Genomic DNA, 111780 nt, shown 5'->3' on the forward strand with positions numbered 1-111780 from the left:
CTTCTTCAAGTGCCAGTTTACTCACGAGACGCTCCTTAACTTATAACCGGAAAGCATTAACTGCTGAAATGGAAGTTGCGCTAATTATAAGACTGCGCCAATATATCTGTTAAATGAATTATATGGATATCGGTTATCTACCTGGCCGATATAGGGCGGCCGATGAAACCGCCAGGAGAGCGCCATGCGTTACACACTGCGCCAACTCGAAGTCTTCGTCGCCATCGCGCAGCATGAAAGCGTGTCTCGCGCGGCACAGCGCCTGGCGATGTCGCAGTCCGCCACCAGCACCGCCCTCGCGGAGCTGGAGCGCCAATTCGATTGCCAGTTGCTCGACCGCATCGGCAAGCGGCTCAAGCTCAATGCGCTGGGCTTTCAACTCCTGCCCAAGGCCGTGGCCCTGCTCGACCGCGGTGAGGAAATCGAGGAGCTACTCAAGGGTCAGCGCGGCATCGGCTCGCTGGACGTCGGCGCGACGCTGACCATCGGCAATTACCTCGCCACCCTGCTGATCAGCGACTTCATGCGCCGCCACCCCGGGAGCCGGGTGCGCCTGCACGTGCGCAACACGGCCTCCATCGTCGACCGCATCACCCATCATGACCTGGACTTGGGGCTGATTGAGGGCGACTGCCAACACGATGACATCGTCATGCAACCCTGGGTCGAGGACGAACTCACGGTCTTTTGTTCGCCGCGGCACCCTCTGGCCAACGCCGGCCAAGCGGATCTGGAAACGCTGATGGGCGAGGATTGGATCATGCGTGAGGAGGGCTCGGGAACGCGGCGTACGCTGGATCAAGCAATGCGCCACCGGCGTGGCCGGCTCAACGTACTGCTTGAGCTGGAGCATACCGAGGCCATCAAGCGCGCGGTGGAATCGGGACTCGGCATCGGCTGTGTTTCGCACCTGGCCCTGCGCGACGCCTTTCGGCGCGGTAGCCTGGTGCCCATCGCCACCCCTGAACTCGACCTGACGCGTCAGTTCACCTTCATCTGGCATCGCCACAAATACCTGACCACCGCCATGCGCGAATTCTTGCGCCTGTGCCGCGAGATGACCGCCGGCGTCCAGCGCAGCGACGACATCGACCTGCCAGCCGTGCCTTAAATCAAAAGGGTAAGCGGATTAAATGGTTGATCTTACCTTTGCATGAGAGTGAGACAGACCGGCATCTCATCGGATTATCTGGTTGATGCTTCACCTACTGCTGGTGCATGTTTCCTTCGCTAATTCCAGCAAGAACCCCACACGCCTCAACTTCCCGGTCATCGTTGCAACTCGCTCTCAGTGAAACGAGTTGTTTCTCAAGCGCTTGCAGAGCGGTTATCTGCGACCGCACATGAGAGATGTGATCATCGAGCAAGGCGTTGACGGCGGTACAAGGCTGATGAGGGTCGTCCTGATAGCTCTGTAGTTCGTGAATCTCAGCCAGTGACAGGCCCAGGATTCTGCAGCGACGGATGAAGGCCAGCCCCTCACCATGCTTCTCGGTATAGACACGGTAACCGTTGTCCTGCCGATCAGGCGGCGGCAACAAGCCCTGCTGTTCATAGAAGCGGATCGTCTGTGTTTCGACCCCTACCAACTGCGCCAACTGACCAATGCGCATCAGCCTCCTCCCCAACGGATTCTTTACTCTATTGACCTTATAGTAGCTTTATAGTTTTAAATGGTACCACAACATTGTTCAAGTGGAGTCGTATCATGAGCAAATCCTGTGGTGGCGCCTGTGGCGGTGATGCAACGTCCGCAGCGGATACCGATATACAGGCCTCCTCCGAGGCGCCAGGGAGATGGGTCAGTGTTTATGCCGTGCCGAAGATGGACTGTCCATCAGAAGAACGAATGATTCGCCTAGCCCTGAACGGCTTTGAGGAGATTCGGGCGCTGTCCTTCGACTTGTCGAACCGCCGGCTGAAGGTCGTGCATGACGGCGAGGTCGAGCCCGTCACCTCGAAACTGAAGACCTTGGGGCTAGGCGCCTCGCTTCAGGAAACCGTCGCTGCAAATCCGGAGACCATCAAGGCCGCCGAGTTTTCGGCAGCTTCTGCTAAGCAAGAATCCGGGACCCTGCGCTGGTTGCTCGGCATCAATGCACTTCTGTTCGTGGTGGAAATGACTGCCGGTCTGATCGCCCAGTCCACCGGCCTGATTGGAGAATCCCTGGACAATTTTGCCGATGCGGCGGTGTACGGGCTTGCCCTTTATGCGGTTGGACATAGCGTGAAAATGCAGGTACGTGCCGCGCATCTTGCTGGTGTACTGCAACTGATCTTGGCTGTGGGCGTGCTCGTAGAGGTGGTGAGACGCTTTGTATTCGGTAGTGAGCCTGAATCGCTGGTGATGATGGCTATCGCATTCGTCGCATTGATTGCCAATACCAGTTGTCTGCTGCTCATATCCAAACATCGGGAAGGCGGGGCGCACATGAAGGCAAGCTGGATATTCTCGGCCAACGACGTGGTGATCAACCTGGGGGTCATCACCGCCGGCGCCCTGGTCGCGTGGACCGGTTCCAATTATCCGGATCTGATTATCGGCACCATCGCGGGGGGCATTGTACTTAACGGTGCCAGACGCATTTTGGCGTTGAAGGGTTAAATAATGCTCATTATTGGCAAAAAGCTCTCGCCGTATGCCCTATTGTCCATATCGGGCCTGCTGGCAGCGTCTGATCAGGCTGTAAAGTGGCTGGTGCAGCAATCAATGGCCTATGGCGAGTATGTTTCGGTGACCCCGTTCTTTAACTGGGTGCACCTATGGAACACCGGTGCCGCATTCAGTCTTTTTGCGAATGGTGGAGGCTGGCAGCGCTACTTTTTTATCGGAATCGCGGTAGTGGTCTCGATTTTTCTGATCAAGCTGATCCTTGAAAATCGTCATAAAGGAGAAGCCATCGCTTACAGTCTTATCCTCGGTGGCGCCATGGGCAACCTGATTGACCGGGTCTTTCGCGGCTATGTTGTGGATTCCTTTGATTTCTATTGGCGAGACTGGCATTGGCCGGCCTTCAACCTGGCTGATATTGCAATTGTCCTCGGTGCCTTACTTTTCGTTTCCAGCAGCTTGTTGGGTAAAAAAGCAGACACCAATGCCGAGCCGGATGGATCTGACTGACACCTACGCCTATACAACACCATGACCGAACTTCCCGACAACATCCTTCACCTGCCGCAATACCAAGTACTGGGCTGCAAATCAACCGACGACGAAATGCACTTCCAGGTGGACGTGCCCGATCCCATCGCCTGCGAGGAATGCGGCGTGCAGGGTGAGTTCGTACGGTTCGGCAAGCGTGACGTTCCCTATCGTGATCTGCCTATCCACGGCAAGCGGGTCACTCTCTGGGTGGTCCGCCGCCGATACACCTGCCGGGCCTGCAAGACAACATTCAGGCCCCAGCTACCGGAGATGGTGGACGGATTCCGTATGACACTGCGGCTGCATGAGTACGTGGAGAAGGAATCCTTCAACCACCCCTACACCTTTGTGGCGGCACAGACCGGCCTGGACGAGAAGACGGTGCGCGACATCTTCAACGCCCGCGCCGAGTTCCTGGGGCGCTGGCACCGCTTCGAGACGCCCCGCATCCTGGGCATTGACGAGCTATACCTGAACAAGCGCTACCGCTGCATTCTGACCAACATTGAGGAGCGAACCCTGCTCGACCTGCTGGCCACCCGCCGCCAGGACGTGGTGACCAACTACCTGATGAAGCTGAAAGACCGGCAGAAGGTCGAGATCGTCAGCATGGACATGTGGAACCCCTACCGGGCAGCGGTCAAGGCTGTGCTGCCCCAGGCCCGTATCGTGGTCGATAAGTTCCATGTGGTGCGCATGGCCAACGATGCCCTAGAGAGAGTGCGCAAGGGCCTCAGAAAGGAGCTGAAACCGTCCCAGAGCCGGACTCTCAAGGGAGACCGGAAAATCCTGCTGAAACGCGCTCACGAAGTCTCAGACCGGGAGCGCCTCATCATGGAGACCTGGACAGGCGCGTTCCCGCAACTGCTGGCCGCCTACGAGCACAAGGAGCGCTTCTACGGCATCTGGGACGCCACCACACGGCTCCAGGCAGAAGCCGCCCTGGACGAGTGGATAGCCACCATCCCGAAGGGCCAAAAGGAAGTCTGGAGCGATCTGGTCAGGGCAGTGGGAAACTGGCGCGAAGAGACCATGACCTACTTCGAGACGGACATGCCCGTCACCAACGCTTACACGGAGTCCATCAACCGACTGGCCAAGGACAAGAACCGTGAAGGGCGCGGTTACTCCTTCGAGGTGATGCGGGCACGAATGCTCTACACCACGAAGCACAAGAAGAAGGCACCGACTGCGAAGGTCTCTCCTTTCTACAAGAAAACCATCGGTTACGGACTGCCGGACTTCGCAGAGGAACTCAACTACGGAGTCGATCTATCAACCATCTGAGGGTGGTATCAGATTGATGGGGTGAAGGTGCCCCATCAACCATTAAATCCGTATACCCAATCAAAAAAGCCCACCGGCGTATGCCGATGGGCCGTGGTGGAAAGAAGTGGAGAGATTGCGTGGCCTAGGACTTGGTCAACGCCGGGCGTGTCTGCGAGTGCCCGTCCTCGCGCAGGCTGAAACGGCCCACGACCTCGGCTAGACGCGAGGCTTGGTCACGCATCTGCTCGGCGGCGACGGTGGATTCCTCGACCATCGAGGCGTTGTGCTGGGTCATTTGATCCAGGTCATTGACGGCCTGGTTGACTTGGGTCACGCCTTGGCTTTGCTCCTGCGTGGCAGCATTGATCTCGGCGAGGACGTCGGAGACCCGCGCCACGGCAGTGACGATTTCCTGCATGCTGTCACCCGCCATGCGCACCATGTCGGTCCCCTCGCGGGTCTGGGTCACCGAGGCGTCAATCAGCTTCTTGATATCATCAGCCGCCGAGGCCGAGCGGCTCGCCAGTTGGCGCACCTCATTGGCGACCACCGCGAAACCGCGACCCTGCTCGCCAGCGCGCGCCGCCTCGACCGAGGCATTGAGCGCGAGAAGGTTGGTCTGGAAGGCAATCTCGTCGATCAAGCGCACGATATCGGAAATCTGCGTCGTCTGGGCATTGACCTCTTCCATGGTATCGACCGCCTTGCGTGCGATCTCCCCACCATGATTGGCCGCAGTGGTTGCCTCTTGGGAGAGTTGGTCGGCCTGATTGGCAGAATGCGCGGTATTTTCCACCGTGCTGGCAATCTGCTCCATGGCAGTAGACGTTTCCTGCAAGCTGGAAGCCGCCTGTTCGGTACGTCGCGAGAGATCCTGGCTGCCGTGGGCGATTTCGCTGGAGGCCTCGCTCACCGAGGTACTGCTGGCACGGACTGCGAGCAGTACGTCGTTGACGGCATCGGCGAAGCCATTGAAGCCTTGGGCGATTTGCGCCACTTCGTCGCGGCCGTCGATCTCGAGCCTTCGTGTTAGATCGCCTTCGCCGGAGGCGATATCGAACATGGCATCACGCGCCAAGCGCAGGCGCCGGAAGACGGGGGAAAGTAGCGCCCACAGCAGCAAGGCGGCAATCAGGCCGGACAAGACCATCGCGATGAGCGTGGAATGCAGCACGCCTTGCACGCCGGCGTTGGCTTCGGCGAGGTCCAACGCGATGATCAAGCGCCAGTCGGTTTCCGGCACTGTCACAGCATACAACAGGACCTCGCGGCCATTGATGGTGGCTTCTTTGGGGCTCCCCTCGCGCGCCAGCGTGTCCAGCCATTCCGGTGTCAGGCTATCGTCCAGCGTCGTTGCTGGCTCCAAAGCCAGGTCGGCATCACGATAGGCGATGATATCGCTGTCGCGGTTGACCAGCAGCGCGAAGCTGGCATCGGTGGGATGAATCGAGGTCACGTTTTCAGTCACGTCAGCCAGGCTAACATCGGCGCCGATCACAGCCTGGGCCTCACCGTCCTCAATGACCGGCGTGGCGAACGCGACCACCAGGCTGTCGGTCACCATGTCCAGATAAGGCGGACTGACCACCGTATCGCCGGTTTCCACGGCCGATTGATACCAGGGGCGCTGGGTGGGATCGTAATCCTCGGGAGGCTGCCAGTTATCGTTGGTGATCAAGCGCTTGTCCGGCAGGCCGACATAGACCTGACTGAAGCCGCCGGCCGCGGCGGTCTGCTGCAAGGCAGGAACGAAGTCGTCGTTCTCGAGCGCCGGGGGCAGCGCCTCGGTCAGGCGCTTCTTGCTCACGGCCCAGTCTTCGATTGCATCGACATGGCCGCGCGCCACGGCGCTCAGCGTATCGATATTGGTCGTGCGCTGATGCTGACTCACCAGCCAGTAACTGACGCCGCCGGTCGCGGCCAAGGCGACCAGGATCATGGCGACGCAGGCCACCATGATCCGGGTGCGAAACGATGTGAACATTAATGAGTGCCTATCGTTGGGGGATGCCTCCTTTGATTAACGGCACTCATGGAAAAAACTTTAAGCGAGACGCTTATTCATATTGATTCGAAATTTCACATCAATTGAGAGGCGGGCGAAACTTCTTGGCCAACTCTTCCTCATCGGCACTCGATAGGTCCTTATCCAAGGTATGGATGACGCAAGCCTGGGTCGGTTTGTCGAGTTTCTGACGAATCAGGCCCAAGAAGTGCGGCGCGGCGGCGATGATGAACTCATCGGCTTTCCCTTGAGTGCGCGCCTGGCGGAGATAGTCGGCGACTTCCTTGGCGAAGAACGCGGCATGCTTTTCCATCGTGGCATCGTCACTGCCGGACTGATGCGGTGAATGCGATACCGCATCGTCGGACTCGCCTTTTCCACCCGTACGCAGATCGCCGGTATGCAAACGGCCCTCGGGATGAATCAACGTATCGACTTCACGAACCACGCCGGCTTGATGCGCAAAAACACGCGCACGCGAGGCATTGGCAGTCACGATATAACGTTTGTTCATGTCTGACTCCTTGATCGGGGGTTCACCGGCATCTCGGGACAACGGTGCCTCCTGCACCGTTGATGTCCAGCCGCCTTTTCGCGCGAACGGCGACCCTCCAAGCATCGAAACCCAGCGTATTTCTGTCAACCTCGCGACAGGCGTCGGTGCGCCGCGACATCCGCGTGGCATGGCAGCAACAGGTTCACGCTTGACGCAAACCTGCTAACATCGCGTCGCTGGACAGGAATCACCGGCTAAGAGCGCTATCTGCCAAGGAGAGCGACATGCGCGATTTTATCTTGATGCGTCGCCCACTACCGCGACGGACGTTGATCTTTTCTCATTGTGTGCTGCAAGTCGGCCTGCTATTGGCCGGCGGCGCGTGGCTATGGCGCCATTCACCGGCGGCAAACGGGCTATCGTGGCAGGCAAGCTGGCCGATGCTAGCGCTCGGCGGGGGCGTGCTGCTACTCGCGATGGCGTTGGTGCGCCTGTTCGCCGAGTTATGGATGGTGCCTCATCACATGCAGGCACGCCGAGGCGGTTTTGCCCCCGGCGACGTAATGACGCGCGCCATCGACCGGCGCCCGGCCATGCACGACCCAGAACAGGCCTGGATCGGCACGGCGAAGCCGCTCGACCCCGATGAAGGCGTGGTGGGCCAAGCGCGCGTGGCGCAGCCCCGCCAACCAGCCACTGCAAAACGCCAGCCCACCTCTCCCTCCCAACGTCAGGAACCCAGCCTCTAGCGATTGAGCATGTCGTCCCGCTAGTGACCGAGAATTTGGCTGAGGAACAGCTTGGTGCGCTCGGAACGCGGGTTATTGAAGAACGTCTCCGGCGGCGCTTCTTCGATAATCTGTCCCTGGTCCATGAAGATGACGCGATCGGCCACGGTCTTGGCAAACCCCATCTCGTGCGTGACGCAGAGCATGGTCATGCCTTCGCGGGCCAGCTCGACCATGACATCGAGCACTTCCTTGATCATTTCAGGGTCGAGCGCCGACGTCGGCTCGTCGAACAGCATCACTTCGGGGCGCATGCAAAGCGCCCGCGCGATCGCCACGCGCTGCTGTTGCCCTCCCGACAATTGCCCCGGGTACTTGTACGCTTGATCGGCGATCTGTACGCGCTCCAGATACTCCATCGCGGTCTTGTGGGCCTCGGCGCGCGGTTTCTTCTGCACCCACGTCTGTGACAGGCAGCAGTTCTCCAGCACGCTGAGGTGCGGAAACAGGTTGAAGTGCTGGAACACCATGCCGACGTTGCGGCGAATCTGCTCAATGCGCTTGACGTCCTGAGTCATGGGCACGCCATTGACCACGATCTCGCCTTGCTGGTGAGTTTCGAGATGATTGATGCAACGAATCAACGTCGACTTGCCCGACCCCGAGGGGCCGCACACGACGATTCGCTCGCCACGTTTCACCGTCAGGTCGATATCGCGCAGAACGTGAAAATCGCCGTACCACTTGTTGAGCCCCGTCATCTCGATCATCGGCGTGTCGCCGTGAGAGGTAGCAGTCGCTTCGTTCATGATGAAGTTCCTTGGCGTTATCGTTATTGGTTTCGTCGTTGTGGTTCAGTTCGTGTGGCCGGTCTGTAGGCGCTTCTCGATGTACTGGCTATAACGCGACATGCTGAAACAGAACACCCAGAACACCAGCGCGGCAAACACATACCCCTCAGTGGCAAAGCCCAGCCAATCACTATCGGTCAGGCCCGCGCGGATGATCGCCAGCAGATCGAACAGCCCGATGATCAAGACCAGCGAGGTATCCTTGAACAGCGCAATGAAGGTATTGACGATCCCCGGGATGACCAACTTCAAGGCCTGAGGCAATACGATCAGTCCCATACGATGCCAATACCCGAGCCCCAGCGCCTTACCCGCTTCGTCCTGCCCACTGGGAATCGCCTGTAGCCCGCCTCGGATGACTTCCGCCATATAGGCACTCCAGAACAGCATGATCCCCACCAGGGCGCGCAGGAGCTTGTCGAACTCGACCTCGGTCGGCACGAACAGTGGCAACATCACCGAGGCCATGAACAACACGGTGATGAGCGGCACGCCGCGCCAGAATTCAATGAAAACGACGCTCACCGCCCTGACCAGCGGCATGTTCGAACGCCGCCCCAAGGCCAGTACGATCCCGATCGGTAACGAACCGACGATACCGATCGTGGCCACGGTCAGGGTCAACATGAGCCCGCCCCAATTACGGGTCGAGACGTGCATTAGCCCGAAATGGCCCCCCAGAAGCAGGACATACGCCGCTATCGGAAAGCCGACCACTGCGATGATCGCGGCCCAGCGTTTGCCCGGGATTCTAGGAATCGCCAACCAGGCAAGCAGTCCGGCCATCAACGCGAAGACGATATCTACCCGCCAGCGCGCTGCTTCAGGGTAGAAGCCGTAGATGATCGACTCGAACCGTGCGCTGATGAATACCCAGCAGGCGCCTTCGCCACTGCATGCCTGACGCGAGTCACCGAGCCAGTCGGCCTGAATCAAGGCCCATTGCACGAAAGGCCACAATGCCCATAGCAATACACCAATGGTGATCACCGACACCACGCTATTGATAGGGCCGTTAAACAGATTGCGCTGTAGCCACTTCACGACGCCCCGGTGCGCATTCGGTGGACGCCGCGCTTCAATCATCACATCACGCATGGATTCACCGGCCATCTCAACGCTCCTTGAGCAACGTACGCGCGTTATAAACATTCATCAGTGCCGATACCACCAGGCTGATCACCAGATACACGGCCATGGTCATGGCAACGATCTCGATGGCCTGTCCGGTCTGATTGAGGGTCGTGCCCGAGAAGACAGCCACCAAGTCGGGATAACCGATCGCCGTGGCCAACGAAGAGTTCTTGATGAGATTCAGATACTGGCTCGTCAGTTGCGGCACGATGACGCGCATCGCCTGGGGAATCACCACCTTGCGCAAGGTAATACCGCCCGGCAGGCTCAGCGCATTGGCCGCCTCGACTTGCCCGTCGGGAACCGACTGGATGCCCGAGCGCACGATCTCGGCAATGAATGCAGCCGTGTAGATCGACAAGGCCAGCCATAAAGCGACCAGCTCAGGCAGGATCCGCACGCCTCCGCTGAAATTGAAGCCTGTCAGCTCGGGAATGGACCATTCGAGTGGCGTCCCTGTAAGCAGGAATACCAATAACGGCGTACCGATGATCAAGCCCGCTCCCAACCAATAGATTGGCAAAGCCTTGCCAGTGCGGACCTGACGACGTTTCGCATAGACACCTAGCGCAATTGCCGCGATAAGGCCCACGAGAAGAGCCCAGGGAGTCGCCGCGAACCCGCTGAGTGGTTGCGGATCGGGAATGACCAAACCGCGCACATTGATGAAGATGACTTCCAGCAGGCTGAGACTTTGACGCGGGCTGGGCAGTGCCTGCAGTACCGCGAAATACCAGAACAGGATCTGGACCAGCAGAGGGATGTTACGAAAGATTTCCACGTAGGCAGTCGCTAGGCGCGCTAACAACCAGTTCGACGACAGCCTGGCAATCCCTACCGCGAAGCCAATGATCGTCGCTACCACGATACCCAATGCCGAGACCAATAGGGTATTGAGCAGGCCCACGACGAAGGTACGCCCATAGGTGCTATCGCCCGAGTACTCGATCAGCGTCTGCGGTATGGAGAAGCCCGCTCGCTCATCGAGGAAACCAAAGCCCGTGGAAATTCCTCGCGCTTCGAGGTTGGCCATCGTATTGGCGACGATAAAACCAATTAACGCCGCTAACGCCGCTAATAACACACCTTGTAGTACATAGGCACGAAACGTCGGATTACGCCACAACGCAACCCGATCGCCGGAAGGAGAACGCGACATGTCGATCCTCTAATACGCTGACACAAGAAGGCACCCCGCAGATCATGCGGGGTGCTATAACCAAGTACTTAACGAACCGTATCAGCGGATCGGCGGCGCGTAGAGGATCCCTCCTTCGTTCCACAGGGCGTTCATGCCCCGCTGGATTTTCAGAGGTGAATCCTCACCCACCGTGCTGGAGAAGACCTCTCCGTAGTTGCCGACGTCCTTGATGATGTTGTACGCCCAGTCGTTGGGCAGGCCGAGTTGCTCGCCATAGTTGCCGTCCTTGCCCAGCAGGCGTGCCACCCCGGGGTTGGGCGGGTTATCGCGCATCTCATCGACGTTGTCGCTGTTAACGCCCATTTCCTCGGCGTTGACCATGGCGAAGATGGTCCACTGCACGATATCCAGCCATTGGTCGTCACCCTGGCGCACCACCGGGCCCAGCGGTTCCTTGGAAATCAGCGTCTCGAGGATCTCGACGCTATCCGGTTCGGGAAGCTGCAAACGCAGTGCGCTCAGCTGAGAGGTATCCGAGGTCAGAACGTCACAGCGCCCGTGGGCAAACCCCTGGGCGGTCTGGTCGGGCGTGTCGAACGTCACGGTGTTGATATCGATATCGCGCGAGGGGAAGTAGTCAGCCAGGTTCAGTTCGTGCGTGGTGCCGGACTGAATGCAGATGGAAGCGCCGTTGAGGTCTTCCAGGCTTTCAATGCCTAGATCCTTGCTCACCATGAACCCTTGGCCGTCGTAAAAGGTCGTGGCGGTGAAGTTCAACCCCAGCGAGTTGTCGCGGGTCGCCGTCCAGGTCGTGTTACGCGAAAGGACATCGATTTCGCCCGACTGCAGCGCGGTAAAGCGCTCCTTCGCGGTCAAAGGTGTAAATTCGACTTTCTCGGGGTCGCCAAAGATAGCGGCGGCAATCCCTCGGCAGGTTTCCACATCGAGCCCTTGCCACTTGCCATCGGAATCCGGTGCCGAGAACCCCGCCAGCCCGACATTCACCCCACAGTTGAGGGAGCCACGTTCCTTTACATCATCGAGCGTCGCCGCCTGGGAGGCCGTTGCCAGTCCTCCCAGCAGTAGGGCGGCAGGAACGGCAACCATGAACTTGTTCTTGTACAACATGCAGAAGCTCCTTGCGTTATTGTGATGGCTTGTTCGAGAGCCACGCCTCACATTAGCAAAGAGCTTGCCAGTACAGCCAATATACCTAAGTCACGTACCTTTAACGTTTTTCACACGTTGCGCATCACACCAATAATGCACGACGCATGAACGGTGGCAGCGTCAATGCACCACGATGGGTCTCGATGCTGTAGTACTCGAGCGGGAATTCCACCGCAGCGGCAGCGGTCTCGCGAAAGCGCGTCACGTCGTTATTCTTGCCGGCCAGCGTGACGCTCCACCAGCCCGAAGGATAGACCGGCTGCGGAAACGGCAGCGTGGCAACGCTATCGAAGCCGGCGCGCTCCATGTCGGCGCGCAGCTCACGAATGATCGAGGCGGTATGGTAAAGCGGTGACTCGCTTTGCTGCACCAGCACACCGCCGTCGGCCAGCAAGCGGTGACAACGCGCCAGGAAGTCGGCCTCGAAAAGTCCTTCCGCCGGGCCCACTGGATCGGTGGAATCGATAATCATGACGTCGACGCTGCCTGCCGGCGCGTTCTCGACCCACTTGACGCCATCCTCGAACTTGAGCGTGGCACGCGGGTCGTCGTTGGACGCCGTCAGCTCGGGAAAGTAACGCTGCGAGGCCCGGGTGACCTCTTCGTCGATGTCGATCTGCACGACCTCTTCAACATCAGGATGCTTGAGCACCTCGCGCAGCGTACCGCAGTCACCGCCGCCGATGATCACCACGCGCTTGGGTGCGGCGTGAGAGAACAGCGCCGGATGCGCGATCATCTCGTGATAGAGGAAGTTGTCACGCGTGCTGAGCATCACGCAGCCGTCGAGTACCATCAAGTTGCCGTAGGTCTCAGTGGCGTAGACTTCCAGGTGCTGATAGGGGCTTTGCACCTCGTGCAGCTTGTCCTTGATCATGAGTGAAAAAGCACTGCCGTGGCTGTCGAACACTTCGGTGAACCAGCCCTGGTCGAGACGCTCGGTCATGGGAACCCTCGTAATCGCTATCGTCAAAGCCCCTTCGAGAGGCCGGAATCGCATTCATGGAAAGTCGCGCAACATAGCCTATCCGCGCGCGACAAGAAAGCGCCTGGGCAGCAGCCAATGGCAGGCTCCCACCGCAGCGAGTGCCCCCAGCGTATTGGCCAGCGCATCGGCCCAATCGGCGCCGCTACGGCCCGGCACGCCTAATTGCAGGCCCTCAATGAGGATGCCGCAGCCAATGGCTAAGCTAAGCGCCGCCACCGCACTCAGGCCACCCAGCCGCATGAGTGCCGCCAGCCCCCCATAAGCGATGAAATGGTTGAACTTATCCCAGGGCAGGTTTTGTGGCATTTCCGCACCAGGCGTCAGACTACCCCAGGCGATCACGGCGACGCTGATGGCGGCCAGCGCCAAGCACGACCCGCGAAGCAGGCGAAGAGAAACGGACATGGCTCACGCTCCTTGTGGCGGGGACATGTTATGACGGGGAGTCATGGACGGCATCTGCATCAGCGTCCACCAAGGTGAGCGGCAACCCCAACCGCCGACAGGTCGTTTCATCCAGGTGCGATACCCAGCGCGCACGCGCTTGTTGCGACCAGTCGGTCGCCGGTGCCAGATGATGGCGCCAGCGGCCGACGACATGATAGACACCATCGCGCCAAGCACGCGGGCACCACCGTAGGGACGCCAAGCCGCGCCAGGGCCACTGAAGCCCTTGGGCCAGGCGCCACAACGCGGCGCTGTCACGGTGCAGCTCGCCCCCGCGTACCAACCAAACGCTATCGAGCTGGCCGGGGTCGGCCCCGAAGTGCTCGCCCAAACGTCGCGCCGACGCCTCGTGCAAGCTCGCCAGGTACACCGGTGCCCGCGCGTGGCGCAGCACGAAGTGTGCCGCGCGCCGACACAACGGGCACTCGGCGTCGAGCACGAGTAGCATGGCGCGTTCAGCCATGATAGCGCGGACTGAGTTCATGTAATGCATCGATGAACGCAGCGACATGATCGGGATCAGTAAATTGGCTAACGCCGTGGCCCAGATTGAAGATATGCCCCGGCCCACTGCCGTAACTGGCCAGAATGCGCGCCACTTCATCGCGAATCGCCTGGGGCGAGGCAAAGAGCACGTTGGGATCGAGATTGCCCTGCAGCGCCACACGATCACCCACACGGGCCCGCGCGTCGCTCAGCTCGGTGGTCCAGTCCAGGCCCACGGCATCGGCACCGCTGTCGGCGATGGTTTCCAGCCACTGGCCGCCCTGCTTGGTGAACAAGATCACCGGCACGTGGCGCCCCTCGTGTTCGCGGATCAGCCCCTCGACGATGCGCGCCATATAGGCCAGCGAGAATTCGCGATACGCCAGCGTCGACAGCACCCCGCCCCAAGTATCGAAGATCTGCACGACCTGGGCTCCGGCGCGAATCTGGGCGTTGAGGTAGTCGGTGACCGACCGCGCCAGCTTGTCGAGCAGCGCGTGCATCGCCGCGGGATCGCCGTACATCAGCGCCTTGGCGTGCCGGAAATCCTTGCTCGAGCCGCCTTCGATCATATAGGTGGCCAGCGTCCAGGGGCTGCCCGTAAAGCCGATCAACGGCACGCTGTCCGCCAGCTCGTGGCGAATGGTGCGTACCGCGTTCATCACATAATCGAGATCGCGCTCGGCGTCGGGCACGCGCAGCGCAGCTACATCGTCGGCACTGCGCACTGTCTTGCGAAACTTGGGGCCTTCGCCCGTTTCGAAGTAGAGCCCCAGGTCCATGGCGTCGGGGATCGTGAGGATATCGGAAAACAGAATCGCCGCATCGAGCGAATAACGACGCAGTGGCTGCATGGTGACCTCGCACGCCTGCTCGGCATTGCGGCACAGGTTCATGAAGCTACCGGCCTGACCCCGGATGTCGCGATATTCTGGGAGATAGCGGCCCGCCTGGCGCATCATCCATACCGGCGTGCGGTCTACCGGCTGACGCGCCAAGGCGCGCAGTAAACGGTCGTTTTGCAAAGGCATGACAGCTCCATAGATCGATTTTGCCCTCATTGTAACGAATGCCGAGCGCGGCGACTTGATTCACGGTGACGCATCCCCATTTAGTAGCCTGCTAGCAACGTATTGTCCCGTAGTGACCGCGCACGGCACTCACGGGATGAGCCCCGCGTCACGGCCTGCTAGAATGTTCGCCCCGGACGCTTCCCCTTTCCGCACCGCAATGTGCATCACCGAGGTTCATCGTGACGATTCGCTTCATCGCCGCCTCTCAACTGCCTACCCCTTGGGCCACCTTCACCATGCATGGTTTCGAGGACGAGGCGACAGGCAAGGAACATATTGCCTTGACCCTGGGCGATGTCTCGACATCCGAGCCCGTGCTAGGGCGCGTGCACTCGGAGTGCTTGACGGGGGACGCCCTGTTCTCGATGCGCTGCGACTGCGGCTACCAATTGCAGGAGGCACTCAAGCGCATCGCCGACGAAGGGCGCGGCGTGCTGCTCTACTTACGCCAGGAAGGCCGTGGCATCGGCTTGCTGAACAAGATCCGCGCCTATCATCTTCAGGATCAGGGCTTCGACACCGTAGAAGCCAACGAGCACCTGGGCTTCGGCGCCGACATGCGGCGCTATGACCTCTGCGTGCCCATGCTCGACCACCTGGGCGTGCAAGCGCTCAAGTTGATGACCAACAACCCGCGCAAGGTCGACGCCCTGACGCGCGATGGCGTGCGCGTCGCCGAGCGCCTGGCGATCACCGCCGGTCGCAACCCTCACAACGAGCAGTACCTGGCCACTAAGGTCGGCAAGCTCGGACACATGATGGCACTGGATGACTTTTCCCCCACCCGCAAGGGTGACCGGGAACGCTGACGCTGCCATTTGACGAACTATACTGATGCGCATGTTGTCTCGATATCAGCGCACCGTGCCACGTCCAGGAGTTCGCCATGTCACATGAGTCACCACCCTTGTCGCCCGAACAAGACGCTCCTTTTTCCGGCCTCGAAGAAGCACTGCATAGCATCAGCCATGGGATCGGCGCCGTACTCAGCCTTGCCGGCATGGTCGTGCTCATCGTTGCAGCCAGCCTGGCGGCTGAGGTCGACCCCTGGAAGATCGTCAGCGTCAGCCTCTACGGCATCTGTCTGTTGCTTCTGTACACGGCCTCGACGCTCTATCACGGCCTGCGTAGCGCGCGCCTCAAGCGTCTTTTCCAGGTATTCGATCACTGTGCGATCTACCTGTTGATCGCCGGCACCTATACGCCTTTCTTGCTGGTCAACTTGCGCGGCCCCTTGGGCTGGACATTGTTCGCGGCGATCTGGAGCCTCGCGCTAGGCGGCATCGCGCTGAAGATCGCCTGGCCGCATCGTTTGAGCATTCTGCGCGTAGGGATCTACCTGTTGATGGGCTGGATGATCGTGCTGGCTGCCGGCGAACTCGATGCCCGCCTCAATACTCCCGGCCTCGCCCTGCTGGTCGCAGGCGGCATCACCTACACGCTGGGCGTGGTGTTCTATGCGATCCGTGCGATTCCCTTCCATCATGCCATCTGGCACCTGTTCGTCTTGGGTGGCAGTGTGTGTCACTACTTCGCCGTCTACACCGCCGTGCTGCCGTTTCAGGCGTAAATCGCGGCGGCGTCGCCCTGCCAGGAAATGCCATGTTCCGCTGGTTCGAAAACCGTCTCGCCCCTTTTCCGCCCCAAGAGCCACAACGCCCACCGGACACACTGATCGCCTTCTGCCTGCATTATACCCGTGGCGCCTGGCCTTATCTGATGGTCGCCACGGTATTGATGGCACTGATTGCGGGTATCGAAGTATGGATGTTCGGCTTTCTCGGCAACATCGTCGATTGGCTGGCGGCCCAGGATCGCGAGACGTTCCTCGCCGATCAAGGCTGGAAGCTGGCCGGCATGGCGTTGATCGTGCTGGTGCTGCTGCCTGGCATGGTGGGGCTGCATTCGCTATTTCAGCAGCAGACGCTGATGGGCAATTTCCCCATGCGCATCCGCTGGCAGGCGCATCGCTATCTACTGCGGCAGTCGATGGGCTTCTATCAGGACGAGTTCGCGGGGCGTATCGCTACCAAGGTGATGCAGACGTCGCTGGCCGTTCGCGAGTGCGTGATCAAGCTATTCGATGTGCTCAATTATGTCAGCGTCTACTTCCTGGGCACGCTGATCCTGGTGGGCAATGCCGATTGGCGGTTGGCGCTCCCGCTCCTTGCCTGGTTGATCGGCTATCTCGTACTGCTGCGCATTTTCGTGCCCATCATGGGACGCGTGTCCAAGTCCCAGGCCGACGCCCGCTCGCGCATGACGGGTCGCATCGTCGACAGCTACAGCAACATCCAGACCGTCAAACTATTCTCCCACGCTCAGCGGGAAGCGGCGTTCGCCAAGGACGGCATGCAGGGTTTCCTCGTCACCGTGCATCGCCAGATGCGTCTGGTCACGGGGCTTTACGGCCTGCTCTATTTGCTCAATGCGCTGTTACTGTTCAGCATCGGTTGGCTATCGATTCAGCTATGGCTGGGCGAGGCAGTCAGCGTCGGCGCGGTCGCCGTGGCGCTGGGCTTGGTGATGCGTCTATGGGGCATGTCGCAGTGGATCATGTGGGAAGTCTCGGCGCTGTTCGAGAATATCGGCACGGTTCAGGATGGCATGGCGACACTCTCGTTGCCGCGCCAGATCGAGGACCGGCAAAACGCCCCGCCACTGCACGTCGAGAAGGGGGAAATCGTCTTCGACCGGATTCGCTTTCACTACGGCAAGGGCAGCGGTGTCATCGACGAGTTGTCGCTTGCCATTCAGTCGGGTGAGAAGATCGGGCTGATCGGCCCTTCGGGGGCCGGCAAGTCAACGCTGGTCAATTTGCTGCTGCGATTCTACGAGCTGGAAGGTGGCGCGATCCGCATCGATGGCCAGAACATCGCCGAGGTAACCCAGGAGAGCCTGCGCGCGCAGATCGGCATGGTCACCCAGGATACCTCGTTGCTGCACCGCTCGGTGCGCGACAACCTGCTTTACGGGCGCCCGGATGCCACCGACGAGATGGCCTGGAAAGCGGCCCGCGGGGCACATGTCGCCGACTTCATCGAGTCACTGCGCGATACCCAGGGCCGCATCGGTTTCGACGCGCATGTCGGCGAGCGCGGCGTGAAGCTCTCCGGCGGGCAACGCCAACGCTTGGCCATCGCCCGCGTGATGCTCAAGGACGCGCCGATCCTGATTCTCGATGAAGCGACCTCAGCACTCGACTCCGACGTCGAAGCGGCAATTCAAGAGAATCTCGACCAACTGATGAAAGGCAAGACGGTGATCGCCATCGCCCACCGGCTCTCCACGATCGCCGCCATGGACCGCCTGGTAGTCATGGAGAACGGACGCATCGTCGAGCAGGGCAGCCACGCCGAGCTGATCCGCCACGATGGCCTCTATGCACGCCTGTGGCGGCGCCAGTCGGGCGGCTTCCTGGAGAGTGAGGTAGCGGCGACCGAGACGCCCTGAGCCCTCGCTAACCCTGTGACGACGGCAGGCCCTCAACACCGTCGAGTGCCGAGTCATTGCTGCCGGCCTCGGGAATGACACTAAAGGTGCCGTCGGTCTCCAGCACCACCGCGTGTACGCTCTCGATGTCGGCGATACCGCTCTCTCGGATGGCCGCCATGACCTCGGCCTCGACCACACGTTCCTGACGCATCGCTGCATGGCGATACTCACCCGCGTACAGCAGCAATGTCGGCTGCGACTTGACCAAGTTCTTGACCCTTGGCGAGCGCACCGAGGAGAACGTGATGGCGAACTGCAACAGCACGATGATCGCAAACGCCGTAAGGCTCTGCGCCAGCGACACCTGCGTCGAGACCAACGCAGTGGAAAGCGTCGACCCCAGCGAGATAGTGACGACGAAATCGAAGGCGTTCCACTTCGACAGCGTGCGCTTGCCGGAAAGTCGGATCACGACGATCAGGACCAGATAACTGATGATACCGACGACGATCGTGTGCGCGACCGGATGCATGATGGAACTCCTCGGGAAGGAAGGGTGAAAGAGCCTGTCAGCGTAGGCGGCCCATCCTCTTCCGACCACCCCTTCCGGCTCCCTGAGCGGCCTTTCTTCCCTTGAATACGTTCACACACAGCATGTGAAGCGTAGAACAAAGCAGCGAAAATCGTGTTTGCCAGCCCACGCCCCTTCCCGGAGAGTTGACATCGAGTAGCGTGTGTTATTTTAATAGCACATCACTGTGACTCTAATAACAAAACGACAAGCCACATGCTGGCGTATGCCGTTCCCTGTATAACAACCCACAATCGAACGTCATCAGGATGCTGATATGACCGCTATCATGAGCCTGGTAGGGATGGCGACGCTGATCCTTATCGCTGTGCTGTTTTCCTCCAATCGCAAGTCGATTCGGCTGCGCACGGTAGGTGGCGCCTTCGCCATTCAAGCCGCCATCGGCGCCTTCGTACTTTACATTCCTTTCGGACAAGCCGTCCTGGCCACGATCTCGGAGGGGGTCAGCCAGGTCATCGTCTATGCCAACGACGGTATCGACTTCTTGTTCGGCGACCTGGCCAACCCTGACAGCGTCGGGTTCGTCTTCGCCTTCAAGGTCCTCCCGGTCATCATCTTCTTCTCGTCGCTGATCGCCGTGCTCTACCACCTGAAGATCATGCAGTGGGTCATCCGCCTGCTGGGGGGCGCGCTCCAGCGCGTACTGGGTACCTCACGCACTGAATCGATGTCGGCCACGGCGAACATCTTCGTCGGACAGACCGAAGCCCCCTTGGTCGTACGCCCCTTCATCGCCTCCATGACGCGCTCGGAGCTATTTGCAGTCATGTGCGGCGGGCTGGCCTCGGTGGCAGGGTCGGTGCTGGCAGGATATGCGAGTCTGGGCATCCCCATGGAATACCTGATCGCGGCGTCCTTCATGGCGGCGCCGGGTGGGCTGCTCTTCGCCAAACTGTTGATGCCGGAAACCGAAACGCCCGATGACAGTATCTCCCGCGCCGAAGAAAAGATCGAAGCGGATGACAAGCCCGCCAACGTGCTCGATGCCGCCGCCACCGGTGCTACCTCAGGCATGATGCTGGCGGCCAACGTCGGCGCCATGCTGCTGGCATTCATCGGCTTGATCGCGCTGATCAACGGCATTCTCGGCGGCGTGGGCGGCTGGTTCGGCATGGACTCGCTGAGCCTGGAGATGATTCTCGGCTGGCTCTTCGCGCCGCTGGCCTTCCTGCTCGGCATTCCCTGGAGCGAAGCCACGCTCGCCGGCTCGTTCATCGGCCAGAAGATCGTCGTCAACGAGTTCGTCGCCTTCATCAACCTGGCGCCGTATATCTCCGGCGATACCGTGGTGGCCGCCACCGGCGAGGCCATGTCCAAGCACACCGCCGCCGTACTGTCCTTCGCGCTTTGCGGCTTCGCCAACTTGTCCTCGATCGCCATTCTCCTCGGCGGGCTCGGCCTCATGGCGCCCAATCGCCGCCAGGAAATCGCCCGCTACGGCCTCAAGGCCGTGCTCGCCGGGACACTGTCCAATCTGATGTCGGCCACCATTGCAGGGCTTTTCATTAGCTTGGCGTAACGCTGAACGTATCTCGACCACAACGTACAAAACGTAACGATGGGAAGAATGACCATGAACAAGATCACAATAAGCAAGTGGGTTGGGGCGTCGTGCTTTGCCACGATGGTAGGTGCTACTCCGGCCATGGCGGCGGATTATTCAGAGGGCATTCACGAAGACGACAACCTCTGGTTGACCTTCAATCTGATGCACAGCGAGGACAACCGCCTGCCTTTTCGTAACGCTCAGGATACCTACGTCGAGATGGAATTCGGCGGGCGCTCGGGCATCGTCGACCTCTACGGTTATGTCGACATGTTCGATGCCCTCGACGACGGTAGCGACGATCAGAGCGGCGGCGACAACGTGTTCATCAAGCTCGCGCCGCGCTTCTCGCTGGACGCCATGAGCGGTCGCGATCTCTCCGTGGGTCCGGTCAAGGAATGGTACATCGCCACCGTGACGACGATCGGCGACAACGGCCCTGGCGGCGGTCTGTGGGAGCACTATGTCGGCCTGGGGTCGGACGTCGAAGTGCCCTGGTTCGGCGAAATCGGCCTCAACCTCACCGCACGCTACGTGCGTGAGAACTACGGCGGTCCGGATGAGAGCTCATGGGACGGTTTCATGGCCTCTACCAACTGGTTCAAGCCGTTCTACACCTTCTCCAATGGCAGCTATTTTTCCTACCAGGGATATATCGACTATAAATTCGGCGCGGATACCGTCGCCGAACAGGCGGGACGCAGCAGCAACAGTCTGGAGTGGTTCAACGGCCTGTATTACCACACCGACCGTTTTGCCATCGGCTATGGCCTGAAGCTCTACAACAACATGGCCTTCTATCGCGACGACACCGATGCCTCCGGCGTCCGCCAGGACACCTCAGGCCCGGGTCATTACTTCAGCATCAACTACAAGTTCTGACGCATTCGCGTGTCCGCCACCTCCGGCGGGCACGCATCATCCACCAGCGCCATCCGTCGAGGCGCGCATGCAACGCACAAGGCGTGGCGGAACGTCCGGCTTACCAGCCGGCAGGCGCCCCGAGATCACGGCTGTTGTCGGAAAGGATCTCCAACCAGCTACGCTCGTCATCGGCTTGATCGGCGTCACCGGCATCCGCGTTGACGGCGCGCTGGCTGTCCGCCATGGCGACACTCATGCCAGCGTCGCGATAGCCTGTAGCGTCAGCGTGGCGCACGCCCGATTCAGCCGTGGTTTGAGAGGCCAGTTGCAGCGGCTCGTGATTAACCGCGGCAGCTTGTTGGGAAGCCGTGCTGGCTTGAGCAGCTAGCGGCAGGAAAGCGGCCAGTAGTGCGATAGCAGTGATTGAACGTGCCATGGGAATGTCTCCTTGTCGTGAATGAACACGACACATTCTATTAGCCCGCTAAACATTATCCTACTATAGTCTTACTATCGCACTTATAGCTTTAATCTATCGCTTGGATAGAAAATATCATGGCTCAAGCCAGTAACTTGAGCCCCACTACACCCAAGACAATCAGTGCGGTAAAGGCGATTCGTAGGGGATGGTGTGACTCTCCCCAGTATAGCATCCCCAGCAACGTACCGCAGACGGTGCCGATGCCGGTGAACACGGCATAGGCGATACCCAGGTCGATGCCACGCAACGCCAAGGCCAGAAACCCAAGCGCCGTGCCGAACCCCAGTGTCATGAGCAAGCCACCGGCAAGCGTCTGGCCTCGACTTACCCGCGCGAAACCGACGACCCCGACGACTTCGAAAATACCCGCGCCCAATAAGGCTAACCAATGCCAGGTCATGACGACGCTCCTTCCCGTGAGGCATCGGTACGGGATGCCGATGTCTGCGTGGCGGGTTTGCCGCTGAATTGATGCAGGCCGATGACGCCCACCAGGATCACCCCGATACAGCCCAGCGAAGGCCAGGAGAAGTGTGTCCCGAACAGCCAGGCATCGGCTATCACCGTGCCCGCCGCGCCCAGGCCCACGAAGACCGTGTATACGGTACTGGCGGGTAAAAAGCGCACGGCACGTACCGCCAGCAGTAAGCTCATGGCGGCCACGATCACGGTCGCCAACCACTCGAGAGGGCTACTGGCGAGTTTCAATCCCGTCGCCCAACCGACTTCGGCCAGCGCCGCCAGCGGCAGGATCAACCAACGCATCGTCATCATTTCCTCCTCGATCGCCGACGCCTCGCGTCTTCCGGGGCAACACCGTGTGGCGCCACATAACTAACTAACGGTCGTTAGTATAGAGTTTGCGCCATGACTTGGCAATCGCGTACCGGAGCCGCGATCATATGAACCTTCACGCAGGCTCAGGGACTTTTCGTGCATACCCGAGACAAACTCAAACAAACCGCCCTCGCCCTGTTCGCCCAGCACGGCTACGAAGGCACAAGCCTGGCGCAAATCGCCGCCGAAACGGGCATCAAGAAGCCATCCATCTACAACCACTTTCCCAACAAGGCGTCGCTCTTCCTGGCGATCTTCGAAGAGGTCGAAAGCGGCATCGTCACGCTCATCGACGACAGCCTGACACGTTCCCACGACTTGCCCACGCGTGAACGCCTAGAGCGACTCATCCGCTCGTGTGCCACCTTCATACGTCGCGAACACCAGGGCGTTTTCTACAAGCGCTACCTGCTCTTTCCGCCCACGGACGTGGCGACCCAGGTCGCCGCTATTTCGAATGACAACGAGCGACGCATCAACGCCCATCTGCACGTACTGTTCGAGAATGGCCGCCAAGCTGGCGAGCTACGCGCGCTGCCCGAAGCGCAGTTCATCGCCGCCTTCTACTGCCTGATGGATGGCTTGTTCGCCGAGAACTTCTATTACGACGCCGATACGTTCGAACGACGTCTGGAGGGAGCCTGGGCCGTCTTCTGGGCGGGATTGGAAGCCTGAGCGTTTTGCTCAGTAGGACGAGGGCCAGGCCCGCGCCGCCATGCGCCGAATGAAGGCAGTCGTGGCCTCGGGCCGCATGATGGGCAGCATGTGCCCCGCTTCAGGCTTCACATGCACGAATATCTCGGGACGCTGACGCTGCAGCGTTTCGATATGCAACGCGGGGTCGAGAATACGATCGTGAGCACCGAACATGACGCCTAGCGGCACTCCCAGCGCCGCATAGCGAGGCACCTGTCGAGGCAAGTCGTGCTCGAGCATGGCCAGGTCAGTGGAGGCCGCATGGAAGGCCTGGGGACGTAACGCCAGCAGCCCGCCACCGCAGGTGGCGTAATCCGCAGGCACCGCCTCCGGTGCGAACACCTGCGCCAATGCTTGCCGCGAGGTCACGCGTGTCAGGGGAATGGCGAGTGTCTCGGCCATCCAGCGCCGCCAGCGGGGCGAGCGAATCGCCAATAGACGCATCGCCGGCGGCACATCTGACACCTGCGCGACCAGTGGCGCGAGCAATGCCAGCCCCGCAACCTCCTTGGGATACTCCAGCGCCAGCGTCAGGGCCACCGCACCGCCCATCGAATGCCCCACCACAAGGGGCCGCTCGACGCCCAATGCCTGCCATGCCTCGTATAACGCCTGAGCCTGACAAGCCAAATGAGCGTGCCGGTCGTCGGTGGGAGCGGAATATCCCGCCCCCGGCCTATCGATGGCGATGACGCGGAAATCATGGCTCAGTGCCTGAGTCACCGCATAGGTGAAATGCTGCAGCTGACCGCCCAGGCCATGGATCATGACCAGCGGCGGCCCCTGACCGACATCGACGTAATGCAAGCGCCCACTGGATGTGTCGATGAAGCTGCCGCGCGGCGGTAATCGTGCTTCGGCCTCGCGGGCCAGGTCACGCGTCATGCGGCGCAGCCCCCAGAGGCACACCGCGACAAACAACACACTGAGAAACATGAACCAGATCATGATCAGCATCATGACCACCCAACGACGCGGTTCACGATCTTGCCTCCGGTTTCTGAAAGGCCTGGTAGCAGTGCTGATTGCGCTCTAGCGCGATCAGGCTGTGCTGGTCGAGCCCGGGAATCGCGCGCGGGTACAACGCATCCAGCGCCGTCACGGCATCAGGCGGCACGGTGTTGTAGGGCGGGATATCGTTCCAGCCCAGCAGGAGCTGTCCGCCGGGCCGCAGGCAGGCCACCGTCGAAGCAAAGGCCGTATCGATATCGCCAGGAGCATCCAATCCCCAGCCCAGCACACCGTTACACACCACGGCATCCAGACTTTCGGGCGGCAAATGCGCTGCCAACGCGTTCATGTCAGCGACGATATGGCGCTCAGCGCCGAAGGCTGACTTGACAGGATCGACATCCAAGGTGGTCACGCGACTCGCGGGAAATAAATCGGGATAATCGCGCGTGTACCAAGCGCAGCCGACAAGCAACACATGGCCGACACCGACTTCCCTGGCCAGCGCCGGAAGGATCACCTTCTCCAGCAACTGACGATCGCCATAGCGGTAGCCAACGCGCCACCCCAAAGTGTCGAAGACCCCCAACACACGTGCCATGGCGCGATATGCTTGCAATCTCGCGGGCATCCGCGTCTCCCGGTATCGCGCCCGTGCGGCGCTAGCGCCTTTAGCGTTGCCTACGGTCGGTGCACCTGTCAACGCGGTCGTCGTCATCCGCTGGCAAGCTCAACCAGAAGGCGTTGACGGTCGCATCGCTTTCGCACCAGGCCTCGCCCCCGTGCAACTGAGCCACGGACCGCACGATCGCCAGCCCCAGGCCACCGGTGCCCACCGGCCGCAGGCCACGCCGTACGACGATCCAGCCCAGCCCGCAGGCCAGCACCGCGCCCGCCCCCATGGCGAGCCACAGCCGCAACCGATAGGCCGCCAGCATCCGTTCGCGCTCATCGAGCGTCTTGCCAGCTACCAGGGTCAGGTGGCGCCCGTCATGCTCGAAGGTGCGCCAGGCCAGACGCGTCGACTCGGCGGCAGGATGCGCCCCGAGTCGACCCTCCGGCGCCGGTGGCAGCTCGGGCACCGGCAGGCCCGGCGGATTGACCTCGATCAGCGGCACGCCGTGAGAATCGAGCATCCACAGCAGACTCTCGCGATTGCCCAGCATGTTGGCGTAGAGCAGCGGCCGGCGGCGCAACGCCGCGATGCTCTCGCCGTCGTCCAGAAGCGCTTCCATGCGCTCGAGACGGCCCTGCAGCATCTGGTCATCACGCCAGGCAATCTGTTGGCCCAGGGCATGGTAGAGATAGGCGCCCAGGCCGCCGAGCAGCACCAGGCTCACCAGAGCGAACAGCAGCGACAAGCGCATCGAGAGGGAGGCCGGCGCGCGCATTAGCCGCGATCCTCCAGCACGTAGCCCATGCCACGCTCGGTGTGAATCAGTCGACGCGTGAAGGGATCGTCCACTTTGGCCCGCAGTCGACGCATGGCCACTTCCACCACATTAGTGTCACTATCGAAGTTCATGCCCCATACCTCGGCGGCGATCAAGGTCCGCGACAACACCTCGCCCTCCCGCTCGAGCAGCAGTTGCAGCAGCGCGAACTCCTTATTGGTCAGCGCCAGCCGCGTCTCGCCCCGTGTGACCCGACGTTTCAGCACGTCCATGTGCAGCTCGGCCACCTGGAAGCGTTCCCGCTCACGCAGCGGGCCACGACGCAGCAGCGTCTTCACCCGGGCCAGCAGCTCGACGAAAGAAAAAGGTTTGACCAGATAGTCGTCGGCGCCCAGCTCCAACCCCTTGACCCGGTATTCCACGGCGTCCCGAGCGGTCAGGAACAACACCGGCACCTGGCTGCGGCGCCGGATCAGCCGCAGCAGCTCCCAGCCGTCGAGCCCCGGCAGCATGACGTCGAGGATGATCAGCTCGAAGTCGGCCTCCTCGATCAGGTGCCGGCCGTCCAGCCCGTTCCGGGCCACCTCGACCCGATACCCGGCCTCACCCAACCCCCTGGTCAGGTAGTCGGCGGTCTTGCTCTCGTCTTCCACCAGCAGGATGCGCATGGAGCATGCCCTTTCGATCAATGACGCCACAGGCTAGCCCGTCGCGCGCGGACTGCCCATTACAAAGTCGTAATCCTGCCGTCAGGCAGGCGACGGCAAAGCACTGCCAAGATGCCACCTCCATCACGACAGGAGGTCTACCCATGCGCCTATCCCGCACGCTGATCGCCGCCCTCGGCCTTTGCGCTGCCGCCCCGGCCCTGGCTGCCGACAACCCGCTGAGCGTGCACGTGCTCAACATCCAGTCCGGCCAGCCGTCGCCGGGCGTCGAGGTTCAGCTCGAGAAGCGCACCGAGAGCGGCTGGGAGTCGCTGGCCACCGGGGTCACGGCAGAATCCGGCCGCATCTCGGCGCTCTACCCCGACGACCAAGCTTTCACACCGGGCATCTATCGCGTGACCTTCGAAACCGGTGAGTGGTTCGCCGAACACGATACCCAAACCTTCTTCCCCGAGATTCCGGTGCCCTTCGAGGTGACCGATACCTCGCAGCACTACCATATCCCGCTGTTGCTGAGCCCCTACGGTTACTCTACCTACCGCGGCAGCTAACGCCGCCTCGGCCCGCCAAAAGCAAGAAGCCCCCGGCCTTGGCCGAGGGCTTCTCTGCGTCCTGGACGAAGATCGCTAAAAGCTCAGGCGTTCGCCTCGCGAGACTTCTTGATCAGATCGTAGGCGTTGGAGATTTCCTGGGTACGGGTCTCGGCCATTTCGCGCATGCTCTCGGGCAAGCCCTTGCCGGCGAGCTTGTCCGGGTGGTTCTGGCTCATCAGGCGGCGATAGGCCCGCTTGAGTTCGGCATCGCTGGCATCGGATTCCACACCGAGCACTCGGTAGGCATCGGTCAACGCCTGCTGCGATGTCGCGCCACCGCCCGCCTGCTGCTGACCGCCACGCAACATGGCCTCGATCTGCTCGATCTCAGCTTCGCTGCATCCCAGTCCGCGCGCCACGCGCAGCAGCATGTCATGCTCGGCGGGATGCAATTCGCCATCGGCGGCAATGGCCGAGAGCTGGACTTGCAGGAACACCTGCAACAGTGCGCGCTGCCCACCGGTCACGCGCCGCACCGTGGCCAGTTCGGCATCGAGGTCGAAGTCATCGGCTTTGCCGCGTTCGAAGGCCGCCTTCGCGCGCTCGCGCTGCTCTTCGTTCAAGCGTAAACGCTCAAAAAGCGCTTCGACGACACGCAGCTCGTCACCGCTGACGTGGCCATCCGCCTTGCAGACGCACCCCATGACCGCGAACGTCGAGTCGAGGAACTGGCCCTGCATTTGCGATAGCTTGGAGATGACCACACGGCGTACCAGACGCCGCGCGACCCAATACCCCAATAAGGCACCGATAATCAGTCCCGGCAATTTACCGAACATGAAGCCGAGCCCGGCCCCAATCAAAATGGCGATCAGCATGAAGTTTCCGTCTTGTCGCTAAATGTTAGTCATCGTGGTGTGGCGCACCCCAGCGCTGGCGTATCGCGGTCTCGATACCCTCGGCGTCGAGACCGCACGCCGTCAGCAATTCGGCGGGCTTGCCGTGCTCGACGAAAGTATCCGGCAAGCCAAGATTCAATACCTCGACCTGGACACCTTCGGCGGCCAAGAGTTCATTGACGCCGCTCCCCGCGCCACCGGCGACGACATTCTCCTCGAGTGTCACCAGCAGCCGATGTCGACGCGCCGCCGCGAGTATCGCGTCACGATCCAGCGGTTTCACGCTGCGCATATTGATGTGCGTGGCGTCGAGATTGTCGGCCACCTCGGCGGCGGGCCCGTTCATGCTGCCGAACGCCAGTAGCGCCACACCGTCCTGTGCGCCGTTACGCCGCGTCTCGGCCTCACCGATGGGCAGTGCCTCGAGGCCGGGCGCAAGCGTCGTACCCGGCCCGGTGCCGCGCGGATAGCGCACCGCCGCCGGGCCTTCGTGATGATAGGCAGCGCTCAGCATGGCGCGGCATTCGGCTTCATCGGCGGGTGCCAGCACCACCATGCCTGGAATGCAGCGCAGATAAGCGAGGTCCAGCGCGCCATGGTGCGTGGGGCCGTCTTCGCCGACCACGCCTGCGCGGTCGATAGCGAAGGTGACGTCGAGCTCCTGTACCGCCACGTCGTGGATCAGCTGGTCATAGCCGCGCTGCAGAAAGGTCGAATAGATCGCCACCACGGGCTTCATGCCTTCACACGCCATGCCCGCCGCCAGCGTCACCGCGTGCTGCTCGGCGATCGCCACGTCGTAGTAACGCTCGGGATACTCGCGCGAGAAGCGGATCAGATCGGAGCCCTCGCGCATCGCCGGCGTGATACCGATCAAGCGCGTATCCGCCGCCGCCATGTCGCAGAGCCACTCACCGAAGACATTGCAATATTTGCGCGGGGTCGGGCGCATGACATCTTCGCTGCGGGGCTTGGGCTTGGCTTCAGGCTCGGTCTCGTTGGGCGAGCGCGGCTCCACCTTGGGCGGCGGCTCGCTGGCGGTTTTTTCGAGCTTGGTGATGGCATGGTAGCCGATTGGGTCGGCCTCGGCGGGGCGAAAGCCGCGTCCCTTGCAGGTCTTGATATGCAGGAACTGCGGCCCCTCCAGATTCGCCATGTTGCCCAGCGTCTGCACCAGCGTCGGCAGGTCATGACCGTCGATGGGACCGATGTAGTTGAATCCCATCTCCTCGAACAGGGTCGCCGGGCTGACCATGCCCTTGACGTGCTCCTCGGTGCGCCGGGCCAGCTCCAGCGCGCCCGGCAGGTGCGAGAGCACGCGCTTGCTGTTCTCGCGCATCACCGTGTACGGCTTGCTGACCAGAATGCGTGCCAGATAGCTCGCCATGCCGCCAACGTTCTCGGAGATCGACATCTCATTGTCGTTGAGAATCACCAGCATATTGGCATCGACATGTCCCGCGTGCGCCAGCGCTTCGAACGACATGCCGGCGCTCAAGGCACCGTCACCGATGACCGCACAGACACGGCGCTTCTCGCCCTTGGTTCGCGCCGCCAGCGCCATGCCCAACGCCGCCGAGATCGAGGTGCTCGAATGGCCGACACCGAAGGTGTCATAGGGCGATTCATCGCGCTTGGGAAACGCCGCCAACCCGCCGAACTGGCGAATGGTCGACATCTGCTCGCGGCGCCCGGTGAGGATCTTGTGCGGATAGGCTTGATGGCCGACATCCCAGACCAAGCGGTCATACGGTGTGTCGAGAATATGGTGCAAGGCGACGGTCAACTCGACCACGCCCAGCCCCGCGCCGAAGTGACCGCCGGTACAGCCGACGCTGTACAGCAAATAAGCACGCAACTCGTCGGCCAGCTGGCGCAACTGGGTCGCATTGAAATCGTGTAACGCCGCGGGAGACTCGAGAGTATCGAGCAACGGCGTGGCCGGACGTTCGGCAGGAATCTCGTCGAACAGCTTCATAAGCGTTGTCTACAACCGATCAGTGATCGCGGTCGATCATATGGCGGGCCAGGTCGGCCAAAGGAAAGGCTCGCTCGCCCAAGGGCGCCAAGGCGTCCAGCGCCTCGTCGAGCAGGCCGTGCGCCTTGGCACGGGCGCCTTCCAGGCCGAGCAAAGCCGGATAAGTGGGTTTGGCACGCGCCGCGTCGGCGCCGGTGGCCTTGCCCAGGGTCGCGGCGTCGCCAGCGACATCGAGGATGTCATCCTGAATCTGGAACGCCAAGCCGATGGCGGCAGCGTAGGCATCCAGCGCCGCCACGCGAGGGTCGTCTTCATCAACGGCCGCCAGGGCGCCGAGCCGCACGGCAGCACGAATCAGCGCACCGGTCTTGTAACGATGCATGGTCGCCAGGGCATCGACATCCAACTGGCCACCCACTGCGCACAAATCCAGCGCCTGGCCGGCGGCCATACCGTCACGCCCCGAGGCGTGGGCGAGCACACCCACCATTGCCCCCAGACGCGGTGGGCGCGCCTCGGCGAGCACCTCGAAAGCCAGCGTTTGCAGCGCGTCGCCGGTCAGGATAGCCATCGCCTCGTTATAGACACGATGCACCGTAGGACGCCCACGCCGCATGTCATCGTCGTCCATGGCGGGCAAGTCATCGTGGATCAGCGAGTAAGCGTGGATCAGCTCGATGGCGGCCGCGGGGGCATCCAGTGCGGTGTCCGCAGCGCCCAGTGCGCGGCCGGCGGCATACACCAGCACTGGCCGCAGGCGCTTGCCGCCGCCCAGTACGCCATAGCGCATGGCGGCATCGAGCTCGCCAGCGACAGGCGTCGCGCGCTCGAAAACTTGCGCCAACACTTGCTCGGTACGCGTCCGCGCCGTGGTGATGATGTCACGCTCGGCCAAGGGTTCAACGCTCACCATCGACCTCCCCAGCATCGAAGGGCGTCTCGTGGAAGCTACCATCGGGCTGCTCCAGAAGCGCCTTGACGCGCAACTCGGCGTTTTCTAGGCGTTGCTGGGCATCGCGGGTCAAATGCACACCGCGCTCGAACGCCACTAATGACGCTTCCAGAGACAGCTCGCCCGACTCCAGTTGAGCCACCAGCGATTCCAGACGCGTCAGCGTGGCCGCGAAGTCCTCCGGCGCAGCGTCCTGAACATCCGTTTCGTCGGGCTGGGCGCCATCGCCAACCGATGCATCCTTTTCCACCATGGCGTTTCTCGCTCATCCGTGCGGACCGATGCTACGGCCCGGCTTGCCAAGAGTTGGGCACACAGTATACACCCAAGCCCCGGGGACGCGTCTGCCCCGGCGTGGCCGCCAGCATTGCCGATGCAAAGGCGTTCATGCGCAAGGTGCAGCGAATTCATCCTCAAACTGGGTGCCTGTGCTACGATATGGCCCCTGTCGCTGGGCAGTCTCCTCCCCCTTTTCATGCCTCGGGGGCCTCGGATCGCCCGCTTGGACAGGCCACCACCATACCGATTAGATAAACGTCGCATCAGTCGACGAAAGGGTTGAACCGACAATGGCCAAGACGTCTCTGGACAAGAGCAAGATCAAGATCCTGCTGCTCGAGGGCATTCACCAGTCCGCCGTGGACAACCTGCTGAATGCCGGTTACACCAACATCGAAACGCTCTCCACTTCCTTGTCCGAGGACGAGCTGGTCGAGAAGATCCGCGACGTTCATTTCATCGGCCTACGCTCGCGCACGCAGCTCACCGAGCGCGTATTCGCCGCCGCCGAGCGGCTCACCGCCGTGGGTTGCTTCTGCATCGGCACCAACCAGGTCGATCTCAACGCAGCGCTCGAACGTGGCATTCCGGTCTTCAACGCGCCGTATTCCAATACCCGCTCGGTGGCCGAGCTGGTCCTCGCCGAAGCCATCATGCTGCTGCGCGGTATCCCGGAGAAGTCCGCCCGCGCCCACCAGGGCGGCTGGTTGAAGTCGGCCAAGAATTCCCATGAAGCACGTGGCAAGACGCTGGGGATCATCGGCTACGGCAGCATCGGCGCCCAGCTCTCGGTGCTCGCCGAATCGCTGGGCTTCGATGTCCTCTATTACGACGTGATCACCAAGCTGGCCATGGGCAATGCGCGTCAGGTGGGCTCGCTCGAGGAGCTGCTAGCGCGTGCCGACATCGTCAGCCTGCACGTGCCTGACGTGCCGTCCACGCGCTGGATGATCGGCCGCGACCAACTGGCGCTGATGAAGCAGAGTGCCATCTTCATCAACGCCTCGCGCGGCACCGTGGTGGACATCGAAGCCCTGGCGGAAGTGCTGGAGAGCGGCAAGCTGCTCGGCGCGGCCATCGACGTCTTCCCCGTCGAACCCAAGGGCAGCAACGATGAGTTCGTCTCGCCGTTGCGCGGTAAGGAAAACGTCATCCTCACGCCGCACATCGGCGGCTCGACCTTGGAAGCCCAGGAAAACATCGGCATCGAGGTCTCCGAGAAGCTGATCACTTACTCCGACAACGGCACCACCATCACCTCGGTCAACTTCCCCGAGGTTGCGCTGCCCGCCCATCCGGACAAACACCGCCTGTTGCACATTCACGAGAACGTGCCGGGCGTCATGTCCGAGATCAACAAGGTACTCGGCGACGAGGGCATCAACATCTCGGCGCAGTACCTGCAGACCAACAGCGGCGTCGGCTACGTGGTCATCGATGTCGACAAGGCCTACGGCCCCAAGGCGCTGGAAGCGCTCAAGCGCGTCAACCATACCCTGCGTCTGCGCGTGCTCTACTCCGAGAGCAACTTCGAAGCTTGAGGCACGCTGACCGCCCAACGCAAAACGGCCCCTCCAAGGAGGGGCCGTGGCGTTTTGACCTGCTAGATCCAGCGCCTTCCCTATCGCGGCCTCACGGCGTCTCGTTGGAACGCGAGACATCCGCCGGGTTGCTGGTCGGACCGGTCTGTGGCACGCCGGTCTTGACCTCGCGCTGACCGTCGTCATAGGTATTGACCGTGCAGCCGGCGATTCCCGCCATTAGCAGCACAGCGCCTGCCATTGCCAATAGATAACGCATGAGTTCCCTCTTTTATCGCTTATCGATCCCGAGCCCACCGGCCGATGCCATCGACCAGTGAGCGATTGATGCGACGCGCCTAGAACGCGACTTCCATACCAGCGTAGACGGTCCGCCCCGACGCCGGCTCGAAATAGCGGTCATTGTTGGCATTGATTCGCACATTGGCGAAATGCTCACGGTCGAAGAGATTGCGCACCCCCACGTAGCCCTTGAGCAAGGTATCCCCCCCCAGGTGCCAACCATCGCCGGCGCGCAGGTTGACCAGCCAGTAATCGTCGACCTCTACCTCGTTGGCGTCGTCCGCCACCATGTCGCCGATATACTGCGTCTCGAGCGTCGCGAAGCGCTCGTCGAAGCCCTGCCAGGTCAGCTGGTTCATCCAGGTCTGCTCCGGCAGGCCGGGGATGCGGTTACCCCCGTAGTTACCATCCTGAGTGTCGTATTCGTCGAATTCGTAACTGGCCAGCGTCAAGGCGCTGTCGAGGCGCCAGCTCGGCGTCATCTGCCAGCCCAGCGCCAGCTCGATACCGTCCCGCGAGGAATCACCGGCATTGCGGTAAAAGTCTCGCCCATTTTCATTGTAAGGCACCAGTTCGTCACGCACCCGCACCGAGAACAGCGCCAGATCGTAATCCACGCCATTGTCGAAATTGCCCCGCAGCCCGATTTCGCGATTCCAGGCTTTCTGTGGCTCGACCGACGGGTTGAAGCCGCCTACCCCAGTGGGATTGGCGAATTCAGAAAACGTGGGGGTTTCAAAAGACGTGCCGGTATTGGCATAGACCTGATGTGTCGGCAAATACCGATAGCTCAAGCCGGCCGAGCCGCTCCATTCGCGGAAGGTACGCTCGCCGCTCTGGTCGCCGTCGCTGCCGAAGTCATCGTCGATATCGAAGTCGACGCGGTCGTAGCGGGTCCCCAGCGATAGCGTCAACTTGTCGGTGAGATCCAGATCGCCTTGGGCGAAAATCCCCACAGAGGTCGCCTCCTGAGTCTCGTCAGCGGCTTCACCGCTGACCGTGCCGTCGAATTCGACGTCACGCCGCCAGCGATCGTCTTCCTGACGGGCCACATCGACACCTACGACATAGCGCAGCGGCAGCTCGCCGAGGGTCAGATCCTGATGGTACTCGGCACTCCCACCGTAGTAATCGCGCTTGTAACCAAGAAGACTGTCGCCGGGATAGGGCAGTTGCTGCTCGAAGTCACGCTGCAGATAGAAGCCCTTGACGTACAGCTCGCCCGGCCCCGCGGAAAGATCCTCGTACTGCAGCCCCAGTACCTGCTGGTCGACGTTCTGGCCAGTGTCGTATTCTTCAGTGAAGTCACCAGCCTGGTCGCGGTCTTCGTTGACCTGCTCGCGCGTCAGCCCGCCCGGGTCCTCGGAGCGCGGGTTGTCCAGCAAGTTGACGATGGCCGTCAGTGCCCGGTCATTGCCCAGCTCGCGACGCACCTTGGCATTCAAGTGATACTTCTCGACCTGGCTCTGCTCACGATACCCGTCGAAGTTCAGCGCCGACACACTCACATGGTGCGACCAGGGGCCGTTCACGCCGCCATCGCTGAAGCGATATTTCTGGTAGCCGTCGCTGCCGATCTCAGCGCCCAGGCGGGTCTTCTGATCATCGCGACCATCGGCCGTGGTCACACTGAGAACGCCCCCTGCCGCATTACCGTAAAGCACCGACGACGGCCCGCGAATCACCTCGATCCGCTCGGCGCTGTCGAGGTCGATGGCATCCAGCTGTGCCTGCCCATCGGGCAATGTGTAAGGAATGCCGTCGGTCATCACCGTGACCCCGCGCACACCGAACGGCGCCCGCGCGCCGAAGCCGCGAATCGCCAGGCGCTCGCCCTGGGCGAAGTTGTCACGGTTTTGCAAGAACACCCCGGGCACGGTCGCCAGCGACTCGTCGAGCCGAACACGCTGCTGGCCTTGCGCGATGCTATCGTGGTCGACCACGGAAACGGCGGCGGGTGTGGCATAGAGCTCGCGATCGAGACGCGGCGCCGTCACCTCCATTACCTCTGGCGAAGTCGTTTGGGCGAACGCGACGCCGGAAGCGCTCAAGGCGCCAAGCAGCAAGGAAGCAGGAAGGTAGCGATGGGTCATGGCGATATCGACAGGTCGGGTCTACCGGAAGGCGAAATACCACCGGTGGACGAATTCATTAAGCGGGCAAGCATATTAGCATATCGCACGCATACCCGCCTTACGTCTAATCGCCATTTCGCATGGTGCATGCCTGCGTCATTAAAAGTACGTCGTCATCACCTCCGTCACTGCCAGCGACTCATCGACACACAATACGCGCCGCCACTTGTCGAACGTCAGACACGGATGAGAGGTACCGAAGGCCAGCACATCGCCTACCGCGATATCGGCGTGCTCGGGAATCTCGAGAAACGCATGCTGATCCATGATGTGCGTCGTGCGCCAGCCGCTGACGTCCACGCTCACCGCATCTCCCGCCTCCCGTGGATAGCGGCGTAGCGGCAATGGCAGATCCGGCTCGTGACCGATATCGCGCTTGCCCAGCGCGATGATCGCCAGGCCCGGCTCGGGCAGCGACTGGACATGGGCAAAGACTTCCAGCGCCGGGCGCAGCTCGCCCTCCAGATCGGGATCGCGCGCCTTGATCGCCTCCATCGCGCCGGCATAGAGCTTGTGATCGTGCACCACGTAGCAGCCCGGCCTCAGCACCGGCGTGTAGTGCTCGCGCAGCTCCGCCCTATCGAACGTCTCCGCGATCAGGTCGAACCACTTGGAGCCGGAGGCCGTGACGATCGGCGCCTCGCGTTGAAGTACGCCACTGTCCTGCAACGTGCGGACGGTCTCGACCAATCGCTCGCCGTAGGCACGCACGGCAGCGACTTCATTGCCACCGGCGATCATGCCCTCGTAACCTTCGATGCCGACCAGCGCCAGCGCTGGTTGCTCGGCGATCGCCGCCACCAGCGTCTCGACCTGTTCGGCGGTGCGGCAACCGCAGCGGCCACCGTCGACACCCAGCTCGATCAGCACGTTCAGTGTCAGGTTCCTTTCGGCGAAGAATACCCCCAAATCGCGCACGTTATCGACACCGTCCACCACACAGTAGAACTCCATCCCTGCCTCGATGGCATCCGCCACCAGCGTCATATTGGGATGGCCAACCAATTGATTGGCCATCAACACACGTTCGATGCCGTGAGCATGCGCCGTCACCGTCTGTACCGCCGTCGCCAACGTGATTCCCCAGGCGCCCGCCTCGATCTGTCGCTTGAACAACGCCGGGGCCATGGTGGTTTTCCCGTGCGGCGCCAACTTGGCGCCGTGCTCGTCGGCGAAGCGCTGCATCCACGCCAGGTTGTGGGTCAGCGGCGATTCGAAGACCACCGCCGCCGGCAGCGGCACATCTCGCAGCAGATGCGCCGGACGTGACAGCGGTATGCCTTTTTCCATTTCCCATTGCCCGGGTGCAGCCATCGTATTTTCCTCGCCTCGTTATACATCCTGGGTATTTACTAACACATAAAATAAAAATATGTTAGTAGATAACAAGCCCGTCAGTCATCGAATATGGATCGCTCGTGAGTCAAGAATTCGACATCCTGTCGCATATCACCGCCTGCTTGCCGAGCCTGCGCGTGTCGGAGCAAAAAGTCGCCACGCTGGTTCATGACGACATCGACTTCGTCACCGAGGCGAGCATCGGCGAGATCGCCAGGCGCGCCGAGGTGAGCGATGCCACGGTCACGCGCTTCGCGCGCGCAGTGGGTTGCCGCAATGTGCGCGACTTGAAAACACGCCTCACGCGTGCCCTGGCGGCTGGCCGCCGTTTCATTCAGGAAGCCAACGAGGAAGACGGCCTCGGCGTCATCTACGACACCGCCGCGCAAACACTCTCGCTCAACCGCGAACTGATGGAACAGGCCGATGTCGAGGGCGCGGTGGCAATGCTCGACGACGCTCGCCAGATCCTGGTGTTCGGCGCCGGCGGTGGATCGACCGTCATGGCGCAAGAGTTGCAATTCCGGCTGGTGCGGCTCGGTTACGCCATCAGCGCCTATCCGCAAGCGCTCTTGCCACGCATGGTCGCCTCGACCCTGGAGCCCGATGATGTCGTCGTCACGCTTTCGGTGACCGGCTACACCCCTGAGATCGTCGAAGCAGCCGAGCTGGCACGCCAGTACGGCGCCCGCGTGCTCGCCATCACCGCCGTCGGTTCGCCACTCGCAGAGATCGCGAACATTGCCCTGCCGTTGGCCGCTCGCGAGACCGATTACATCTATTTCCCGTCGTCGTCGCGCTACGCCATGATGGCCGCCATCGACATGCTGGCATTGGGCCTTGCACTGCGGCACCGCGACCGTACACGCGACAAGCTGCGACGACTCAAGATCACCCTCGATGCCCACCGCGGTGGCGACAATCGCCAGCCGCTGGGGGATTGAGCCATGCAGATCCAGGAGCCGCCATGCACGTCGATTTACTGATTCGCCACGCCACGATCATCGACGGCCGTGGGGGCGATGCCTTCACCGCCGATGTCGCCATTCGGGGCGAGCGGATCGTCGCCATCGGCACACTGATCGACACCAGCGCCAATGACATCATCGACGCCAAGGGCCTGACGCTTACCCCTGGCTTCATCGACGTTCACACCCACGACGATACCAATGTCATCCGCACGCCGGAGATGCTTCCCAAGCTCTCCCAGGGCGTTACCACGGTGGTGGTCGGCAACTGCGGTATCAGTGCCAGCCCGGTCACGCTCACGGGCGACGTGCCCGATCCCATGAATCTGCTCGGCCGCGCGGAAGACTTCCGTTACCCCACCTTCGCCGCGTACGCCCAGGCGGTCGATGCATCGACACCCAGCGTCAACGTGGCGGCGCTGATCGGCCACACCAGCCTGCGCAGTCAGGTGATGGAGCGCTTCGACCGTCCCGCCAGCGACGACGAGGTCGCCGCCATGCGCGAGCAGCTGGAGACGGCGCTGGCCGCAGGCGCCGTGGGCATGAGCTCGGGCCTGGCCTACCGCAACGCCTTTTGCGCTCCGACCGAGGAGATGAACGCGCTGGTCGAGGCGGTTGGCCGGGCCGGCGGCGTCTATACCACGCATCTGCGCGACGAGTTCGCCGGGCTCCCCGAGGCGATGGACGAAGCCGTCGCTACCGCCCGGCACGGTCAGGCACCGCTGGTGATCTCGCATCTCAAGTGCGCCGGCGCCGGTAACTGGGGCAACGCGCCCAAGGCCCTGTCGAAGCTCGATGACGCTGCGCGCACCCATGGCGTTCACTGCGACTGCTACCCCTATACCGCCGGCTCCTCGACCTTGGATCTCGGCCAAGTCACCGACGAGATCGACATCTTCATCACCTGGTCCGATCCGCATCCGGAGATGGCCCGTCAGCCCCTCGGGGACATCGCCAAGCAGTGGGAGCTGTCGCTGATGGAAACCGCTGAACGCCTGCAGCCAGCCGGTGCGGTCTACCACAACATGAGCGAGGCGGACATGCAGCAAGTGCTGTCGCATCCGCTCTCGATGGTCGGCTCCGACGGCCTGCCCAACGATCCACATCCGCACCCGCGCTTGTGGGGCTCCTTCCCGCGCGTGCTCGCGCATTACAGCCGCGACCTGAAGCTTCTGTCGCTGACCGAAGCCGTGCGCAAGATGACCGCGCTCTCGGCGACCAACTTCGGCCTCACCGACCGCGGGATCATACGGACCGGCGCCTTCGCCGACCTGGTGCTGCTCGATCTCGAGGCACTCGAAGACACCGCCACCTACAGCACCCCGATGTCGCTCGCCAAAGGCATCGAGCTGGTCATCGTCAACGGCTGCATCAGCTACCGCCACGGCCAGGCGAGCGGCAAACGTGCCGGGCGGCTGCTACGCCGCAACGCTCGGCTTTCGCCAGCCCCGGCGTCCACAGACATCCACCACGGGCGCGACAGCGCCACATTCCACTAAACATTTCAGCCGAACAGGAGAATAGGAGATGAGTATTCAGCGGTATGGCGTCGAAGGCGGCGTCGGTACAGGCGGTCAGAAACTGCCCTTCGCACGCGCCACCGAAGCGGGCGGTTGGCTGTTCGTCTCGGGACAGACACCGATGACCGATGGCGAGGTCGTCGAAGGCAGCATCGTCGAACAATCCCGGCTGGCCTTCGCCAACTGCCTGAAGATCATGGAAGAGGCCGGCTATGGCGTGGAGCACGTCGTGCATGTCACCGCCGTGCTGACCGACGCACGCTACTTCAGTTCATTCAACAAGGTCTTCAAGGAGGTGTTCGGCGAGCACCCCCCGGCGCGCATCTGCAGCGTTCAGGACCTGGTGGTCGACTGCAAGGTAGAGGTCGACGTCAAGTGCTATCGGGCGGACAAGGCCTGAGCGATCCCTGGGCGGACGCATAGCATCGTTCGAAGAAGAGAACGGCAAAGCAAGATGGCCGCGCCCCGGCAAGGGCGCGACCGCAGTGAAAAAACCATTGGCTATGAATTCCACACTGCCCCGGCCGCGGCAACGGCCGGGACAACAATTATAAGAGGTTATTATGAACAGTCACGTTTTCCTCGGGGCCTTCATCGCCTACGTGGTGGTCATGATCGCGTTCGGGTGGTGGGTCTCCCGCCATAGCCGAAGCAACGGCGACGATTTTCTTCTCGGTGGTCGCAGCGTTCCGATCTTCCTGACCATCGGCACGACAGTGGCAACCATGGTAGGCACCGGCTCCAGCATGGGCGCCGTCGGTTTCGGCTACGCCAACGGCTGGGCCGGCGCCCTCTACGGCATCGGCGGCTCCATCGGCGTTCTGCTGCTGGCGTTCTGCTTTGCGCCGGTGCGCCGCTTCCGCTTCATGACCATGAGCGAGGAGCTCTCCTACTACGTTGGTGCCAACCGCTGGGTGCGCAATATCGTCGCCGTGCTGATCTACATTGCCTGCATCGGGTGGCTGGGCGCACACATTCTCGGCGGTGGGCTCTATTTATCGTGGATGGCAGGGATCGACCTGACCACCGCGCGCATCCTGGTGGCGCTGGGTTTTGGCATCTATTGCGTGATCGGTGGCTACATGGCGGTGATCTGGACCGATACCGTGCAGGCCGTCGTGCTGTTCGTCGGCTTCATCGTGATGGCGATCATTGCGCTGTTCGAGGTTGGCGGCTTTTCAGGCCTGGGCACCAACATGGACGTCGCCACCACCAGTTTCCTGGGTATCGACAAGATCGGCGTGGTGCCAGCCTTGTCGCTGGCGGCGGTCATCGCCGTCGGTGTGCTGGCGACTCCCTCCTACCGTCAGCGCATCTACTCCGGCAACTCGGTCCATTCCGTACGCAAGTCATTCGTGATCACCGGCATTCTTTATATGATCTTCTCGATCATCCCGGCGATCATCGGCATGGCGACCCACGCGCTCAATCCTGACCTCGACAACAGCAACTTCGCCTTTCCGTTTCTGGCAACCGAAATCCTGCCGCTGTGGCTGGGGTTGTTGCTGCTCGTCGCGGGTCTCTCGGCGACCATGTCTAGCGCTAGCTCAGACGCCATCGCCGGTGTATCGATCCTGTTGCGCGACGTCTACGTGCTGTTCACCGGGCACACACCGTCGGCGCACAAGGTCGTCAAACTCTCACGTCTCGCCCTGGTCGCCACCATCGGCCTGGCGCTATTGTTCGCATTGACCTCCGACAACGTCATCGACTACATCACCAGCATGATCGCCACGGTCATGGCCGGCATGTTCGTGTGTGGCGTGCTGGGACGCTTCTGGCCACGCTACAACTGGCAGGGCGCCGTCGCCACGCTCATCGCCGCCTCCGCTACCTCGCTCGCCGTCATCGGCGTCGATAGCTGGAGCACCTTCTGGGGCAATCCGAGCATCCCCGCCGTGCTGGTCGCACTCCTCGTGGGCGTCGTGGTCAGCCTGATCACGCCCGCCTCTCAGGTGACCCCGGAGCAGGCACTCAAGATCATCGACGACGAACGTGAGCGCATGGAAATGACCGAGGACCCAGCCGGGGCCATCAACCATAAGGCAACATAAGCGCTTTACCGCACCCTAGCCGCCCCACTTCAACGGGGGCGGCATCCTGCCGCAGATGCATCCCCCTCCTGGAATGCGTAAAATACGCGCCTCGGCCCATTGCCGAACCTTACCCGGTCCGTCCTTTACGGGGACGATTACCAGGAGACAGACATGACCGATTCGCACGACACGCCGCCCATCGTGGTGGCGGCGCTCTATCAGTTCGTCACCCTCGACGATTACGAAGCCCTGCGCGAGCCCCTGCTCGAGACGATGCGTGCCCACGACGTGAAAGGCACCCTGCTGCTGGCCAATGAAGGCATCAACGGCACCGTCTCCGGCACGCGCGAGAGCATCGATGCGCTGCTTGCCTGGCTGCGTGCCGACCCGCGCCTGGCCGCGGTCGACCACAAGGAATCCTACTGCGACGCGCATCCGTTCTATCGCACCAAGGTCAAGCTCAAGCGCGAGATCGTCACCCTCGGCATCGACGGGGTGGACCCCAACCAGAAAGTCGGCACCTATGTCGAACCCGAGGATTGGAACGACGTCATCGCCGATCCGGAAGTCCTGGTCATCGACACGCGCAACGACTACGAAGTGGAAATCGGCTCGTTCGAGGGCGCCATCGACCCACAAACCAAGACGTTCCGCGAGTTTCCGGATTACGTAAAGGCGCATTACGATCCCGAACGGCACAAGAAAGTAGCGATGTTCTGCACCGGCGGCATCCGCTGCGAAAAGGCTTCCAGCTTCATGCTCAATGAGGGCTTCGAAGAGGTGTATCACCTCAAGGGCGGTATTCTGAGCTATCTGGAAAAGGTGCCCGAGGAACAATCACGCTGGCAGGGCGAGTGCTTCGTGTTCGACAACCGCGTGACCGTGCGCCACGACCTCGCGGAGGGCGAATTCGAACAGTGCCACGCCTGCCGGCGGCCGATCTCCGAAGCCGACATGGCCTCCGCGAAATACGAGCCCGGCGTGAGCTGCCCGCACTGCTGGGACAGCTTGCCAGAGAAGACCCGCAACAGCGCCCGCGAACGCCAGCGTCAGATCGAGCTCGCCAAGCAACGCGGCGAACCGCACCCGCTGGGGCGCGACCCGCGCCGTGACAAGGCAAGTCACGAAGCTTAAACCCATCCCACCGCGAAAGACACGCGAGCCGACGCCACGACGTCGGCTCGAATCGGCACTTATCCCCACGCCCGCACTCGCTCCCACTACAGCGTAATGACGAGCCCCCCGAGCGCCAGGATGGCCACGACCGCCCAGGCCGGCCATTTCCAGACGCTCAGCAGCAGAAAGCCCGTCAATGCCAAGGCAAACTCGGAAGAGCCGGCAATCACACTGGTCCAGACCGGTTGGTAGAGAGCGGCACCCAAAATGCCCACCACCGCAGCATTCGCGCCTCGCATCAATGACTGCACGCGCTCCAGGCGCCTGAAGCCATTCCAGTAGGGCAGCACGGCCACCAGCAATGCGAGCCCCGGCAGGAAGATCATGGTGAGCGCCAAGGCCGCACCGAGCAGCGGCACGGACAACGCCCCCATCTCGGCGCCGAGATACGCCGCGAAGGTGAACAGCGGCCCGGGCACCGCCTGAGCGGCACCATATCCCGCGAGAAAACTATCGGGTGTTACCCAGCCGGACTGGACGACCTCGCTTTCCAGCAGCGGAAGCACCACATGTCCGCCCCCGAAGACCAGCGCACCGGCCCGGTAGAAGGCATCCGCCATCGACAGCACCGGGGACGACGACACCCAGGCCAGTCCCGGCAGCCCGATCAGCAGCGTGATGAAACACACCGCTGCGATTCGGGCAGCGCGGCGAGACACCGGGAAGTGCAAGTCTCGCGACACAGGATCGCCTTGGTCCCGACGCACTTGGTCTCGATACGCCGAGTCCCGGCACAACAGCATACCGCCCACCGCGCCAGCGAGAATGGCCGCTATCATCCCCGCCGGACCACCGATCAGCACGACGATCAGCACCGCCGCCAGCGCAATGCCGGCACGCCGCTGATCCGGGCACAGCTTGTGCGCCATGCCCCAGACCGCATGGGCGACAATCGCCACGGCCGCCACCTTGAGCCCATGCAGGAGACCCTCGCTGACCGGCCCGTCGAAAGATGCAGCCCCTGACGCGAACAGCACCAGCACCAGGGCCGAAGGCAAGGTGAAGGCCGTCCAGGCAGCAGCGGCTCCCCATCCCCCACCCCGCAACAGTCCCAGGGCGAAGCCGACCTGACTACTGGCCGGGCCCGGGAGAAACTGACACAGCGCCACTAGATCCGCGTAGTCCGCTTCCGACAGCCAGCGGCGACGCGTGGCGAACTCGGCACGGAAATACCACAGATGGGCAATGGGGCCGCCGAAGGAGGTCAAACCCAGCACCAGAAAGGCAAAGAAGACTTCCTTGATACGTTCGATGGAATGGCGAGCATCTCGCATGGAACCGGCCCCCGAGCAAGCGGATGAGGAGAAACCAGCGCTCACCGTGCCCGCCCTTACCGTTGAACGCCATCATGGCGGGGCGCGTGCTTATAAACTCACTCGGATTTCGAGCGGGAACTCGTCGCAGTTGTCACCCGCTCCACCACGGTCGACCACCAGAAACTCGCCTTCCACGTCGAGCACCGAGTGGATGGCGTGCCAGGTGCCGGCGCGGTAGTTGACGCCCTGGCGACCATCGGTGACGAAGGCACGTACCTGGGCTGGGTCCACGGCATCTCCCGATGGTGCGACGACGACGATGAAGCGCTCGCCATGCAGGGGCATGAACGCCTGGCTACCCAGCGGATGGCGCTCCAGCAATGCAAGGCTGAGCGGCAACGCCACGGGCTGGCTGACGAAGAGACTGATCAACGGCCGTGCCCCCTCGCCGAGCGTTTCGATCCGCGCCAGATCGTGATAGCGCTGGGTGCGGCCGTTGTTGATGGGAAAGCCGTCGGCGTCTCGGCGATCGATGACATCGCCGAACGGCGCGAAAGCCTCGGCGGTCAGGGGCTGGGCGATCAGTTCGAGCATAGTGCCTCCTCAGCTCAGGCGTAATTTCATGTGCCGATTCACATCCTTGTAGAGCAGGTAGCGAAACGGCCCCGGCCCGGCGGCGTAGCAGGATTGCGGACAGAAGGCCCGCAGCCACATGTAGTCGCCGGCCTCGACCTCGACCCAATCCTGATTGAGGTGGTAGACCGCGCGCCCCTCCAGCACGTAGAGCCCATGCTCCATGACATGGGTTTCGTCGAACGGGATCACGCCCCCGGGCTGGAAGGTCACGATGTTGACGTGCATGTCGTGGCGCACGTCCTGGGGATCGACGAAGCGCGTCGTGGCCCAGCGGCCGTCGGTATCCGGCATGGCAACCGGCGCGATGTCGTTGTCGTTGGTGACGAAGGCCTCGGGCACGTCCAGTCCCTCGACATACTCGTAAGCCTTGCGAATCCAGTGGAAACGCACCGGCGCGTCGCTGCCGTTATGCAGCTGCCAGTCGCAGCTCGGCGGCAGATAGGCATAGCCTCCCGGTCCCATCGCGTACGACACCCCCGCGATGGTCAGCGTCATCTCGCCCTCGACCACGAACAGCACGCCCTCGGCGCCTTCGTCCGGCTCCGGCCGCTCGCTGCCGCCACCGGGCGAGACCTCCATGATGTACTGCGAAAACGTCTCCGCGAAGCCGGAAAGCGGCCGCGACAGCACCCACAACCGGGTCTTCTCCCAGTGCGGCAGGAAACTGGTGACGATGTCGCTCATCACCCCTTTGGGAATGACCGCATAGGCCTCGGTGAAGACCGCACGACCATGAATCAACTGGCTCTGCGGCGGCAAACCGCCATGGGGGGCGTAGTAGGTTCTTTCAGGTGCGTCGTGGCTGCGTTGTGACATGAGAGGTTCCTCGCTTTTCAAGCCGGATGCGTCGCCGCCCAGTGACGCGCGATATCCACACGCCGGGTTATCCACACCCGGTCATGGGCCTCGAGGTGATCGAGGAAGCGCTGCAGCGCGCGGAAGCGTCCGGGGCGGCCGATCAGTCGGCAATGCAGGCCGATGGAGAGCATCTTCGGCGTTTCCGCGCCTTCTGCGTAGAGCACGTCGAAGGCATCGCGCAGGTACTGGAAGAAGGGCTCGCCGTGGTCGAAGCCGGTGGGCGAGGCGAAGCGCATGTCGTTGGTATCCAGCGTGTAGGGCACGATCAGGTGACGGTGCGTCTGGCCCTGGCTGTCCTGGACGTCGCTCCAGAACGGCAGATCGTCACCGTAGTAGTCGCTGTCGTAGAGGAAGCCGCCCTGATCGAGCAACAGCCGCCGTGTATTGGGGCTATCGCGACCGGTGTACCAACCCAGCGGGGCCTCTCCGTAGAGCGTTCGGAAGATCTCGACGGCACGCTGCATGTGCTCACGCTCGACGGCTTCCGGCACGTTCTGGTAGTGAATCCAGCGATAACCGTGGCAGGCGATCTCGTGGCCCAGCTCCTGGAAGGCCTGGGCCACCTCGGGATGACGCTCCAGCGCCATGGCGACGCCGAATACGGTCAATGGCAACCCGCGCCGCTCGAACTCGCGCAGCACGCGCCACACCCCCGCTCGCGAACCGTACTCGTAGATCGACTCCATGCTCAGGTGGCGGTCGGGATAGGCCTCGGCCCCGGCGATTTCGGAGAGAAACTGTTCGGAGTGGCTATCGCCGTGCAGCACGCTGTTTTCACTGCCCTCTTCGTAGTTGAGGACGAACTGCACGGCGACGCGGGCCTTGCCCGGCCAGTTCGCTTGCGGTGGCGTGCGGCCATAGCCGACGAGATCGCGTGGATAAACGTCGGACGGATCGGTGGAGGATGCCATGCCCATGAAGACTCCCGGTTTATTGTTGTGCCGCTCGGATTACCTTAGCGTGCGTTGATGTATACAAAAAATCAATCCCTCTTCGCGCCCTTGCCGACGCCTCGACTCGCTGACCGCAGAAAACGCCATCCGGCGAATTTCGGCGGCTCGAGGCATGTCTGGCGCGGCAGCCGTCCGACATCAGGGCGATCCGGCATTGACTTATTTTGTATTCAATACTAGAAATTTTGTAGACAAAAAATGTGCGATCCAGTCGCGCACCCAAGGAATGCCCCATGCGCTTGCACCTCATCAACCCCAACACCAGCACCGGCATGACGACACGCATCGGCGAGTCCGCCAGCCGCATCGCGGCGCCGGGCACCCGGATCGTGGCCACGCAACCGGAAAGCGGCCCGGTGTCCATCGAGGGTCACTTCGACGAGGCGATCAGCGCCGTGGGCGTGACCGAGGAAATCGCCAAGGGCGAGCGCGACGGCAGCGATGCCTACATCATCGCCTGCTTCGGCGATCCTGGGCTGATGGCGGCCCGGGAGCTGACCCGCGCGCCAGTGCTGGGCATCGCCGAGGCCGGCTTTCACGTGGCCAGCCTGATCAGCACGCGCTTTTCCATCGTCACGACGCTGAGCCGCACCGGCATCATCGCCGAGCACCTGCTGCAGGCCTATGGCTTCGCGCATCATTGCCGTCGTATCCGTGCCGCGGAAATCCCCGTACTCGACCTGGAGGACGATGGCGACGCCGCCCTCACACGGGTGATCGAGACCTGCCGACGCGCCCGGGACGAGGACGGCATCGGCGCCATCGTGCTCGGCTGCGGTGGCATGGCCGATCTGCGCGCCACCATCGAAGAAGCGGTGGGCATCCCCATCGTCGAGGGGGTCACCGCCGCCGTGAAATTGGCCGAGGCACTGGTCGGCCTCGGGCTCGGCACCAGCAAACATGGCGATCTCGACTTTCCACGTCCCAAGTCCTTCACCGGCCATTTCGCCCATTTATCACGCTAATGCCCGCAAACGGGGGGAGCCACGTTTTCGCGCCACGACCCATACTCGCTAACGCTCAAGCCTGAAGTATCACCGGCGTCCTCTTGCCGACAATCACAACACCAGGGCGCCTGACAGATAGCCAAACAGCAGCACGCTACGCCACTCGGACGTCCCCCAGCGGGGCGCACAACAACAAATCGCGGGGCACGGTCCCGCCCGAGGAAAGCGTCATGACAAGCGACTCCGCCACGTCGGAAGGGCCGCGCCCTGCCGGCAAGGCACCGGGACAAGAGTCCCTGGACCCACAGCGTACCCGCATCATGGGACGCCTCTCCTATCTACTGGCCTGGTTTGGCGGCTGCGTGTCGATCGGCACCTTCGCCATGGGCTCGAGCATCGTCGGTACGCTCAACCTGTTGCAGGCCTCGCTGGCGATCGCCATCGGCTGCTTCGTGATCGGCGTCGCGCTGACGATCAACGGCGCCGCCGGCTACAAGTACGGCATTCCTTTCATGGTCCAGGCACGCAGCGCCTTCGGCTTTACCGGCACGCGCTTGCCGGGGCTCATCCGCGCGGTGCCGGCCATCGTCTGGTACGGATTTCAGAGCTGGATCGGCGCCGGCGCCCTGAACGCCGTCTCGTCGACCCTGCTGGGCTTCGACAATCTGGTGTTCTATTTCATCGCCTTCCAGCTCTTGCAGATCGCCCTGTCGGTGTTCGGCTTTCAGGGCATCAAGTGGCTGGAAAACATCGGCAGTGGCTTCATCCTGGCCTCGCTGGTCTACATGTTCGTCAGCGTGCTCGACAAGTACGGCGATGTGATCGGCGAACAACTGATCGACATCGACGGCACCTGGGGACTGCCCTTCTGGGGCGCGACGATGCTGTTCCTGGGCATCTACAGCACCATGATCCTCAATGCCAGCGACTACTCCCGCGAGCTCAAGCACGGCAGCGGGCCGGGGCTTCTGACCACGCTCTACGCCATGTCGATTTTGCCCTGCACGCTGTTCATGGGCTTGATCGGGCTAATGGTCTCCGGTGCCACCGGCGTCGCCGATCCCATCGATGTCTTCGCCAATGCCGTCGACAACCCACCGCTTCTGATCACCACCCTGCTGTTCATTGCCTTCGCCCAGGTCACCACCAACGTGCTCAACAATGTGGTGCCCCCCACCTACGTGCTGATGGACGTCTTCAAGCTGAAATTCCGCAGCGCCACCGTGATCGTGGGGTTGCTGGCCTTCGCGACCTTTCCCTGGGAACTGGTCAAGGACGATTCCGCGGCCGGACTGCAGCTGTTCGTGCAGACCTATTCGGCGTTTCTGGGGCCGATCTTCGCGATCATGGCGGTGGATTATTACCTCATTCGCCGGCGCACGCTGGATCTCGACAAGCTCTATGACGCGCATGGCCCTTATCGCGGCATCAATTACGCCAATTACGCCGCCTGCATCGCCACGCTGATCGGCGCCCTGGTGGCGCTCAACGTCTCGGCGGTCTCGTGGTACGCGAGCCTGCTGCCGGCCGGCCTCGCCTATTACCTGCTGATGCGCCACTGGCCGGCCTGCCGGCGTTTCAACCAATGACGATCACGCTGTCCTCCACGACGATGCCTACCGACATAGAGCGCTACCATGAACGATAATGACCTGCGCCTCACGGCGCCCGATGCAAGTCTCTACAACGCCGATCTGGCGCCGCTGCCCCATGGCGAACGCCGCTGGGGCGCCTTCGAGATCTTCAATGTCTGAGCCAACGATATCCAGAGCCTGTTCGGCTATACCCTGGCCGCGTCATTGTTTCTGAGCTACGGCCTCAACGGCTGGGCGGTCATGGCCGCCATCATCCTCGCCGGCCTGGTGGTCATGGCGCTGGTCAACCTGACCGGGCGCCCCAGCGTCAAATACGGCATTCCGTTTCCGGTGGTGGTGCGCGCCAGCCTCGGCGTGCACGGCGCCAACCTGCCGGCGATGCTGCGCGCGGTGATCGGCATCTTCTGGTACGGCGTGCAAACCTACTTCGCCTCCACGGCCGTCACGCTCTTGCTGACCGCGCTGGGCGTGCCGGAGGGCGGCCAGTTCCTGGGGCTGTCGAGCGTGGCCTGGCTGGCCTTCGTGGTGGTATGGGCCTTTCAACTGGCGATGTTCTGGGCGGGCATCGAGCGCATCAAGCACTTCCTCAACTGGGCCGGGCCGCTGGTCTACGCGGTCATGATCGTGCTGATGGGCGTGGTCTGGTGGCAAGCCGGCGCCTCGCTGCTGCCGGCCATCGGCAACATCTTCAGCGGCAACAGCGACGCCGCCGGCAGCGCCGTCGGTGCCTTTTTCACCGTTGTCGGCACCATGATCGCGTACTTCGCCGCGGTGGTGATCAACTTCGGCGACTTCGCGCGCTTCGTGAAAAGCGAGCGCGCCATGCGGCTCGGCAACTGGCTCGGGCTGCCGCTCAACGTCGCGGTATTCTCGTTCATCGCCCTGATCATCACCGCCGGGACGCTGGCCCTGTTCGGCGAGGCGCTGACCAACCCATCGGACATCGTCGACCGCGTCGATAGCCTACCGCTGACGATCGTCGCTGCGCTGACCTTCTTCGCCGCGACGGTGGGCATCAACCTGGTGGCCAACTTCATTCCCCCCGCCTATGACTTGTCCAACCTGTTCCCGCGCCGTATCAGCTTTCGGATCGGCGGGCTGATCACGGCGATCATCGCCTTCTTCATCGGGGCCTTGTGGGTCAGCGTGATCAGTCAGATCGGCATTCCCGGCTTCGTCAACGCCATCGGCGCCGTCATCGCCCCGTTCTACGGCATCATCGTGATCGACTACTACGTCATCCGCCGAGGCCATTTGGACGTTCAGGCGCTGTTCTCCACCGCGCCGGGCAGTGCCTATTACTATCAGAATGGCTGGAACCGCCGCGGACTGGCGGCTTTCGCCATTGGCGCACTGTTCTCGCTGGCCTCGGTGTGGATGCCGGCGCTCGCCGCGCTGGAAGGCTTCGCATGGCTACTCGGTGCCGGCCTGGGCGGGGCGTGCTACTACGCTTTGATGCGCGGGCAGGACGTGTCCACCGCACCGTCAGGTGCATCATGAAGAGGTGCGATATCTTGAATGCCCCGCCGTCGCCGGCGGGACATCAGCCGAGCGCACCGTCGAAAATCCGCTTCAGATCCGGGGTTTCTTCGGGCGCATCGGCGATGGAGAGCGAGGCTTCGATGGCCTTGAGGTGGCGCTGCATGAAGGCGCGGGCACGCTCGCCGCTGCCGCTTTCGAGATGGCGAATCAGTTCGTCGTGGTCGTGCGACTCGCAACCGAGGTGGCCGGTGTTGCCGTAAACCGCCAGGATCAGCGACGAGCGCGAGCATAACCGGCCGACGAATTCGCTGAGCGTGGCGTTGCCCGCCAGCTCGGCCAGACGCACATGGAAGGCCGCCGACAGCTTGATCGCCTCGCTCTGCTTGCCGGCCTTGAGTGCCTGACGCTCGCGGCGCGCGTCGTCGCGTAGCCGCGCCACATCCGCCGCCGTGGCCCGCTGCACGACCTGTTCCATCAGCCCGCACTCGACCAGTTGCCGCGCGGCGAAGACATCGCGCGCCTCTTCGGCGGTCGGCCGCGAGACGCTCGCGCCGCGACGTGGCGTCAAGGTGACGAGATGCTCCAGGGCCAGGCGTTGCAGGATCTTGCGAATTCCGGTGCGGCTGACACCGAAGACGTCCGACAGGGCATCTTCGCGCAGACGCGCACCGGGCTGCAGGCGGTGTTCGATGATGGCGTCGCTGATCGCACGATAGATGGCGTCATGACGCTGCGCACCGTCGCCGGCCTTGCCCTCGTTGCGACGCGTTTTCTTGGCGGCATGCGCCTGACGTGACTCGCTCATTCACGGCTCCCGAATGCGTTTGCGCTGATCATCGCATTGCCCGCCCGGCATCAGCTACCGCGGTAGGTGGAATAACCGAAGGGGGACAGCAAAAGCGGGACATGGTAGTGGGCGCCCGCATCGTCGATGCCGAAGCGCAGCGGAATCCGCGCCAGAAAGCGCGGCCCCGTCGGCGCAACCTCGTCTTGGCGGTCGAGATACTCGCCGGCCTCGAACAGCAGCTCGTACTCGCCCACCCGGAAGGCTTCGCCCTCCAGCAGCGGGCCATCGCAACGACCATCCTCGTTGGTCACGAACTCGCCCAGCGCCTGACGGGTGTCGCCATCGAGCCGATACAGCGACAGGCGCATGCCGCGTGCGGGGCAGCCCCGAGCGGTGTCCAGAACGTGCGTGGTGAGATAGCCCATGGTCACTCCTTGCGATCGTCGGCGGGCATCGAGCGGCGGCCCGGGATGGACGCCCGTGGCGCCACCGCTTACCCTGATTTTGTATACAACAATCCCGAACAACATAGCATCAGGAGACGCGCATGCGCCATGCCCTGCTCTCGCCGCGCCCCACGCAACTCGACCGCGAGGCCTTCGTGGCCGCGTATGGCGACATCTACGAACACTCTCCGTGGATCGCCGAAGCGGTATGGGACGCCGGCATCGATACCCACCATGACAGCTCCGCGGGTCTCGCCGAGGCGATGGCCGCCGTGCTCGACGCCGCCTCCGCCGAGCGCCAGCTCACGGTCATCCGCGCGCACCCCGACCTGGCCGGCAAGGTCGCGCTGGATGGCGGGCTCACCCAGGCCTCGAGCCAGGAACAGGCCGGTGCCGGGCTCGATCAGTGTACCCCGGACGAGCTGGCCCGCTTCGAGCGCCTGAACGCCGCCTACCAGGCACGCTTCGGCTTTCCCTTCGTGATGGCGGTCAAGGGCTACCACCGTCACGAGATTCTCGATGCCTTCGAACTCCGCATCGCGCATGGGCCCGACGAGGAACGCCGCACCGCCATCGCGCAGATCCATCGCATCGCGCGACTACGCCTGGACGCCCATGCCACCTGAAGACCGTCCTGCATTGGAATGAGCGGCGGTGTGCGTCTTTGGTGGGCTGGCGAGGCAGCGGAATTCATGGAAGAATTTTCCATGAATGCTTCGTGAGAGAGAGCCAGGCGTGACGGAAAGCAAACGCAAGACGGTCGGACGCCCCGCCGGCAACGGCAAGGCCGCCAGCGGCCACAGCCAATCGCTGGTGCGGGGCCTGAATATCCTCGAAGGGCTCGCTGCCGCTCCCGGTGGGCTGGCCCTGTCCGATATCGCCCAGATCGTGGGTCTGGCCCCGTCGACCACGCACCGCTTGCTGCAGGCGCTCCACCAGCAGGGCTTCATCGCCCAGGACGCGGAGATGGGCGTGTGGCACATCGATGCCAAGACATTCCGCGTGGGCAACGCCTTCCTAGAGGCACGCGATTTCGTCGCCACCGCCCGCCCCTTCCTGCATCAATTGACGGCAGAGACCGAGGAAACCGCCAACCTGGGCATCCGGGATCAGGGCATGGCCGTGTTTCTCGCCCAGAGCGAGTCGCCGCAGATGATGCGCATGATCACGCGGCTGGGTTCGCGCGCCCCGCTGCACGCCTCGGGCGTCGGCAAGGCCCTGCTCGCCTGGCTGCCGCGCGACGAGGTCGAGCGCATCCTCCACACGCGCGGCCTCGACAAGGTGACGCCCAATACCCTCGACACCCCGTCCCGCCTGCGCGACGCCCTCGGCGAGATCCGCCGCCAGGGCTATGCCTGCGACCGCGAGGAACACGCCATCGGCCTCAACTGCGTTGCAGCGACGCTGCACGACGAGAACGGCCTGCCGCTCGCCGCCATCTCGGTGTCCGGGCCCGCCGCACGCATACCCGAAGCGCGCCTCGCCGAACTCGGCGGTCTGGTGAGCCGCGCCGCCCGCGAGATCACGGTACGCCTGGGCGGGCGGCTGCCCAGCGATGCCGACTGACGCCGCCCCGTCGCCGGCCACGGGAACGCGCATGCTGTACAATGCCCCTTCGGCACACCAACTGCGGGAATCGAGACCATTAGCAAGCAGCGCCAGCGTATCGAGCCCGAAACACGCAAGCGAACCATCATCGAGGCAACGCTCAAGTGCGTGACGCGTTACGGCCATGCCGGCACGACGATGACGCGCGTCGCACGTGAGGCCGGCGCCTCCATAGGCTTGGTGAGTCACTACTTTCAATCCAAGGAATCGCTCATGCTGGCGGCCTACCAGGAGCTCACCGAGCAACTGCGCCGGGAGAGCGACCAGCGCGATGCCGCATTGGAGTGCTCCGCACGTGAGCGGCTGACGCTCATGATTCGTTCAGCCTTCAAGAGCGAGATATTCAACCGACAGGTACTGGCGTCCTGGGTAGGTTTCTGGAGTGCCGCTGTGGCAACGCCAAGTCTGGCGAGTCTCAACCGGAAGCTTTACGAAGAGTATCGGGAGGAGATGCAGTCACTCGTCGAAGCCATTGCCATCGAAGAAGGACGTGTTATCGATGCGAAGGGCATTGCTCGAATTCTGACAGCACTGGTAGACGGCTATTGGTTGGAGTGGGCACTTGATCCCGAGGCTTTCGCTGTTGACGAGGCGCTGCAGGATTCCTTGGAAATCGCGGAGCGCCTGCTTCGAGATTAAGCCATCATTTAGCGAAAGCTCACTTCATAAGCTTGCTGAGCGGACTCTCCATCACGTGTTGTTACCCCTTTGAGGAATTCCGCCACGCGCTTGGGATGATCCGCGAGCCAATCGTGCGCGACATCCGTCTTGGACCGCTCCTCAAGGCTATAAGCGCTGATGAACTGGCTCTGCTCATCGGCGGTCAACGTGAACTGCTCCAACAACTGCATGATGTTGGCGTTTTCTTCGGCATACCCCGTACGCACGATCGTGCGTACTTCGCTACGCCCCTGATTCTCACCGTAGACTTCTTCGGGGTCGTCCAGGATATGCATGTCGTACTTGATCGCCATCCAGTGCGGCGTCCAGCCGTAGAAAGCGATCCACTGCTTATCGTTATAGGCCGCATCGACCTCGGACAGCATGCCGGGAGTCGATGAGTCGAGAATCTCCCAGTCCTTGAGGCCATAGGTATCGGCGTCCGCCGCCTCGTGAACCATGATGCTCGCCTGGGCGCCACTCTCGATCGAATAGTATTCCGCACCGAAGCGTGCGCGATTTTCCGGTAGGTCCAACTGCTCGGCACTGGTCACGCCGGCGTCATGAACGTATCCCGGCACCGCGAACCCCATTCGCGCGCCCGCAACGTTGTTGACGACATCGACGATGGCACCGGCTTCCATGGCCGCGTCGTAACTCTCCTTCTGGGCCGGCATCCACCCCGCCAGCATGATGTCACTGTCGCCCGTTTCCATCGTCTTGTAACCGACGGTGGCGCCCATTTCGATCTGCTGCGAGTCATAGCCCAACGTCTCCAGCAGTTGCGCCAGTATTTCCGTCTTGACCGTCACGCCGGGCCAAGGCGGCACCACCATGCGGATCGGTGTCGATTGCGCCTGGGCCAACATGGGCAGGCTCAAGCCCAGTACCGCCGTGCCAAGTATCTTGGTGATTGTTGTCATCATGGTTCCTCTCGGTCTTGGTTGATAACTCCATGCCGCTCAACGTGCGGCATCAATGGCTTCGTGAATCAGTGCCGCCAAGGTCTCGCGTGGGCAGTGCACCGGATTGGTCGCGTAAGCGGGATCGCCTTCGACGGCGGCCAGAATGTCGTCGACGATCTCGTGCGGCACCCCGAGCGCGGACAACCCCTTGGGAATGTCCAGCCGATCCAGCAGCGAGCAGATGGCCGCATGAAAGGTCTCGAACCGATCATCGTCGAGCTGCATGGCATGAGCGATCGACGGTAGCTTGGGTTCGAGGGCGGAACGGTTGAAACGCATGATGGCGGGCAACAGGATGGCGTTGGTCATGCCATGATGCGTATGGCACGCGGCACCGACCATGTGACTGATGGCATGCACCAGCCCCAACCCCTTGAGAAAGCCCACTCCGGCCAGGAACGATCCCGTCAGCATGTTGCTGCGCGCGTCCAGGTTCGCGCCGTTCTCGACGCTTTCCTCGATATTGCCCCAGATCAGCGCCAGCCCTTGAAGTGCCGCGCCATCACACAGCGGATGGAACATCGGCACGAGGTAGGACTCCAGCGCATGGGTCAGGGCATCCAGTCCCGTCCACGCCGTCAGGCTGGCTGGCAGCCCCAGCGTGAAATTGGGATCGAGAATGATCTTTTCCGGGCGTGCCTGGGGATGGTGCACGCACTCTTTGGTACCGCGTCCGGTATCGATGAGCATGGCGGTGCTATCTCCCTCGGCGCCCGTACCCGCCGTGGTCGGCACGGTGATCAACGGCGGGAAGTCATCGCGCGTCAGATCCGTCGGCGTTGCGCCGTTGTAATCGAAGTCCCACAGCGAATAGCGATTCTGCCTGGCAATCAATGCCGCGCCCTTGGCGCCGTCCATGGCACTTCCGCCCCCGATGGCGATGACAGCGTCGGCATCATGATCGCGATAGCTTTGTGCCGCCGCGTACGCATCGGCGTCCGAGGGATTGGCCTGCACGGCGTCGAACTGGGCACAGACGATGTCCGCCTTCGCCAGTTGGGCTTTCAGGTCTGCCAGATGGTCGAGCTTCGCGAATCCCGGATCGGTCACGATCAAGGGCCGCTTTATCCCGCGCCGCGTGAAGAAGTCGTTCAAGGTAGCGACCGCGCCCGGCCCCGATTCAACGCAGTAAGAAAGCTCCCATGCGACCGGATCGCGTGAAGAATAAGCGGCGCACATAAAACGCTCCATTCGAAAGAAGAGTGATGGCCCTGAGGCCTTGCCGCGGCGGTAAAGCGATGCCCGAGTGGCAAAAGGCGAGCCGATGCTTTTATACTGGCCACTATTGAAATAGTTTTCAATAGTGGCCATGCGACGGTATCGAAGGAGCCCTCATGAGAGACACTTGCCAGCAGTTCATCGATGGGCAGTGGCGTGCAAGCGATGGCGGACGTGATCTGGACGTGGTCGATCCCTATCGGGAAACCGTCATCGCCAAGCTGCCCGCGGGCAATGCACGCGACGTCGACGCGGCGGTGCGCGCCGCCAGGGATGCACTGCCTGCTTGGCGGCGATTATCGGGTGAGGCCCGTGGGCGCTATCTGGAAGGACTGGCCGATGGACTGGCAGAACGGCATGCCGCGTTGTGCCAAACGGTCAGTCTCAATGGCGGCAAGCCTTTGGCCGAGAGTCAGTTGGATGTCGACGATGCGATCGCTTGCTACCGGTACTACGCCGATCTCGCCAGACAGCTGGATGCCCGCCAGGGCGAGCCGAGCGCGCAACCTGTAGCGGGTGTTCAGATCCGTCGCTATTTCGATCCCATCGGCGTGGTCGGCCTGATCACGCCCTGGAACTTCCCCTTGGTGACGGCCGCCTGGAAAATCGCCCCCGCGCTGGCGGCCGGTTGCTGCATCGTGTTCAAGCCCTCGGAAGTCGTGCCGATGCCGGAGCAGGCAATTGCCGATATCGCCCAGGCCATCGACCTGCCGCGTGGCGTCCTCAACCTCCTCAACGGCGACGGACGCGGCATCGGCGAGGCACTGACCCAGCACACCGGGATCGACAAGATATCCTTTACCGGAAGCAACCCGACCGGCGAGACGGTCATGCGCGTCGCGGCCACGGGGGTACGCAATGTCTCGCTCGAGCTGGGCGGCAAGTCCCCCATCATCGTGACCGAGGACGCCGACATCACGCAGGCGGCAAGTCTCGTCATGAACGGCATTTTCGCCAATGCCGGCCAGATATGCTCAGCCACCTCGCGGTTGCTGGTTCACCAGGCCGTGGCCGAGGACCTGTACGCGGCCCTAAGCCGGCATATCGACGCCCTCGTGATGGGAGACCCGCTCGACGAGGCAACGACTCTCGGACCACTCGTCAGCGATAAGCAGCGGACAACGGTCGACCGCTATCTGACGTTCGCGAAGGATGAGGGACTGATCCCCGTGCGTGAAGCCTCCCACCGCGAGCTTCCCCGCCAGGGCTTTTTCGTGGCGCCCACGCTGTTCCGCGACGTTCCCGTCGAGAGCCGGCTCTGGCAGGAAGAAATATTCGGCCCGGTCCTCTGCGCGCGCCAATTCGCCAGCGACGACGAGGCCATCGCCGTCGCCAACGACAGCGACTACGGCCTGGCGGCTAGCGTCGTCAGCGGCAGTCATGAACGGGCATCCGCCATTGCGCGGCATCTCACGGCAGGATCGATCTGGACCAACATGGACCAGGTAGCCCCGCCCCAAGCGGCCTGGGGCGGTGGCAAAAAAAGCGGAATCGGCCGTGAACTCGGTCCCGAGGGCCTGGCTGCCTACCAGGAATTGAAGCAGGTGATGGCGCCCGTAGATACCTGAGCGCCCCACCGAAAGCGACGATCGCCGCCCGTGTCGCGGTCAGGTATTGAGGATCACGCCGCCGTTGAGATGTAGCGTCTGGCCGTTCATGTAGGAAGATTCCTCGCTGGCGAGGTAGACGTAGGCGGGGCCCATTTCACTGGGCTGGCCGGCGCGGTCCATGGGTACCTGGCCCCCGAAGCCGGCGACCTTGTCCGCGTCGAAACTGGCGGGGATGAGGGGCGTCCACACCGGGCCGGGGGCGACGGCGTTGACGCGAATGTCGCGATCGACCAGTGACATCGCCAGCGAGCGGACCAGCCCCTGGATGGCGCCCTTGGTCGCGGTGTAGTCGATCAGCGTGTCGTTGCCCTTGAAGGCATTGACCGATGAGGTGGCGATGATGGTGTCGCCTTCGTGCATGTGCGGTAGCGCGTGCTTGGCCATGTAGAAATGGCTGAAGACGTTGGTCTGGAAGGTCTGCTGCAACTGGTCGTCGGGAATCTGCGTGACATCGTCCCAGTCGTACTGCTCGGCGGCGTTGTTGACCAGGATGTTGATCGCGCCGAAGCTCGCCAGCGTCGTATCGACCACATGGTGGCACAGCATCGGATCGCCGACATCGCCGTGCACCAGGACGCACTCACGCCCCTCAGCTTCGACCAGCGCCTGGGTATCCTCGGCGTCACGCGTTTCGTTGAGATAGACGACGACGCAATTGGCGCCCTCGCGGGCAAAATGCACCGCCACGGCGCGACCGATGCCGCTGTCGCCGCCGGTGATGATGGCGACCTTGCCGTCGAGCTTGCCGGTGCCGCGATAACTGTCGCGGATATACTCGGGCTCGGGCCGCATGGCATGTTCATCGCCGGGCTGGTCGGCCTGTTCCTGCGCGGGGAAATGTTGCTCACCCATGACATTCGCTCCTTGAATGGTGGGAACTACCATGTCTCACCATAGAAGCCGCTAGCGCCCAGGCCAAGCGAAGCGCGCCGATCGACGCAAGCAGCGGATGAAGCCAACGGCGCGTATGCGTACACTACGCGCAGCGATCCCCTGCGCCACTTGCGAGGCTTACCGATGAGTTCCCACCTGCTTTCCGTCGATTCCCTGTCCCGCGATTACGTCGAGCACCTGATGCAGCTCGCCGGCCGCATGGAACCCTTCGCCCAGCGGCGCAAGGTAACCCGTGTGCTGGAAGGCGCGGTGCTAGGCAACCTGTTTTTCGAGGCCAGCACGCGCACCCGCATCAGCTTTCACGCGGCGTTCTCGCGTCTCGGCGGTAGTGTCTGCGACACCACCGGTTTCACCTTCTCGTCGATGGCCAAGGGCGAATCCCTCTACGACACCAGCCGCGTGATGGGCGGTTATGTAGACGCCGTCGTCCTGCGCCATCCCGACCAGGGCGCCGTGGCGGAATTCGCCGAGGCCACGCGGGTGCCGGTGATCAACGGCGGCGACGGCCCCGGCGAGCATCCCAGCCAGGCGCTGCTGGATCTGTACACCATCGAGAAGGAATTCGCGCGCCTGGGCAAACGCCTCGAAGGCGCACACTTCCTGCTCACCGGCGATCTCAAGCACGGCCGCACCGTACATTCCCTGATCAAGCTGCTGTCGCTGTTCGGCCCGCTACGCATCACGTTGGTATCACCGCCGGGGCTGGAAATGCCGCGTCACTTGATCGACCTGGTCACCTCGCGCGGGCATCGCGTGGAGCAGCGCGAGAGCTTGGCCAACGATTTCGGCGACCTCGACGTGATCTACACCACGCGCATCCAGAAGGAACGCTTCACCGACGAGATGTCGGAGACCTTCGCCGGCATCTCCCAGGACTTCATCGTCGACCGCGCCTTCCTCGACCAGCGTTGCTCACCGACCACCATCGTCATGCACCCCCTGCCACGCGACAGCCGCCCCGGCGCCAACGACCTCAACGTCGACCTCAATGGCGACCCGCGCCTGGCCATCTTCCGCCAGGCCGACAATGGGATTCCCATGCGCATGGCGATCTTCGCCAACCTGCTGCAAGTCGAGGAGTACATCGAGCGCGACGCCCAGGACGTGCGCTGGTTCGTGCCGCCGACCTTCGGCGTCGACGACCGCACGTTGTAGGGCTGCGCCCCCGGGCCGGGCGCAGACAGTTGTCGTGCCAGGCCTAGGGGCGCGCCTGCCAGAACAGAGAGAACAATTCCGACTGCGAGTTGATGCCCAGCTTGGCGTAGAGATGTTTCTTGTGGGCGCGTACGGTTTCCACCGAGATCGCCATGCGCCGGGCGATCTCCTTGGTCGAGCTGCCGCCTAGCATGAGCTGGCTGACTTCGCGCTCGCGTTCGGTTAGTGACTGGTGGGATTCCAGCTCGCGCGGCGTTTGGGGCGAGGGATGCCATGGATGCGGCCCCGGCGGCATGCCATCTTCGTTCTCGAATTCGAAATGCATGCGCTGGCGCATCAGGGCCAGCACCCACGGCTGCACCAGACTCAGAAGGCCGAGCGCCTCGGGCGAGTAAGCGCGGGTCGATCCCAACGACAGGCATAGCGTGCGCTCGGCATCGAGCGGGCAGTTGAACTGCACTTCGTCGGCGACGATGTTGCGCTGGAAGTAACGCTGGTAGTACTCGGTGCTCTGGAAGCACTGCGGCGCCACATCAGCCAGCGTATACAGCCCGGCGCGCGCGTGGTCACGGGCATCGATATAGAACGGATCGAGCAGATACAGGCCGCGCTGATAATCCTGGAACAACGCCTCGTCGGCCCCATCATCCTCGTCGCTTTCCGCGAGGATGCGCGGCGGCTGGCGATGATGGAAGATCAGCACTACCCATGTATCGAAATCGACGTGACGCCCCAGGGTACGCACCGTGGCCAGCCAGAAATTGGCGCCATCCAGCTTATCCGCCAGGGCCCCGAAGGCGCGATGCCAGGCCACGCTTTCCAGACCGCTCGGTGCTGCCATCTGCTCGCTATCGTCTGCGTCGCTCATCATCTCGCTCACCCTCCAAGGGTAACCCTTCTATGGAATAGGCATTGCTCGCAAATTGCGCATACTGGCAGTGAAACAACAAAGTCGCCAGATTTTTAAGTACAACCGTTCGGAACCATATCATGGACATCACCCTTGCCCAGCTCTCATATACAGAAGGCAATATAAAAAGAAACTTAGAAAAAGCCTTATCAGTCATATACAACTGCAATCACGATACTGATATTATCGTTTTCCCTGAAATGTATCTGACTGGCTTCGTTGAAACAGATCATGTGAGTGATCGCGCGCTCAGCCTTGAAAGCCAAGAAATCACGACACTACATGAAGTGGCGAAAGAGAAAGACATAGCCATTGCCATCGGGCTGATCGAAAGTAAAGGCAACACATTCTATAACTCAACCATATTAATCACGCCGGAAGAACGTGTCGCTTTATGCTATCGCAAGACCCATTTATGGCCAGATGAACGCAACTTGGTACAGCCGGGAGACCGGCTATCCACTTGCCTATGGAGAGGCACCAGAATAGGGCTTCTTATTTGTTATGACATTGAGTTTCCTGAACCTGCCCGAGCTCTTGCCAGCATGGGCGCAGACCTATTACTCATAACAAATGGCAACATGGACCCCTATGGGAAAGTACACAATACTGCAGCACTTTCCCGTGCCATGGAAAACCAAATATTCATTGCCATGGCCAATCGCGCCGGCCAAGGTACCGGACTAACGTTCGCTGGCGAAAGCGCTATCGTGGACCCGCTAGGTAATATTGTCGCCAAGTGCGATCGCTCAGAACAAACCTGCCATGCCAGTATCGATCTTTCTTTGATACACGAGTCTCGTCAAGAATATTGCTATAAAGAAGATAGAAAACTAAGCCTGACCGGACACCAAGTAGAACACGGCAACGCAATAAAAGAGTGGGTCATAAATAACTAATATAATACACCAATACTCAGAATCATCTACAAAAAAGACAACCTGGAGAAATCATGAGTGATCTCAAAAAAACGCTAACTCTAAGTGCTATAGTGCTTTTCGGGTTAGCATACATGACGCCGACAGTAGTTCTGGCTACTTTCGGAATCCTTGCTGATACGACCCAAGGGGGAGTTCCCTCAGCATACGTAGCAGCATTAATTGCAATTATTTTCACTGCTATCAGCTATGGCCATATGGCAGCCATATATCCAATGGCTGGTTCTGCCTATACCTATGTCAGAAAAGCCATAGATACACGCCTAGGCTTTTTAGCTGGGTGGGCCGTGCTTTTGGATTATTTATTCCTTCCCATGGCCATCTGGTTAATTGGTTCTGCTTATCTCCATTCGGCATTCCCTTCTATTCCTCAATCGATTTGGGTGCTCGCATTTATCGTCGCCACCACAACGGTAAATATCTTGGGGATCAAGACTGCTAATACCATCAATATACTAATGATGACCATTCAGTTCTTAGTCTTGATCGCATTTGTGGCGCTGTGCGTTCACTATGTATGGGGTGATGCCACGCAACCATTGTGGACGTTTTCACCATTTATCCCCACGGATGGCCTTGATGTATCACTGATAATGTCAGGAGCGGCGATCGCCTGCTATTCATTCCTAGGCTTCGACGCCATCACCACACTCGCAGAGGAAACACGCGATTCACGCCGCACGATACCTAAAGCAATCATCCTTACGACGCTAATTGGCGGCGCCATCTTCATTATAACGTCATACTTTGTTCAGCTTTCTCACCCAGGTGCGAGCTTTGAAAATACTGATGCAGCAGCCTTCGAGATTGCCCAAAACATTGGCGGCGACATTTTCGTGTCCATCTTCATGATCGGCATGCTGGTCGGGCAGTTTGCTTCTGGCTTAGCTTCACAAGCTAGTGCATCTCGCCTTCTCTTTGCGATGGGGCGTGATAGTGTCCTGCCAAACAAGATTTTTGGTAAGCTTGGTAAATTCCAAACGCCTGTCAACGCACTCATACTTTGTGGAACAGTCGCGTTACTAGCGCTCAAACTTGATGTTTCCACATCAACTTCCTTTATTAACTTCGGCGCTTTTCTCGCTTTTTCACTTGTCAATCTATCCGTTATTTTCGCCTGCTATATCGGCAAAAGAAAGCAGGGATTAAAACCACACCTGTTGTACTTGGCCTTCCCCGTCATTGGAATCTTGGCCATGATATGGCTGATGATTAGCCTGGATCACCTAGCCATCATGCTGGGCAGTGCGTGGCTGTTGTGCGGCCTGGCGTGGCTGACCTGGCTGACGCGTGGCTTCAGCCGCCCCACGCCGGAGCTGAACCTGGAGAGTTGATAAGCAAGGGCGAATCGCTAACGCCCGCGATCGGCTCAGGCCGGTCGCGGGCGTTTATGGCATGCGGTGCAGGAAGGTGTCGTCGGCGAAGAAGCTTTCCAGAATCAACTGCGCGGCGATGCCGTCCACGCCGTCGTCACGATAGTTGCCCCGGTGCCCGGCATCGCGGGCGATGCGCTTGGCGGCCCGCGTCGAGCCGCGCTCGTCGAACACCTCCACCGGCTTGCCGAAGCGCCCATGCAGGCGATTGCCGAACTTGCGCGCCCGCCGACTCATGTCTGACTCGGTGCCGTCCATGTTGAGCGGCAGCCCTACGACCAAAAGATCCGGCTGCCATTCGTTGAGCAACTGGCCGATCTGCTGCCACTCGGGAATCCCGTTACGCGCGGGCAACGGCGCCAGGGCCGTGGCACTGCCCAGCATTTCGTTACCTACCGCCACGCCGATGCGCCGCGTGCCATAATCGAAGGCCAGTACCAGCCGCTGCCCCGCCTCGGCCATCAGGAATGTCCCGCCTCGCGCGTCATCAGGTTCAGATCGACGCCCAAGATACCCGCCGCCGCGTTCAGGCGCTGCTCGGCATGCACGTCGAAGAGGATCGAGGCGTCGCCTTCCACCGTCAGCCAAGTGTTCTGCTTGAGTTCGTCCTCGAGCTGGCCTGCCTGCCAGGCGGTGCAGCCCAGGCAGACGATGAAGTCTTCGGGGCCCCGGCCCTCGGCGATGGCCTTGAGCATATCCATGGAGGTCGTCAGGGCGAGGTCGTCAGCGACCTGCAGGCTGGAATCCCAGGGTAGATTCGAGCCGCGATGCAGGATGAAGCCACGATCCTTGTGGACCGGGCCACCATAGTGAACCGGCAAGTCGCGCTGCAGGCACTCCGAGGCATCCAGCTCGAGCTGCTCGAGCAGGGCATCCAGCGTCAGCTCCATGGGGCGATTGACGATCACGCCCATGGTGCCGTTGTCGTCATGGTCACAGATGTAGGTCAACGTCCCCTTGAAGTTAGGGTCGTCGAGATGCGGCATCGCCAGCAGAAAATGATGCTTCAAGCTTTGCATGAGCCTCCCGGGCGTCGAGGCGCGTCCCGCCCCTCGCTTACGCCGAAATTGGTGCTTGTCGCAGCGATTGTATCACTGCCCTTGCCGAACCTCGCCATCGTGGGATGGCAAGCGGCGCTCAAAAGCGCCGGGCAATGGCGTCCATCAATAATCCACCGATGTCGGTGCCGCGCTGGGCGTCGATCTCGCGCACGCAGGTGGGGCTGGTGACATTGATCTCGGTGATGTAATCGCCGATCACGTCGAGCCCAACGAAGATCAGCCCCTTGTCGAGGATCGCCGGCTTGACCTGCTCGATGAGCCAATAATCGCGGTCGGTGAGCTCGCGGGCCTCGCCGCGCCCGCCGGCCGCCAGGTTGCCGCGTGTCTCGCCAGCGCTGGGAATGCGCGCCAGACCATAGGGCACCGGCTCGCCGTCGATCAGTAGGATGCGCGTATCGCCGGCCTTGATCTCGGGCAGATAACGCTGCGCCATGATCTGGCGCGTGCCGCGCTCGGTGAGCTGCTCGATGACCGAGCCCAGATTGCGGCCCTCCGGCGTGATATGAAAGATGCCGCTACCACCCATGCCGTCCAGCGGTTTGAAGATCACATCGCCATGCCGGGCATGAAAATCGCGCAAGACGGCATCGTGGCAAGAGACCACGGAGGGCGGGATGCAGTGCGGGAACTGCTGGGCAAAGAGCTTCTCGTTGCTGGTCAAAAGCGCCTGGGTGGGATTGACCACCAGCACGCCCTCGCGCTCGGCGAAGCCCAGCAAGTGCACGGCGTTGAGGAAGTGATCATCCACCGGCGGGTCCTGGCGCATCAGGATCACGTCGAGCTCCGCCAGCGGCGCGGCTTGCACTTCCTCGAGTCGATACCACGCCTCGGGGTCACGGTACGCCTCCAGCGCGCGCATGCGGCCCATGGCGCGCCCACCTTCCAGGTACAGGTCTTCCGGCTCGAGATAATAAAGCGACCAGCCGCGTTGCTGCGCGGCCCACAGCATGGCCAGGGTGGTGTCTTTCTTGTAGGCGATATCGGCGATGGGGTCCATCACCACGCCGAGCTTCAAGGCGCGCTCGCTCATGATCGGTCTTCCAGGCTAGGAATGAATGCGCGCAGTATGCCGCAGCGACCAGCGGAAGACCAAGGCGCCAGCGGCGCGTCAGCCGGACTGATGCGCGTCTATCGCCTCGCGCGTCAGGCGGATGCCTTCTTCTTCGATGGTGATCAGCCGCTTCTTGTAGAGCCTGCCCACCGCCTGTTTGAAGGCGCTCTTGCTCACGCCCATGCGTGCCTTGATCTCGGCGGCGGGCGTCTTGTCGCCCAGCGCCACATACCCGCCATGGCAGCGCAGCAGCTCCAGCACCTTGTCACCGACCACATCGAGCCCTGCCTCGCCGGGCGGTAGCATGGCCAAATCGAGGCGCCCGTCTTCGCGCACGCGCTTGATATAACCGGTCAGCCGTTGGCCACGCCGAGGCGGATGGATGATGTCATCGGCGTACAGCAAACCCCAATAGCGGTGATCGACCACCGCCTTGAAGCCCAGGTCAGTACGCTCGGCGATCACTAGCGCGACGCGGTCGCCGGCCGTCATATCCGGTGCCTCATCGGCCAGGAAGCGATCCAGACGCATCGACGCCACCGGCCGTCCTTGAGCGTCTTCGTAGAGCATCACCAACACCCGCTTACCGACCTCGGGACGAAAACGCTGCTCGGCGAACGGCAGCAACACGTCCTTCGGCTGGCCCCAATCGAGAAAAGCCCCGGTGGTATTGACCGCCACCACCTTGAGATACGCCACCTCACCGATGCGTGCCAGAGGTGGCCGCGTCGAACTCGACGCACGCCGGCCGGGAGCGGAGGAACGTGGGGCGGGATCTGGGGAACGGGACATGATGGCGACCACTGACGAGAGATATGTCCTCATTATGACGCCGCCCGGCAATGCGAGCAAAGGGCGTTGTAGGGAGCGGCATCGACAACTGCCGGCAGGCGATGACGTACAGGACCGCCCCACCGCGCGCCGTCGTCTGACTAGTGACGGTTCACACCGGCACATCGGCTGCAAACGTTTACCGGGATGCCGACCGCAACTGCTACGGCGACGTATCTGGATTCGATGGAGAGCGGATCACGCCACCGCCGATTCCGTGGAAGATGGCAACCCATTGAGTCGCAGCACTCACCCCAAATCGCCGAAGTGATGCTGGAGCAGCGTAAGGGCGACGACGGGGGCGGTTTCGGTGATGGAATGGGCCTTATCGTACGAAGTGAGGCGATTTATAGAGCAGCATGGGCGTGAATTTGCGATGTCCCCAAACATCTGGGCTCAAGCGTAGAATTTCCGCCTGAATCTGCAGGTATGTTGGCTAAATCGTTAGCCTATGCCATATTAAATGTTAATTAAATTAATCAGCATAATATAAGCCAAGGCCATGATACCCAATACACTCCATCAGCCCATAGCGGTGTTCGATGCAGGGATCGGCAGCTATGCCATTGTTGCCGAGATACAAAGGCAATTGCCGAACCAAGACATCATCTATTTAGCAGACCGTGCCAGTTTTCCTTATGGTGACAAATCGCCTGATGCTCTTTCCCTTATCATGCAGAAAACTCTACGTTTTCTTGAGGAGTTTAACCCCTCCGCAATCGTCGTAGCGTCTAATGCACCTTCCATCACGGTGCTGGAAGCTATCCGCCCCATGACCCGAACACCCCTATTCGGTGTCTTCCCTCCGCTAAAAGAGGCGATCTCGCGCTCCCAAAGCGGTAAGGTTGGCATCATGGGCGTGCGCGCGCTCGTCGAAAGTGAGATGTTGAGGAACTTCGTCAGTAATAACAGTACTAGTGTCGAGAATGTTGCTCTGCTTGATGCATCAAGCATGGTAGAGCTAGTCGAGAGCGGCACTTTTCTTTTCGATCCCGCGCGTACCCAGGCGAAGGTACAAGCGTTCGTCGAGGACATATTCAAAAAAGCACCTACATTAGATGTGCTAACGCTCTCGAGCACACACCTCCCTTGGCTGAAGCCTTTTTTCGAACGCGCACGCCCCCAATGCCATTTCCTGGACCCTGCCGAAAATATCGTTGCCAGCCTTGGTGAGGGCACCGCCGGAAGCGGAATTGTAAAAACACTGGTAAGTGAAGATGAACGTTACTCCGTTGACGATTTTCACCAGATGCTTTTCCAGTTGGGCGTCGACCTCCCTCTAGAAGTCGTTGAAGTTACCTGAGCGAACAACGCAGAGTGATACTGCACAAGCGCCAAGACTTCCGCTCCCGGCACAGTTGGCAGTACCCTTGAAGGATCGGCGTTATCTTTTGAAGAGTCGCCTTGAATGATTCTGCTGGAGACTGGTGCATCGTCGCCCCGCCCTCAAAAATCGAGCAGATCGAGGCTCGTTTCCAGGGTCACGCCTACAGCATGCACCGGCACGACACCTTCGCGATCGGCGTCACCTTAGAAGGGGTTCAAAGCTTCCACTACCGCCGTGATCATCGACACAGTCTACCCGGTACGGTAATGGTACTTCACCCGGATGAGGCCCACGATGGCCATGCTGGCGATAGGCGTGGCTTTCATTACCGAATGCTTTATATTGCCCCGTCTCTGATCCAACCCGCGCTCGGTGGAAAAGCACTGCCGTATGTTACCGGCGGCCTCTCGACGGACCCGCGCTTGTCGGTCGCGGTGCGATCCTTATTGTTCTCTCTCGAAGCGCCGCTTGATGCCCTTGAGGAAAATGACGGCATCGCCGATCTAGCCGCCGCACTAGAAGCCAGCAGCGACACTCGAATCTCCCGCACTAGGTTGACCCTAGACTACCAAGCTGCAAGCCGGGTCAGGGCCTACCTAGACGCACACCGAATCGAGGGCGTCACACTAGATGATTTAGAGTCGGTATCGGGACAGGAGCGCTGGACGCTCTCCCGGGACTTTCACGCGCTTTTGGGGACCAGCCCCTATTTCCTTTTGAGCGGGTTCAACTCGGGTCTACTGCAAGACCATGTGTGTAGCGACTCCGATCAAGATCAGACCCAAGACGCGTTCTATCCAGGGCTTGAGGCGCCAGATGGCCGACAAGAACCTCGGCGTCGAGAGCCAGAAGGCCACACCGCCAAACCAGGCAAGATGCGCTAGTGAGATGATCAGACCGCACAGGATTTGAACGGCAACCGGTGTAGAAGGCTGAATGATCTGGGTGAAAATACTCAAGAAGAACAGCGTCGTTTTCGGATTCAGAGCATTGCATAGAAAGCCGGATCCGAACGCCGAGCGATCTGTGATGTCACGTTGATCAGCATCAGCGGCTACCTGTAGTGAAGTAGATGCCAGAAGGCTTTTCACGCCGAGATAGACAAGATAGGCCGCTCCAATCCACCGGATCATGGAGTAGACCTGGGGGAAGTTAGTGATGAGCAGGGCAACACCGGTCACGCAATACGCCACGTGTAGCCATACAGCAGTTGCTATGCCAACACTCGATAAGAGGCCGGCACGTCGTGAATAAATCATCGCGTTGCGACTAACCAATGCGAAATCCTGGCCAGGGCTAATGGCCATGCCGACGGCGATCAATGTCACTGTGCCGAGTAGCGGCAGGTAGTCAAGGTCGATCATAAATTCAAGTATGCGGCGCTCGTCGGCCGAGCGCCGCAGCTCTCCAGCGGCATGTCGCCCCAGCTCGCTGCGAACTCACGCCAGTCCGACAGTGCATGCTGATGCAGGTCGGTGAGAATGTTGGTCGTGGTCAGTCCATCGATGAAAAGATAATTGTGACGCGCTAAACCAGAACATAGATCATCGATATCCAGGCGTTGGGATACGCGATCGGTGGAGTAACGTCTTGCTGTGGTTTCTTGTAAAGTCGACACTATTAATCTCCTTACCCATAGGCATGCGCAAGCACGTATTCAGCGCACACATACACAATTGGACAGTAAGGCTCTTGTTGGGAAACGATTCCTTTTCACACGAAGACGTGAACTTTTCTCATGCCATGGATGAGTGCAAGGAGCACAGCATGATCAGATCTCTAGATGCGCTGCGTGTGTTCGTGGCGGTTGCCCGAGCAGAAAACATGACAGTTGCTGCGGAGCGCCTGTTTGTAACGCCCGGCGCAGTGAGCAAGCGAATAAGGGATCTTGAGCAAGAGCTCGGTGCCCAACTTTTCGATCGCCAACACAATTCAGTACGCCTGACGACCAAAGGTGCCGAGCTGTATCGCGTGAGTCAGAGCCTTTTCGATACGCTCTCAAGCGCATTGACCACTTTCGAAAAGCCCGCCGCGTCCGACGCGCCGTTAGTAGTGTCATGCGAACCTACGATCACCATGCAGTGGCTAATACCCCGACTGCCAGATTTCTACGCCCAGCATCCCGATATCACGCTCCATCTGTTCGCTGCCGGCGGGCCTATGGATTTCCAGGCTACCTCGATCGATCTGGCGCTACGTCGGGACGATTTCGAATGGGACCCAGACGTTTTCACCTACCGCGTAGCGGATGAAATCACCGGCGTTGTAGCTTCGCCTGGGCTGCCAGCATCAGCCAACGCAAGGCAGACGATACTCCACACGGCATCACGGCCATCGGCATGGACCCCATGGAGGTCTCGCTTTCGACAGACCACGAGCATCGATCGAGAAATCGAATTCGAGCACTTCTATCTCAGTCTCCAAGCTGCGCGTGCCGGGCTGGGCTTTGCCATGGGCTCGATCTATATGGTCGCCGATCAGATTGAGACAGGTGAGCTCGTTGCCCCCATGGGCTTCATCGCCGACGGTTCGTCTTATTGGCTACTGTCGCCCTCGTCTATCGACTCCGATGCTCGTAAACGCGCATTCCGTGACTGGCTAATCGATGCGCTCGGCAAAACAGCACAGGCTCAACAGGCAAACGAGCCAGAAGGCTTGCAAGCCAGCACCTAGATCCAGGCCTGGCGTTAAGAATAATACGGGACATGCGACCGTTCCGTTCGTGATCGTGCCGCGCATCTTCCGGGAGGTCTTCGATGCTGGCCACACCTATTGAAGCCGACCTAACTACCCCAAATCGCCAAAGTGATGCTGGAGCAGCGTAAGGGCGACGACGGGGGCGGTCTCGGTACGCAGGATGCGGGGGCCGAGGGTGAGAGCGGTGAAGTCGGCGGCGTGGGCGGCGTCGACTTCGTTGGGCGATAGTCCGCCTTCAGGGCCGACGAGCAGTGCGACGCGAGTGACGTCGCTGGCGTGTTGCCAGGCAGTGTCGGTGGAAGGATGCAGGACGAGGCGCAGCGTTTCGTCACGCGTTGCTAGCCAGGCGTCGAGCGTTTGCGGGGGATGCACGGTGGGCACGCGGCTGCGTCCGCATTGCTCGCAGGCGCTGACCGCGACGGCCTGCCAGTGGGCGAGCTTCTTGGCTTCGCGCTCACCCTTGAGGCGCACGTCGCCGTGCTCGGTGTAGAGCGGGGTGATGGCCGCGACGCCGAGCTCGGTGGCCTTCTGGATCGCGTAGTCCATGCGGTCGCCCTTGGAAATCGCCTGGCCCAGGTGCACCGCCAGCGGCGACTCGGCGCCACTCTCGGTCACGGCGGTGACCCGAACGCGTACCTCGCGACGCCCCACACTGACGATTTCGGCCTCGGCTTCATGGCCCTCGCCATCGAACAGACGCAATGCCGCGCCTTCACGCAGGCGTAGCGCGCCCGCCACGTGGCGCGAGGCACCTTCGGGCAGGGTGATTTCCGCTGCGGCGACCAACGTGGCCGCCACATGAATGCGCGGTCCGGCCATCGCTTACTGCACGTTCTCGGCGGCTTCGCTCTCACGCTTCTTCTTCTGGGCGTACATCGCCTCGAAGTTGACCGGTGACAGCATCAGCGGCGGGAAGCTGCCGCGATTGACCAGGTTGTCGATGCACTCGCGCGCATAGGGGAACAGCATATTGGGGCAGAACGCGCCCAGGGTGTGGTCGAGCTGGTCGTCGCTCAAGCCGGCGATGCGGAACAAACCGGCCTGTTCCACTTCGACGAGAAACGCCGTGGCGCCGTCTTCGTTGTTGGTGACCTGCGCCGTCACCTTGACCACGACCTCGTAGAGGTTTTCACCGACCTGTTCGCTGGTGGTGTTGAGATCGAGCCCCACCTTGGGCTTGAACGCGTTCTGGAACACGCTCGGCGCATTGGGCGACTCGAAGGAGACATCCTTGACGTAAATACGCTGCATGGAAAATTGCAGCTGGTTCTGCGTGTCGTTGCCACCTTGAGCGGCCTGATTGTTGTCTTCCGCCATGTTGCACTTCCTTTGACTTATCTATGCATGAGACGCGGGGCCCGGCGTGCGCCGCCCCGCCAGTGTATCGCTTACTTGCGGACCACCGGCAACTCATCGGACTGCCACTGGGTCATACCGCCCTTGAGCTTGGCCGCGCGGGTGAAGCCAGCCTGGGTCAACTGCCCCACGGCAGCGCCGGAGTGCTGGCCGTGCTGGCATACCACCACCACCGGCTTTTCCTTGTAGTCCTCGAGCTCTTTGAGGCGATCCCCCAAACGGCCCTTGGGAATATTGCGGGCACCGGCGATATGCCCCGCCTTGAAGTCCTTGACCTCGCGGATATCCAGAAACAGCCCCTCCTCGCGATTGATCAGCGAGGTGGCTTCGGACGGCGAGACGCCGCTGTTCGAGCCTTTCAGCTCGTAGGCGATCCATGCCACCAGTACCACCAGAAAAGCGCCTGACAGTAGCAGGTGGTTTTGCACGAATTCGAATAACTGATCGATCATGGGTGCGGATAACTCTCGTTGTGTGTCTGTCGGCGTCGTGTGCGCTCGGCGAACGCCGCATGCCCCGGCGGGCGCCTTAGTATACATGAGCCATGCGCGAGCGTCCGGCCCCACCGACGCGGCTGACGCTCTGTCGTGACTGCGTTATGATGCCGCAAGGAGACGTGAGTCGCGAACCCCGCAGCGGCACTGCCGCTTCATGGGGTCATCGGCCGGATGCGCCGATGCGACGCCCATCAGATTCCCGCGAGGCATGTTATGGCAGATACCCACACCCAGCGTCCCCGGCCCGTTGCGCTGTTGATCCTCGATGGCTACGGCCAGAACGATGACACCGAGTACAACGCCGTCTACAGCGCCAAGACGCCGGTCATGGACGCGCTGAAACAACGCTACCCCTCCGCCTTGCTGCACACCGATGGCAAGTACGTCGGGCTGCCCGACGGCCAGATGGGCAACTCCGAAGTCGGCCACATGAACCTCGGCGCCGGGCGTATCGTCTATCAGGACTTCACGCGTATCACCAAGGCCATTGAAGACGGTGAACTGGCCTCCAACACCGCGCTGACGGCGCCCATCGACGCCGCTGTGGCCGCCGGTCGCGCCGTGCATCTACTCGGTTTGCTCTCGCCAGGCGGCGTCCACAGCCACGAGGATCACATCCTCGCCGTGGCTGCGCTGGCCGCCGAACGTGGCGCCAAGCACGTCTATCTGCATGCCTTCCTCGACGGTCGCGATACCGCGCCCAAGAGCGCCCGCCCCTCGCTGGAACGTGCCAATGCACGGCTCGCCGAGCTGTTCGGCGCCGACAACGCCTACGTCGCTTCGATCGTCGGCCGTTACTACGCCATGGACCGCGACAATCGCTGGGACCGTGTCGAGCAAGCCTATCGCGTCATCGTCGAGGGTGAAGGCCAGCAGGTCGCCACCAGTGCCGAGGCCGGGCTGGACGCCGCCTACGAACGTGACGAAACCGACGAATTCGTCGCCGCCACCAGCATCCGCCCGCACGGCGAGCCGGTGCGCATGGCCGACGGCGATGCCGCGCTGTTCCTGAACTTCCGCGCCGACCGCGCCCGCGAGCTGACCCGCGCCTTCGCCGAGGACGACTTCAGCGGCTTTACTCGCCAGGCACGGCCCAAGCTGGCTCACGAAGGGCTGGTGATGCTCACCGAGTACGCCGCGAACATTCCGGCGCCGGTGGCCTTTCCGCCCACCGATCTGGTCAACACCTTGGGCGAGACCGTCGCCAAGCGCGGCCTGAAGCAGCTACGCATCGCCGAGACCGAGAAGTACGCCCACGTCACCTTCTTCTTCTCCGGCGGCCGCGAAGACGAGTTCGACGGCGAGACTCGCGAGCTGATCCCCTCGCCGCAGGACGTCAAGACGTACGACGAGAAGCCGGAGATGAGCGCTTACGAGCTTACCGACAAGCTGGTCGCGGCCATTGATGCCGGCACGTACGATCTGGTGGTGTGCAACTACGCCAACGGCGACATGGTCGGCCACAGCGGCGACTTCGATGCCGCGGTCAAGGCCATCGAGGCGGTGGATGTCTGCCTGGGCCGGGTGATCGACGCCATCGAGCGTGCCGGCGGCGAGTGTCTGGTCACCGCCGATCACGGCAACGCCGAGCAGATGGTGCATCCCGAGACCGGCAATCCGCAAACGGCGCACACCACCTTTCAAGTGCCGCTGGTCTATGTCACGCCACGCGCCGGCGCCACGCTGGCGGATGACGGCAGCCTGTGCGATTTGGCCCCGACCCTGCTGACGATGATGCACGAGTCGGTGCCCGAGGAAATGACCGGCCGCGTGCTGGTGGATACGCCCTGAACGGTGTGCGTGTATTGCGGAGTCGGCGTATGACGGCGCCAACGTCTGGCAAGCGAATCGCCATGGCCTGTGCCATGGCGATCTCGTGTGCGTGGCTGTCGCTGGGCGCTACCAGCGTCTGGGCGCAGAACTCGCCGGAGGCGGTCAAACGCCAACTCGAGGCCCTGGGAAGCGATATCCAGAACGCCGAGTCGCGCCTCGAGGGCACCCGCGATGAACGCGATAGCGCGCAGGACGAATTACGCGAGGTTGAAACCGAGCTGGCCGATACCCAACAGCGGCTGACAGGCCTGCAACGCGAGCAGGATCAACTCGACCAGGAAGTCGCCGAGCTCAAGCAGCAGCGCCAGACCCTCGAGGAAGAACGCCGCCAGCAACGCGCTGCGCTGGCCACACAACTCAACGCGCTATACCGGCTCGGCCCCACGCCACAGCTCAAACTGCTGCTCAATCAGACCGACCCCGCGCGGCTGGACCGCCTTCAGCAGTATCTCAATCATCTCAACCAGGCGCGTCAACAACGCCTCGACGCCCTGGCCAAGCTCGAAGACCAGCTCGACGACACGCAAAGCGCGCTACAGTCACACCAAGAGCGCCTGGACGACCTCGCCAGCGAGCTCACCGAGCGTCGCGAAACGCTCAGCGATCAACGCAGCGAGCGCGAAGCCATCCTCTCGAAGTACAAGGAACGCTACACCTCCCAGCAAGCCAAGCTGGCCGCGCTCACCGATAACCGCGAGGACGCTCAGCAACTGCTCGAACGAATGCAAGCCAAGCTCGAACGCCTCGACCAACCACCGCCCTCCACGGACATCGACCAAACCCGGGGCGAACTGCCCTGGCCCGTGCAGGGCAACATGCTCGCCACCTACGGCAACGGCGACGGCGTCGACCGCAACGGCATGCTCATCGGCGCCGCAGCAGGCACACCGGTCTCCGCCGTACACGCCGGCCGCGTGGTGTTCGCCAACTGGATGCGCGGTTTCGGTAACCTGTTGATCGTCGATCATGGCGACAATGTCATGACGCTCTACGCCCACCTGCAACGTTTCGATGTCGAGGTCGGCGCCCAGGTCACGCGCGGCGACACCCTCGCCGCCGTCGGCGACAGTGGCGGTCGCGACAGCCCCGCGCTGTATTTCGAAGTGCGCAAGGATGGCGACCCCATCGACCCCAGCGACTGGATTGCCCGGCGCTGAACGTCCGCCGCGCTGGATTGCGTCGCCCCATAAAAGCTATGCTGGACTCTCGGCGCGCAGGTTAATCTTCGCGCTGCCATAGCCCTGCCCTTGAGGCCGACCGACACCAGTCCGTTCCGCCGCGTTGTGGAGACAGCATGACCGCAAGCCAACCTCGTTCCCCGCGTCTCATCGTTCGTCACTTGCTAGCAATGGGCATGGCCCTGGTGATCGGTGCGCTAACCCTGCCGCTGCCGGCGCACGCCCAGCAAAACGCTCAGCCGCCGGCCGACAATGACGCTCTTCCCGTGGAAGACGTACAGACCTTCGCCGAGGTCTTCGAGCGCATCAAGCGCACCTATGTCGACGAAGTCGACGATACGACCCTGATGCGCAACGCCATTCGCGGCATGCTCGGCGAGCTCGACCCGCACTCCGCCTATCTCGACAAGGACGACTTCGAAGCGCTGCGCGAAACCACCGAGGGCGAATTCAGTGGCGTCGGCATCGAAGTCGGTATGCAAGAGGGGCAGTTGACGATCATCGCACCTCTCGACGACACCCCCGCCGCGCGCGCAGGGCTCCAGGCCCAGGACCGTATCCTGCGCATCGACGACACCCCCACAGAGAGCATGTCGCTGCAGGAAGCCGTGGACATGATGCGCGGCGACGAGGGCGAGGATATCCGCCTGACCATCATGCGCGAGGGCGAGGATGCGCCGCGCAACGTCACCCTGACGCGCGAGACCATCCAGACCGAGAGCGTCAAACACGAGCTACTAGCGCCGGGCTATGGCTACCTGCGCATCAGCCAGTTCCAGAGCCGCACCGGCGAGCAGGCCCTCGACGCCATCGCCGCACTGCGCGAGGAAGGCGACGGCGATCTCAAGGGGCTGGTGCTCGACTTGCGCAACAACCCCGGCGGTGTGCTCGACAGCGCCGTCGACGTCGCCGACCTGTTCCTCGACAGCGGCCTGATCGTCTACACCGAAGGCCGCCTGCCGGACAGCGACATGCGCTTCTCGGCCTCCACGCAGACCAGCGCCCCGGATGTACCCATGGTGGTGCTGATCAACGGTGGCAGCGCCTCGGCGGCGGAGATCGTCGCCGGCGCGCTACAGGACCAGCAACGCGCCGTGCTGATGGGCACCGAAAGCTTTGGCAAAGGCTCCGTCCAGCAGGTACTGCCGCTCAACAACGGCGACGGCCTGAAGCTGACCACCGCGCTCTACTACACGCCGGACGGCCGTTCGATCCAGGCTCAGGGCATCGCCCCGGACGTCGAAGTCGTGCGCGGTCGCCTCGAGGTCGCCGAAGCCACCGGCCTGAGCATCCGCGAGTCGGATCTCGAGAATCATCTGCGCAACATCAACGGTGAGCGGGAACGCACCGAGCGCGAAAGCTCCCTCGCCGAAAGCGACTACCAGCTCGGCGAAGCCCTCAACCTGCTCAAGGCCCTCAACGTCCTGCCCCGCGTGCAGAGCGGCGACTAACGCCCCACCCGCACCTGAAACGCAAACGCCCCCGCGCCGTTATTTTGAAGTAAACGGCGCGGAGGCGTTTTGTTTGGGGTCTTCCTTGCACATGTAAAGTGACCGTTTTACACTGCGGGTATGGATATTCGCACACGATTGCTCGAAACCGCCGAGCAGCTCTTCGACAGGCACGGTTTCACCGCTACCGGCATGGATCGGCTGACGCAGGGCGCAGGTATCTCGAGCCGCACGCTCTACAAGCACGTCGGCAACAAGAACGGCCTGATCGCGGCGGTCTTGAACGAGCGCGACCGCCGCTTCCACCGCCAGGTGGAAACCGACAGCGTCGATGCGTTATTCGGCGCGCTGGAGATCTGGTTGGCCCAGGAGGCCGCGCGGGGTTGTCTGTTCCTGCGTGCCTGGGGGGAAACCGGCGGCGACGTGCCGGAGATCGCCGAGGCGATGGCACGCCACAAGCAGCGCATGCGGGAGCGGATCGACGCCATCGTCGTCGCGGAGATCGGTCGGCAGGACGATGAGCTCGCCGAGTCGATTCAACTGCTGTTCGAGGGCGCGACCCACGCGGCGGCATATCGCGGCGTGGCGACCGTCGAGGTCGCACGGCGGGCGGCGCACCGGCTGGCCGGTCTCGCGCGGATCGCGTAACGGCGGCACTCGAATCGAACGCTAGCGGCTCGCCAACCGCCGCCAGCGACACCGCCGAGCGCTGACCGTACGAGCGTCATCAGGTACACACGACCGGCGCCTGCGCCGGGGCTCGATACGTCCGTAATGAAAACGATCGTTTTACATTCAGCAACACGATGCCGGCCACGGGCCGAGGGGAGCACACCGCATGACGCGCACCGAATGCCGCCTGATCGTCGCCGGCACCATGCTGATCGGCACCACCTACGGCCTGGCGCGCTTCGCCTACGGGCTGTTCCTGCCCAGCATGCGCGAGGAAGTCGGCTTGAGCGCAACCCTGGCCGGCATCATCGGCAGCGGCGCCTATGTCGGCTACTGCCTCGCCATCGTGCTCAGCGCGCTGCTGGTGGAACGCTTCGGGCCGCGCCGGATCGCCGTCTCCGCCGCCCTGATCGCGGCGGTGGGCATGGCGGGCGTCGCCGTCAGCACGCAGGCGATATGGCTAGCCGGCGCCGTGCTGCTCGCCGGGACGAGCACCGGCCTGGCCTCGCCGCCCATGGCGCAGGCGGTGTCCCGCGCGATCACCGTGCCTCGGCAAGGGCGGGCCAACACCGTCATCAATGCCGGTACCAGCCTAGGCGTCGCCGTCTCCGGACCGGTCGCGTTCATCGCCACCGGCCAGTGGCGGCTCGCCTACGCCGCCTTTGCCGTCGCCGCGTTGCTCAACGCCCTGCTGTTGTTGATCAGTGTGCCACGCACCAGCGCCAGCGATACCGCCAAGGCGGCCGATGGCCAGGACGACGACCGCTCCGGCGGGCTCTGGCGGCCCCGCGCATTGACGCTGATCGCCGCAGCCACCGGCATGGGCATGGCCAGCGCCGCCTTCTGGACCTTCTCGAGCGAGGTGGTCATCACGCTGGGGCACTTCGAGCAGGCCACGGCCAACATCGCCTGGATCCTGATCGGCGTCGCGGGCTTGGTGGGTGGCGCGGCGGGCGACCTGATCGCGCGCTTCGGCCTCAACACCGTGCATCGCGGCAGTCTCGCGGCGATGGCCGGTGCGCTCGGGCTGCTGGTACTCAGCCCCTCGAACCTGGCGGCGGTGTTCGTCTCGGGCGCACTGTTCGGCGCGGCCTACATCATGCTGACCGGCGTCTATCTCGTCTGGGGCATCCGGCTGTATGCGGACCGCCCCGCCATCGGGCTGGGGCTCCCCTTTTTGATGATCGCCGTGGGGCAGATCGTCGGCTCGCCTCTCGCGGGCTACCTTATCGGCAGCCGAGGGTATCTCGTCTGCTTCATCGCCTTTGCGCTGATCGCGGTGGCCACGGCTCTCATCGGCGACAGGACCACCGAGCGCGCGGCGCTCCAACCGGCTTCCACTTCCCCCTGACATCTACGTCCCCGACAGATGCAGCGGCACTCACGGGACCTGTCAGGTTCTTGAAGGCAACGCGAGAAGGAGAAGGTATGCATAACGAGGCGCAGTATCGCAAAAGCGAGCGAGACGAGCGTTCACCCGACGACCGGGCCGAGCATGAGCAGGCGCTGAAGGTGATGTACATGCCGGCGATGCCGCCTACCGGGCTCTTCGTCTGGAGCAAGAAGACACTCCAGCGACTTCTGGAAAAGGTACGATCCTGATGCACTTGGAGGCACACAGCACGAGACGGCATCCCCTGTGGGCATGACCCGCAGGGGATGCCGGTTTTTTACGGCGGACAATGCGTCGATTTTCCACTTTCCCCTGACGACAGGAGCTCTCAATGGCAGGTGCAACGGCACTCGTGGTTCTCGCCTCATTTTGCTGGGGTTTATCGGGCGGCATCGGCGGCATGCTCATGGCGGACGACTGGGACGCGTTCGTCGTCTCGTTCTACCGGGGCGCCATCGGCCTAGTGTTCGTGCTCGGCTGGCTGGCGATCCGCCCCCGCCATAGCGGGTTGAGCAACCCTCGCCTCTGGGGCTGGTCGGCGGTGGCCGGTCTGGGGGTCGCGGGCAACTTCGCGTTTTACTTCCTCAGCATCTCGCAGGGCAGCGTCGCGGTGGCGGCGACCCTGATGTACTCGGCGCCGATCTTCGTCTACCTGCTCTCGTTCGTGCTCAAGCTCGAAAAACCCACGCCGCTGAAGTGGGCCGCCATCGTGGTGGTGATGCTCGGCATCGTGCTGCTGACGCGCATCTATGACGTCGGTGCGGGCGGGATCACCCTGCTCGGTGTGGGCGCCGGGCTGCTGGCCGGGGTCTCCTACGCGGTGTTCATCTTCGGGTTCAAGTACGCGGCGCCGCACGGCAGCCCGCAGGCCATTCTGGTGATCGCCTTCGCGGTTCTCGCCATGCTCCTGGCCGGCCTCGGCGATACCAGCCAAACCCTGGACGTGCTGCATACACCGGACTGGCCGCTGTTCGTCACGCTGGGGATACTCGGCGCCGGGCTCTCGTTCATCTTCTACGTCAACGGCCTGCACCACACCGCCCCGGCCGTGGCCTCCATCGTCGCCATGGTGGAACCCGTCACCGCCTCGCTCTTCGGTGTCGTGGTCCTCGGCGAAAGCCTGGTGAGCATCCAGATCGTCGGGATGGTGCTGATCCTCGCCACGGTGACCGCGCTGAGCGTCTACTCGAGTCCCAAGGAATGAGTCGGGGGCGGGGAATTCATGTAGCCGACGGAACACCCCGCCGCCACCCTGCTGTCATCTGGTGCTGGCGGCTAGACGCGCCCCCAAGGCAACGAACATGGCACCAAGGCCGCGATCCATCCACATCCCGACTCGCGGACTTGCCTTCAAGAAAGCGCCCAGCTTCGCCCCCATCATTACCAAGAGGGGCTCGATAAAAGCCGCGACCACGATAATCAAGCTGCCATGCAAGAACAGCTGGGCACTCACCGGCCCGGCACCTTCCACGACGAATTGCGGCAAGAAGGCGAGAAAGAAGATGGCCACTTTGGGGTTCAGCGCGGACACCAGCACTCCTTGCCAATAGACCGACTGCGCCTTTGCGTCCCGGCCCCCGCCATTGGAAATAAAAGAATCACCCTTGGATAACAGCATCTTGACGCCGAGCCATATCAAATAGACAGCCCCTACCCACTTGATCACCGAAAACGCCAACGCCGATGTGGCCAGAATGGCCGACAGGCCCGCCGCCGCCATGGCCACATGCAATGCCGTTCCTGACCACCCCCCGAGCATCGCAGCGAACCCATGTCGACGTCCGCTGCGTAGCGTCTGGCCTAGCATGAACGCGATATCCGGCCCCGGAGAAAGGTTCAGAAGCACCGCCGCTGACAAAAACGCCAGCCAATGCACCAACGAATAATCGAACATATCGAGATTCCTTTTATTTCTACGTCAACGGCTTGTGTCCAAGAGCCCAAAGGGTGAGCGTAGCGAATCAAAATCGCTTATGTCTCATCACTTGGCAGCCCGATCAGGTCGGTAACGCCGACATCAATGCCCAACTGCGTAAGAAGCGTTGTAGCCTGGCCACGATGATGTGTCTGATGGTTAAAGAAATGTGAAAGGGCAAACCAAAGCGGATATCGCCGAAGCACGGGATTTACGATGCCGGTATAGATCAAGTCTTCGTCTAAATCTTGCGGAGAAAGCGAGGCTACCCATTCGATTATGCGGTTGTCCTCAGCCTCGCGCTCGCTTCGAAGGACATCGAAGTCTGAGTAGAGCTCATGATCTAGTGACGTGATATGGAATGGCTTACCCGTAAACCGCCCCATCCAGACCCGATCAGTAAGTAGCAAATGGTTAAGAGTGCCATGAATCGATTTGAAAAAGGCACCCATATCGCGCTTCCGCTTCTCATCTGACAACCCAGAGCAGCACTCGTAGATTTTCTGATTCATCCAGCGGTTATATCGCGCCATCGTTTGAATATGCATTTGGCTTACGTCCTCATCTGTCTCGCCGCCCAACGCTGCAGATATCTCATCTGGATACTCATCAAGGCTGCCAACGCCAGAATTAAATGCGCCTTCGCGCTGATCGCGGTGCCTCGGCCCTCCTCGGGTATAGCACCGCTGGGAGCGTGGTGCTATCCAGCGTCACGCCTCATGAGGCGGACGTGAATTCGATGCGACCCGCCAAACGCATCAGCTCGCCTTTTGCCGGCGTGACCACCGTGTGCGCCTGACGCGCTTCAAGATCCAGCACATGCACGATGGTGCTGCCGATATGCTCTTGCCAAGAAAGCATGATCAAGCCATCACGCAGTGCCACGGCTTCGTAATCGACCGTATCAGCGAAGCCGAGGTTATCCCCGGCAACGATCTCCACGGTGAGCGTGTTGTGCGTCTCGATGGTGATTCGTGGCGTAAAGGCTGGGAACTGGATCTCCAGCACATCACCCACGCGCAGTGATGGCCGAACCTCAGGCTCCATATTCACTCCTGCTTGCAGAAAGCACCCGTCCACGCGTAACGCACTGTCAGTCCTTCATTGGCCGCAGCGAATGTCGGCTTCACACGCGACCTCAAAATTCACCGAATTCGCAATGAAGCATAGCGAATGCGCTTTCTCATGAAGAGACGTCGCTAGCTCGCTATCGTCGTTTTGGCCGATGCTGACGGTGGGCTTGAGTGTCACTTTATCGAAATGACCGCCGCCACTTTTGGTCTCAATCATACGGCCTTCGGCGTTATCCTCGTAACTCGACACCGTGATGCCGGCATCCGCACACAGGTGTAGATACCAGAGCATGTGGCATGCAGAGAGCGAGCTCAGCAACAGCTCCTCCGGATTATAGCGGGACGAGTCACCAAGAAATGCCGGATCCGCCGACCCGGCGATTGTTGGTTTATCGCCACAGGTTATTTCATGATCGCGCGAGAAGGCGCGGTAGTGCTTTGTACCTTCGCCTGAATTACCGGTCCAGACGACGGTAGCAGAATAATTGTGCTCGCCTCTTTGTGGCATCGGTGGCTCCCTCTAAGATAAGTTATTTATATAACGTCGTAACCAAGCTTCTTTTTGAAACGCGGCAGAACTTTTAGCCAACGCTTTTAATGAACTGTTAAACACTCTCTAGTTCAGCCAGAGCTTCATCCCTTCATGCGACGCTTTAAAACCAAGCTTCTCGTAAAAACGAATTGCGTCCGGCCTTTTCTTGTCACTAGTTAATTGGACGATCAGGCAGCCTTTTTCCTTAGCTCGCTGTATTGCCCACTCGAAAAGCTTGGCACCAATCCCATCTCCTCGCTTAGACGACGCAACACGAACGCCCTCAACCAACGCTCGCCAGCTTCCGATATAAGTCAGGTAAGGGATCAACGTCATTTGGAGCATACCAAGCAATTGGCCGTCCGATTCACAAACCACAAGCTCGTTATTTGGATCATTTTGGATAGCTTCGAATGCTCTGATGTAGCCGACTTTCAACGGCGTCCCCGGCGACTCACGGGTTTGCCCAAGTTCATCATCAGCAAGCATTTCGACTAGTGATGCGAGATCATCTGATCGCGCTTCGCGGAAGTGATACTCTTCCATTGCTACTCTACCTCGCTATTTTTTAGGACGTTATTTCCTGCTCGACATTCCTTTAACATGCGTGACAGCATTAATGGGTTAATATCCAGCGCTTCCGCGACCCCTTGAACACCTAGATGGGTATGATGCCTCGACCTCACCGCCTTCACCTTGAATTCCGGGATGTAACGTTGGTTGCTCATGGCGCTTCCTCCTATGCACTCATCATAGGCCAGAAGTGTCCACTAGAGTGGGGGAAGTCCAATCATAGGCCAGAAGTGTCCACTAGAGTGGGGGAAGTCCATGTCCGAGTTGATGACATTGTTAGCTCTCGCTCTTTGAATCCTCACCGATATAACGTACCAAAAGGCGACCGAGAGTAGTTATTCGGTTTGAGCGCCCGTCTTGTTCAATAAGTCCGAATCGAAGGAGAGCATTCTTATAGCTGTCCTGCAACGCACCTCGATCAATCTGCTCCTGTGGCGCGCCCATTTCGCGACTTACTGGTTCTAAAACGTCCGGGTGTTTCTCCACTAACTCGCTGTACGGACCGCGACCCAAAGTGGGATTCATTGAATAGAAAATAAGCCATAGAACCTCTGGATCGGTCAATTCTCGAAACAGATTTAGAAGCTTGCGCGATTCTTCGTATTTAATTTCCTCTGTGGTAAGGCTACGCCCGACTAATCGTGCTAATCTCTCTTTACGCTCTTCTGCAACCGATCGCGCGGCCTGTATCAATCCCTCCTCCATAACATCCAGCCCCTTCGGGGTTTGGAGATTACGTTCAAAAATCTCGAGGCGGGCATCAACGGCGGTGATTTCGCCCTCAAGCTGGCGCAGGAATTCCACCACCCTATCTAAACGCTGATTCGGAATAAGTGTGCCTATAGCTTCCGAAGCCATAGGGCCTATTACCGGACAGGCTCCCGCTACGCCTTTGGCTACCGAAACAAGACGATCACGGGAGTTCGAATCAAGGTCTGACATGAAAAGAGGCTCCTCAGAGGTCTAACGACGAAGCTCAGTTGCCGCCGGCGCAGGCGAAGCCTGCGGAGGGAACCCGAAGCGCGGCAGCGCTTTGGCCAGTCAACTGCAGCGACCTGTTATGCATGCGTCACCTAACGAACGACTACGATGAACCGCTTATACGCTAGATGACGCATACGTAGATTTAACTTCGCTTAGTTTTTACAGCCGTTTTTTTCGCAATTAATACGCTCGGAACTGGCTACCCAGTGATCCGGTTTTTTTGTAGTATCAAAGCCACAGCCGGTGTGACCCCCTTTTGATCCACGATGCACTTCGCCAGTTTCTTTGTGCTTGACTGCCATTTTTTCTCCTCCTTTTTAGGCCTGCCTCATCAGTCTCGGTCGGCCATTTCCGAGAGACGCTATTTCAAGCGTTTCGGCACCAGTGTTTTTTCTTTGCATAACGCCCGGCTCATGCGCCGGTTTGGAGCCGCTAAGCGGCGGAAAACCGGTCGCCGTGCAGCCGGTTGTTATAAATTCATTGGCTCATTACTTCTGATGCATCCGAAGAGACATCCTCGTCTTCAAAATATTGACAGATCATTATTCGATTGTCGTAAGTTAGATCTATCCAGTGCCGCTTCCATATGACGAAGGAGTCCCACGACTTGCCCATGATTTTTCTCTTGGACATATTGTCAAACGAGGCCTCGACTGCTTTAAGGTACGCCTCTTCAAGAGGGGTCCCCTTAATGTCCATTATTGCCCCAATATGAACAAGCCAACCAGCCAAATGCTTGTATTGCTGCCAAGCGCCAGTGTCCCTAGTAAAACCGCGTTTCCTTTCAAATATATCCTTGAGAAACTTAACCACCTTGGAGTGGGATACAATAATTCCGTTTGACGACAGTGTTGCTATAATTTCGTAGAAAGAGTCTCGCTTTTTCAAATATGAATCTGTTAACCTTTTTTCACCCTCTAAGACAGGCATCAAAAGATCTCGAGAACTCGATACCCTTTCTTTAATTTTCTCGTGTTTTGTATCTATTTTTCTAAGAAAATTCTCAACATCTGTACTTTCGATCACTCGAAGCCCGTAGCTTCTGTCGTAGTAGTCCTTGATGTTCTTATCCACAGGATTTCTCGAAAGAAAAAATAGATTCTGTCTATTTATATCATGAATTCTGTTGGACCTAATGTTATTAAGTATGGCTTTAAAATTAACATCCCCAAGTGAGTAGCCGATTATAACCGTCGTGCTTTCTTCAATTAGTGTTTGAACTTTTTTTGCAAAGTAGTCAGGGTAGTTAATAAATCGAAAATAATCATCCGCAGTCACAATCATTTTCTTTGGATACTTTACAGAACCATGCACATGATAAACTTGATAGTTTTTTGCCTGCCTGTTTATTGGGTACCCTATTGAGTATGATGTACACTTATCATCCCCGATCAGTTCTTCCTCTATCAAAAGGTCATAATTTGTAGTGATGAAAGTTACAGCTGGGAGCCCCTCTAGTACCTTTTTGGTTTCTTCGCCTGATTCCCCAAGCTCCAAGTTTCCAATAACCTTTGATATTTCTGTGTGAAGACAGTGCCCTTGGCTATCCATCTTTACTTTAATGATGCTGGCACATTCTTCCAAAGACATGATTGGGCTGTCATTCGGAAATAATTGCTCTGCCAGTTCTTCACCACCACTAATTTTCTCACAGCAGGTTTTTAACAGGCTCAACCAACTAGGAGCAGCCCCATCCGTTAAGTGCATGGAAAAGCCAGTTCCCACGAAGAAGCTCAACGATTGGGACTCTAGTGCGTAAGCCAATTCATAATATGGATCCAACATTCCCCCTATTTATAACAGGTATTAGATAGCTTGCTCGATTCCCCACTTGAACGCGCCCACATGTTCTATAAACCTTATATAGCCCGCCATTTCGCACCTAAGCCATTGATTTTAAATAACACTAAAAATAACTCGGCAATCCATGCAAAATTCGCATGCTTGCGCGTTTTACCGGGACGAATATGCGGAATGATGAGTAACAGCAGCAGGTCACGGGTATGGGCACGCTACCGCCCCTACCCTGCAAGCCGTGATGTCCCGGCCATCCCATACGGTAGTCCCATGTCGTTCTTTTATATGACCGTCTAAATGGCCTTAGTGAATCAGAGTATTCAAGAGTGGTGATGGATGCAAAACGGCAGTTGGTCGTAGAGGTGGGGCTGGTATTAACGCATGAAGGGAAAATGCCCTCTCCGCCGGGGCGAGCCGTGAGTGGCGGTGACGGAGAGGGTGGGGAGGTGCGGTTTACGAGGTGGCGATGCCGGCCCCGGCGGCGCGCGCGGCGTGCAGCTTGCGGTAGCTTTCGATCAGGCGCTGGTGGCGGTCGATGCCTTCCAGCCCCATGCTGGTGGGCGTCAGCCCGGGGAAGCGTATCTCGTCGTTCACCGCGCCGATCACCTGGCGCATGGTCTCTTCGCCGAACATCCGCGTGAGGTTGCGGTGGTAGTCGTTGAAGTCGAGGTCATCGTCCAGGGCGATCTCCAGCACCGCTTGCATGGCTTGATGGAACAGGCCGCGCTGCACGGTGTTGTCGTTGAATTGCAGGAACATCTGGACGTGCTCCAGCGCTGCTTCGTACTCGCCCAGAGCGATCTCAATCAGCAGCTTGAGCTCGAGGATGGTCAGCTCGCTCCACACGGTGTTGTCATCGAACTCGATGCCGATCAGCGTGCCGACCTTGATGTGGTCGTCGAGCTGGCTTTCTTCTAGGCGCTCGAGTAGGTCGGCGAGGCGCTCATCCTCGAGTGTGTGCAGATTGAGAATGTCCGCGCGGAAGTCCAGCGCCATGTTGGTGTTGTCCCACACCAGGTCCTCGACCGGGTATACCTCGGAATAGCCCGGCACCAGGATGCGGCACACCGGCGCGCCCAGGTCCTCGTGCTCCATCACGTAGGCTTCCAGGCCCTGGTCGGCGAGCAGTCCGTAGAGGCGCTCGGCTTCTTCCGCGGTGGTGCCGGCGAAGTCCCATTCGTGGAAGTCGAGATTCGCGCGGTCGCTGAAGAAGCGCCAGGAGATCACCCCGGAGGAGTCGATGAAGTGCTCGACGAAGTTGTTGGGCTCGGAGACCGCCAGCGAGCTGAAAGTCGGCTGCGGCAGGTCGTTCAGGCCCTCGAAGCTGCGCCCCTGGAGCAGCTCGGTGAGGCTGCGCTCCAGCGCGACCTGGAAGCTCGGGTGCGCACCGAAGGAGGCGAACACACCGCCGGTGCGCGGGTTCATCAGGGTCACGCACATCACCGGGTAGCGGCCGCCGAGCGAGGCGTCCTTGACCAGCACCGGGAAGCCCTGGGCCTCCAGTGCGGCGATGCCTTCCTGAATGCCGGGGTACTTGGCCAGCACCTCTTCCGGCACGTCCGGCAGGACGATCTCTTGCTCGATGATTTCCTTCTTCACCGCGCGCTCGAAGATCTCGGAAAGGCACTGCACCTCGGCCTCGGCGAGCGTGTTGCCGGCGCTCATGCCGTTGCTGAGGTAGAGGTTCTCGATCAGGTTGGAAGGGAAGTACACCGTCTCGCCATCGGAGCGGCGCTTGAACGGCAACGCGACGATGCCGCGATCCTTTCGCCCGGAGTTGGTGTCGATCAGGTGCGAGCCGCGCAGCTCGCCGTCCGGATCGAAGATCGCCCGGCAATGTGCGTCGAGCAGCCCGGCGGGCAGCGCGTCGTCGTCTTCCAGCGGGAACCAGCGCTCGCTGGGATAGTGGACGAAGGCGCTATCGGCGATCGCCTCGCCGAAGAACTGGTCGTTGTAGAAGAAGTTGCAGGAGAGGCGCTCGATGAACTCGCCCAGCGCCGAGCACAGCGCCGCTTCCTTGGTCGCGCCCTTGCCGTTGGTGAAACACATCGGCGAGGCCGCGTCGCGCAGATGCAGCGACCAGACGTTGGGCACGATATTGCGCCACGAGGCGATCTCGATCTTCATGCCCAGATCCTCGAGGATCCGGGTCATGTTGGCGATGGTGCGCTCCAGCGGCAGGTCCTTGCCCTCGATCCAGGTTTCGCCGCCTGCGTCGCCGTCCTTGGCGTTCGTGCCCATCAACAGCGCCTGGGCGTCCTCGTCGATGTTCTCGACCGTCTCGATCTGGAATTCGGGCGCGTTCTGGATCACGCGCTTGACGCTGCAGCGCTCCGCCGCGCGCAGGATACCGGTGCGGTCCTTCTCGGAAAGGTCCTCCGGCAGCTCCACCTGGATCTTGAAGATCTGGTTGTAGCGATTCTCGGGGTCGACGATGTTGTTCTGCGACAGCCGGATGTTCTCGGTGGGGATGTCCCGCGCGTTGCAGTACAAGCGCACGAAATAGGCCGCACACAACGCCGAGGAGGCCAGGAAGTAGTCGAACGGACTCGGCGCCGAGCCGTCGCCCTTGTAGCGAATGGGCTGGTCGGTCTCGACGGTGAAGTCGTCGAACTTGGCCGCCAGCCGCAGGTTTTCGAGAAAGTTGACCTTGATTTCCATGTACACGAACCGGGTTGGTGTCGGGTGCGCCCAGGGGACGAATTGCCGGCCATTATCCGGGTTTCAAGCGGGTGTGTCTTGGGGTGCGGGAGAAAGGCAGGGGCACCGAAAGCGGAACCGTTCGGCGCCCGACAATGGCAGGGTCTCAATTAATGGTCCTTTTCAATCGAGCAAGCGCTCAAGAACCTCTTCATGAACCCGAACGTCCGCCTCCTGGAACAACACGAAGCGGATATGCTTGACCGAGGATAACTGGGGCAACATCTCCAGCACCGTCTTGAACGCTACCTGCGTCGCGGCTTCCAGCGGATACCCGAAGGCACCGGTCGAGATCGCCGGGAAGGCGATGGAGCCGAGCTCGTTTTGCTCGGCCAGTTCGAGCGCGTTGCGATAACAAGCCGCCAGCAGCGGCTCGGCAGGCTCGTCCACGCCGTACACCGGGCCCAGGCAATGCACCACCGAGCGATTGGGCAAATTATGAGCACCGGTGATCACCGCTTGCCCCGGCTGAATGGGTGCCAGCGGCTGGCATTCCCGCTCCAGCTCCGGCCCGGCGCCCCGATGAATCGCCCCCGCCACGCCGCCGCCCATCCGCAGCTCCGCATTGGCCGCGTTCACGATGGCGTCCATATCCGGCTGGCGCGCAATATCGCCCTGCACGCACTCGAGCGTGACGCCCTGAAGATTTCGTTTCGTCATGAACTCACCTCAATGGGTATCTGATCCGTTGTCTACACGCACGGCCCAGCAATCATCTTAGCGGCACACGGCGGGCAGTTCGCCGCGTTCGCCGGCGGCTTGGCGAATCATGGTCCGCTTGAGGGGCATGAGCTTGTCTGTACTGGAGAGCCCAACATTACGTATCAATCGTAATGCGGGGTGCTGGGCGCCGAACAGCAAGCGGAAGCCGTCCATCAGCGCCAGCATGGCGGCGTTGTCGCCGCGCCGACGCCGGGCGTAACGCGCCAGGGTGCGAGCATCGCCGAGCGCTACGCCGCGTTGGCGTGCGTGAATGACTTCTTCCGCCAGCACCGCCGCGTCCAGGAAGCCCAGATTGACGCCCTGGCCGGCCAGCGGGTGAATGCTGTGTGCGGCGTCGCCGATCAGGGCCAGGCCCGGTGCGGTGTATTCGCGAGCGTGACGCTGAGTCAGCGGGAAGTGGTGTACCTCGTCGAGCACGTCGATCTTACCTAGCCGGCCTTCCATGGCGGCGTTCAGGGCCTCGGCGAATGCCGCGGGGTCCAGCGCCAGCAGCCGCTCGGCGTGCTCAGGGCGTGTCGACCAGACGATCGAGCAATGGTGGTCGTCTGCGTCGACCCGCAGGGGCAGAAAAGCCAATGGCCCGTCCGGCAGGAAGACCTGACGCGCCACGCCGCCATGGCCATGCTCGCAGCGCAGCGTGGTGACCAGCGCCACATGGCCGGTGTCGTGCTCGCGTACCTCGATGCCCGCCAGGCGGCGAAGCGGGGAGCGTGCGCCATCGGCGGCAACCACTAGCGGCGCCGTCCAGCGGCTGCCATCGTCGAGGGTCAAGGTCTGCGCTTCGCCTTCGCGCTCGATCCCCGACACTCGCGCGCCGAAACGCTGGGTCACGCTCGGCAGGGCGGCAAGGCGTGTTTCGAGCCCCGCCAGGACGACGTCGTTCTCGACGATATGGCCCAGCTCGCGCAGCCCGATATCCGCCGCCTCGAAGGCGATTTCGCCGTTGCCTTCGCCGTCCCAGACGCGCATACCCTGATAGGGCGATACGCGCCGCTCGACCATCCACGGCCAGGCGCCGAGATGCGTCAACAAACGTTGCGATACCGGCGTCAAGGCGCTGACCCGGGGGGCGGGCAGGCCGCAACCGACATCGTCGCTAGCCAGCGGCGCCGGACGGGCGTCGAGTACCGTCACCGAGAGGCCGGCCTCGCCGAGCAGCGCCGCCAGCGCGGCACCGACCATGCCGCCGCCGACGACGATCACCTCGTCGTGTGTCGTCTCTTTCATGTTCGTTTCCTCGTCGGCCGTCATCGCTCCAACCCCATGGCGCGGCGCGCCAGGGTGCGTCGCAACGGGCTCACGATATTGAGCCCCACCAGGCCCGCGGCGCGCAGGTGGGAAAACGCGGCATGCTCGATGCCGAACAGGCGAATCAAGCCATCGCTGAAGCGGATGACGTTACGCCGGTCGGCGGCGCGGCGGGCCTCGAAGTCGCCCAGCAGGCTCGCGCCACCGATGGCTTGGCCACGCGCCAGTCCGACTTCCAGCGCCGTGACCAAGTCCATGACACCCCGCAAGGCAAGATTGAAACCCTGCCCGGCGACCGGGTGCAGCGAGTGGGCGGCGTTGCCCATGATCGCCAGGTGCGGGCGCACTGGTTCGTTGGCGGTGACCAGCGACAGCGGATAGGCGTCACGATGCCCGATGCGCCGAAAGCGTCCCAGGCGGTCGCCGAAGGCCTCTTGCAGCCGCCGCAAGCATTCAGCGTCGCTCCAACCTAGCGTTTCCTCGCGTGGCACCTTGGCGTGGGTCCAGACCAGTGCCATGTGTCGCCCAGCCAGAGGCAATAGCGCCATCGGGCCCTGGGTCGAGAAGCGTTCATAGGCCACACCGGCGTGGTCACGCCCGATCTCGACGTTGGCGATCAAGGCATGCTGTTCATAGGACTGCGCCTGGCTATCGATGCCCAGCCGTTCCTTGAGCCCCGAGCGGCCGCCATCGGCGAGTACCGTCAAGCCGGCCTCGAGGCAGGCGCCGTCGCTGAGGGTCAGGCGGTGGCCGTCTGCAATGGGCGTGATGTCGTCGACACGCGCCGGACAGTGCCAGGTCAACGGTAACGATTCGAGGCCGGCATGCAGCACGCGACCCATCCAGGCATTGGGAATCACGTACCCCAGGGCGTCGAGATGGAACTCGTCGGCCGTCAGCCGCGTCGCCCCGAAACGCCCACGTTCGCTGACGTGGATCTGGCGAATCGGCGTGGCGCGCTCGGCCATCGACGCCCACACCCCGAGCCGCTCGAAATGCCGGCGCGAGCCTTGCGCGATGGCGCTGGCGCGGGCATCGAAGCTGGGCTGATACGTCGTCTGCGTTGCGTTCAACGGCGCGGCTTCGATCACCGCCACGCGCAGCCCGTGGCGCTCGATTAGCGGCGCCAGGGCACATGCCAAGCTGGCGCCGACCAAGCCGCCTCCCACGATGGCGATATCGACCCGATTGCGGGGCATCGCAAACTCTCCCTATCGGCTTCGAAGGTCCTGTCATCAGCGATGGCAAGACACGCTGTTTTGTACCACGTTAAGTGCATGGACGGCAGTCGTGGCGGGCTTTCCCGCCACGGCGGGCCGCTTTACGTATTCGTAACGTAATTACGTAAACAAAAACCATGCGATCAAAAAACGCTCAATCCTCGCGCATAAGGGCCTCAATTTCCGCTACCTCCTTGGGCACGTCCACCGTCAATACCTCGTGCCCTGTAGCGGTCACCGCGACATCGTCCTCGATGCGAATGCCGATGCCGCGATAGGCCTCGGGAATATCCTCGGTATTGGGGATATAGAGCCCGGGTTCGACGGTCAGCACCATGCCCGGTGCCAGCACACGCGGCTCGCCGTCCAGCCGATAGGTGCCGACGTCGTGCACGTCGAGTCCCAGCCAGTGCGACGTCGCGTGCAGGAAGAAACGCCGGTATCCGTGATCGTCGATACGCGCCTCGAGCGGGCCTTCGAGCAGCCCCAGGCGAAGGAGGCCAGCGGTCAGGTCGTGCACTACGCCATCGTGAATCGCGCTCAAGGTCGTACCCGGTGCGACAGCAGCCACGGCACGGCACTGCGCTTCGAGCACGATCTCGTAGAGCTCACGCTGCGCTGGCGTAAAGCGGCCGTTGACCGGGAAGGTCCGCGTAATGTCGCCGGCATAAAGTTCGAACTCGCCCCCGGCGTCGATCAACACCAGGTCGCCGTCGCGAAGCGCAGCACTGTTCTCGATATAGTGCAGCACACAGGCGTCTTCGCCGCCCCCGACAATCGTGGCATACGCCGGTGCGCGGGCGCCGTGCCAGACGAACTCGTGCTCGAGCTCTGCTTGTAGCTGGTACTCCAAAAGCCCCGGACACACGCTTTGCATGGCCCGGCGGTGCGCCTGCGCTGAGATACGCGCGGCGTGGCGCATCAGGCCCAGTTCCGCCTCGCTCTTGATCAGGCGCTGCGCGTGGATCAGCGGTGCGATATCGGCGAAGGCACGCGGTGTACGTTCGCCACGCCGGGCCTGGGGCGCCAATTCGGCGCGCAGCGACTCGGCAAGGGCCAGCATCTCGCCATTATCGAGGGGCAGGTACAGCGTTTCACGGCCCTCGAGTAGCTCGGGCAGCAGGGCGTCCCGGGTGTCGTTCTCGTAGGCTTCATCGACGCCGTAATCCGCCACGGCAGCCTCGGCGCCAATGCGTATCCCGGTCCAGGCTTCCTGGGAAGGGTCCTTCTCTTGGCAGAACAGCACGACTTCGCCAGCGTCGCGACCGGGCAGCAGCACCAGCAGCGCGTCGGGTTCGGGGAAACCGCTCAGGTAGTGGAAATCACTATCCTGGCGAAAAGCGTATTCGCTGTCGCGGTTGCGCGTGACCAGCGAGGCCGCCGAGATCAATACGGCACTATGCGCGGGCAAGGCCGCCATCAACGCCTGGCGGCGGGCACGGTATTCATCGGAAGAAATCGCCGCCGGACGCGGCAGGGCAGTGCGAGGCATGGGCGCTCCTCGGAGGGCGGGAGATGTTGGAGAGAGGCCGGGACAAGCCCGGCCAAGAGATTGATCAGTGAGTCTGTGACGGCGGTGTGGTGGCGTCGTCACCCTCGGAATTCTCGACGCGCTCGACCTGGGGTTGGCCGGGGTGCTGCTCGGTATAGAGCATCATGGCGGCCATGCGCGCATGCTCGGTCAAGGCGAAGAGATCGTTCTCGTTCTCGGCGTTGTCCTCGAGTTCGATCTCCAGGCTGACGAGCGAGCCAAGGTCTTCGAGAACTTCGCGCAGGGCCGACGACCAGTCATCACTCTGACCGCCGGCTTCGACGATGGCTTCCAGAAAGCCCTGAGTCCATTCCTGGAGGCCGTGCGCACGCTCGGCGAGGGAGAACAAGTCATCGGGCAGCAGCGGCTCGAAGTTGAGCTCTGGCGCGGCCAGGGCGTCCAACGCCTGCCGCCGCCAGGCGAGCAGGACTTCGCCGTCTTCGCGGCTATTGGGTTGGTCGACACCCAGGGTTGCGCAGACTTCCTCGAGCCAGGTATCGGCGCTGATGTCGGCCAGCGCCAGGCGTGCGCACAATCGGCCGTCGAGAAACGCCGGTGACTGCATGCTACCGTGAGCGAGAAAGGTGTCGGCGACACGTGAAAAATCGAGTTGTTCGTCGATAAGGGACATGAAGCGGTCCTGTGATGCAGGCCGCCGGGCCGCGTTGACCGCGACCGGGCGGCTCTTTATAGTGATCAATGGCTTACATGGCGGCGAACGTAGGCTCGCGACGGCAGGATGCCAATGTCGTCGAGACCGTTCCCTCCACCGCGCATGACGCGGAAACTTGGTTCCATCTTACCGCATCGGGCCCGACCTTGGCCCGCTCTGGAGCGATCCATGAACGACGCCTCGCGGCAGACGACCGAGATCACGTTGCTGGGACGCCCCTACGTGATCGCTTGCCCGCCCGATCAGGAAGACGAGCTAAAGCGCGCGGCGCGCTATCTGGATCGTGCCATGAACGGTATCCATTCCCAGGGCAAGGTGCAGGGCGCCGAGAAGATCGCCATCATGGCGGCGCTGAACATCACCCACGAACTCCTCGAAGCGCTCGACACCCAGCGCGAGAGCGAGTCCAGCCTGGCTCGCCTAAGCGAGCGTCTGGAACAAGCCTTGACCGATGCGCCCGCTGCCGACGACAAACCCTCGGGCTGACGTTTAGGCCTTGCCCGACAAGCGTCGGTTCGTTACGACAGGGTGCTATACAAAAAAGGGGCTATACGGGGAAAGACTCTATACGAAAAGTGCCTGGCGCTTTGGCCGCGCCCCGGTCTCTGCTAGGATAGAGGCGTTCCCTGAAGTGTTCGCCAGTCGTTATAGTCCCTCGAGCCTATGCGCATTACTAGGGGGCCAAGTACTAGACGGGTCTGTGTGCATGTCCGTGCGACGGAAAGCCTGATGACTCGTCTGCGGCCACCCACCTTGAACCTTTAGGTTCAGGGCCAGAACGACAGCGGCACTTTGGGGAACCTCACCGAACATGACGCACGAACCCCCTCTCGAACTATCCGATCGACGCAGCCTACGCCGCGAATTGCGTCAGCGTCGACGCCGACTCTCCGTATCCCAGCGCCGTCAGGCCGCCTATGCGCTATGCCGCCGCCTGCGCCGGTTGCCAGAGGTCAAACGTGCGCGCCGCGTCGCGCTCTATCTACCCAACGACGGCGAGATCGACCCGACACCGCTGATCGCATGGTTCCGACGCCGCGGCGTCCGGGTCTATCTCCCGGTTCTGCGCCCGCTATCCGACAATCGCCTGTGGTTCGTGCATTACCACGCCCAAACGCCCATGCGTACCAACCGCTTTTCCATCTCGGAACCGAGCACGCGCCATGGCGCGCATCGCGCCCGGCGCCTGCCGGCCTGGGCACTGGATCTGGTGCTTATGCCGCTGGTTGGTTTCGATGCTCAAGGCAATCGGCTAGGCATGGGCGGCGGCTTCTATGATCGTACCTTCGCCTTTCGGCGCCTGCGCCGCCCGCATCCGTGCCTGATCGGCCTTGCCCACGACTGCCAGTACGTCGAGCGACTGCCCATCGCGGGCTGGGATGTGCCCCTCGACGCCATCGTCAGCGACGCCCGCACCGTACGTCCGTAACGCAAGCGGCCGACGATGGAGAACCATCGTCGGCCGCTCGGCGGACTATGCAAGCACTCGGACGTTCAAGACGACCGGCGAATACGCCCAGATAGCGGGGCGCTCATCAAGTGCCCATCAATGTCTGTGCGTAACCCGTCGCCACGACACCCAAGCCAAACAACATTACTAAAGCCATGACCAAATCAGGCTTGCGTTTCATTTCCTGCTCCGTAAAGGACTGTTTCTTATAGCACCCCAAATAACGCTTACGACTATAGGGCCAGGCGTATGGGTTGACAACTGGCCTCGGGCATAAGAATGAAACGTTTGGTTAACGAACGATGTTTTTATTTGACATTCGTGATATTACTATCATGAGAACCTATGGTAATACAGATTCTCATAACCAGAGCCTATGAAGGCGCCATGGCATGGCGCCGGACGGTTCACGCCATGAACAGGCGATAAGCGGGATTGTCGGATTCTTTCCAGTAGCGATAACCGATCCGCTCGAAGTGTTCCTCGACATGAGCACGGTCGCCGTTGGGAATCTGCATGCCCACCAGGACCCGGCCATACGCCGCACCGTGATTGCGATAGTGAAACAGCGAGATGTTCCAATCGGCGGGCAAATGGGTCAGGAAGTTCATCAACGCACCGGGGCGCTCGGGAAACTCGAAGCGATAGACTTCCTCGCTGAAGTGTTCCTTGGGACGTCCGCCGCCGAGATGGCGAATGTGCAGTTTGGCAAGCTCGTTATCGGTGAGATCCTCCACCGGGTAATCGGCCTCGCGCAGCTTGTCGATCACCGCCTGGCGATCATCGCCGCCCGGCTTGACCTGCACGCCGACAAAGATATGCGCCTGCTCAGGATCGGCGTAGCGATAGTTGAACTCGGTGACCATGCGCTTGCCGATGGTCTTGCAGAACTTCTTGAAGCTGCCGGGGCGCTCGGGGATCGTCACCGCCAGGATCGCCTCGCGCTGTTCGCCCAGCTCAGTGCGCTCGGCAATGTGCTGAAGACGGTCGAAATTGGTATTGGCGCCCGAGTTGATGCACAACAGCGTCTGGCCATCGACGCGCTCTTGCTGGATATACTTCTTGAGCCCGGCCAGTGACAACGCGCCGGAGGTCTCGGCAACAGCGCGCGTGTCCTCGAAGATATCCTTGACCGCCGCGCATATCTCGTCGGTAGTGACCGTGACCACACCGTCGATCCAGTGGCGCAGGATCTCGAACGGTGCCTCGCCAATCTGCGCCACGGCGACACCCTCGGCGAACACGCCGACCTGGTCGAGGGTAACGCGCTCGTTGGCTTCCATGGCCGCCTTGAGGCAGGCCGAGTCTTCCGCCTCGACCCCGTAAACCTTGATTTCGGGGCGCAGGTACTTGATATAGGCCACCACGCCGGCGAGCAGGCCGCCACCGCCGACGGGGACGAAGATCGCATCCAACTGCCCGCTATGCTGACGCAGGATTTCCATGCCCACCGTTCCCTGGCCGGCGATCACATCGTTGTCGTCGAAGGGTGGAATGTAGGTATAGCCATGCGCGTCGATCAGTTCGCGTGCATGCGCCAATGCCTCGCCGAAGGCATCGCCCTTGAGCACGACCTTGGCCCCTCGGGCGCGTACCGCCTGAACCTTGATCTCCGGTGTGATGCGCGGCATGACGATGATCGCCTTGACGCCCATCTGCTTGGCGGCCATGGCCAGGCCCTGGGCGTGATTGCCGGCGGAGGCGGCGATCACGCCCTTGGCCTTTTGCTCTTCGCTGAGCTGGGCCATCTTGTTGTAGGCGCCGCGAATCTTGAAGGAGTAGACCGGCTGCAGGTCCTCACGCTTGATCAAAATCGTGTTGTTGAGACGGCGGGAAAGGAGGGGAGCAGGGGATATGGGTGTTTCCCGGGCCGCTTCGTATACGCGTGCCTGGAGGATTTTCTTGACGGTCTCTTCTAGCATTCTGGTGTGTCCTGCGAAATCGCGCGTCTCATTGTGAAACCGGCGCCATGGGGCGGCCAACCGGTAGCAAACTTCCATTGTTAGCAGAGGGCGCGGTATAGCGTCCAGTCCCGCGCGTGCCGTCATGTCTCTTATGCGGCGCGGATAAGCTCTATAATGGGCACGGATTTCGCCGATACTCTTTTACAAGAGCGTTTATACGAACGCTGATATGAACGTTTACACAGACGTCTTACGACGCGATACGAACGCCCATACGGACGCACCATGACCCAAGACGAACTCAAGCGCGCGGTGGCTGCCGCCGCCATCGAGGATATCAAGCCCTTGCTCGGCCGCGACACCATCATCGGCGTGGGCACCGGCTCCACCGCCAATTTCTTCGTCGACCTGCTGGCCGAGCACAAGCACGACTTCCAAGGCGCAGTGGCAAGCTCGGACGCCACGGCCGAACGCCTGCGAGGACACGGCATCGATGTCTTCGAACTCAACCACGTGGGCACGGTGCCGGTTTATGTCGACGGCGCCGACGAGATCGATGCGCACTTCAATATGATCAAGGGCGGCGGCGCGGCGCTGACGCGCGAGAAGATCGTCGCGGCCTGCGCCGAGCGTTTCGTGTGCATCGCCGACGCCTCCAAGCACGTCGACGTACTCGGCGGCTTCCCGCTGCCCATCGAGGTGATTCCCATGGCGCGCTCCTATGTGGCGCGGGAGATGGTCAAGCTGGGCATCACACCGGTCTACCGCGACGGTGTGGTCACCGACAACGGCAACCAGATCCTCGACGGCTACGAATGCCTGTTCGAGGACCCCAAGGCCATGGAGCAGCGCCTCAACAATATCGTCGGCGTAGTCACCAACGGGCTCTTCGCCCAGCGCGGCGCCGACGTGCTGCTGTTGGGAACGAATGAGGGTGTCGAGCGCTATACGCCCTGAGCGTGTACATCCGCCGGCAGACGCGCCGCGATACCTTTCAGCGTCTTTTCCAAGGCGCCGCGATTGGCGGCCACCACCGCTTCGCCGGCGGCGCCTAGCCGGCGGCGCTGCTCGGGGTCGTCGGCGAGGGTCGCCAGGGCGTCGCCCAAGGCCTCGGCAGCGTCGATCTCGCATAGCGCCTGGGCCTCGCGCAGGGTCTCGGCGATGTCCTGAAAGTTTTCCAGATGCGGCCCGGTAAGTACCGGCACGCCGAGGGCGGCGGGTTCGAGCAGGTTGTGCCCGCCGATGGGCACCAGGCTGCCGCCCACGAAGGCGGCGTCCGCCGCGGCGTAAAAGCGCATCAGCTCGCCCATGGTGTCGCCCAGCAGGACGCTCGTCTCGGCGCTGGGCGTTTCACCTTGCGAACGCCGCGCGAGGCACTCGCCGCGTGCCTCGCAGAGCTCGGCCACCGCCGAAAAGCGCTGCGGATGACGCGGCACCAACACCAGCAGTGCCTGAGGATGCGTGCGTCGCAGGCGGGCATGCGCGGCCAGTACTTGCTCGTCTTCGCCCTCATGGGTCGAGCCGGCCACCCACACGAATCGCGCACCCCACTGGGTATGTAATCGCTCACCCTCATCGCGCAATTCTGCATTGATAGGCAGATCGAACTTGATCGAGCCCACGACGTCGCCACGCTCACCGGCCAATCCCAGTGCCGTGAAACGCTCGAGATCCGCCGGCGACTTGGCCGCCAGCCAGCTCACCGCGCCCAGTGCGCCACGCAGCAATGGCGCCACCTTGCGATAGCCCTGGAAGGCCTTATCCGAGAGCCGAGCGTTGGCGACGACCACAGGCACATTCTGCCGATCACATGCTGCCAGCAGGTTGGGCCACAGCTCGGTCTCGACGATGATCGCCAGGCGCGGTCGCAAGCGCTTCACGAAACGCCGCGCCGCGCCCGGGAAGTCCAGCGGCAGGAAGTAATGCGTCAGCGCATAGCGCTCGACGGGAAACAGCGCCCGTACACGCTCGGCGCCGGTCGCGGTCATGGTGGTGACCACCAGACGGTGGTCGGCATGACGCCGCGCCAGAGCCTCGATCAAGGGCCGTGCCGCCAGCACCTCGCCGACCGAAGCGGCATGCAGCCAGATCGTCGGCGTGCCGTCCGTCGCGTCGGCGATTAGCCCCAATCGTTCCGCACGCTTGTTAGTGAGCGCATGCTCACGCCATACACGCCACCATACGAAGGGTGACAGAAGATACAACGCGCCGCTATAGAGGCCGCGCGCGAGACGGGGCGTGAGCATCGCGCCTTAGCCTTCACGGTCGAGAATGGTGCCGATCATCGCGGTGGTGGAGACGCCATCCTCGAAGTTGAGCACCCGAACCTCGCCGCCATCGGCGATGACCGCCTCGCCGCCGGCGATGTCTTCGGGGCGATAGTCGCCGCCCTTGACCAGCACATCGGGCAGTACCTCGGCGATCAGGCGTGCCGGGGTTTCCTCGGCGAAAGGCACCACCCAATCTACCGCGCTCAAGCCCGCCAGCACCTGCATGCGGCGCTCGAGGGCGTTGATTGGCCGCTTGGGGCCCTTGAGGCGCGCCACGGAGGCATCGTCGTTGACGGCCACGATCAGCCGGTCGCCCAGGCGTTTGGCCTGCTCGAGATAGGCCACGTGGCCGGCATGCAGGATGTCGAAGCAGCCGTTGGTCATCACCACGCGCTCGCCACGCAGCTTGGCCGCGCGCACCGCGTCGACCAATGCGCTTTCCTCGATGGGGCCGAATTCGGCCAGCTTGTCGCCATGCAGCGCCGTGTAAAGCTCGGCGATGGACAGCGTCGCGGTACCCGGCTTGGCCACCACCAGCCCCGCCGCCAGGTTGGCAAGCATGATCGCTTCGGGATAGCCGTGCCCCGCCGCCAACGCCAATCCGAGTACGCCGATGACGGTATCCCCGGCGCCGGTGACATCGAAGACCTCGCGCGCATGCGTCGGTAGATGCAGCGGCGCGTGGCCCTCGCGGATCAACGTCATGCCCTTCTCGCTGCGCGTGACCAGCAGCGCCTCGAGCTGCAAGTCGGCGCGTAGCTGCTCGCCCTTCTCGGCGAGCGTGGCATCGTCGGGGCATGGCCCCACCACCGCTTCGAACTCGCCCAGGTTGGGGGTGATGATGCTCGCCCCGCGGTACTTATCGAAAGCATGCCCCTTGGGGTCGACCAGCACGCGCTTGCCTGCCTGACGCGCGATGGCGATCAACGCTTCGACGCGGTTGAGGCTGCCCTTGCCGTAGTCGGAGAGGATCACGACGTCGGCGTCGGGCAGCGCCGCCTCGACGCGCTCGGTCAGGCCCTGGGTGTCGATCTCCCACAGCGATTCCTCGAAGTCGAGACGTAGCAACTGCTGGTTGCGGCTCATCACACGTAGCTTGGTGATCGTGGGAATCTCGGGGCTATGATGAAAGTGAGTACTTACATCAGAAGCTTCAAGACTCGCCTTGAGCAAGGCGGCATTGTCATCCTCACCGACCACGCCCGCCAGCGCGGCGTGCGCGCCCAACGCGGCGATATTGAGCGCCACGTTGGCGGCGCCGCCGGGGCGGTCTTCCGATTCACCGACCTTGACCACCGGCACCGGCGCTTCCGGTGAGATACGTGAGGTGCCGCCATGCCAATAACGGTCGAGCATGACGTCGCCCACCACCAGCAGGCGGGCCTGTTCGAGAACGGTCAGATCAAGTTTCATGGTCGGGCTCCGAGCGGGGCGAAGCGGACGGCGTGGCATCCAGCAAGGCATCGAATTGGGCGATGACGTCGTCGGCACGTATCAGACTCATGGCGTCGGGGTGCCGCACGCGCGTGCCCCACGGGATGGCCTCCGGTGACTTGTGCAGATAACGACGCACGGCATCGGGATAACGGTCGACCACGAAACGCCGCCAGCAATAGGGCGCCGCGCGATCGGGATTGGTGGTGGCGAAAAGCCCCAGCGTAGGCGTGCGCAGGGCGTTGGCCATGTGCACCGGCCCGGAGTCGGGGGCGATCACCATGCGCGCGCGGTCGAGCATCGCCAGCAGCCCCTTGAGCGAGGTGCCGCCGATGGCGTCGATGACGGCCCCTTCCGCACACAGGGCGCGAATGCGCGCGCCCATTTCCTGCTCCTGGGCGCTGTTGCCCCCGGTCATCACCGTGCGCAGGCCGTGCTCTTCCCAGGCATGCGCGATCACTGCCGCATAGCCCTCGGCAGACCAGTTGCGGAAATTGCGCAGGCGCGGATTGGCGCAGGGGCTGATCACCACGTAAGGCGCCTCGCCGGTGACACGAGCGGCTTCCTGGTAGGCGCTGTCGGGGATCGCCAGGTCCCAGCGCAGTGGTTCGGCATCGACGCGTTCTTCGCCGCCCAGCAGGCGTGCGAAGTCGAGAAACGATTCAAGCACATGCGCGTGAGCATGCGGCGCCAGCTGACGGTGAGTGAACCAGTGCTGCCAATCCTTGGCCCGCGCCTTGTCGTACCCGATACGCAGGTCCGCTTTGAGGCCCAGAGAAAGCACGCTGGCGCGCAGCGCCTGTTGCATGTGGAGCAGCACATCGAAGCGCGTGTCGCCCAACTGACGCCAGATCTCGCGCATGCCGGCCCAACCCGAGGCCTTGTCATAGACGATGAACTCGACCCCTGATAGACCGGCCAGTAGACTGTGCTCCCCCTTGCCGATGATCCAGGTGATGCGAGCATCGGGCCATAGGCGCTGCAGCACGCGAATGGTTGGGACGAGGTTGCAGACATCGCCCAGCGCGGACAGTCGTAGTACACAAATATGCGCGGGACGGACGGGCAGAGGATGCTTCATGCGGTTGGCAACATTCCAAACAGGACAGGCATTCATTCTATATGATGCCGACATTCTATGTGACGCCGGCCAAGAGCCACAAATCGACCCGCGCTGGCTAAGCCCGGACTTCTGGCGCGAGCGCGACGCCGTACTCGGCGAAGCACCGGGGCGTGGGGCGAGTCTTTTCCTCGCCTACGGCGAGGAGCGCTGGGCGCTGCGGCCCTACCGACGCGGTGGCCTGATCGCCCGGCTCAGTGACGCGCGCTATGTGTGGACCGGGCTCGAGCGCACCCGCGCCTTTCGCGAGATGCGCCTGACCGCCGAACTCAAGCAGCGTGGCCTACCCGTGCCCGCGCCGGTGGCCGCTGGCGTGTGGCGACACGGCCCCAGCTACACCGCCACGCTGATCACGCGGCTGATTCCCGATGTCACGGCTTTGGCCGAACGACTGCCGACGGCGACGCCCACCCTTCTGAAGCGGGTCGGCCATACCGTGCGCCGTTTTCACGACGCCGGGCTCGACCATGTCGACCTCAACGCCCGCAACCTGCTCGTCGACGCCGATGACTGCGTCTGGCTGATCGACTTCGACCGCTGCCGGTTGCGCGCCCCGGGGCGTTGGCAAGAGAGCAACCTGGCGCGCCTCAAGCGCTCGCTCGTTCGTTTTTCGCCCGCCAATGCGGAACACGCTTTTGCCGCTATTGTCGATGGTTATCGACACGCTCCCGGTGACTCACAATAAGGTGACCTGCATGCAAGATACGCTGAGGCGCCGTTGGCGCAATACCCTGATTTTTGCGCTGCTGCAACTCCCGCTCGTCTGGCTGATCGCCCTGCGTTATGTGCCCTACCTCGCGATCCCCGACGATGCCATGGGAGTGGCGTATCTGATCCTGACCTGGATCGGTCATTTCGGCATGCTGGTATTGATCGCCTGGTTGCCGCTGGGCCTGTTGTCGCTAGTGTTGAAGGCCCGCTGGCTATGGCTGCCAGCGGCGCTATTAGGCGCACTCGGGCTATGTGCGCTGTTACTGGATACCGTGGTCTACGCCCAGTACCGCTTCCACGTAAACTACTTCATGGTCTCGCTGTTTCTGAACGACAAGAATGGCGAAATTTTCAGTTTCACGACCTCGACCTGGTTGGTGGTGACCGGCTGTGTGCTGGTGGCACTGGCATTGGAAGGTTGGCTCGCCCAGCGCGTGATCTCAGGGGGAAGAGGTCGCCGCCTGCCGGTCGGCGCGGCGTGCGGCGTGGTACTGCTGACTCTGATAGGCAGCCATGCGCTGCATATCGTCGCCGACGCACGCTATATGCGTAGCGTGACCCAGCAGGTCGGCGTCTATCCACTGCTGTTTCCCACCACCGCCAAAGACTTCATGGCGGATCACGGCTGGCTCGATCCCCGCGCCGCCCGAGCCGCGAAAGCCAACATCGAGGCCCAGCAGGCACAAAATCTCGACTGGCCCAAGAACCCGCTCAGTTGCCAGCCCGATGACGCCGCCAATGTCATGGTGGTATTGATCGACTCGTGGCGCGCCGACGAATACGGGCCTCAAAACACGCCGAACCTCTATGCCGCATTGAACGAGAACGGACGCCGCTATCTGAATCATTACAGCGGCGGTAACGCGACCCGAAATGGCGCCATGAGCTTGTTCTACGGTCTCACTGGCAATTACTACGCTTATCTGGACGACACTCAGACGCCGCCCTTGCTGATCACCCAGCTACAGGAGCAGGACTACTCGCTAGGCATCTTTTCCTCGGCCAGCCTCAGCAGTGTCGGTTTCGATCGCACGATTTTCTCGTCGGTCGAGTCACTGCGGATGGATACGCAGGGGGACTCGCCCGCGACCCGGGACCGACAGATGACCGAGGATTGGATACACTGGCTCGACCGACAGGAACGGCAGGACGCCACGCCGTGGTTTGGCATGCTGTTCTACGACGCGCCCCACGGCTATGACGTCCCGGCCGACGCCGACCAGCCCTTCCAGCCGTCAGTGCAGGACATGGATTACCTCGAGCTAGGCCCCGACACCGATCCGGTACCCTACTTCAACCGCCATCGCAATGCCGTGCACTACGATGACGAGCTGCTCGGTCGTGTGATCGACGACCTCAAGGCCAAAGGCGAATGGAACGAGACCCTGCTGGTGGTCACATCCGATCACGGCCAGTCGTTCAACGATTTCGACAAGAACTATTGGGGCCACAACGGCCACTTCGCCTCACCGCAGACCCGCGTACCGATGCTCGTCAACGGCCCCGGCGTCGCACCGGGCGAGGTCGCGGGCATGACCAGTCACCTCGACGTGGCACCCATGCTGATGCGCCACGCGTTGGGATGCAGCAATCCGCTCTCCGACTATGCCATGGGCAAGGATCTGCTGAAGCCCGGCATCGATCATCCCTGGGTGCAATCCAGCAGCTACATCGACTACGGCATCATCGAGCCGAATCGCATCACCGTGGTCGATGGCACCGGTCAGTGGGAGATCGTCGATCGCCAGCTCGACCCGATCGAGGACGCCGAGTTCTCGCCGGCGGTATTCGACGCGATGCAGTGGTTCCGTAAGTTCTATCGTTAGAGGTTCTGCCGTCTCGACTATGCGGCATCCGCGTAAATGTCGCACAGCCCGGACACATGTCGGGCCAGCGTGAAGCGTGCATTGACGAAGCGGCAGGCGTTGGCGCCAAGGCGTTCGCGCAGTGCGGGGGCATCGCGTAGCTCGCCGAGGGTCGCCGCCCAGGCCGCCGGGTCTTGCGGGTCAGCAAGCCGCCCGCCTTCACACCCTATCAGCTCGGGAATCGCACCGCTGTCGGCGCCCACCACCGCCTTGCCCGCCGCCATCGCCTCGATCACCGTGAGCCCGAAGGCCTCGTTGCGCGATGGCACGCAGACGATATCCATCACCTCGAAGAGTCGCGGGAGATCCCGCCGAAATCCAGTGAACGTGACACGCTCTTCAAGGCCCTGTTCGCGAACTTGCTGTTGCAGGGAAGCGATGAAGGTGGGGTTGCCGCCCTCGTCCGCCTCCAGCCCCCCGATCAAGACCAGGTGGGATTGCGTATCGCCAGCGTCGCGCAGACGGATAAAGGCATCCAGCAAGAGTTGCTGCCCCTTGCCGGGCGTCAGGCGGCCCGGCAAGGCCATTGCCACCGCCTCACGCGGTATCCCCAACGTATCGCGCAATGCACATCGTGCGTCGGTGTCGAGCTGGGGAACGAAATCCGCCGTGTCGATCCCCAGATACAACAGGGTAATCCGCGATGCGGGTAGCGGAAAGGCCTGGCGGTTGCGCGTCAACGTTGCCTCGCTAATCGACAGCACACGGTCGACATGCCGATAGACCCAGCGATGATAAGGATCGTGTTTGGGCCGCGTGACGCCCATATGATCGGTGAAGACAAGACGCAGTTCGGGGCACAGACACTTGAGCAACGCGCCGAGGCGCAAATCGCTCGATTTGTGACAATGTACGACACCAATGCCTCTGCGGCGCAGCCAGCGCACGAGTACCGGCAGTTGCCAAAACGCGCGCAAGGGTGAGCGCACACTACGCATCTCGGTCGCATCGCAGCCGGCCAACGTCTTGGCTAGACGCGTACCTTCGAGCGTCAGTACATAGGCGCGCCACCCCTGTCGGGCCAGCTCGGGTATAATTCGCGCAGGATACATTTCCAGCCCGCCCCAGCCGCGGGATAAACAGATGTGCAAAACCTTGTGCTGCAAGGCAAGCTCCTCGGACAATGTTCGACTCACGCGTCGACGCCACCGGGCACAGGAGACTCGATGACCCAGTCGCGCCCACAGCGCATCCTCGTGGTACGCAACGACAAGCTCGGCGACTTCATGCTCGCCTGGCCGGCCCTGGCCTGCCTGAAGAGTGCCCATCCCGACAACCATGTTGCCGTGCTGGTGCCCACCTATACGGCGCCCTTGGCGCATGCCTGCCCATGGATCGACGAGGTGATTCTCGACCCGGGCGGCGGCGCGCCGCGACACCAGCAGAAGGACGTGCTCACGCAACTGCGCGCCGCTAAGTTCGACGCCCTGCTGACGCTGTTTTCCACGCCACGTATCGGGTGGCTGGGGTGGCGGGCCGGCATTTCCCTACGCATGGCGCCCGCCACCAAGTGGGCTCAGGTATTTTACAACTTTCGCATTAAACAGCGTAGGTCGCGGTCGCAGAAACCCGAGTATGTCTATAACCAGGATCTCGCTCACGCACTACTACGAAAGCTCGGCCAGGACATATCGACGCTGACCCCGCCTTACTGGCCGTTGCCCGATGCAGCGCGCGACGCTCAACGCCAGCGCCTGAGCGACGAACTGTCGCTTCCCTCGACACGTCCTTGGTGGTTTCTGCATCCCGGTAGCGGCGGCTCGGCAGTCAATCTCAGTGTGGCGCAATACGTGGATCTCGCTCAGATGATTAGCGCCAATCTATCCGTGCCGCCGAAGTGGGTGCTTACTTATGGCCCCAGTGAGGAAGCCGTCGCCCAGCACCTAGTGGAAACGCTCAACGCACGTGATGTCGATGCAGTACTCATGCCACCACGCGCCGGCCTGACCGACTTCGCCACGACCCTGGCCGCCGCCGATGTCTTCGTCGCCGGTTCGACCGGGCCCTTGCACATCGCCGGGGCACTCAATCGGCCCACGATCGGCTTCTACCCTGCCAAGCGCTCAGCCACACCGCTGCGCTGGCAAACTTGCAATGCCGAGACACGCCGCCTGGCCTTCAGCCCGCCAGCCGATGACGCCTCCGCCAGCGATATGTCGCGTATCGACATCGCGGCGGTGGCACGCCAAATCGCCGATGCCTGGCCGACACCAACGGCCACCGAGGAAACGCTATGCAACCGCTGACCGGAATCGTCATCACCCTGAACGAGCAAGCCAACATCGCCGACTGCGTGCGTTCGCTGTCACGCGTCTGCGACGAAGTCATCGTCGTCGATTCGCAGAGTAGCGACGACACCGTGGCGATTGCCGAGGCCGAGGGCGCTCGGGTGATCGCGCAAGCCTATCTCGGCGACGGGCCACAAAAGGCGCACGGCGTGCCGTTTGCCAAGAATGACTGGATCCTGGCGCTGGACGCCGACGAACGCCTCGACGACGACGCCGTGGCGCTGATCGACTCCCTCGCCCTCGACGACCCGCAGACCGCTTACAGCTTTCGGCGCAAGAACTATGTGGCCCGGCACTGGATTCGCGCCGCGGGCTTCTACCCGGACTCGGTAGTACGCCTTTACAACCGCACCACTGCCGGCTACCTGCCCAAGAAGGCGCACTCTTCGGTCGAGGCTCCCAAGGTCGAGGCCACCACTGCGCACCTGCGGCATTTCACATACGAAGACATGTCGCATTGGATTCGGCGCATCGATGCGCTCTCCAGTCGCGATGCCTGGGCGATGAAAGAACGCGGTGTACGCCCCTCACGACTGCGCCCGACGCTGCACGCGGTTAATGCGATGCTGCGCAAACTGGTCTTCAAGGGCGGCATGCTCCAGGGAATGGATGGCATGACGGTCGCGCTGACCACGGCGTTTCATGCCTACATGAAGTACGCCAAGCTCAACGAGCTCTACGAACTCGAACAAACGCCGCAACGATGAGTCAGATCGGCTTCTTCGCTGTCATACTCTAGTCATAAAGATCTAGCCATAAAGATCTAGTCATAAAGACAAGGACGCGTTCTTATGATGAAGCTGCCATCCGCTACCCTCCGCTGGAGCGTGCTGACCTACCTCGGCTTATGCCTGGGATATCTCTTCACCACGCTGACCATCACCAGTCACTGGTTTTTGTTCCCCGTTGCGGCGGTGTGGGTCGCCATTGCCTGGTATTTTCGCTGGGGTCACCCCGCGCAGCGCTCCAGTACGCGCCGCGTCTTGCCCTGGTCGTCGGTTCCGCTGGCTCTGTGGTGGATCTACCTGTATTTGGACGATAGCTTCGGCAAGGTGGATTTGGGCGCGGTGATCTTCCACTTACAGGCAGGGATGACCGAGCATGGCGGCGAAGGCCGCGTCGTCGCCGCGTTGATTTTCACCCTATGCGCCATCGTCATGCTCATGGCCTTCACCTGGCTGGTGCGCGCCGATCACCGATGGCGGCTGTGGGAGCGTGTCGGCGCGCTTTTCCTGCTGGCCTTCAACCCGCTGCTGTTCGGCCTTTCGCAACGCGGCGCTTCGGTGGTCACCGAGGGTGATTGGTTGCGCGATCACTACCGCGTCCCGAGCATTGCAAGCGAGCCACAAACGCGTCCCAATCTTATCTATCTCTACTTAGAGAGCACCGAGCGAACCTACGCCGACCGCGACACCTTCGGCGACGCCTATGAGGACCTCGCCGCGCTCGGCAAGCGTGGTACCGTCTTCGAGGGGCTCAAGCAGCTCGATAATACCGGCTGGACGACCGCCGGCATGGTCGCCACCCAGTGCGGCGTGCCGCTGATTCCCGCCGGGTTGAAACATGACAACCAGTTCGAGCCGCTCGACGAGGTGCTCCCACATACCCGGTGTCTGGGCGATATCCTCGATGCTCAGGGATACGACCTCACCTACATGGGCGGGGCCAGTACGCGTTTCGCCGGCAAGAAGGTGTTCTACGAGGGACATGGCTTCGACCGCGCGCTAGGTCGCGACGAGCTGGAAGACCAGGTCACGCCGCCGGATTACCTCAACGATTGGGGCCTTTACGACGACACCCTCCTCGACATGGCCACCGAGCGCATTCGCAAGCTCGCCGACAATGACGACCGCCAGCCCTATGCCATGTTCGCCCTGACCCTGGCGGCGCATCCGCCGTTCGGCAACCCGGCTCAGGCATGCCTGGAGAACCAAGGTACGTTCGACGGCGTCGATATCCTGTACTCGGTGAAATGCACGGGCTGGCTGGTGCGTCGTTTCCTGAAGCGACTCGACGAGGAAGGCCTGCTCGACAATACCCTGGTGGTGATCTCCAGCGACCACCTGAGCATGAAGAACTCTGAGTGGCCGCAGTTGGTCGATGCCGAGCGCGAAAACACCTTCATGATGCTTGGCGAGGGTGTCCCTGCCGGGAAGCGTATCCGGCGCCAGGGGTCGATGGTCGATGTCTACCCGACGGTACTCGAAGCCATGGGCTTCACGCTGGACGCACGCGCCGCCGGGTTGGGACGCTCACTCTTCGCCCAGGACCCCACGCTGGTTGAAGAATATGGCCTGGAGACCATCAACGACCACATGGCGGAGGAAGACGCACTGCAAACCTACATGTGGAAAGGGGTCAACTGAGCGCCGCGTGCCGAATCGACGCCAACAGCCGTGCCGGCTCGAGGTGACGCAGACAATTAGTGTGCCCCAGCGGACAGTCACGCGCGAAGCACGGCGAACATGACAGATAGAGATCGTGAATCTCGGCGTTTTCGGTCAGAGGCGGCGTGTAGGCCGGCGAGGACGAGCCGTAAATGGCCTGCACGCGCGTGTCCACCGCCGCTGCCACGTGCATCAGTCCCGAGTCGTTGGTAACCACTTGCTGACAATCAGCGAGCAGGTCCACCACCTCGGTGAGCTTGGTACGCCCGCACAGGTTATGCACGCCATCCAGTCCTTGGCTGATCGTCTCACCGGCGTCGGCGTCCTTGGGACCACCCATCACCCGCACCTCGAAGCCCTCGGCCACCAGGCGTTCCGCCAGGGTGCGAAAATGCGCTAGCGGCCACTGCTTGGACGGACCAAACTCGGCGCCCGGCATCATGCCAATGGCGGGGCGATCCGAGAGTTCCAACGTCTCGCGCAGGCGGCGTTGTTCGTCGGCATTTACCTCGAGACGCGGCGTGGGAATCGCAAAATCTCCGGCTTGTGCCTCGTCCTCGGGCAGGCCCAACGACACGAAGCGCTTCACGGTTTGATTCAGTACGCTTTTATCGAGCTCGCGGCGCGCATTGAGCACCACGTAGCGCTGCTCGCCCTGGAAGCCCACGCGCTCAGGGATGCGGGCCAAGAACGGCACCAGCGCCGATTTCCAGGAGCGTGGCAACACGATCGCCCGGTCGAAGCGGCCCTTCAGCGTGCGCGCCACGTCACGCCGCGTGGCCCAGCCGAACTCGCCGTGCTTGACGTCCAGCGCAACGGTCTCGTCGACCTCGGGCATGCGCGCCAGAATCGGCAGCGACCAGCCCGGCGCCAGTACGCCAAGGTAGGCCTCCGGATAACGCGCCTTGAGCGTCATGAACAGGCTCTGCGCCATGACCATGTCGCCGACCCACGAGGGGCCGACGACGAGCAGGCGCGGTGAGGAGGTGGCGATGTCGTCAGCCATTCAGCCAATCCAGGTAGGCGCTAACGCCTTCGCGCACGGTCTTGAATTCCGCCGGGTAGCCCGCCTCACGCAGGCGCGAGATATCCGCCCGAGTGTAGCTCTGGTAGCGCCCTTTCAGTTCCTCGGGAAAGGCGATGTAGTCGATCTTGCCGGTGGCGTAGTAATCGATCACCGTCTCGGCGATGGCCTTGAACGGTTCCGCTCGGCCGGTGCCCAAATTGAAGATGCCCGACACCTCGGGGTTGTCGAGGCACCACAAATTGACGTCCACCACGTCGCCGACATAGATGAAGTCACGGCTTTGCATGCCGGCTTCATAGCCTTCCCAGGCACCGAACAACTTGGGATTCTCACCACGCTTCACCTGACTGTGGTGATGGTAGGCGACGCTGGCCATCTTGCCCTTGTGTTGCTCGCGTGGGCCATAGACATTGAAATAGCGAAAGCCCACCACCTGAGCGTCGAACGACTCCCAGTGGACGCGCACGTACTGGTCGAACAGCAGCTTGGAGTAGCCGTAGACGTTGAGCGGCTTCTCGTGCTCCGGCGCTTCCACGAACACCTCGCTGCCACCGTAGGTCGCCGCCGACGAGGCATACAGAAAGGGAATGCGTTTGTGCTGGCAGAAGTGCAGCAGCACCTTGGAATACTCGAAGTTGTTCTCGAGCATGAACTTGCCGTCCCACTCGGTGGTATCCGAACAGGCGCCTTCGTGGAAGATGGCCTCGATCGGCGGCAGCTCACTCGGCTCGCCGCGCAGCTCGGCCTTCACTCGCGCCAGGAAGTCATCCTTGTCGAGATAGTCGCCCAGCGTGCAATCGGCGAGATTGACGAACTTGGTGCCGTCGGAGAGGTCGTCGACCACGAGCACATCCTCGTGGCCGCGTGCATTCAAAGCCTTCACTAGATTGGCGCCGATAAAACCGGCACCGCCCGTCACTACAATCATGTCGTCGATTCCTTCAAGTCGTGCACCCACGCAAAAGCGTGCTTTTCGTCACGGTGCCTATAACCGATTAACCGCTAATTGTATACTTGGCAGTTCGTGAATTCATGGGCCAACGGTACTTCACCAATGACACAGTCGACGCCAGACGTGAAAACCTTCCAGGGCCTGATCCTTGCCCTGCAACAGTACTGGGCCGAACAGGGCTGCGTAATCATGCAACCCCTGGATATGGAAGTCGGAGCCGGCACCTTTCATCCCGCGACCTTCCTGCGCTCCATCGGCCCCGAGACCTGGAATGCCGCCTACGTGCAGCCATCGCGCCGCCCCACCGACGGGCGCTATGGCGAGAATCCCAATCGCTTGCAGCACTACTATCAGTTCCAGGTAGTGATGAAGCCCTCTCCCCTGGAGCTGCAGGCGCTGTATCTGGGCTCGCTCGAGCGTCTCGGCATCGACCCGCAGGTCCACGACATTCGCTTCGTCGAAGACAACTGGGAGTCTCCTACCCTAGGTGCCTGGGGTCTCGGCTGGGAAGTCTGGCTAAACGGTATGGAAGTGACCCAGTTCACCTACTTCCAACAAGCCGGCGGCATCGAATGCTATCCGGTCACCGGCGAGCTGACCTACGGCCTGGAACGCATCGCCATGTACCTGCAAGACGTCGATAGCGTCTACGACCTAGTATGGACCTACGCCCCCGATGGTTCATCCGTCACCTACGGCGATGTCTATTTACAGAACGAACGCGAACAGTCGGCTTACAATTTCGAACACGCCGATGTCGACTACCAGTTCTCCGCTTTCGACCACAGCGAAGGCGAATGCCAGAAGCTGCTCGACGCGGGACTGCCCCTGCCCGCCTACGAGCACGTGCTCAAGGCATCGCATACTTTCAACCTGCTCGACGCCCGGCACGCTATCTCGGTCACCGAGCGTCAGCGTTACATCCTGCGTGTGCGCACCATGGCCCGTGACGTCGCCCACGCCTACTTTGAATCGCGCAAGGCAGCTGGGTTCCCCATGGCGCCCGAGGCCATCCGTCAGGAACTGCTGAGCCGAGAAAGCAACGAGGGAGACGCGTAAGAATGGCATCCAACACCCTACTGGTCGAACTCGGCGTCGAGGAGCTTCCGCCAGGCGCCATCGAACCCCTCGCCAATGCTCTGCGCGACGGCATCGCAAATGGCCTCACCGACGCTGAGGTGCCCTTCGAGGCAGCTCACGCCCACGCCACGCCACGCCGCTTGGCGGTCAGCATCATGGCGCTTGGCGACAAGCAGCCAGATCGTGAGATCGAGCGTCGCGGCCCGGCCCTCGCCGCCGCCTTCAAGGACGGCGAGCCCACCAAGGCCGCAGAAGGCTTCGCGCGCTCCTGCGGCGTCGAGGTTGCGGACCTGATCCATCTGGAAACCGACAAGGGCACTTGGCTCGGCTATCGCTATCAGGAACCGGGTGAAGCCACCACGGCGCTGCTGCCGGCCATACTCAGACGTACCGTCAACGCCCTGCCGGTGCCCAAGAACATGCGCTGGGGCGCCTCTCGGCTCGAATTTTCGCGCCCCGTGCATTGGTTGGTCATGCTCTACGGCCAGGACGTGGTGCCCGCCGAGGCACTCGGCCTCGAGGCCGACCGTACCACCCGTGGGCATCGTTTCCATGCTACGCAGGCCATCGAGCTGGCACACGCCGACGACTACCTGGATGTGCTCGAAAATGCCTTCGTATTGGCCGATAACGATCGCCGGCGTGAGCGTA

Annotated in this window: 114 protein-coding genes, 2 other RNA genes and 2 pseudogenes (2 of these 118 running past the window's edge); 49 read left to right on the plus strand and 69 right to left on the minus strand. The window is 61.7% G+C overall.

The features are described from left to right. Positions 1-25, minus strand: the beginning of a protein-coding gene (locus tag KZO83_RS11070) for a ferredoxin--NADP reductase (RefSeq protein WP_247620863.1). 752 nt of this gene lie to the left of the window's left edge; only the first 25 of its 777 coding nucleotides appear in the window; its start codon is at positions 23-25; the stop codon falls past the left edge of the window. A gap of 159 nt (positions 26-184) precedes the next feature. On the opposite strand from KZO83_RS11070, the gene KZO83_RS11075 reads away from it, so the two are divergent. Beyond that, positions 185-1111: a LysR family transcriptional regulator gene (locus tag KZO83_RS11075; protein ID WP_247620864.1), complete on the plus strand. Its 927-nt coding sequence runs from the start codon at positions 185-187 to the stop codon at positions 1109-1111. 94 nt (positions 1112-1205) lie between these two features. On the opposite strand, the gene cadR is transcribed toward KZO83_RS11075, so the two are convergent. Then, positions 1206-1613, minus strand: a complete 408-nt coding sequence (gene cadR / locus KZO83_RS11080) for a Cd(II)/Pb(II)-responsive transcriptional regulator (protein ID WP_004364961.1) — start codon at positions 1611-1613, stop codon at positions 1206-1208. Positions 1614-1708: 95 nt separating this feature from the next. Here cadR and KZO83_RS11085 point away from each other — a divergent pair, with 95 nt between their 5' ends. Genes KZO83_RS11085 through KZO83_RS11095 form a run of 3 tightly spaced genes read left to right on the plus strand, consistent with a single transcriptional unit; the run spans position 1709 to position 4432 of the window. After that, positions 1709-2605: a cation efflux transmembrane domain-containing protein gene (locus tag KZO83_RS11085; protein WP_004574643.1), complete on the plus strand. Its 897-nt coding sequence runs from the start codon at positions 1709-1711 to the stop codon at positions 2603-2605. A gap of 3 nt (positions 2606-2608) precedes the next feature. Continuing rightward, positions 2609-3121 carry a signal peptidase II gene (lspA, locus tag KZO83_RS11090; RefSeq protein ID WP_247620865.1) on the plus strand — a complete coding sequence of 171 codons (513 nt, stop codon included), beginning with the start codon at positions 2609-2611 and terminating at the stop codon, positions 3119-3121. 21 nt (positions 3122-3142) lie between these two features. After that, the gene (locus KZO83_RS11095; RefSeq protein ID WP_004574636.1) at positions 3143-4432 is read left to right on the plus strand and encodes an ISL3-like element ISPpu12 family transposase; all 1290 of its coding nucleotides are present in this window, start codon (positions 3143-3145) and stop codon (positions 4430-4432) included. Between the two features lie 124 nt (positions 4433-4556). On the opposite strand, the gene KZO83_RS11100 is transcribed toward KZO83_RS11095, so the two are convergent. Both KZO83_RS11100 and KZO83_RS11105 read right to left on the minus strand, forming a co-directional pair. Then, the gene (locus tag KZO83_RS11100; protein WP_247620866.1) at positions 4557-6398 is read right to left on the minus strand and encodes a methyl-accepting chemotaxis protein; all 1842 of its coding nucleotides are present in this window, start codon (positions 6396-6398) and stop codon (positions 4557-4559) included. Positions 6399-6498: 100 nt separating this feature from the next. Continuing rightward, positions 6499-6933, minus strand: a complete 435-nt coding sequence (locus tag KZO83_RS11105) for a host attachment protein (RefSeq protein ID WP_075369123.1) — start codon at positions 6931-6933, stop codon at positions 6499-6501. A gap of 266 nt (positions 6934-7199) precedes the next feature. Here KZO83_RS11105 and KZO83_RS11110 point away from each other — a divergent pair, with 266 nt between their 5' ends. Further along, positions 7200-7664 (plus strand): hypothetical protein, encoded by a 465-nt coding sequence (locus tag KZO83_RS11110; protein WP_075369122.1) that lies wholly within the window; start codon positions 7200-7202, stop codon positions 7662-7664. 20 nt (positions 7665-7684) lie between these two features. On the opposite strand, the gene KZO83_RS11115 is transcribed toward KZO83_RS11110, so the two are convergent. From KZO83_RS11115 to hemE, 8 genes are all read right to left on the minus strand, one after another. Continuing rightward, a complete protein-coding gene (locus KZO83_RS11115) occupies positions 7685-8413 on the minus strand; it encodes an amino acid ABC transporter ATP-binding protein (protein WP_075369131.1) in 729 nt (242 codons plus the stop codon). Between the two features lie 84 nt (positions 8414-8497). Beyond that, positions 8498-9607 carry an amino acid ABC transporter permease gene (locus KZO83_RS11120; RefSeq protein ID WP_247620867.1) on the minus strand — a complete coding sequence of 370 codons (1110 nt, stop codon included), beginning with the start codon at positions 9605-9607 and terminating at the stop codon, positions 8498-8500. Position 9608: 1 nt separating this feature from the next. Next, positions 9609-10787 carry an amino acid ABC transporter permease gene (locus KZO83_RS11125; RefSeq protein ID WP_247620868.1) on the minus strand — a complete coding sequence of 393 codons (1179 nt, stop codon included), beginning with the start codon at positions 10785-10787 and terminating at the stop codon, positions 9609-9611. 81 nt (positions 10788-10868) lie between these two features. After that, the gene (locus KZO83_RS11130; RefSeq protein WP_178998397.1) at positions 10869-11897 is read right to left on the minus strand and encodes an amino acid ABC transporter substrate-binding protein; all 1029 of its coding nucleotides are present in this window, start codon (positions 11895-11897) and stop codon (positions 10869-10871) included. 124 nt (positions 11898-12021) lie between these two features. Then, positions 12022-12885: a polyamine aminopropyltransferase gene (gene speE, locus KZO83_RS11135; protein WP_247620869.1), complete on the minus strand. Its 864-nt coding sequence runs from the start codon at positions 12883-12885 to the stop codon at positions 12022-12024. 78 nt (positions 12886-12963) lie between these two features. After that, entirely contained in the window at positions 12964-13332 is a 369-nt protein-coding gene (locus KZO83_RS11140) for a VanZ family protein (protein WP_247620870.1), read from the minus strand. Between the two features lie 28 nt (positions 13333-13360). Continuing rightward, the gene (locus KZO83_RS11145; RefSeq protein WP_247620871.1) at positions 13361-13837 is read right to left on the minus strand and encodes a thiol-disulfide oxidoreductase DCC family protein; all 477 of its coding nucleotides are present in this window, start codon (positions 13835-13837) and stop codon (positions 13361-13363) included. Continuing rightward, positions 13830-14891 carry a uroporphyrinogen decarboxylase gene (gene hemE / locus KZO83_RS11150; RefSeq protein ID WP_247620872.1) on the minus strand — a complete coding sequence of 354 codons (1062 nt, stop codon included), beginning with the start codon at positions 14889-14891 and terminating at the stop codon, positions 13830-13832. Before hemE ends, KZO83_RS11145 begins: the two co-directional genes overlap by 8 nt. Positions 14892-15112: 221 nt before the next feature. Here hemE and ribA point away from each other — a divergent pair, with 221 nt between their 5' ends. The 3 genes from ribA (at position 15113) to KZO83_RS11165 (ending at position 18386) form a co-directional block, all read left to right on the plus strand. Next, positions 15113-15742 carry a GTP cyclohydrolase II gene (gene ribA, locus KZO83_RS11155; protein ID WP_075369116.1) on the plus strand — a complete coding sequence of 210 codons (630 nt, stop codon included), beginning with the start codon at positions 15113-15115 and terminating at the stop codon, positions 15740-15742. A 77-nt stretch (positions 15743-15819) separates the two neighbouring features. Beyond that, positions 15820-16503: a PAQR family membrane homeostasis protein TrhA gene (trhA, locus tag KZO83_RS11160; RefSeq protein ID WP_247620873.1), complete on the plus strand. Its 684-nt coding sequence runs from the start codon at positions 15820-15822 to the stop codon at positions 16501-16503. A gap of 32 nt (positions 16504-16535) precedes the next feature. Further along, complete coding sequence (locus tag KZO83_RS11165; protein WP_247620874.1) at positions 16536-18386, plus strand: ABC transporter ATP-binding protein; 1851 nt, start codon at positions 16536-16538, stop codon at positions 18384-18386. A gap of 7 nt (positions 18387-18393) precedes the next feature. On the opposite strand, the gene KZO83_RS11170 is transcribed toward KZO83_RS11165, so the two are convergent. Next, on the minus strand, positions 18394-18900 hold the full coding sequence (locus KZO83_RS11170; RefSeq protein WP_247620875.1) for a DUF421 domain-containing protein: 507 nt from the start codon (positions 18898-18900) through the stop codon (positions 18394-18396). A 316-nt stretch (positions 18901-19216) separates the two neighbouring features. On the opposite strand from KZO83_RS11170, the gene KZO83_RS11175 reads away from it, so the two are divergent. Both KZO83_RS11175 and KZO83_RS11180 read left to right on the plus strand, forming a co-directional pair. Next, positions 19217-20479, plus strand: coding sequence for a NupC/NupG family nucleoside CNT transporter (locus tag KZO83_RS11175; RefSeq protein ID WP_247620876.1), 1263 nt, complete (start codon positions 19217-19219; stop codon positions 20477-20479). Positions 20480-20533: 54 nt separating this feature from the next. Beyond that, positions 20534-21388, plus strand: coding sequence for an outer membrane protein OmpK (locus KZO83_RS11180; protein ID WP_247620877.1), 855 nt, complete (start codon positions 20534-20536; stop codon positions 21386-21388). Between the two features lie 100 nt (positions 21389-21488). On the opposite strand, the gene KZO83_RS11185 is transcribed toward KZO83_RS11180, so the two are convergent. The 3 genes from KZO83_RS11185 to KZO83_RS11195 all read right to left on the minus strand — a co-directional run bounded on the left by KZO83_RS11185 (position 21489) and on the right by KZO83_RS11195 (position 22622). Continuing rightward, on the minus strand, positions 21489-21806 hold the full coding sequence (locus KZO83_RS11185) for a hypothetical protein (protein WP_247620878.1): 318 nt from the start codon (positions 21804-21806) through the stop codon (positions 21489-21491). A gap of 124 nt (positions 21807-21930) precedes the next feature. Next, positions 21931-22251, minus strand: coding sequence for a DMT family transporter (locus KZO83_RS11190; protein WP_247620879.1), 321 nt, complete (start codon positions 22249-22251; stop codon positions 21931-21933). Beyond that, entirely contained in the window at positions 22248-22622 is a 375-nt protein-coding gene (locus KZO83_RS11195) for a DMT family transporter (RefSeq protein WP_247620880.1), read from the minus strand. Before KZO83_RS11195 ends, KZO83_RS11190 begins: the two co-directional genes overlap by 4 nt. 162 nt (positions 22623-22784) lie before the next feature. Between KZO83_RS11195 and KZO83_RS11200 the strand changes: the two genes are divergently transcribed. Next, entirely contained in the window at positions 22785-23363 is a 579-nt protein-coding gene (locus tag KZO83_RS11200) for a TetR/AcrR family transcriptional regulator (RefSeq protein ID WP_247620881.1), read from the plus strand. Positions 23364-23372: 9 nt separating this feature from the next. On the opposite strand, the gene KZO83_RS11205 is transcribed toward KZO83_RS11200, so the two are convergent. From KZO83_RS11205 to KZO83_RS11220, 4 genes are read right to left on the minus strand one after another with little or no spacing between them, the layout of a single operon-like run. Continuing rightward, the gene (locus KZO83_RS11205) at positions 23373-24341 is read right to left on the minus strand and encodes an alpha/beta fold hydrolase (RefSeq protein ID WP_247620882.1); all 969 of its coding nucleotides are present in this window, start codon (positions 24339-24341) and stop codon (positions 23373-23375) included. Between the two features lie 22 nt (positions 24342-24363). After that, complete coding sequence (locus KZO83_RS11210; RefSeq protein WP_178998409.1) at positions 24364-24966, minus strand: class I SAM-dependent methyltransferase; 603 nt, start codon at positions 24964-24966, stop codon at positions 24364-24366. Positions 24967-25006: 40 nt separating this feature from the next. After that, positions 25007-25726, minus strand: coding sequence for a hypothetical protein (locus tag KZO83_RS11215; RefSeq protein WP_247620883.1), 720 nt, complete (start codon positions 25724-25726; stop codon positions 25007-25009). Further along, complete coding sequence (locus KZO83_RS11220; protein ID WP_247621086.1) at positions 25726-26397, minus strand: heavy metal response regulator transcription factor; 672 nt, start codon at positions 26395-26397, stop codon at positions 25726-25728. The genes KZO83_RS11215 and KZO83_RS11220 overlap by 1 nt, the downstream gene beginning before the upstream one ends. Before the next feature lie 143 nt (positions 26398-26540). Between KZO83_RS11220 and uraH (KZO83_RS11225) the strand changes: the two genes are divergently transcribed. Next, positions 26541-26948, plus strand: coding sequence for a hydroxyisourate hydrolase (gene uraH, locus KZO83_RS11225; protein WP_247620884.1), 408 nt, complete (start codon positions 26541-26543; stop codon positions 26946-26948). A gap of 83 nt (positions 26949-27031) precedes the next feature. Here the strand turns inward: uraH (KZO83_RS11225) and djlA are convergent, their stop codons facing one another. From djlA to KZO83_RS11245, 4 genes are read right to left on the minus strand one after another with little or no spacing between them, the layout of a single operon-like run. Continuing rightward, positions 27032-27808, minus strand: a complete 777-nt coding sequence (djlA, locus tag KZO83_RS11230) for a co-chaperone DjlA (protein ID WP_075369106.1) — start codon at positions 27806-27808, stop codon at positions 27032-27034. Positions 27809-27833: 25 nt separating this feature from the next. Further along, on the minus strand, positions 27834-29807 hold the full coding sequence (dxs, locus tag KZO83_RS11235) for a 1-deoxy-D-xylulose-5-phosphate synthase (RefSeq protein ID WP_247620885.1): 1974 nt from the start codon (positions 29805-29807) through the stop codon (positions 27834-27836). Positions 29808-29826: 19 nt separating this feature from the next. Next, positions 29827-30720 (minus strand): (2E,6E)-farnesyl diphosphate synthase, encoded by an 894-nt coding sequence (gene ispA, locus KZO83_RS11240; RefSeq protein WP_247620886.1) that lies wholly within the window; start codon positions 30718-30720, stop codon positions 29827-29829. After that, on the minus strand, positions 30707-31012 hold the full coding sequence (locus KZO83_RS11245; protein ID WP_178998413.1) for an exodeoxyribonuclease VII small subunit: 306 nt from the start codon (positions 31010-31012) through the stop codon (positions 30707-30709). The genes ispA and KZO83_RS11245 overlap by 14 nt, the downstream gene beginning before the upstream one ends. A gap of 316 nt (positions 31013-31328) precedes the next feature. Between KZO83_RS11245 and serA the strand changes: the two genes are divergently transcribed. Further along, positions 31329-32579, plus strand: a complete 1251-nt coding sequence (gene serA / locus KZO83_RS11250; RefSeq protein WP_178998414.1) for a phosphoglycerate dehydrogenase — start codon at positions 31329-31331, stop codon at positions 32577-32579. 91 nt (positions 32580-32670) lie between these two features. Here serA and KZO83_RS11255 read toward each other — a convergent pair whose 3' ends face one another. From KZO83_RS11255 to KZO83_RS11265, 3 genes are all read right to left on the minus strand, one after another. Further along, entirely contained in the window at positions 32671-32838 is a 168-nt protein-coding gene (locus KZO83_RS11255; protein ID WP_178998415.1) for a hypothetical protein, read from the minus strand. A 79-nt stretch (positions 32839-32917) separates the two neighbouring features. Then, on the minus strand, positions 32918-34954 hold the full coding sequence (locus tag KZO83_RS11260) for a TonB-dependent receptor family protein (RefSeq protein ID WP_247620887.1): 2037 nt from the start codon (positions 34952-34954) through the stop codon (positions 32918-32920). 141 nt (positions 34955-35095) lie between these two features. Continuing rightward, positions 35096-36310: an amino acid deaminase gene (locus KZO83_RS11265; protein WP_247620888.1), complete on the minus strand. Its 1215-nt coding sequence runs from the start codon at positions 36308-36310 to the stop codon at positions 35096-35098. A gap of 104 nt (positions 36311-36414) precedes the next feature. On the opposite strand from KZO83_RS11265, the gene KZO83_RS11270 reads away from it, so the two are divergent. The 5 genes from KZO83_RS11270 to trhO all read left to right on the plus strand — a co-directional run bounded on the left by KZO83_RS11270 (position 36415) and on the right by trhO (position 41992). After that, positions 36415-37278: a MurR/RpiR family transcriptional regulator gene (locus KZO83_RS11270; protein WP_247620889.1), complete on the plus strand. Its 864-nt coding sequence runs from the start codon at positions 36415-36417 to the stop codon at positions 37276-37278. Between the two features lie 23 nt (positions 37279-37301). Beyond that, positions 37302-38801, plus strand: a complete 1500-nt coding sequence (locus tag KZO83_RS11275) for an N-acyl-D-amino-acid deacylase family protein (protein ID WP_247620890.1) — start codon at positions 37302-37304, stop codon at positions 38799-38801. 28 nt (positions 38802-38829) lie between these two features. Continuing rightward, positions 38830-39222, plus strand: coding sequence for a RidA family protein (locus KZO83_RS11280; RefSeq protein ID WP_246894667.1), 393 nt, complete (start codon positions 38830-38832; stop codon positions 39220-39222). Positions 39223-39385: 163 nt separating this feature from the next. Continuing rightward, positions 39386-40876 (plus strand): sodium:solute symporter family protein, encoded by a 1491-nt coding sequence (locus KZO83_RS11285; protein ID WP_247620891.1) that lies wholly within the window; start codon positions 39386-39388, stop codon positions 40874-40876. Positions 40877-41029: 153 nt separating this feature from the next. After that, positions 41030-41992: an oxygen-dependent tRNA uridine(34) hydroxylase TrhO gene (gene trhO / locus KZO83_RS11290; protein WP_178998418.1), complete on the plus strand. Its 963-nt coding sequence runs from the start codon at positions 41030-41032 to the stop codon at positions 41990-41992. 86 nt (positions 41993-42078) lie between these two features. Here the strand turns inward: trhO and chrA are convergent, their stop codons facing one another. The 4 genes from chrA to puuE all read right to left on the minus strand — a co-directional run bounded on the left by chrA (position 42079) and on the right by puuE (position 45701). Beyond that, positions 42079-43308, minus strand: a complete 1230-nt coding sequence (gene chrA, locus KZO83_RS11295) for a chromate efflux transporter (RefSeq protein WP_247620892.1) — start codon at positions 43306-43308, stop codon at positions 42079-42081. 90 nt (positions 43309-43398) lie between these two features. After that, the gene (locus tag KZO83_RS11300) at positions 43399-43884 is read right to left on the minus strand and encodes an ureidoglycolate lyase (protein WP_247620893.1); all 486 of its coding nucleotides are present in this window, start codon (positions 43882-43884) and stop codon (positions 43399-43401) included. A gap of 9 nt (positions 43885-43893) precedes the next feature. Continuing rightward, positions 43894-44742 carry a bifunctional allantoicase/(S)-ureidoglycine aminohydrolase gene (locus KZO83_RS11305; protein WP_247620894.1) on the minus strand — a complete coding sequence of 283 codons (849 nt, stop codon included), beginning with the start codon at positions 44740-44742 and terminating at the stop codon, positions 43894-43896. Positions 44743-44759: 17 nt separating this feature from the next. After that, on the minus strand, positions 44760-45701 hold the full coding sequence (gene puuE / locus KZO83_RS11310) for an allantoinase PuuE (RefSeq protein WP_418904308.1): 942 nt from the start codon (positions 45699-45701) through the stop codon (positions 44760-44762). A 269-nt stretch (positions 45702-45970) separates the two neighbouring features. On the opposite strand from puuE, the gene KZO83_RS11315 reads away from it, so the two are divergent. The 3 genes and pseudogenes from KZO83_RS11315 (at position 45971) to KZO83_RS11325 (ending at position 49779) form a co-directional block, all read left to right on the plus strand. After that, positions 45971-46702: an aspartate/glutamate racemase family protein gene (locus tag KZO83_RS11315; RefSeq protein WP_247620895.1), complete on the plus strand. Its 732-nt coding sequence runs from the start codon at positions 45971-45973 to the stop codon at positions 46700-46702. A gap of 212 nt (positions 46703-46914) precedes the next feature. After that, entirely contained in the window at positions 46915-48273 is a 1359-nt protein-coding gene (locus KZO83_RS11320) for an NCS1 family transporter (protein WP_247620896.1), read from the plus strand. A gap of 48 nt (positions 48274-48321) precedes the next feature. Continuing rightward, a pseudogene (locus KZO83_RS11325) lies at positions 48322-49779 on the plus strand (NCS1 family nucleobase:cation symporter-1). A 43-nt stretch (positions 49780-49822) separates the two neighbouring features. Here KZO83_RS11325 and KZO83_RS11330 read toward each other — a convergent pair. Continuing rightward, a complete protein-coding gene (locus KZO83_RS11330; RefSeq protein WP_247620897.1) occupies positions 49823-50566 on the minus strand; it encodes a GntR family transcriptional regulator in 744 nt (247 codons plus the stop codon). 50 nt (positions 50567-50616) lie between these two features. After that, on the minus strand, positions 50617-50973 hold the full coding sequence (gene uraH, locus KZO83_RS11335; RefSeq protein WP_040240524.1) for a hydroxyisourate hydrolase: 357 nt from the start codon (positions 50971-50973) through the stop codon (positions 50617-50619). Positions 50974-51095: 122 nt separating this feature from the next. On the opposite strand from uraH (KZO83_RS11335), the gene uraD reads away from it, so the two are divergent. The 3 genes from uraD to betI all read left to right on the plus strand — a co-directional run bounded on the left by uraD (position 51096) and on the right by betI (position 53241). Then, positions 51096-51620 (plus strand): 2-oxo-4-hydroxy-4-carboxy-5-ureidoimidazoline decarboxylase, encoded by a 525-nt coding sequence (uraD, locus tag KZO83_RS11340; protein ID WP_247620898.1) that lies wholly within the window; start codon positions 51096-51098, stop codon positions 51618-51620. Positions 51621-51729: 109 nt separating this feature from the next. Continuing rightward, the gene (locus tag KZO83_RS11345; protein WP_247621088.1) at positions 51730-52560 is read left to right on the plus strand and encodes an IclR family transcriptional regulator; all 831 of its coding nucleotides are present in this window, start codon (positions 51730-51732) and stop codon (positions 52558-52560) included. A gap of 99 nt (positions 52561-52659) precedes the next feature. Next, positions 52660-53241 (plus strand): transcriptional regulator BetI, encoded by a 582-nt coding sequence (gene betI / locus KZO83_RS11350; RefSeq protein ID WP_261505791.1) that lies wholly within the window; start codon positions 52660-52662, stop codon positions 53239-53241. An 8-nt stretch (positions 53242-53249) separates the two neighbouring features. Here the strand turns inward: betI and KZO83_RS11355 are convergent, their stop codons facing one another. Further along, entirely contained in the window at positions 53250-54188 is a 939-nt protein-coding gene (locus KZO83_RS11355; protein WP_247620900.1) for an ABC transporter substrate-binding protein, read from the minus strand. A gap of 36 nt (positions 54189-54224) precedes the next feature. Next, positions 54225-55406 (minus strand): iron-containing alcohol dehydrogenase, encoded by a 1182-nt coding sequence (locus KZO83_RS11360; protein WP_247620901.1) that lies wholly within the window; start codon positions 55404-55406, stop codon positions 54225-54227. Between the two features lie 155 nt (positions 55407-55561). Here KZO83_RS11360 and KZO83_RS11365 point away from each other — a divergent pair, with 155 nt between their 5' ends. After that, positions 55562-57013, plus strand: coding sequence for an aldehyde dehydrogenase family protein (locus KZO83_RS11365; RefSeq protein WP_247620902.1), 1452 nt, complete (start codon positions 55562-55564; stop codon positions 57011-57013). 39 nt (positions 57014-57052) lie between these two features. Here the strand turns inward: KZO83_RS11365 and KZO83_RS11370 are convergent, their stop codons facing one another. Continuing rightward, positions 57053-57907: an SDR family oxidoreductase gene (locus KZO83_RS11370; protein WP_040240515.1), complete on the minus strand. Its 855-nt coding sequence runs from the start codon at positions 57905-57907 to the stop codon at positions 57053-57055. 165 nt (positions 57908-58072) lie between these two features. Between KZO83_RS11370 and pyrB the strand changes: the two genes are divergently transcribed. Next, entirely contained in the window at positions 58073-59104 is a 1032-nt protein-coding gene (pyrB, locus tag KZO83_RS11375) for an aspartate carbamoyltransferase (protein WP_247620903.1), read from the plus strand. Positions 59105-59147: 43 nt separating this feature from the next. Here the strand turns inward: pyrB and KZO83_RS11380 are convergent, their stop codons facing one another. Beyond that, complete coding sequence (locus KZO83_RS11380) at positions 59148-59972, minus strand: helix-turn-helix transcriptional regulator (protein WP_247620904.1); 825 nt, start codon at positions 59970-59972, stop codon at positions 59148-59150. Positions 59973-60094: 122 nt separating this feature from the next. Here KZO83_RS11380 and KZO83_RS11385 point away from each other — a divergent pair, with 122 nt between their 5' ends. Together KZO83_RS11385 and KZO83_RS11390 are read left to right on the plus strand one after the other, a co-directional pair. Then, positions 60095-60913 (plus strand): carbon-nitrogen hydrolase family protein, encoded by an 819-nt coding sequence (locus tag KZO83_RS11385; protein ID WP_247620905.1) that lies wholly within the window; start codon positions 60095-60097, stop codon positions 60911-60913. Between the two features lie 53 nt (positions 60914-60966). Beyond that, the gene (locus KZO83_RS11390) at positions 60967-62286 is read left to right on the plus strand and encodes an APC family permease (protein WP_247620906.1); all 1320 of its coding nucleotides are present in this window, start codon (positions 60967-60969) and stop codon (positions 62284-62286) included. A gap of 54 nt (positions 62287-62340) precedes the next feature. Here the strand turns inward: KZO83_RS11390 and ruvX are convergent, their stop codons facing one another. The 4 genes from ruvX to KZO83_RS11410 all read right to left on the minus strand — a co-directional run bounded on the left by ruvX (position 62341) and on the right by KZO83_RS11410 (position 65229). Then, positions 62341-62787: a Holliday junction resolvase RuvX gene (gene ruvX / locus KZO83_RS11395; protein ID WP_075368664.1), complete on the minus strand. Its 447-nt coding sequence runs from the start codon at positions 62785-62787 to the stop codon at positions 62341-62343. Continuing rightward, positions 62787-63344: a YqgE/AlgH family protein gene (locus tag KZO83_RS11400; RefSeq protein ID WP_040240502.1), complete on the minus strand. Its 558-nt coding sequence runs from the start codon at positions 63342-63344 to the stop codon at positions 62787-62789. Before KZO83_RS11400 ends, ruvX begins: the two co-directional genes overlap by 1 nt. Positions 63345-63462: 118 nt before the next feature. Further along, entirely contained in the window at positions 63463-64416 is a 954-nt protein-coding gene (gshB, locus tag KZO83_RS11405) for a glutathione synthase (protein WP_224114093.1), read from the minus strand. A gap of 78 nt (positions 64417-64494) precedes the next feature. Next, positions 64495-65229 carry a CvfB family protein gene (locus KZO83_RS11410; protein ID WP_247620907.1) on the minus strand — a complete coding sequence of 245 codons (735 nt, stop codon included), beginning with the start codon at positions 65227-65229 and terminating at the stop codon, positions 64495-64497. 541 nt (positions 65230-65770) lie between these two features. Between KZO83_RS11410 and KZO83_RS11415 the strand changes: the two genes are divergently transcribed. Next, positions 65771-66571 (plus strand): glutamate racemase, encoded by an 801-nt coding sequence (locus KZO83_RS11415; protein WP_247620908.1) that lies wholly within the window; start codon positions 65771-65773, stop codon positions 66569-66571. Between the two features lie 101 nt (positions 66572-66672). Beyond that, a pseudogene (locus KZO83_RS16490) lies at positions 66673-67065 on the plus strand (AraC family ligand binding domain-containing protein); the annotation flags it as partial. A 267-nt stretch (positions 67066-67332) separates the two neighbouring features. On the opposite strand, the gene KZO83_RS11420 reads toward KZO83_RS16490, so the two are convergent. Continuing rightward, complete coding sequence (locus KZO83_RS11420) at positions 67333-67959, minus strand: LysE family translocator (protein WP_247620909.1); 627 nt, start codon at positions 67957-67959, stop codon at positions 67333-67335. Further along, a complete protein-coding gene (locus KZO83_RS11425) occupies positions 67956-68213 on the minus strand; it encodes a hypothetical protein (RefSeq protein ID WP_247620910.1) in 258 nt (85 codons plus the stop codon). The genes KZO83_RS11420 and KZO83_RS11425 overlap by 4 nt, the downstream gene beginning before the upstream one ends. Before the next feature lie 149 nt (positions 68214-68362). Here KZO83_RS11425 and KZO83_RS11430 point away from each other — a divergent pair, with 149 nt between their 5' ends. Beyond that, a complete protein-coding gene (locus KZO83_RS11430) occupies positions 68363-69268 on the plus strand; it encodes a LysR substrate-binding domain-containing protein (RefSeq protein ID WP_247620911.1) in 906 nt (301 codons plus the stop codon). Positions 69269-69382: 114 nt separating this feature from the next. Here the strand turns inward: KZO83_RS11430 and KZO83_RS11435 are convergent, their stop codons facing one another. The 3 genes from KZO83_RS11435 to KZO83_RS11445 form a co-directional block, all read right to left on the minus strand. Continuing rightward, positions 69383-70111, minus strand: a complete 729-nt coding sequence (locus tag KZO83_RS11435) for a 16S rRNA (uracil(1498)-N(3))-methyltransferase (RefSeq protein WP_075368543.1) — start codon at positions 70109-70111, stop codon at positions 69383-69385. A 3-nt stretch (positions 70112-70114) separates the two neighbouring features. Beyond that, a complete protein-coding gene (gene secB, locus KZO83_RS11440; RefSeq protein WP_040240498.1) occupies positions 70115-70609 on the minus strand; it encodes a protein-export chaperone SecB in 495 nt (164 codons plus the stop codon). A 71-nt stretch (positions 70610-70680) separates the two neighbouring features. Then, the gene (locus KZO83_RS11445) at positions 70681-71100 is read right to left on the minus strand and encodes a rhodanese-like domain-containing protein (RefSeq protein ID WP_040240497.1); all 420 of its coding nucleotides are present in this window, start codon (positions 71098-71100) and stop codon (positions 70681-70683) included. A 258-nt stretch (positions 71101-71358) separates the two neighbouring features. On the opposite strand from KZO83_RS11445, the gene gpmI reads away from it, so the two are divergent. From gpmI to KZO83_RS11480, 7 genes are all read left to right on the plus strand, one after another. Continuing rightward, a complete protein-coding gene (gene gpmI / locus KZO83_RS11450) occupies positions 71359-72936 on the plus strand; it encodes a 2,3-bisphosphoglycerate-independent phosphoglycerate mutase (RefSeq protein ID WP_247620912.1) in 1578 nt (525 codons plus the stop codon). A 29-nt stretch (positions 72937-72965) separates the two neighbouring features. After that, complete coding sequence (locus KZO83_RS11455) at positions 72966-74135, plus strand: murein hydrolase activator EnvC family protein (RefSeq protein ID WP_247620913.1); 1170 nt, start codon at positions 72966-72968, stop codon at positions 74133-74135. Between the two features lie 197 nt (positions 74136-74332). Next, a complete protein-coding gene (locus KZO83_RS11460) occupies positions 74333-75607 on the plus strand; it encodes a S41 family peptidase (RefSeq protein ID WP_247621089.1) in 1275 nt (424 codons plus the stop codon). A gap of 120 nt (positions 75608-75727) precedes the next feature. Beyond that, entirely contained in the window at positions 75728-76255 is a 528-nt protein-coding gene (locus KZO83_RS11465) for a TetR/AcrR family transcriptional regulator (RefSeq protein WP_247620914.1), read from the plus strand. A gap of 190 nt (positions 76256-76445) precedes the next feature. Continuing rightward, the gene (locus KZO83_RS11470) at positions 76446-77630 is read left to right on the plus strand and encodes an MFS transporter (RefSeq protein ID WP_247620915.1); all 1185 of its coding nucleotides are present in this window, start codon (positions 76446-76448) and stop codon (positions 77628-77630) included. Positions 77631-77707: 77 nt separating this feature from the next. Then, the gene (locus KZO83_RS11475) at positions 77708-77881 is read left to right on the plus strand and encodes a hypothetical protein (RefSeq protein ID WP_179702983.1); all 174 of its coding nucleotides are present in this window, start codon (positions 77708-77710) and stop codon (positions 77879-77881) included. A gap of 122 nt (positions 77882-78003) precedes the next feature. After that, positions 78004-78876: a DMT family transporter gene (locus KZO83_RS11480; RefSeq protein ID WP_247620916.1), complete on the plus strand. Its 873-nt coding sequence runs from the start codon at positions 78004-78006 to the stop codon at positions 78874-78876. 54 nt (positions 78877-78930) lie between these two features. Here KZO83_RS11480 and KZO83_RS11485 read toward each other — a convergent pair whose 3' ends face one another. The 16 genes from KZO83_RS11485 to KZO83_RS11560 all read right to left on the minus strand — a co-directional run bounded on the left by KZO83_RS11485 (position 78931) and on the right by KZO83_RS11560 (position 92599). Beyond that, positions 78931-79566 carry a LysE family translocator gene (locus tag KZO83_RS11485; protein ID WP_247620917.1) on the minus strand — a complete coding sequence of 212 codons (636 nt, stop codon included), beginning with the start codon at positions 79564-79566 and terminating at the stop codon, positions 78931-78933. A gap of 77 nt (positions 79567-79643) precedes the next feature. Further along, positions 79644-80135 (minus strand): DinB family protein, encoded by a 492-nt coding sequence (locus KZO83_RS11490; protein WP_247620918.1) that lies wholly within the window; start codon positions 80133-80135, stop codon positions 79644-79646. Positions 80136-80304: 169 nt separating this feature from the next. Continuing rightward, the gene (locus KZO83_RS11495; RefSeq protein ID WP_247620919.1) at positions 80305-80634 is read right to left on the minus strand and encodes a MoaF-related domain-containing protein; all 330 of its coding nucleotides are present in this window, start codon (positions 80632-80634) and stop codon (positions 80305-80307) included. Positions 80635-80688: 54 nt separating this feature from the next. After that, on the minus strand, positions 80689-81168 hold the full coding sequence (locus tag KZO83_RS11500) for an OsmC family protein (RefSeq protein WP_247620920.1): 480 nt from the start codon (positions 81166-81168) through the stop codon (positions 80689-80691). Between the two features lie 108 nt (positions 81169-81276). Continuing rightward, positions 81277-81738 carry a GNAT family N-acetyltransferase gene (locus tag KZO83_RS11505; RefSeq protein WP_247620921.1) on the minus strand — a complete coding sequence of 154 codons (462 nt, stop codon included), beginning with the start codon at positions 81736-81738 and terminating at the stop codon, positions 81277-81279. Between the two features lie 2 nt (positions 81739-81740). Next, positions 81741-81920: a hypothetical protein gene (locus KZO83_RS11510; protein ID WP_247620922.1), complete on the minus strand. Its 180-nt coding sequence runs from the start codon at positions 81918-81920 to the stop codon at positions 81741-81743. A gap of 121 nt (positions 81921-82041) precedes the next feature. Next, positions 82042-82707 carry a hypothetical protein gene (locus tag KZO83_RS11515; RefSeq protein WP_247620923.1) on the minus strand — a complete coding sequence of 222 codons (666 nt, stop codon included), beginning with the start codon at positions 82705-82707 and terminating at the stop codon, positions 82042-82044. Between the two features lie 194 nt (positions 82708-82901). Then, positions 82902-83051 (minus strand): hypothetical protein, encoded by a 150-nt coding sequence (locus KZO83_RS11520; RefSeq protein ID WP_247620924.1) that lies wholly within the window; start codon positions 83049-83051, stop codon positions 82902-82904. A 15-nt stretch (positions 83052-83066) separates the two neighbouring features. Beyond that, positions 83067-83130: hammerhead ribozyme type II (locus KZO83_RS11525), an RNA gene on the minus strand. Positions 83131-83226: 96 nt separating this feature from the next. After that, positions 83227-84486 carry an SIR2 family NAD-dependent protein deacylase gene (locus tag KZO83_RS11530; RefSeq protein ID WP_247620925.1) on the minus strand — a complete coding sequence of 420 codons (1260 nt, stop codon included), beginning with the start codon at positions 84484-84486 and terminating at the stop codon, positions 83227-83229. Positions 84487-84999: 513 nt separating this feature from the next. Next, the gene (locus KZO83_RS11535; RefSeq protein WP_247620926.1) at positions 85000-87207 is read right to left on the minus strand and encodes an OsmC domain/YcaO domain-containing protein; all 2208 of its coding nucleotides are present in this window, start codon (positions 87205-87207) and stop codon (positions 85000-85002) included. A 162-nt stretch (positions 87208-87369) separates the two neighbouring features. Continuing rightward, the gene (locus tag KZO83_RS11540; protein WP_247620927.1) at positions 87370-87906 is read right to left on the minus strand and encodes a macro domain-containing protein; all 537 of its coding nucleotides are present in this window, start codon (positions 87904-87906) and stop codon (positions 87370-87372) included. A gap of 57 nt (positions 87907-87963) precedes the next feature. Continuing rightward, positions 87964-89220, minus strand: coding sequence for a UbiH/UbiF/VisC/COQ6 family ubiquinone biosynthesis hydroxylase (locus KZO83_RS11545; protein WP_418904309.1), 1257 nt, complete (start codon positions 89218-89220; stop codon positions 87964-87966). After that, entirely contained in the window at positions 89217-90416 is a 1200-nt protein-coding gene (gene ubiH, locus KZO83_RS11550; protein ID WP_247620929.1) for a 2-octaprenyl-6-methoxyphenyl hydroxylase, read from the minus strand. Before ubiH ends, KZO83_RS11545 begins: the two co-directional genes overlap by 4 nt. A 175-nt stretch (positions 90417-90591) precedes the next feature. After that, positions 90592-91929, minus strand: a complete 1338-nt coding sequence (pepP, locus tag KZO83_RS11555; RefSeq protein WP_247620930.1) for a Xaa-Pro aminopeptidase — start codon at positions 91927-91929, stop codon at positions 90592-90594. A gap of 64 nt (positions 91930-91993) precedes the next feature. Continuing rightward, positions 91994-92599, minus strand: coding sequence for a UPF0149 family protein (locus KZO83_RS11560; RefSeq protein WP_097021536.1), 606 nt, complete (start codon positions 92597-92599; stop codon positions 91994-91996). Between the two features lie 210 nt (positions 92600-92809). Here KZO83_RS11560 and KZO83_RS11565 point away from each other — a divergent pair, with 210 nt between their 5' ends. From KZO83_RS11565 to KZO83_RS11575, 3 genes are all read left to right on the plus strand, one after another. Further along, positions 92810-93127 (plus strand): cell division protein ZapA, encoded by a 318-nt coding sequence (locus KZO83_RS11565; protein ID WP_097021535.1) that lies wholly within the window; start codon positions 92810-92812, stop codon positions 93125-93127. Positions 93128-93261: 134 nt separating this feature from the next. Next, positions 93262-93444, plus strand: a non-coding RNA gene (ssrS, locus tag KZO83_RS11570) — 6S RNA. 8 nt (positions 93445-93452) lie between these two features. After that, entirely contained in the window at positions 93453-94070 is a 618-nt protein-coding gene (locus KZO83_RS11575) for a 5-formyltetrahydrofolate cyclo-ligase (RefSeq protein ID WP_247620931.1), read from the plus strand. A gap of 428 nt (positions 94071-94498) precedes the next feature. Here the strand turns inward: KZO83_RS11575 and ilvA are convergent, their stop codons facing one another. Beyond that, the gene (gene ilvA, locus KZO83_RS11580; RefSeq protein ID WP_336296578.1) at positions 94499-96139 is read right to left on the minus strand and encodes a threonine ammonia-lyase, biosynthetic; all 1641 of its coding nucleotides are present in this window, start codon (positions 96137-96139) and stop codon (positions 94499-94501) included. Between the two features lie 141 nt (positions 96140-96280). On the opposite strand from ilvA, the gene rpiA reads away from it, so the two are divergent. After that, positions 96281-96952, plus strand: coding sequence for a ribose-5-phosphate isomerase RpiA (rpiA, locus tag KZO83_RS11585; protein WP_178998845.1), 672 nt, complete (start codon positions 96281-96283; stop codon positions 96950-96952). On the opposite strand, the gene waaA is transcribed toward rpiA, so the two are convergent. The 3 genes from waaA to KZO83_RS11600 are packed head-to-tail and all read right to left on the minus strand — an operon-like array spanning position 96940 to position 100780. Further along, positions 96940-98241 carry a lipid IV(A) 3-deoxy-D-manno-octulosonic acid transferase gene (waaA, locus tag KZO83_RS11590; protein WP_247620932.1) on the minus strand — a complete coding sequence of 434 codons (1302 nt, stop codon included), beginning with the start codon at positions 98239-98241 and terminating at the stop codon, positions 96940-96942. The genes rpiA and waaA overlap by 13 nt on opposite strands. 6 nt (positions 98242-98247) lie before the next feature. Continuing rightward, positions 98248-99678, minus strand: a complete 1431-nt coding sequence (gene hldE, locus KZO83_RS11595; RefSeq protein ID WP_040240176.1) for a bifunctional D-glycero-beta-D-manno-heptose-7-phosphate kinase/D-glycero-beta-D-manno-heptose 1-phosphate adenylyltransferase HldE — start codon at positions 99676-99678, stop codon at positions 98248-98250. Further along, complete coding sequence (locus tag KZO83_RS11600) at positions 99668-100780, minus strand: glycosyltransferase family 9 protein (RefSeq protein WP_040240177.1); 1113 nt, start codon at positions 100778-100780, stop codon at positions 99668-99670. Before KZO83_RS11600 ends, hldE begins: the two co-directional genes overlap by 11 nt. On the opposite strand from KZO83_RS11600, the gene KZO83_RS11605 reads away from it, so the two are divergent. Together KZO83_RS11605 and KZO83_RS11610 are read left to right on the plus strand one after the other, a co-directional pair. Continuing rightward, positions 100779-101504 carry a 3-deoxy-D-manno-octulosonic acid kinase gene (locus tag KZO83_RS11605; protein WP_178998849.1) on the plus strand — a complete coding sequence of 242 codons (726 nt, stop codon included), beginning with the start codon at positions 100779-100781 and terminating at the stop codon, positions 101502-101504. The genes KZO83_RS11600 and KZO83_RS11605 overlap by 2 nt on opposite strands. 10 nt (positions 101505-101514) lie before the next feature. Continuing rightward, positions 101515-103356 (plus strand): DUF3413 domain-containing protein, encoded by a 1842-nt coding sequence (locus KZO83_RS11610; RefSeq protein ID WP_247620933.1) that lies wholly within the window; start codon positions 101515-101517, stop codon positions 103354-103356. 17 nt (positions 103357-103373) lie between these two features. Here KZO83_RS11610 and KZO83_RS11615 read toward each other — a convergent pair whose 3' ends face one another. Then, on the minus strand, positions 103374-104501 hold the full coding sequence (locus KZO83_RS11615; protein WP_247620934.1) for a glycosyltransferase family 4 protein: 1128 nt from the start codon (positions 104499-104501) through the stop codon (positions 103374-103376). A gap of 60 nt (positions 104502-104561) precedes the next feature. Between KZO83_RS11615 and KZO83_RS11620 the strand changes: the two genes are divergently transcribed. From KZO83_RS11620 to KZO83_RS11630, 3 genes are all read left to right on the plus strand, one after another. Then, positions 104562-105641: a glycosyltransferase family 9 protein gene (locus KZO83_RS11620; protein WP_178998852.1), complete on the plus strand. Its 1080-nt coding sequence runs from the start codon at positions 104562-104564 to the stop codon at positions 105639-105641. Next, positions 105629-106390: a glycosyltransferase family 2 protein gene (locus tag KZO83_RS11625; protein ID WP_247620935.1), complete on the plus strand. Its 762-nt coding sequence runs from the start codon at positions 105629-105631 to the stop codon at positions 106388-106390. Before KZO83_RS11620 ends, KZO83_RS11625 begins: the two co-directional genes overlap by 13 nt. Before the next feature lie 84 nt (positions 106391-106474). Further along, a complete protein-coding gene (locus tag KZO83_RS11630; RefSeq protein ID WP_247620936.1) occupies positions 106475-108049 on the plus strand; it encodes a sulfatase-like hydrolase/transferase in 1575 nt (524 codons plus the stop codon). Here KZO83_RS11630 and waaF read toward each other — a convergent pair. After that, complete coding sequence (gene waaF / locus KZO83_RS11635; protein WP_247620937.1) at positions 108042-109076, minus strand: lipopolysaccharide heptosyltransferase II; 1035 nt, start codon at positions 109074-109076, stop codon at positions 108042-108044. The genes KZO83_RS11630 and waaF overlap by 8 nt on opposite strands. Continuing rightward, a complete protein-coding gene (rfaD, locus tag KZO83_RS11640; RefSeq protein ID WP_247620938.1) occupies positions 109069-110025 on the minus strand; it encodes an ADP-glyceromanno-heptose 6-epimerase in 957 nt (318 codons plus the stop codon). Before rfaD ends, waaF begins: the two co-directional genes overlap by 8 nt. Before the next feature lie 126 nt (positions 110026-110151). Here rfaD and glyQ point away from each other — a divergent pair, with 126 nt between their 5' ends. Both glyQ and glyS read left to right on the plus strand, forming a co-directional pair. Then, positions 110152-111108, plus strand: a complete 957-nt coding sequence (gene glyQ / locus KZO83_RS11645) for a glycine--tRNA ligase subunit alpha (protein ID WP_178998856.1) — start codon at positions 110152-110154, stop codon at positions 111106-111108. Positions 111109-111110: 2 nt separating this feature from the next. Then, positions 111111-111780, plus strand: the start of a protein-coding gene (gene glyS, locus KZO83_RS11650; protein ID WP_247620939.1) for a glycine--tRNA ligase subunit beta. 1397 nt of this gene lie beyond the right edge of the window; 670 of the gene's 2067 nt are visible here — the first part of the coding sequence; it begins with the start codon at positions 111111-111113; its stop codon lies off the right edge, out of view.

Origin of the sequence: Chromohalobacter moromii (assembly GCF_023091865.1) — a bacterium.
GTDB classification, from domain to species: Bacteria; Pseudomonadota; Gammaproteobacteria; order Pseudomonadales; family Halomonadaceae; genus Chromohalobacter; species Chromohalobacter moromii.

Excerpts from the sequence above, each read along its gene's own strand:
- KZO83_RS11075 (WP_247620864.1), top strand. The coding sequence starts at position 185 with ATGCGTTACACACTGCGCCAACTCGAAGTCTTCGTCGCCATCGCGCAG.
- cadR (WP_004364961.1), bottom strand. The coding sequence starts at position 1,613 with ATGCGCATTGGTCAGTTGGCGCAGTTGGTAGGGGTCGAAACACAGACG.
- KZO83_RS11085 (WP_004574643.1), top strand. The coding sequence starts at position 1,709 with ATGAGCAAATCCTGTGGTGGCGCCTGTGGCGGTGATGCAACGTCCGCA.
- lspA (WP_247620865.1), top strand. The coding sequence starts at position 2,609 with ATGCTCATTATTGGCAAAAAGCTCTCGCCGTATGCCCTATTGTCCATA.
- KZO83_RS11095 (WP_004574636.1), top strand. The coding sequence starts at position 3,143 with ATGACCGAACTTCCCGACAACATCCTTCACCTGCCGCAATACCAAGTA.
- KZO83_RS11100 (WP_247620866.1), bottom strand. The coding sequence starts at position 6,398 with ATGTTCACATCGTTTCGCACCCGGATCATGGTGGCCTGCGTCGCCATG.
- KZO83_RS11105 (WP_075369123.1), bottom strand. The coding sequence starts at position 6,933 with ATGAACAAACGTTATATCGTGACTGCCAATGCCTCGCGTGCGCGTGTT.
- KZO83_RS11110 (WP_075369122.1), top strand. The coding sequence starts at position 7,200 with ATGCGCGATTTTATCTTGATGCGTCGCCCACTACCGCGACGGACGTTG.
- KZO83_RS11115 (WP_075369131.1), bottom strand. The coding sequence starts at position 8,413 with ATGATCGAGATGACGGGGCTCAACAAGTGGTACGGCGATTTTCACGTT.
- KZO83_RS11120 (WP_247620867.1), bottom strand. The coding sequence starts at position 9,607 with ATGGCCGGTGAATCCATGCGTGATGTGATGATTGAAGCGCGGCGTCCA.
- KZO83_RS11125 (WP_247620868.1), bottom strand. The coding sequence starts at position 10,787 with ATGTCGCGTTCTCCTTCCGGCGATCGGGTTGCGTTGTGGCGTAATCCG.
- KZO83_RS11130 (WP_178998397.1), bottom strand. The coding sequence starts at position 11,897 with ATGTTGTACAAGAACAAGTTCATGGTTGCCGTTCCTGCCGCCCTACTG.
- speE (WP_247620869.1), bottom strand. The coding sequence starts at position 12,885 with ATGACCGAGCGTCTCGACCAGGGCTGGTTCACCGAAGTGTTCGACAGC.
- KZO83_RS11140 (WP_247620870.1), bottom strand. The coding sequence starts at position 13,332 with ATGTCCGTTTCTCTTCGCCTGCTTCGCGGGTCGTGCTTGGCGCTGGCC.
- KZO83_RS11145 (WP_247620871.1), bottom strand. The coding sequence starts at position 13,837 with ATGGCTGAACGCGCCATGCTACTCGTGCTCGACGCCGAGTGCCCGTTG.
- hemE (WP_247620872.1), bottom strand. The coding sequence starts at position 14,891 with ATGCCTTTGCAAAACGACCGTTTACTGCGCGCCTTGGCGCGTCAGCCG.
- trhA (WP_247620873.1), top strand. The coding sequence starts at position 15,820 with ATGTCACATGAGTCACCACCCTTGTCGCCCGAACAAGACGCTCCTTTT.
- KZO83_RS11165 (WP_247620874.1), top strand. The coding sequence starts at position 16,536 with ATGTTCCGCTGGTTCGAAAACCGTCTCGCCCCTTTTCCGCCCCAAGAG.
- KZO83_RS11170 (WP_247620875.1), bottom strand. The coding sequence starts at position 18,900 with ATGCATCCGGTCGCGCACACGATCGTCGTCGGTATCATCAGTTATCTG.
- KZO83_RS11175 (WP_247620876.1), top strand. The coding sequence starts at position 19,217 with ATGACCGCTATCATGAGCCTGGTAGGGATGGCGACGCTGATCCTTATC.
- KZO83_RS11180 (WP_247620877.1), top strand. The coding sequence starts at position 20,534 with ATGAACAAGATCACAATAAGCAAGTGGGTTGGGGCGTCGTGCTTTGCC.
- KZO83_RS11185 (WP_247620878.1), bottom strand. The coding sequence starts at position 21,806 with ATGGCACGTTCAATCACTGCTATCGCACTACTGGCCGCTTTCCTGCCG.
- KZO83_RS11190 (WP_247620879.1), bottom strand. The coding sequence starts at position 22,251 with ATGACCTGGCATTGGTTAGCCTTATTGGGCGCGGGTATTTTCGAAGTC.
- KZO83_RS11195 (WP_247620880.1), bottom strand. The coding sequence starts at position 22,622 with ATGACGATGCGTTGGTTGATCCTGCCGCTGGCGGCGCTGGCCGAAGTC.
- KZO83_RS11205 (WP_247620882.1), bottom strand. The coding sequence starts at position 24,341 with ATGCTGATCATGATCTGGTTCATGTTTCTCAGTGTGTTGTTTGTCGCG.
- KZO83_RS11210 (WP_178998409.1), bottom strand. The coding sequence starts at position 24,966 with ATGCCCGCGAGATTGCAAGCATATCGCGCCATGGCACGTGTGTTGGGG.
- KZO83_RS11215 (WP_247620883.1), bottom strand. The coding sequence starts at position 25,726 with ATGCGCGCGCCGGCCTCCCTCTCGATGCGCTTGTCGCTGCTGTTCGCT.
- KZO83_RS11220 (WP_247621086.1), bottom strand. The coding sequence starts at position 26,397 with ATGCGCATCCTGCTGGTGGAAGACGAGAGCAAGACCGCCGACTACCTG.
- uraH (WP_247620884.1), top strand. The coding sequence starts at position 26,541 with ATGCGCCTATCCCGCACGCTGATCGCCGCCCTCGGCCTTTGCGCTGCC.
- djlA (WP_075369106.1), bottom strand. The coding sequence starts at position 27,808 with ATGCTGATCGCCATTTTGATTGGGGCCGGGCTCGGCTTCATGTTCGGT.
- dxs (WP_247620885.1), bottom strand. The coding sequence starts at position 29,807 with ATGAAGCTGTTCGACGAGATTCCTGCCGAACGTCCGGCCACGCCGTTG.
- ispA (WP_247620886.1), bottom strand. The coding sequence starts at position 30,720 with ATGGTGAGCGTTGAACCCTTGGCCGAGCGTGACATCATCACCACGGCG.
- KZO83_RS11245 (WP_178998413.1), bottom strand. The coding sequence starts at position 31,012 with ATGGTGGAAAAGGATGCATCGGTTGGCGATGGCGCCCAGCCCGACGAA.
- serA (WP_178998414.1), top strand. The coding sequence starts at position 31,329 with ATGGCCAAGACGTCTCTGGACAAGAGCAAGATCAAGATCCTGCTGCTC.
- KZO83_RS11255 (WP_178998415.1), bottom strand. The coding sequence starts at position 32,838 with ATGCGTTATCTATTGGCAATGGCAGGCGCTGTGCTGCTAATGGCGGGA.
- KZO83_RS11260 (WP_247620887.1), bottom strand. The coding sequence starts at position 34,954 with ATGACCCATCGCTACCTTCCTGCTTCCTTGCTGCTTGGCGCCTTGAGC.
- KZO83_RS11265 (WP_247620888.1), bottom strand. The coding sequence starts at position 36,310 with ATGGCTGCACCCGGGCAATGGGAAATGGAAAAAGGCATACCGCTGTCA.
- KZO83_RS11275 (WP_247620890.1), top strand. The coding sequence starts at position 37,302 with ATGCACGTCGATTTACTGATTCGCCACGCCACGATCATCGACGGCCGT.
- KZO83_RS11280 (WP_246894667.1), top strand. The coding sequence starts at position 38,830 with ATGAGTATTCAGCGGTATGGCGTCGAAGGCGGCGTCGGTACAGGCGGT.
- KZO83_RS11285 (WP_247620891.1), top strand. The coding sequence starts at position 39,386 with ATGAACAGTCACGTTTTCCTCGGGGCCTTCATCGCCTACGTGGTGGTC.
- trhO (WP_178998418.1), top strand. The coding sequence starts at position 41,030 with ATGACCGATTCGCACGACACGCCGCCCATCGTGGTGGCGGCGCTCTAT.
- chrA (WP_247620892.1), bottom strand. The coding sequence starts at position 43,308 with ATGCGAGATGCTCGCCATTCCATCGAACGTATCAAGGAAGTCTTCTTT.
- KZO83_RS11300 (WP_247620893.1), bottom strand. The coding sequence starts at position 43,884 with ATGCTCGAACTGATCGCCCAGCCCCTGACCGCCGAGGCTTTCGCGCCG.
- KZO83_RS11305 (WP_247620894.1), bottom strand. The coding sequence starts at position 44,742 with ATGTCACAACGCAGCCACGACGCACCTGAAAGAACCTACTACGCCCCC.
- puuE (WP_418904308.1), bottom strand. The coding sequence starts at position 45,701 with ATGGGCATGGCATCCTCCACCGATCCGTCCGACGTTTATCCACGCGAT.
- KZO83_RS11315 (WP_247620895.1), top strand. The coding sequence starts at position 45,971 with ATGCGCTTGCACCTCATCAACCCCAACACCAGCACCGGCATGACGACA.
- KZO83_RS11320 (WP_247620896.1), top strand. The coding sequence starts at position 46,915 with ATGACAAGCGACTCCGCCACGTCGGAAGGGCCGCGCCCTGCCGGCAAG.
- KZO83_RS11330 (WP_247620897.1), bottom strand. The coding sequence starts at position 50,566 with ATGAGCGAGTCACGTCAGGCGCATGCCGCCAAGAAAACGCGTCGCAAC.
- uraH (WP_040240524.1), bottom strand. The coding sequence starts at position 50,973 with ATGGGCTATCTCACCACGCACGTTCTGGACACCGCTCGGGGCTGCCCC.
- uraD (WP_247620898.1), top strand. The coding sequence starts at position 51,096 with ATGCGCCATGCCCTGCTCTCGCCGCGCCCCACGCAACTCGACCGCGAG.
- KZO83_RS11355 (WP_247620900.1), bottom strand. The coding sequence starts at position 54,188 with ATGATGACAACAATCACCAAGATACTTGGCACGGCGGTACTGGGCTTG.
- KZO83_RS11360 (WP_247620901.1), bottom strand. The coding sequence starts at position 55,406 with ATGTGCGCCGCTTATTCTTCACGCGATCCGGTCGCATGGGAGCTTTCT.
- KZO83_RS11365 (WP_247620902.1), top strand. The coding sequence starts at position 55,562 with ATGAGAGACACTTGCCAGCAGTTCATCGATGGGCAGTGGCGTGCAAGC.
- KZO83_RS11370 (WP_040240515.1), bottom strand. The coding sequence starts at position 57,907 with ATGGGTGAGCAACATTTCCCCGCGCAGGAACAGGCCGACCAGCCCGGC.
- pyrB (WP_247620903.1), top strand. The coding sequence starts at position 58,073 with ATGAGTTCCCACCTGCTTTCCGTCGATTCCCTGTCCCGCGATTACGTC.
- KZO83_RS11380 (WP_247620904.1), bottom strand. The coding sequence starts at position 59,972 with ATGAGCGACGCAGACGATAGCGAGCAGATGGCAGCACCGAGCGGTCTG.
- KZO83_RS11385 (WP_247620905.1), top strand. The coding sequence starts at position 60,095 with ATGGACATCACCCTTGCCCAGCTCTCATATACAGAAGGCAATATAAAA.
- KZO83_RS11390 (WP_247620906.1), top strand. The coding sequence starts at position 60,967 with ATGAGTGATCTCAAAAAAACGCTAACTCTAAGTGCTATAGTGCTTTTC.
- ruvX (WP_075368664.1), bottom strand. The coding sequence starts at position 62,787 with ATGGCCGAGGCGGGGCAGCGGCTGGTACTGGCCTTCGATTATGGCACG.
- KZO83_RS11400 (WP_040240502.1), bottom strand. The coding sequence starts at position 63,344 with ATGCAAAGCTTGAAGCATCATTTTCTGCTGGCGATGCCGCATCTCGAC.
- gshB (WP_224114093.1), bottom strand. The coding sequence starts at position 64,416 with ATGAGCGAGCGCGCCTTGAAGCTCGGCGTGGTGATGGACCCCATCGCC.
- KZO83_RS11410 (WP_247620907.1), bottom strand. The coding sequence starts at position 65,229 with ATGTCCCGTTCCCCAGATCCCGCCCCACGTTCCTCCGCTCCCGGCCGG.
- KZO83_RS11415 (WP_247620908.1), top strand. The coding sequence starts at position 65,771 with ATGATACCCAATACACTCCATCAGCCCATAGCGGTGTTCGATGCAGGG.
- KZO83_RS11420 (WP_247620909.1), bottom strand. The coding sequence starts at position 67,959 with ATGATCGACCTTGACTACCTGCCGCTACTCGGCACAGTGACATTGATC.
- KZO83_RS11430 (WP_247620911.1), top strand. The coding sequence starts at position 68,363 with ATGATCAGATCTCTAGATGCGCTGCGTGTGTTCGTGGCGGTTGCCCGA.
- KZO83_RS11435 (WP_075368543.1), bottom strand. The coding sequence starts at position 70,111 with ATGGCCGGACCGCGCATTCATGTGGCGGCCACGTTGGTCGCCGCAGCG.
- secB (WP_040240498.1), bottom strand. The coding sequence starts at position 70,609 with ATGGCGGAAGACAACAATCAGGCCGCTCAAGGTGGCAACGACACGCAG.
- KZO83_RS11445 (WP_040240497.1), bottom strand. The coding sequence starts at position 71,100 with ATGATCGATCAGTTATTCGAATTCGTGCAAAACCACCTGCTACTGTCA.
- gpmI (WP_247620912.1), top strand. The coding sequence starts at position 71,359 with ATGGCAGATACCCACACCCAGCGTCCCCGGCCCGTTGCGCTGTTGATC.
- KZO83_RS11455 (WP_247620913.1), top strand. The coding sequence starts at position 72,966 with ATGACGGCGCCAACGTCTGGCAAGCGAATCGCCATGGCCTGTGCCATG.
- KZO83_RS11460 (WP_247621089.1), top strand. The coding sequence starts at position 74,333 with ATGGCCCTGGTGATCGGTGCGCTAACCCTGCCGCTGCCGGCGCACGCC.
- KZO83_RS11465 (WP_247620914.1), top strand. The coding sequence starts at position 75,728 with ATGGATATTCGCACACGATTGCTCGAAACCGCCGAGCAGCTCTTCGAC.
- KZO83_RS11470 (WP_247620915.1), top strand. The coding sequence starts at position 76,446 with ATGACGCGCACCGAATGCCGCCTGATCGTCGCCGGCACCATGCTGATC.
- KZO83_RS11475 (WP_179702983.1), top strand. The coding sequence starts at position 77,708 with ATGCATAACGAGGCGCAGTATCGCAAAAGCGAGCGAGACGAGCGTTCA.
- KZO83_RS11480 (WP_247620916.1), top strand. The coding sequence starts at position 78,004 with ATGGCAGGTGCAACGGCACTCGTGGTTCTCGCCTCATTTTGCTGGGGT.
- KZO83_RS11485 (WP_247620917.1), bottom strand. The coding sequence starts at position 79,566 with ATGTTCGATTATTCGTTGGTGCATTGGCTGGCGTTTTTGTCAGCGGCG.
- KZO83_RS11490 (WP_247620918.1), bottom strand. The coding sequence starts at position 80,135 with ATGCATATTCAAACGATGGCGCGATATAACCGCTGGATGAATCAGAAA.
- KZO83_RS11495 (WP_247620919.1), bottom strand. The coding sequence starts at position 80,634 with ATGGAGCCTGAGGTTCGGCCATCACTGCGCGTGGGTGATGTGCTGGAG.
- KZO83_RS11500 (WP_247620920.1), bottom strand. The coding sequence starts at position 81,168 with ATGCCACAAAGAGGCGAGCACAATTATTCTGCTACCGTCGTCTGGACC.
- KZO83_RS11505 (WP_247620921.1), bottom strand. The coding sequence starts at position 81,738 with ATGGAAGAGTATCACTTCCGCGAAGCGCGATCAGATGATCTCGCATCA.
- KZO83_RS11510 (WP_247620922.1), bottom strand. The coding sequence starts at position 81,920 with ATGAGCAACCAACGTTACATCCCGGAATTCAAGGTGAAGGCGGTGAGG.
- KZO83_RS11515 (WP_247620923.1), bottom strand. The coding sequence starts at position 82,707 with ATGTCAGACCTTGATTCGAACTCCCGTGATCGTCTTGTTTCGGTAGCC.
- KZO83_RS11520 (WP_247620924.1), bottom strand. The coding sequence starts at position 83,051 with ATGGCAGTCAAGCACAAAGAAACTGGCGAAGTGCATCGTGGATCAAAA.
- KZO83_RS11535 (WP_247620926.1), bottom strand. The coding sequence starts at position 87,207 with ATGGAAATCAAGGTCAACTTTCTCGAAAACCTGCGGCTGGCGGCCAAG.
- KZO83_RS11540 (WP_247620927.1), bottom strand. The coding sequence starts at position 87,906 with ATGACGAAACGAAATCTTCAGGGCGTCACGCTCGAGTGCGTGCAGGGC.
- KZO83_RS11545 (WP_418904309.1), bottom strand. The coding sequence starts at position 89,220 with ATGACGGCCGACGAGGAAACGAACATGAAAGAGACGACACACGACGAG.
- ubiH (WP_247620929.1), bottom strand. The coding sequence starts at position 90,416 with ATGCCCCGCAATCGGGTCGATATCGCCATCGTGGGAGGCGGCTTGGTC.
- pepP (WP_247620930.1), bottom strand. The coding sequence starts at position 91,929 with ATGCCTCGCACTGCCCTGCCGCGTCCGGCGGCGATTTCTTCCGATGAA.
- KZO83_RS11560 (WP_097021536.1), bottom strand. The coding sequence starts at position 92,599 with ATGTCCCTTATCGACGAACAACTCGATTTTTCACGTGTCGCCGACACC.
- KZO83_RS11565 (WP_097021535.1), top strand. The coding sequence starts at position 92,810 with ATGAACGACGCCTCGCGGCAGACGACCGAGATCACGTTGCTGGGACGC.
- KZO83_RS11575 (WP_247620931.1), top strand. The coding sequence starts at position 93,453 with ATGACGCACGAACCCCCTCTCGAACTATCCGATCGACGCAGCCTACGC.
- ilvA (WP_336296578.1), bottom strand. The coding sequence starts at position 96,139 with ATGACGGCACGCGCGGGACTGGACGCTATACCGCGCCCTCTGCTAACA.
- rpiA (WP_178998845.1), top strand. The coding sequence starts at position 96,281 with ATGACCCAAGACGAACTCAAGCGCGCGGTGGCTGCCGCCGCCATCGAG.
- waaA (WP_247620932.1), bottom strand. The coding sequence starts at position 98,241 with ATGCTCACGCCCCGTCTCGCGCGCGGCCTCTATAGCGGCGCGTTGTAT.
- hldE (WP_040240176.1), bottom strand. The coding sequence starts at position 99,678 with ATGAAACTTGATCTGACCGTTCTCGAACAGGCCCGCCTGCTGGTGGTG.
- KZO83_RS11605 (WP_178998849.1), top strand. The coding sequence starts at position 100,779 with ATGCGGTTGGCAACATTCCAAACAGGACAGGCATTCATTCTATATGAT.
- KZO83_RS11600 (WP_040240177.1), bottom strand. The coding sequence starts at position 100,780 with ATGAAGCATCCTCTGCCCGTCCGTCCCGCGCATATTTGTGTACTACGA.
- KZO83_RS11610 (WP_247620933.1), top strand. The coding sequence starts at position 101,515 with ATGCAAGATACGCTGAGGCGCCGTTGGCGCAATACCCTGATTTTTGCG.
- KZO83_RS11620 (WP_178998852.1), top strand. The coding sequence starts at position 104,562 with ATGACCCAGTCGCGCCCACAGCGCATCCTCGTGGTACGCAACGACAAG.
- KZO83_RS11625 (WP_247620935.1), top strand. The coding sequence starts at position 105,629 with ATGCAACCGCTGACCGGAATCGTCATCACCCTGAACGAGCAAGCCAAC.
- KZO83_RS11630 (WP_247620936.1), top strand. The coding sequence starts at position 106,475 with ATGATGAAGCTGCCATCCGCTACCCTCCGCTGGAGCGTGCTGACCTAC.
- waaF (WP_247620937.1), bottom strand. The coding sequence starts at position 109,076 with ATGGCTGACGACATCGCCACCTCCTCACCGCGCCTGCTCGTCGTCGGC.
- rfaD (WP_247620938.1), bottom strand. The coding sequence starts at position 110,025 with ATGATTGTAGTGACGGGCGGTGCCGGTTTTATCGGCGCCAATCTAGTG.
- glyQ (WP_178998856.1), top strand. The coding sequence starts at position 110,152 with ATGACACAGTCGACGCCAGACGTGAAAACCTTCCAGGGCCTGATCCTT.